107 protein-coding genes, 7 tRNA genes and 3 pseudogenes (2 of these 117 running past the window's edge) are annotated in these 114,246 nt (G+C 55.4%); 45 read left to right on the plus strand and 72 right to left on the minus strand.

Going from position 1 to position 114,246, the window contains the following annotated elements; genetic code table 11:
- The 3 genes in view from betA to betI are tightly spaced (at most 13 nt apart) and all read right to left on the minus strand, a layout consistent with a single transcriptional unit that may run on beyond the window.
- Positions 1-1,214, minus strand: partial view of a choline dehydrogenase gene (betA, locus tag AAER43_RS05725; RefSeq protein WP_050862766.1) — the 5' portion only. Its footprint begins 451 nt before the window's first position; only the first 1,214 of its 1,665 coding nucleotides appear in the window; its start codon is at positions 1,212-1,214; its stop codon lies beyond the left edge, outside the window.
- 13 nt (positions 1,215-1,227) lie between these two features.
- Entirely contained in the window at positions 1,228-2,700 is a 1,473-nt protein-coding gene (gene betB / locus AAER43_RS05730; RefSeq protein WP_050862767.1) for a betaine-aldehyde dehydrogenase, read from the minus strand.
- Positions 2,701-2,713: 13 nt separating this feature from the next.
- Complete coding sequence (betI, locus tag AAER43_RS05735; protein WP_014882933.1) at positions 2,714-3,301, minus strand: transcriptional regulator BetI; 588 nt, start codon at positions 3,299-3,301, stop codon at positions 2,714-2,716.
- A gap of 128 nt (positions 3,302-3,429) precedes the next feature.
- On the opposite strand from betI, the gene betT reads away from it, so the two are divergent.
- The 3 genes from betT (at position 3,430) to nadS (ending at position 6,273) form a co-directional block, all read left to right on the plus strand.
- Positions 3,430-5,463 (plus strand): choline BCCT transporter BetT, encoded by a 2,034-nt coding sequence (betT, locus tag AAER43_RS05740; RefSeq protein ID WP_057058054.1) that lies wholly within the window; start codon positions 3,430-3,432, stop codon positions 5,461-5,463.
- A gap of 136 nt (positions 5,464-5,599) precedes the next feature.
- Positions 5,600-5,992: a type II toxin-antitoxin system RelE/ParE family toxin gene (locus AAER43_RS05745; RefSeq protein ID WP_014882935.1), complete on the plus strand. Its 393-nt coding sequence runs from the start codon at positions 5,600-5,602 to the stop codon at positions 5,990-5,992.
- Entirely contained in the window at positions 5,989-6,273 is a 285-nt protein-coding gene (nadS, locus tag AAER43_RS05750; RefSeq protein WP_050863273.1) for a NadS family protein, read from the plus strand. The genes AAER43_RS05745 and nadS overlap by 4 nt, the downstream gene beginning before the upstream one ends.
- A 339-nt stretch (positions 6,274-6,612) precedes the next feature.
- On the opposite strand, the gene AAER43_RS05755 is transcribed toward nadS, so the two are convergent.
- Positions 6,613-7,155, minus strand: a complete 543-nt coding sequence (locus AAER43_RS05755; RefSeq protein ID WP_050863274.1) for a hypothetical protein — start codon at positions 7,153-7,155, stop codon at positions 6,613-6,615.
- Positions 7,156-7,239: 84 nt separating this feature from the next.
- The gene (locus AAER43_RS05760; protein WP_127353133.1) at positions 7,240-7,596 is read right to left on the minus strand and encodes a hypothetical protein; all 357 of its coding nucleotides are present in this window, start codon (positions 7,594-7,596) and stop codon (positions 7,240-7,242) included.
- A 393-nt stretch (positions 7,597-7,989) separates the two neighbouring features.
- Between AAER43_RS05760 and AAER43_RS05765 the strand changes: the two are divergent.
- Positions 7,990-8,444: pseudogene (locus tag AAER43_RS05765) on the plus strand (SymE family type I addiction module toxin).
- 87 nt (positions 8,445-8,531) lie between these two features.
- Here the strand turns inward: AAER43_RS05765 and AAER43_RS05770 are convergent.
- From AAER43_RS05770 to AAER43_RS05780, 3 genes are read right to left on the minus strand one after another with little or no spacing between them, the layout of a single operon-like run.
- Complete coding sequence (locus AAER43_RS05770) at positions 8,532-9,032, minus strand: type VI secretion system tube protein Hcp (protein WP_050863275.1); 501 nt, start codon at positions 9,030-9,032, stop codon at positions 8,532-8,534.
- Positions 9,032-9,388 carry a putative T6SS immunity periplasmic lipoprotein gene (locus AAER43_RS05775; RefSeq protein ID WP_050863276.1) on the minus strand — a complete coding sequence of 119 codons (357 nt, stop codon included), beginning with the start codon at positions 9,386-9,388 and terminating at the stop codon, positions 9,032-9,034. The genes AAER43_RS05770 and AAER43_RS05775 overlap by 1 nt, the downstream gene beginning before the upstream one ends.
- Positions 9,385-9,945, minus strand: a complete 561-nt coding sequence (locus tag AAER43_RS05780; protein WP_050863277.1) for a hypothetical protein — start codon at positions 9,943-9,945, stop codon at positions 9,385-9,387. Before AAER43_RS05780 ends, AAER43_RS05775 begins: the two co-directional genes overlap by 4 nt.
- Before the next feature lie 212 nt (positions 9,946-10,157).
- On the opposite strand from AAER43_RS05780, the pseudogene AAER43_RS05785 reads away from it, so the two are divergent.
- From AAER43_RS05785 to AAER43_RS05800, 4 genes and pseudogenes are all read left to right on the plus strand, one after another.
- Positions 10,158-11,069, plus strand: a pseudogene (locus tag AAER43_RS05785) (metal ABC transporter substrate-binding protein).
- Positions 11,070-11,071: 2 nt separating this feature from the next.
- Positions 11,072-11,878, plus strand: a complete 807-nt coding sequence (sitB, locus tag AAER43_RS05790) for an iron/manganese ABC transporter ATP-binding protein SitB (RefSeq protein ID WP_050863278.1) — start codon at positions 11,072-11,074, stop codon at positions 11,876-11,878.
- On the plus strand, positions 11,875-12,732 hold the full coding sequence (gene sitC / locus AAER43_RS05795; protein WP_047626526.1) for an iron/manganese ABC transporter permease subunit SitC: 858 nt from the start codon (positions 11,875-11,877) through the stop codon (positions 12,730-12,732). The genes sitB and sitC overlap by 4 nt, the downstream gene beginning before the upstream one ends.
- Entirely contained in the window at positions 12,729-13,568 is an 840-nt protein-coding gene (locus AAER43_RS05800) for a metal ABC transporter permease (RefSeq protein WP_023338157.1), read from the plus strand. The genes sitC and AAER43_RS05800 overlap by 4 nt, the downstream gene beginning before the upstream one ends.
- Here AAER43_RS05800 and entD read toward each other — a convergent pair.
- Both entD and AAER43_RS05810 read right to left on the minus strand, forming a co-directional pair.
- Positions 13,522-14,196 (minus strand): enterobactin synthase subunit EntD, encoded by a 675-nt coding sequence (gene entD / locus AAER43_RS05805; protein ID WP_050863279.1) that lies wholly within the window; start codon positions 14,194-14,196, stop codon positions 13,522-13,524. The two genes, AAER43_RS05800 and entD, sit on opposite strands and share 47 nt — an antisense overlap.
- Before the next feature lie 59 nt (positions 14,197-14,255).
- A complete protein-coding gene (locus tag AAER43_RS05810) occupies positions 14,256-16,496 on the minus strand; it encodes a TonB-dependent siderophore receptor (RefSeq protein ID WP_023332349.1) in 2,241 nt (746 codons plus the stop codon).
- Between the two features lie 145 nt (positions 16,497-16,641).
- Between AAER43_RS05810 and fes the strand changes: the two genes are divergently transcribed.
- Genes fes through entF form a run of 3 tightly spaced genes read left to right on the plus strand, consistent with a single transcriptional unit; the run spans position 16,642 to position 21,915 of the window.
- Positions 16,642-17,838, plus strand: coding sequence for an enterochelin esterase (gene fes / locus AAER43_RS05815; RefSeq protein ID WP_050863280.1), 1,197 nt, complete (start codon positions 16,642-16,644; stop codon positions 17,836-17,838).
- 10 nt (positions 17,839-17,848) lie between these two features.
- Positions 17,849-18,061 carry an MbtH family NRPS accessory protein gene (locus tag AAER43_RS05820; RefSeq protein ID WP_047344421.1) on the plus strand — a complete coding sequence of 71 codons (213 nt, stop codon included), beginning with the start codon at positions 17,849-17,851 and terminating at the stop codon, positions 18,059-18,061.
- Positions 18,058-21,915, plus strand: coding sequence for an enterobactin non-ribosomal peptide synthetase EntF (entF, locus tag AAER43_RS05825; RefSeq protein ID WP_050863281.1), 3,858 nt, complete (start codon positions 18,058-18,060; stop codon positions 21,913-21,915). Before AAER43_RS05820 ends, entF begins: the two co-directional genes overlap by 4 nt.
- Positions 21,916-21,997: 82 nt before the next feature.
- Here entF and fepC read toward each other — a convergent pair whose 3' ends face one another.
- Genes fepC through fepD form a run of 3 tightly spaced genes read right to left on the minus strand, consistent with a single transcriptional unit; the run spans position 21,998 to position 24,782 of the window.
- Positions 21,998-22,792, minus strand: a complete 795-nt coding sequence (fepC, locus tag AAER43_RS05830; RefSeq protein WP_050863282.1) for an iron-enterobactin ABC transporter ATP-binding protein — start codon at positions 22,790-22,792, stop codon at positions 21,998-22,000.
- Positions 22,789-23,781 carry an iron-enterobactin ABC transporter permease gene (gene fepG / locus AAER43_RS05835; RefSeq protein ID WP_057057550.1) on the minus strand — a complete coding sequence of 331 codons (993 nt, stop codon included), beginning with the start codon at positions 23,779-23,781 and terminating at the stop codon, positions 22,789-22,791. Before fepG ends, fepC begins: the two co-directional genes overlap by 4 nt.
- Positions 23,778-24,782: a Fe(3+)-siderophore ABC transporter permease gene (gene fepD / locus AAER43_RS05840; protein WP_050863284.1), complete on the minus strand. Its 1,005-nt coding sequence runs from the start codon at positions 24,780-24,782 to the stop codon at positions 23,778-23,780. Before fepD ends, fepG begins: the two co-directional genes overlap by 4 nt.
- A gap of 108 nt (positions 24,783-24,890) precedes the next feature.
- Here fepD and entS point away from each other — a divergent pair, with 108 nt between their 5' ends.
- Entirely contained in the window at positions 24,891-26,126 is a 1,236-nt protein-coding gene (gene entS, locus AAER43_RS05845) for an enterobactin transporter EntS (RefSeq protein ID WP_014882948.1), read from the plus strand.
- 83 nt (positions 26,127-26,209) lie between these two features.
- Here the strand turns inward: entS and fepB are convergent, their stop codons facing one another.
- Positions 26,210-27,169: a Fe2+-enterobactin ABC transporter substrate-binding protein gene (fepB, locus tag AAER43_RS05850; RefSeq protein WP_014882949.1), complete on the minus strand. Its 960-nt coding sequence runs from the start codon at positions 27,167-27,169 to the stop codon at positions 26,210-26,212.
- Between the two features lie 187 nt (positions 27,170-27,356).
- Here fepB and entC point away from each other — a divergent pair, with 187 nt between their 5' ends.
- The 7 genes from entC to AAER43_RS05885 all read left to right on the plus strand — a co-directional run bounded on the left by entC (position 27,357) and on the right by AAER43_RS05885 (position 34,698).
- Positions 27,357-28,532, plus strand: coding sequence for an isochorismate synthase EntC (gene entC / locus AAER43_RS05855; protein WP_057057551.1), 1,176 nt, complete (start codon positions 27,357-27,359; stop codon positions 28,530-28,532).
- Positions 28,533-28,541: 9 nt separating this feature from the next.
- A complete protein-coding gene (entE, locus tag AAER43_RS05860; RefSeq protein ID WP_050863286.1) occupies positions 28,542-30,152 on the plus strand; it encodes a (2,3-dihydroxybenzoyl)adenylate synthase EntE in 1,611 nt (536 codons plus the stop codon).
- 10 nt (positions 30,153-30,162) lie between these two features.
- Complete coding sequence (locus AAER43_RS05865) at positions 30,163-31,017, plus strand: isochorismatase (protein ID WP_050863287.1); 855 nt, start codon at positions 30,163-30,165, stop codon at positions 31,015-31,017.
- Positions 31,017-31,772, plus strand: a complete 756-nt coding sequence (gene entA / locus AAER43_RS05870) for a 2,3-dihydro-2,3-dihydroxybenzoate dehydrogenase EntA (RefSeq protein ID WP_050863288.1) — start codon at positions 31,017-31,019, stop codon at positions 31,770-31,772. Before AAER43_RS05865 ends, entA begins: the two co-directional genes overlap by 1 nt.
- Positions 31,773-32,186 (plus strand): proofreading thioesterase EntH, encoded by a 414-nt coding sequence (entH, locus tag AAER43_RS05875; protein WP_045268266.1) that lies wholly within the window; start codon positions 31,773-31,775, stop codon positions 32,184-32,186.
- A gap of 149 nt (positions 32,187-32,335) precedes the next feature.
- Positions 32,336-34,441, plus strand: coding sequence for a pyruvate/proton symporter CstA (gene cstA, locus AAER43_RS05880; RefSeq protein ID WP_050863289.1), 2,106 nt, complete (start codon positions 32,336-32,338; stop codon positions 34,439-34,441).
- Between the two features lie 59 nt (positions 34,442-34,500).
- Complete coding sequence (locus tag AAER43_RS05885; RefSeq protein WP_014169079.1) at positions 34,501-34,698, plus strand: YbdD/YjiX family protein; 198 nt, start codon at positions 34,501-34,503, stop codon at positions 34,696-34,698.
- On the opposite strand, the gene AAER43_RS05890 is transcribed toward AAER43_RS05885, so the two are convergent.
- From AAER43_RS05890 to AAER43_RS05905, 4 genes are all read right to left on the minus strand, one after another.
- Positions 34,695-35,099, minus strand: a complete 405-nt coding sequence (locus AAER43_RS05890) for a helix-turn-helix transcriptional regulator (RefSeq protein ID WP_023336899.1) — start codon at positions 35,097-35,099, stop codon at positions 34,695-34,697. The genes AAER43_RS05885 and AAER43_RS05890 overlap by 4 nt on opposite strands.
- Positions 35,080-35,376, minus strand: a complete 297-nt coding sequence (locus AAER43_RS05895) for a type II toxin-antitoxin system RelE/ParE family toxin (RefSeq protein ID WP_023336900.1) — start codon at positions 35,374-35,376, stop codon at positions 35,080-35,082. Before AAER43_RS05895 ends, AAER43_RS05890 begins: the two co-directional genes overlap by 20 nt.
- Positions 35,377-35,559: 183 nt before the next feature.
- A complete protein-coding gene (locus tag AAER43_RS05900) occupies positions 35,560-36,303 on the minus strand; it encodes a 3-oxoacyl-ACP reductase family protein (protein ID WP_014882958.1) in 744 nt (247 codons plus the stop codon).
- 59 nt (positions 36,304-36,362) lie between these two features.
- Positions 36,363-37,451 (minus strand): oxidoreductase, encoded by a 1,089-nt coding sequence (locus AAER43_RS05905; protein ID WP_023336901.1) that lies wholly within the window; start codon positions 37,449-37,451, stop codon positions 36,363-36,365.
- 159 nt (positions 37,452-37,610) lie between these two features.
- Between AAER43_RS05905 and AAER43_RS05910 the strand changes: the two genes are divergently transcribed.
- From AAER43_RS05910 to AAER43_RS05925, 4 genes are read left to right on the plus strand one after another with little or no spacing between them, the layout of a single operon-like run.
- Positions 37,611-39,113, plus strand: coding sequence for a sugar ABC transporter ATP-binding protein (locus AAER43_RS05910; RefSeq protein WP_050863290.1), 1,503 nt, complete (start codon positions 37,611-37,613; stop codon positions 39,111-39,113).
- The gene (locus tag AAER43_RS05915) at positions 39,110-40,105 is read left to right on the plus strand and encodes an ABC transporter permease (RefSeq protein ID WP_050863291.1); all 996 of its coding nucleotides are present in this window, start codon (positions 39,110-39,112) and stop codon (positions 40,103-40,105) included. The genes AAER43_RS05910 and AAER43_RS05915 overlap by 4 nt, the downstream gene beginning before the upstream one ends.
- A 19-nt stretch (positions 40,106-40,124) precedes the next feature.
- Complete coding sequence (locus AAER43_RS05920; protein ID WP_023336903.1) at positions 40,125-41,189, plus strand: sugar ABC transporter substrate-binding protein; 1,065 nt, start codon at positions 40,125-40,127, stop codon at positions 41,187-41,189.
- Positions 41,186-42,427, plus strand: a complete 1,242-nt coding sequence (locus AAER43_RS05925) for an LVIVD repeat-containing protein (protein WP_050863292.1) — start codon at positions 41,186-41,188, stop codon at positions 42,425-42,427. The genes AAER43_RS05920 and AAER43_RS05925 overlap by 4 nt, the downstream gene beginning before the upstream one ends.
- A 62-nt stretch (positions 42,428-42,489) precedes the next feature.
- Here AAER43_RS05925 and mtnK read toward each other — a convergent pair whose 3' ends face one another.
- Complete coding sequence (gene mtnK / locus AAER43_RS05930; protein ID WP_050863293.1) at positions 42,490-43,689, minus strand: S-methyl-5-thioribose kinase; 1,200 nt, start codon at positions 43,687-43,689, stop codon at positions 42,490-42,492.
- Positions 43,690-43,793: 104 nt separating this feature from the next.
- Between mtnK and mtnA the strand changes: the two genes are divergently transcribed.
- Both mtnA and AAER43_RS05940 read left to right on the plus strand, forming a co-directional pair.
- On the plus strand, positions 43,794-44,810 hold the full coding sequence (gene mtnA / locus AAER43_RS05935) for an S-methyl-5-thioribose-1-phosphate isomerase (protein WP_050863294.1): 1,017 nt from the start codon (positions 43,794-43,796) through the stop codon (positions 44,808-44,810).
- Between the two features lie 42 nt (positions 44,811-44,852).
- Positions 44,853-45,338: an SRPBCC family protein gene (locus tag AAER43_RS05940; RefSeq protein WP_050863295.1), complete on the plus strand. Its 486-nt coding sequence runs from the start codon at positions 44,853-44,855 to the stop codon at positions 45,336-45,338.
- Between the two features lie 442 nt (positions 45,339-45,780).
- Here the strand turns inward: AAER43_RS05940 and AAER43_RS05945 are convergent, their stop codons facing one another.
- From AAER43_RS05945 to AAER43_RS05955, 3 genes are read right to left on the minus strand one after another with little or no spacing between them, the layout of a single operon-like run.
- Entirely contained in the window at positions 45,781-46,323 is a 543-nt protein-coding gene (locus AAER43_RS05945; RefSeq protein WP_050863296.1) for an acireductone dioxygenase, read from the minus strand.
- On the minus strand, positions 46,320-47,009 hold the full coding sequence (gene mtnC / locus AAER43_RS05950) for an acireductone synthase (protein WP_050863297.1): 690 nt from the start codon (positions 47,007-47,009) through the stop codon (positions 46,320-46,322). The genes AAER43_RS05945 and mtnC overlap by 4 nt, the downstream gene beginning before the upstream one ends.
- Entirely contained in the window at positions 47,006-47,620 is a 615-nt protein-coding gene (locus AAER43_RS05955; protein ID WP_014882969.1) for a methylthioribulose 1-phosphate dehydratase, read from the minus strand. Before AAER43_RS05955 ends, mtnC begins: the two co-directional genes overlap by 4 nt.
- A 121-nt stretch (positions 47,621-47,741) precedes the next feature.
- Between AAER43_RS05955 and AAER43_RS05960 the strand changes: the two genes are divergently transcribed.
- A complete protein-coding gene (locus AAER43_RS05960) occupies positions 47,742-48,902 on the plus strand; it encodes a pyridoxal phosphate-dependent aminotransferase (protein ID WP_023336908.1) in 1,161 nt (386 codons plus the stop codon).
- Here AAER43_RS05960 and AAER43_RS05965 read toward each other — a convergent pair whose 3' ends face one another.
- The 3 genes and pseudogenes from AAER43_RS05965 to AAER43_RS05975 all read right to left on the minus strand — a co-directional run bounded on the left by AAER43_RS05965 (position 48,903) and on the right by AAER43_RS05975 (position 51,806).
- Positions 48,903-49,529, minus strand: a complete 627-nt coding sequence (locus tag AAER43_RS05965) for a ParB/RepB/Spo0J family partition protein (protein WP_014882971.1) — start codon at positions 49,527-49,529, stop codon at positions 48,903-48,905. It abuts the gene before it with no gap.
- The gene (locus tag AAER43_RS05970) at positions 49,514-50,737 is read right to left on the minus strand and encodes a phosphoadenosine phosphosulfate reductase (RefSeq protein ID WP_023332379.1); all 1,224 of its coding nucleotides are present in this window, start codon (positions 50,735-50,737) and stop codon (positions 49,514-49,516) included. Before AAER43_RS05970 ends, AAER43_RS05965 begins: the two co-directional genes overlap by 16 nt.
- A 166-nt stretch (positions 50,738-50,903) precedes the next feature.
- Positions 50,904-51,806, minus strand: a pseudogene (locus tag AAER43_RS05975) (LysR family transcriptional regulator).
- 616 nt (positions 51,807-52,422) lie between these two features.
- Here AAER43_RS05975 and ahpC point away from each other — a divergent pair.
- From ahpC to AAER43_RS06005, 6 genes are all read left to right on the plus strand, one after another.
- Positions 52,423-52,986 carry an alkyl hydroperoxide reductase subunit C gene (gene ahpC, locus AAER43_RS05980; RefSeq protein ID WP_014882974.1) on the plus strand — a complete coding sequence of 188 codons (564 nt, stop codon included), beginning with the start codon at positions 52,423-52,425 and terminating at the stop codon, positions 52,984-52,986.
- Positions 52,987-53,171: 185 nt separating this feature from the next.
- The gene (gene ahpF, locus AAER43_RS05985; protein ID WP_023336909.1) at positions 53,172-54,737 is read left to right on the plus strand and encodes an alkyl hydroperoxide reductase subunit F; all 1,566 of its coding nucleotides are present in this window, start codon (positions 53,172-53,174) and stop codon (positions 54,735-54,737) included.
- 187 nt (positions 54,738-54,924) lie between these two features.
- Positions 54,925-55,500 (plus strand): molecular chaperone TorD family protein, encoded by a 576-nt coding sequence (locus AAER43_RS05990; RefSeq protein ID WP_342701838.1) that lies wholly within the window; start codon positions 54,925-54,927, stop codon positions 55,498-55,500.
- Positions 55,497-57,773 (plus strand): molybdopterin-dependent oxidoreductase, encoded by a 2,277-nt coding sequence (locus AAER43_RS05995; protein ID WP_045134268.1) that lies wholly within the window; start codon positions 55,497-55,499, stop codon positions 57,771-57,773. Before AAER43_RS05990 ends, AAER43_RS05995 begins: the two co-directional genes overlap by 4 nt.
- On the plus strand, positions 57,770-58,327 hold the full coding sequence (locus AAER43_RS06000; protein WP_014882978.1) for a 4Fe-4S dicluster domain-containing protein: 558 nt from the start codon (positions 57,770-57,772) through the stop codon (positions 58,325-58,327). The genes AAER43_RS05995 and AAER43_RS06000 overlap by 4 nt, the downstream gene beginning before the upstream one ends.
- Complete coding sequence (locus AAER43_RS06005) at positions 58,327-59,094, plus strand: DmsC/YnfH family molybdoenzyme membrane anchor subunit (RefSeq protein ID WP_014882979.1); 768 nt, start codon at positions 58,327-58,329, stop codon at positions 59,092-59,094. Before AAER43_RS06000 ends, AAER43_RS06005 begins: the two co-directional genes overlap by 1 nt.
- Before the next feature lie 39 nt (positions 59,095-59,133).
- Here the strand turns inward: AAER43_RS06005 and uspG are convergent, their stop codons facing one another.
- Positions 59,134-59,562 carry a universal stress protein UspG gene (gene uspG / locus AAER43_RS06010; protein WP_342701839.1) on the minus strand — a complete coding sequence of 143 codons (429 nt, stop codon included), beginning with the start codon at positions 59,560-59,562 and terminating at the stop codon, positions 59,134-59,136.
- Between the two features lie 378 nt (positions 59,563-59,940).
- Positions 59,941-60,351: a nucleoside diphosphate kinase regulator gene (gene rnk / locus AAER43_RS06015; protein WP_014882981.1), complete on the minus strand. Its 411-nt coding sequence runs from the start codon at positions 60,349-60,351 to the stop codon at positions 59,941-59,943.
- Between the two features lie 269 nt (positions 60,352-60,620).
- Here rnk and AAER43_RS06020 point away from each other — a divergent pair, with 269 nt between their 5' ends.
- Positions 60,621-61,238, plus strand: a complete 618-nt coding sequence (locus AAER43_RS06020; RefSeq protein ID WP_023336911.1) for a flavin reductase family protein — start codon at positions 60,621-60,623, stop codon at positions 61,236-61,238.
- Here AAER43_RS06020 and rna read toward each other — a convergent pair.
- Positions 61,232-62,041, minus strand: coding sequence for a ribonuclease I (gene rna, locus AAER43_RS06025; protein WP_032637201.1), 810 nt, complete (start codon positions 62,039-62,041; stop codon positions 61,232-61,234). The two genes, AAER43_RS06020 and rna, sit on opposite strands and share 7 nt — an antisense overlap.
- A 94-nt stretch (positions 62,042-62,135) precedes the next feature.
- Positions 62,136-63,503: an anaerobic C4-dicarboxylate transporter DcuC gene (gene dcuC, locus AAER43_RS06030; RefSeq protein WP_014882984.1), complete on the minus strand. Its 1,368-nt coding sequence runs from the start codon at positions 63,501-63,503 to the stop codon at positions 62,136-62,138.
- A gap of 390 nt (positions 63,504-63,893) precedes the next feature.
- On the opposite strand from dcuC, the gene pagP reads away from it, so the two are divergent.
- Complete coding sequence (gene pagP / locus AAER43_RS06035; RefSeq protein ID WP_023336913.1) at positions 63,894-64,511, plus strand: lipid IV(A) palmitoyltransferase PagP; 618 nt, start codon at positions 63,894-63,896, stop codon at positions 64,509-64,511.
- A gap of 190 nt (positions 64,512-64,701) precedes the next feature.
- Positions 64,702-64,911 carry a transcription antiterminator/RNA stability regulator CspE gene (gene cspE, locus AAER43_RS06040; RefSeq protein WP_002439184.1) on the plus strand — a complete coding sequence of 70 codons (210 nt, stop codon included), beginning with the start codon at positions 64,702-64,704 and terminating at the stop codon, positions 64,909-64,911.
- 219 nt (positions 64,912-65,130) lie between these two features.
- Here cspE and crcB read toward each other — a convergent pair whose 3' ends face one another.
- Complete coding sequence (gene crcB, locus AAER43_RS06045) at positions 65,131-65,514, minus strand: fluoride efflux transporter CrcB (RefSeq protein ID WP_014882986.1); 384 nt, start codon at positions 65,512-65,514, stop codon at positions 65,131-65,133.
- A gap of 67 nt (positions 65,515-65,581) precedes the next feature.
- Between crcB and AAER43_RS06050 the strand changes: the two genes are divergently transcribed.
- Both AAER43_RS06050 and tatE read left to right on the plus strand, forming a co-directional pair.
- Positions 65,582-66,370, plus strand: coding sequence for a deaminated glutathione amidase (locus tag AAER43_RS06050; RefSeq protein ID WP_050862828.1), 789 nt, complete (start codon positions 65,582-65,584; stop codon positions 66,368-66,370).
- A 125-nt stretch (positions 66,371-66,495) separates the two neighbouring features.
- Positions 66,496-66,696, plus strand: coding sequence for a twin-arginine translocase subunit TatE (tatE, locus tag AAER43_RS06055; protein ID WP_014882988.1), 201 nt, complete (start codon positions 66,496-66,498; stop codon positions 66,694-66,696).
- 81 nt (positions 66,697-66,777) lie between these two features.
- Here tatE and lipA read toward each other — a convergent pair whose 3' ends face one another.
- The 14 genes from lipA to leuS all read right to left on the minus strand — a co-directional run bounded on the left by lipA (position 66,778) and on the right by leuS (position 81,733).
- Entirely contained in the window at positions 66,778-67,743 is a 966-nt protein-coding gene (gene lipA, locus AAER43_RS06060; protein ID WP_050862827.1) for a lipoyl synthase, read from the minus strand.
- 207 nt (positions 67,744-67,950) lie between these two features.
- Complete coding sequence (locus AAER43_RS06065) at positions 67,951-68,904, minus strand: YbeF family transcriptional regulator (protein ID WP_014882989.1); 954 nt, start codon at positions 68,902-68,904, stop codon at positions 67,951-67,953.
- Positions 68,905-69,195: 291 nt separating this feature from the next.
- A complete protein-coding gene (gene lipB / locus AAER43_RS06070; protein WP_014882990.1) occupies positions 69,196-69,837 on the minus strand; it encodes a lipoyl(octanoyl) transferase LipB in 642 nt (213 codons plus the stop codon).
- 95 nt (positions 69,838-69,932) lie between these two features.
- Entirely contained in the window at positions 69,933-70,196 is a 264-nt protein-coding gene (ybeD, locus tag AAER43_RS06075) for a DUF493 family protein YbeD (RefSeq protein WP_003858718.1), read from the minus strand.
- 105 nt (positions 70,197-70,301) lie between these two features.
- On the minus strand, positions 70,302-71,513 hold the full coding sequence (gene dacA / locus AAER43_RS06080) for a D-alanyl-D-alanine carboxypeptidase DacA (RefSeq protein ID WP_014882991.1): 1,212 nt from the start codon (positions 71,511-71,513) through the stop codon (positions 70,302-70,304).
- A 139-nt stretch (positions 71,514-71,652) separates the two neighbouring features.
- Complete coding sequence (rlpA, locus tag AAER43_RS06085) at positions 71,653-72,759, minus strand: endolytic peptidoglycan transglycosylase RlpA (RefSeq protein ID WP_023338164.1); 1,107 nt, start codon at positions 72,757-72,759, stop codon at positions 71,653-71,655.
- Between the two features lie 16 nt (positions 72,760-72,775).
- The gene (mrdB, locus tag AAER43_RS06090) at positions 72,776-73,888 is read right to left on the minus strand and encodes a peptidoglycan glycosyltransferase MrdB (protein ID WP_014882993.1); all 1,113 of its coding nucleotides are present in this window, start codon (positions 73,886-73,888) and stop codon (positions 72,776-72,778) included.
- Positions 73,889-73,890: 2 nt separating this feature from the next.
- The gene (gene mrdA / locus AAER43_RS06095; RefSeq protein ID WP_014882994.1) at positions 73,891-75,792 is read right to left on the minus strand and encodes a peptidoglycan DD-transpeptidase MrdA; all 1,902 of its coding nucleotides are present in this window, start codon (positions 75,790-75,792) and stop codon (positions 73,891-73,893) included.
- A 28-nt stretch (positions 75,793-75,820) separates the two neighbouring features.
- Positions 75,821-76,288, minus strand: coding sequence for a 23S rRNA (pseudouridine(1915)-N(3))-methyltransferase RlmH (gene rlmH, locus AAER43_RS06100; RefSeq protein WP_003858701.1), 468 nt, complete (start codon positions 76,286-76,288; stop codon positions 75,821-75,823).
- A 3-nt stretch (positions 76,289-76,291) separates the two neighbouring features.
- Positions 76,292-76,609: a ribosome silencing factor gene (gene rsfS, locus AAER43_RS06105; protein ID WP_050862825.1), complete on the minus strand. Its 318-nt coding sequence runs from the start codon at positions 76,607-76,609 to the stop codon at positions 76,292-76,294.
- 268 nt (positions 76,610-76,877) lie between these two features.
- Positions 76,878-77,543, minus strand: coding sequence for a nicotinate-nucleotide adenylyltransferase (gene nadD, locus AAER43_RS06110; RefSeq protein ID WP_032645220.1), 666 nt, complete (start codon positions 77,541-77,543; stop codon positions 76,878-76,880).
- On the minus strand, positions 77,536-78,567 hold the full coding sequence (holA, locus tag AAER43_RS06115; protein WP_050862824.1) for a DNA polymerase III subunit delta: 1,032 nt from the start codon (positions 78,565-78,567) through the stop codon (positions 77,536-77,538). Before holA ends, nadD begins: the two co-directional genes overlap by 8 nt.
- Positions 78,567-79,136: an LPS assembly lipoprotein LptE gene (gene lptE / locus AAER43_RS06120; protein WP_014882997.1), complete on the minus strand. Its 570-nt coding sequence runs from the start codon at positions 79,134-79,136 to the stop codon at positions 78,567-78,569. The genes holA and lptE overlap by 1 nt, the downstream gene beginning before the upstream one ends.
- Before the next feature lie 14 nt (positions 79,137-79,150).
- Positions 79,151-81,733 carry a leucine--tRNA ligase gene (gene leuS / locus AAER43_RS06125; protein WP_047027572.1) on the minus strand — a complete coding sequence of 861 codons (2,583 nt, stop codon included), beginning with the start codon at positions 81,731-81,733 and terminating at the stop codon, positions 79,151-79,153.
- A gap of 214 nt (positions 81,734-81,947) precedes the next feature.
- Here leuS and AAER43_RS06130 point away from each other — a divergent pair, with 214 nt between their 5' ends.
- A complete protein-coding gene (locus tag AAER43_RS06130) occupies positions 81,948-82,430 on the plus strand; it encodes a zinc ribbon-containing protein (protein WP_014882999.1) in 483 nt (160 codons plus the stop codon).
- Between the two features lie 79 nt (positions 82,431-82,509).
- On the opposite strand, the gene rihA is transcribed toward AAER43_RS06130, so the two are convergent.
- The 10 genes from rihA to miaB all read right to left on the minus strand — a co-directional run bounded on the left by rihA (position 82,510) and on the right by miaB (position 92,784).
- Positions 82,510-83,451, minus strand: a complete 942-nt coding sequence (rihA, locus tag AAER43_RS06135; RefSeq protein ID WP_050862823.1) for a pyrimidine-specific ribonucleoside hydrolase RihA — start codon at positions 83,449-83,451, stop codon at positions 82,510-82,512.
- Between the two features lie 120 nt (positions 83,452-83,571).
- Complete coding sequence (locus AAER43_RS06140) at positions 83,572-84,297, minus strand: amino acid ABC transporter ATP-binding protein (protein WP_014883001.1); 726 nt, start codon at positions 84,295-84,297, stop codon at positions 83,572-83,574.
- Complete coding sequence (gene gltK, locus AAER43_RS06145; RefSeq protein WP_032637193.1) at positions 84,297-84,971, minus strand: glutamate/aspartate ABC transporter permease GltK; 675 nt, start codon at positions 84,969-84,971, stop codon at positions 84,297-84,299. The genes AAER43_RS06140 and gltK overlap by 1 nt, the downstream gene beginning before the upstream one ends.
- Positions 84,971-85,711 carry an amino acid ABC transporter permease gene (locus AAER43_RS06150; protein WP_050862822.1) on the minus strand — a complete coding sequence of 247 codons (741 nt, stop codon included), beginning with the start codon at positions 85,709-85,711 and terminating at the stop codon, positions 84,971-84,973. The genes gltK and AAER43_RS06150 overlap by 1 nt, the downstream gene beginning before the upstream one ends.
- Positions 85,712-85,866: 155 nt before the next feature.
- Positions 85,867-86,772, minus strand: a complete 906-nt coding sequence (locus tag AAER43_RS06155) for an amino acid ABC transporter substrate-binding protein (RefSeq protein ID WP_014883004.1) — start codon at positions 86,770-86,772, stop codon at positions 85,867-85,869.
- A gap of 401 nt (positions 86,773-87,173) precedes the next feature.
- Positions 87,174-88,712 carry an apolipoprotein N-acyltransferase gene (lnt, locus tag AAER43_RS06160; protein ID WP_050862821.1) on the minus strand — a complete coding sequence of 513 codons (1,539 nt, stop codon included), beginning with the start codon at positions 88,710-88,712 and terminating at the stop codon, positions 87,174-87,176.
- A gap of 5 nt (positions 88,713-88,717) precedes the next feature.
- Positions 88,718-89,596, minus strand: coding sequence for a CNNM family magnesium/cobalt transport protein CorC (corC, locus tag AAER43_RS06165; protein WP_014883006.1), 879 nt, complete (start codon positions 89,594-89,596; stop codon positions 88,718-88,720).
- Positions 89,597-89,685: 89 nt separating this feature from the next.
- Positions 89,686-90,153 carry an rRNA maturation RNase YbeY gene (gene ybeY, locus AAER43_RS06170; protein ID WP_008501052.1) on the minus strand — a complete coding sequence of 156 codons (468 nt, stop codon included), beginning with the start codon at positions 90,151-90,153 and terminating at the stop codon, positions 89,686-89,688.
- Positions 90,150-91,196 (minus strand): PhoH family protein, encoded by a 1,047-nt coding sequence (locus tag AAER43_RS06175; RefSeq protein WP_050862820.1) that lies wholly within the window; start codon positions 91,194-91,196, stop codon positions 90,150-90,152. The genes ybeY and AAER43_RS06175 overlap by 4 nt, the downstream gene beginning before the upstream one ends.
- 163 nt (positions 91,197-91,359) lie before the next feature.
- Positions 91,360-92,784, minus strand: coding sequence for a tRNA (N6-isopentenyl adenosine(37)-C2)-methylthiotransferase MiaB (miaB, locus tag AAER43_RS06180; protein WP_014883008.1), 1,425 nt, complete (start codon positions 92,782-92,784; stop codon positions 91,360-91,362).
- 135 nt (positions 92,785-92,919) lie between these two features.
- Between miaB and ubiF the strand changes: the two genes are divergently transcribed.
- On the plus strand, positions 92,920-94,095 hold the full coding sequence (ubiF, locus tag AAER43_RS06185) for a 3-demethoxyubiquinol 3-hydroxylase (protein WP_050862819.1): 1,176 nt from the start codon (positions 92,920-92,922) through the stop codon (positions 94,093-94,095).
- Between the two features lie 117 nt (positions 94,096-94,212).
- On the opposite strand, the gene AAER43_RS06190 is transcribed toward ubiF, so the two are convergent.
- From AAER43_RS06190 to nagB, 12 genes are all read right to left on the minus strand, one after another.
- Positions 94,213-94,287 (minus strand) — tRNA-Gln (locus AAER43_RS06190).
- Positions 94,288-94,323: 36 nt separating this feature from the next.
- Positions 94,324-94,398, minus strand: a tRNA-Gln gene (locus AAER43_RS06195).
- A gap of 40 nt (positions 94,399-94,438) precedes the next feature.
- Positions 94,439-94,515: transfer RNA gene (locus tag AAER43_RS06200), tRNA-Met, on the minus strand.
- A gap of 17 nt (positions 94,516-94,532) precedes the next feature.
- A tRNA-Gln gene (locus tag AAER43_RS06205) sits at positions 94,533-94,607 on the minus strand.
- Between the two features lie 32 nt (positions 94,608-94,639).
- Positions 94,640-94,714 (minus strand) — tRNA-Gln (locus AAER43_RS06210).
- A gap of 23 nt (positions 94,715-94,737) precedes the next feature.
- A tRNA-Leu gene (locus AAER43_RS06215) sits at positions 94,738-94,822 on the minus strand.
- An 8-nt stretch (positions 94,823-94,830) separates the two neighbouring features.
- Positions 94,831-94,907: transfer RNA gene (locus tag AAER43_RS06220), tRNA-Met, on the minus strand.
- Positions 94,908-95,131: 224 nt separating this feature from the next.
- Entirely contained in the window at positions 95,132-96,796 is a 1,665-nt protein-coding gene (asnB, locus tag AAER43_RS06225; RefSeq protein WP_014883010.1) for an asparagine synthase B, read from the minus strand.
- A 248-nt stretch (positions 96,797-97,044) separates the two neighbouring features.
- Positions 97,045-97,797 carry a ribonucleotide monophosphatase NagD gene (gene nagD, locus AAER43_RS06230; RefSeq protein ID WP_008501057.1) on the minus strand — a complete coding sequence of 251 codons (753 nt, stop codon included), beginning with the start codon at positions 97,795-97,797 and terminating at the stop codon, positions 97,045-97,047.
- A gap of 45 nt (positions 97,798-97,842) precedes the next feature.
- Positions 97,843-99,063 carry an N-acetylglucosamine repressor gene (locus tag AAER43_RS06235; RefSeq protein WP_014883011.1) on the minus strand — a complete coding sequence of 407 codons (1,221 nt, stop codon included), beginning with the start codon at positions 99,061-99,063 and terminating at the stop codon, positions 97,843-97,845.
- Between the two features lie 8 nt (positions 99,064-99,071).
- On the minus strand, positions 99,072-100,220 hold the full coding sequence (gene nagA, locus AAER43_RS06240) for an N-acetylglucosamine-6-phosphate deacetylase (RefSeq protein WP_032637190.1): 1,149 nt from the start codon (positions 100,218-100,220) through the stop codon (positions 99,072-99,074).
- 55 nt (positions 100,221-100,275) lie between these two features.
- Positions 100,276-101,076 carry a glucosamine-6-phosphate deaminase gene (gene nagB, locus AAER43_RS06245; protein WP_008501061.1) on the minus strand — a complete coding sequence of 267 codons (801 nt, stop codon included), beginning with the start codon at positions 101,074-101,076 and terminating at the stop codon, positions 100,276-100,278.
- A gap of 327 nt (positions 101,077-101,403) precedes the next feature.
- Here nagB and nagE point away from each other — a divergent pair, with 327 nt between their 5' ends.
- The 4 genes from nagE to chiQ all read left to right on the plus strand — a co-directional run bounded on the left by nagE (position 101,404) and on the right by chiQ (position 107,422).
- Positions 101,404-103,356 (plus strand): PTS N-acetyl glucosamine transporter subunit IIABC, encoded by a 1,953-nt coding sequence (gene nagE, locus AAER43_RS06250; protein ID WP_023332402.1) that lies wholly within the window; start codon positions 101,404-101,406, stop codon positions 103,354-103,356.
- Between the two features lie 179 nt (positions 103,357-103,535).
- On the plus strand, positions 103,536-105,203 hold the full coding sequence (gene glnS / locus AAER43_RS06255; RefSeq protein WP_342701840.1) for a glutamine--tRNA ligase: 1,668 nt from the start codon (positions 103,536-103,538) through the stop codon (positions 105,201-105,203).
- A gap of 447 nt (positions 105,204-105,650) precedes the next feature.
- Complete coding sequence (gene chiP / locus AAER43_RS06260) at positions 105,651-107,048, plus strand: chitoporin (protein WP_014883015.1); 1,398 nt, start codon at positions 105,651-105,653, stop codon at positions 107,046-107,048.
- Between the two features lie 47 nt (positions 107,049-107,095).
- Positions 107,096-107,422: a ChiQ/YbfN family lipoprotein gene (gene chiQ, locus AAER43_RS06265; RefSeq protein WP_014883016.1), complete on the plus strand. Its 327-nt coding sequence runs from the start codon at positions 107,096-107,098 to the stop codon at positions 107,420-107,422.
- A gap of 89 nt (positions 107,423-107,511) precedes the next feature.
- On the opposite strand, the gene fur is transcribed toward chiQ, so the two are convergent.
- The 4 genes from fur to ybfF form a co-directional block, all read right to left on the minus strand.
- On the minus strand, positions 107,512-107,958 hold the full coding sequence (gene fur, locus AAER43_RS06270) for a ferric iron uptake transcriptional regulator (protein WP_003858655.1): 447 nt from the start codon (positions 107,956-107,958) through the stop codon (positions 107,512-107,514).
- Positions 107,959-108,245: 287 nt separating this feature from the next.
- Positions 108,246-108,776, minus strand: a complete 531-nt coding sequence (gene fldA / locus AAER43_RS06275) for a flavodoxin FldA (protein ID WP_008501067.1) — start codon at positions 108,774-108,776, stop codon at positions 108,246-108,248.
- 155 nt (positions 108,777-108,931) lie between these two features.
- Entirely contained in the window at positions 108,932-109,219 is a 288-nt protein-coding gene (ybfE, locus tag AAER43_RS06280) for a LexA regulated protein (RefSeq protein ID WP_014883017.1), read from the minus strand.
- A gap of 128 nt (positions 109,220-109,347) precedes the next feature.
- On the minus strand, positions 109,348-110,121 hold the full coding sequence (ybfF, locus tag AAER43_RS06285; protein WP_032637188.1) for an esterase: 774 nt from the start codon (positions 110,119-110,121) through the stop codon (positions 109,348-109,350).
- A gap of 183 nt (positions 110,122-110,304) precedes the next feature.
- Here ybfF and seqA point away from each other — a divergent pair, with 183 nt between their 5' ends.
- Together seqA and pgm are read left to right on the plus strand one after the other, a co-directional pair.
- Positions 110,305-110,853 carry a replication initiation negative regulator SeqA gene (gene seqA / locus AAER43_RS06290; RefSeq protein WP_014883019.1) on the plus strand — a complete coding sequence of 183 codons (549 nt, stop codon included), beginning with the start codon at positions 110,305-110,307 and terminating at the stop codon, positions 110,851-110,853.
- A 24-nt stretch (positions 110,854-110,877) separates the two neighbouring features.
- Positions 110,878-112,518, plus strand: coding sequence for a phosphoglucomutase (alpha-D-glucose-1,6-bisphosphate-dependent) (gene pgm, locus AAER43_RS06295; protein WP_050862818.1), 1,641 nt, complete (start codon positions 110,878-110,880; stop codon positions 112,516-112,518).
- A gap of 104 nt (positions 112,519-112,622) precedes the next feature.
- Here the strand turns inward: pgm and potE are convergent, their stop codons facing one another.
- Together potE and speF are read right to left on the minus strand one after the other, a co-directional pair.
- The gene (potE, locus tag AAER43_RS06300; protein ID WP_022647448.1) at positions 112,623-113,936 is read right to left on the minus strand and encodes a putrescine-ornithine antiporter; all 1,314 of its coding nucleotides are present in this window, start codon (positions 113,934-113,936) and stop codon (positions 112,623-112,625) included.
- Positions 113,933-114,246, minus strand: the final stretch of a protein-coding gene (gene speF, locus AAER43_RS06305; RefSeq protein WP_050862817.1) for an ornithine decarboxylase SpeF. Its footprint extends 1,885 nt past the window's final position; only the last 314 of its 2,199 coding nucleotides appear in the window; its start codon lies beyond the right edge, outside the window; its stop codon occupies positions 113,933-113,935. Before speF ends, potE begins: the two co-directional genes overlap by 4 nt.

The following is a 114,246-nucleotide window of genomic DNA, read 5'->3' on the forward strand; positions in this document are numbered from 1 at the left end:
TGCGGATCGCGCGACTTGATGCGCACGTGGCCGCGGCTCGGCGAGCGCATGGAGCCGACGTGGCACTGGAAGCCGTGCTCTTTTACCGCATTCGAACCGTTGTAGTTAATCGCCACCGGCAGGAAGTGGTACTGAATGTTCGGCCACGCGAACTCCTCGCGGCTGCGGATAAACCCGCCCGCTTCGAAGTGGTTGCTCGCCCCCACGCCGGTGCCGCCAAACAGCCATTCAGCGCCAATCTTCGGCTGGTTCCACCACTGCAGGGCAGGGTAGAGGGAGACCGGCTCTTTGCATTCGTACTGGAGGTACATCTCCAGGTGATCCTGCAGGTTTTCGCCCACGCCGGGCAGGTCGTGCACCAGCGGGATATCGAACTGCTTCAGCAGCTCCGCGCTGCCCACGCCGGAACGCTGGAGGATCTGCGGGGAGGCAATGGCGCCTGCGCTCAGCAGCACCTCTTTGTTCGCCGTCGCTTTCGACGGAATCGTGCTTTCGCCTTCCAGCCACTCGACGCCCACCGCGCGCTTGCCTTCAAAGAGGATGCGGTCGGTCATGGCGTGGGTACGGATGGTCAGGTTCGGGCGTTGCTTTGCCTGGTCCAGATAGCCGCGCGCGGTGCTGGCGCGTCGGCCCTTCGGCGTGACCGTGCGGTCCATCGGGCCGAAGCCTTCCTGCTGGTAGCCGTTGAGATCGTCCGTGCGCGGGTAGCCCGCCTGCACGCCCGCTTCCACCATCGCCTCAAACAGCGGGTTCACGCCCGGTTTGGAGGTGGTAACGCTCACCGGACCGTCGCCGCCGTGGTAGTCGTTCGGGCCCACGTCGCGCGTCTCTGCCTTGCGGTAGTACGGCAGGCAGTTGAGATAGCTCCAGTGCTCCAGACCCGGCTCTTTCGCCCAGTGGTCGAGATCCATCGCGTTACCGCGGATGTAGCACATGCCGTTGATCAGCGACGAACCGCCCAGCCCTTTACCGCGCCCGCACTCCATGCGGCGGTTGTTCATAAACGGCTCTGGCTCGGTTTCATACGCCCAGTTGTAGCGCTTGCCCTGCAGCGGGAACGCCAGCGCGGCAGGCATCTGAGTGCGGAAGTCAAAGCGGTAATCCGGTCCGCCCGCCTCAAGCAGCAGCACGGTGGTATTCGGATCTTCAGTCAGTCGTGTTGCCAGTACGTTGCCGGCAGAGCCGGCGCCGATAATGATGTAGTCAAATTGCAAATAAACCTCCCGGTTAAAATATGGACTGGAATTTACCCATCTCAACCTGGATGGACTTCACCTGGGTGTAACTCTGCAGCGTCATAACGCCGTTCTCGCGGCCAATGCCGGAGTGTTTATAACCGCCCACCGGCATCTCTGCGGCGGATTCACCCCAAGTGTTGATCCAGCAGATGCCCGCTTCGAGCTGATGAATGGTGCCGTGGGCGCGGTTCAGATCGGCAGTGACGATACCCGCCGCCAGTCCGTAGTCGGTATCGTTGGCGCGGCGAATCGCTTCTTCATCGGTTTCATAGGTGAGGATGGACATCACCGGGCCGAAGATCTCTTCGCGCACGATAGTCATCTCGTCGGTGCAGTCGGTGAACACGGTTGGGGCCACCCACGCGCCGTTATCAAACCCTTCGCCCTTCAGCACGTCGCCGCCGCACAGCACGCGCGCGCCTTCTTCTTTACCTTTGGCGATGTAGCGCAGCACGCTGTCGCGGTGCGGGAAGCTGACCATCGGGCCAAAGTTGGTTTTCACATCGAACAGATCGCCCGCGCGGATGCGGCCCACGCGCTCAACGATTTTCTGCTCAAACGCGGCCTTAAATTTCGCGGGCACGAACACGCGGGTGCCGTTGGTGCAGACCTGACCGGAGCTGAAGAAGTTGGCCATCATGGCGATGTCTGCCGCCAGATCCAGATCCGCATCGTCGAAAACAATCAGCGGCGATTTGCCGCCCAGCTCCATCGTCACCTCTTTTAGGGACGAGGCCGCCGAGTTGGCCATCACCTTTTTGCCGCTGGCAACGCCGCCGGTAAAGGAGACCTTCGCGATGCCCGGATGCTCGGTCAGGTACTGGCCGGTCTCCGCGCCTACGCCTGGCAGGACGTTAAACACGCCGTCCGGCAGACCCGCTTCGGTATAGATTTCGGCAAGCTTGAGGGCGGTGAGCGGCGTCACTTCGCTCGGCTTGAAGATCATCGCGTTGCCCGCCGCCAGCGCCGGGGCCGATTTCCACAGGGCGATCTGGATCGGGTAGTTCCACGCGCCGATGCCCGCCACCACGCCCAGTGGCTCGCGGCGGGTGTAGACGAATGAGGTGTCGCGCAGCGGGATCTGGCTGCCTTCCAGCGCCGGGATCAGCCCTGCGTAATACTCCAGCACGTCCGCGCCGGTGACGATGTCCACTGTCGAGGTTTCGGAATACGCTTTACCGGTATCGAGGGTTTCCAGCTTCGCCAGCGCGTCGTTACGCTCGCGCAGGATATCCACGGCGCGACGCAGGATGCGTGAGCGCTCCATGGCGGTCATCGCCGCCCAGATTTTTTGCCCGCGTGTTGCGCTTTCCACGGCGCGGTCGACGTCTTCACGCCCGGCGGCCTGAACGCTCGCCAGGACTTCACCGTTGGCCGGGTTGATGGTCTCGAAGGTGCGACCGCTGGTGGCGGGTGTATAACCACCATTGATATAAAGCTGCTGTTCTGCCATTCGGGACATACTTTCTCCTCGGTTATTCGGTCGGTAAATGCTGGCTGATAAAGTGGCTGGTGAGCGACTGGGCCAGCGTTTTATCCAGCGGTTTGCCGCTCAGTGCGGCACGCAGCCAAAGCCCGTCGATCAGTGCCGCCAGCCCGTAGCCCGCTTCCTGCGCCTGCTCGCGCGGCAGTTCGCGGCGGAACTCGTACACCAGGTTCGACAGCAGGCGGCGGCTGCTGACCTGCTGCAGACGGTAGAGCATCGGCTGGTGCATGCTGCTCGCCCAGAAGGCCAGCCAGGCTTTCATTGCCGCGCTGCTGATCTGGGTTTCATCAAAATTGCCGCCGACAATCGCCTGTAATCGCTGCTCCGCGCTGCCGTCCGGCAGGGCGTGCAAGCGGCTTAATACCGCATCGCGCAACTGCCCGGTGATGTCGCGCATGGTCGCTTCCAGCAGACCGTTTTTGTCTTTGAAATAGTGACTGATGATCCCCGTGGAAACGCCCGCCCGGCGGGCGATCTGCGCGATGGTTGCGTCGTGCATTCCCACTTCATTTATTGCTTCCAGCGTGGCGTTAATAAGCTGCCTGCGCCGGATCGGCTGCATCCCCACTTTGGGCATTGTTGCCACTCCATTCATCAGCGTTGGTAATACATTAAAGCGTTTTTTGATTGGACGTTCAATATAAAATGTGTCTTAATTGTTGCGGATTTGGATTTTGATAGTTACAAAAACAGTGGGGATACTGGATGACAGACCTTTCACAAGACAGAGAAAAAGACAAAATCAACCCGGTCGTTTTTTATACTTCCGCCGGGCTGATTTTGTTGTTTTCCCTGACGACGATCTTCTTTCGTGATTTTTCCGCCGAGTGGATTGGGCACACGCTGAACTGGGTGTCGAAGACCTTTGGCTGGTACTATCTTCTGGCGGCGACGCTCTATATTGTCTTCGTGGTTTGCATCGCCTGCTCGCGCTTCGGTTCGGTGAAGCTTGGGCCAGAGCAGTCCAAGCCCGAGTTCAGCCTGCTGAGCTGGGCCGCAATGCTGTTTGCTGCGGGTATCGGCATCGACCTGATGTTCTTCTCCGTGGCTGAACCGGTCACGCAGTATATGCAGCCGCCGGAAGGGGCAGGGCAGACGATGGAGGCCGCGCGCCAGGCGATGGTCTGGACGCTGTTCCACTACGGCCTGACAGGCTGGTCGATGTATGCCCTGATGGGGATGGCGCTCGGATACTTTAGCTATCGTTATAATTTGCCCCTCACTATCCGCTCTGCGCTGTACCCGATTTTTGGCAAAAAAATTAACGGGCCGATTGGTCACACCGTTGATATCGCAGCGGTGATTGGCACCATCTTCGGCATCGCGACCACGCTCGGTATCGGCGTGGTGCAGCTCAACTACGGGCTAAGCGTGCTGTTTGATATTCCGGATTCAATGGCGGCGAAAGCGGCGCTGATTGCGCTCTCCGTGATTATCGCCACCATCTCGGTGACCTCCGGCGTGGACAAGGGCATCCGCGTGCTCTCCGAACTGAACGTCGCGCTGGCGCTGGGCCTGATCCTGTTCGTGTTGTTTATGGGCGACACCTCGTTCCTGCTCAACGCGCTGGTGCTCAACGTGGGCGACTACGTGAACCGCTTTATGGGGATGACGCTCAATAGCTTCGCCTTCGACCGTCCGGTGGAGTGGATGAATAACTGGACGCTGTTCTTCTGGGCGTGGTGGGTTGCGTGGTCGCCGTTTGTCGGCCTGTTCCTGGCGCGAATTTCGCGCGGGCGCACCATCCGCCAGTTCGTGATGGGCACGCTGATTATCCCGTTCACCTTTACCCTGCTGTGGCTGTCGATTTTCGGCAACAGCGCGCTGCACGAGATCATCCACGGCAATGCGGGTTTTGCTCAGGAAGCGATGGCGCACCCGGAGCGCGGCTTCTACAGCCTGCTGGCGCAGTACCCGGCGTTCACCTTTAGCGCCTCCGTGGCGACCATCACCGGCCTGCTGTTCTACGTGACCTCAGCGGACTCCGGCGCGCTGGTGCTGGGCAACTTCACCTCGAAGCTGAAGGACATCAACAGCGACGCGCCGAACTGGCTGCGCATCTTTTGGTCGGTCGCCATCGGTCTTCTGACGCTCGGCATGCTGATGACCAACGGTATTTCGGCGCTGCAGAACACGACGGTGATCATGGGCCTGCCGTTTAGCTTCGTCATCTTCTTCGTGATGGCCGGGCTGTATAAATCGCTCAAGGTGGAAGACTACCGCCGCGTCAGCGCCAGCCGTGATACCGCGCCGCGCCCGATGGGCGCGCAGGACAGGCTGAGCTGGAAGAAACGTCTGTCGCGCCTGATGAACTACCCGGGCACGCGTTACACCAAACAGATGATGGAGACGGTCTGCTTCCCGGCGATGGAGGAAGTCGCACAGGAGTTGCGCTTGCGGGGTGCCTACGTGGAGCTGAAAAATCTGCCGCCGGATGAAGGCGAAAACATGGGGCACCTGGATCTGCTGGTGCACATGGGCGACGAGCAAAACTTCGTCTACCAGATCTGGCCGCAGCAGTATTCGGTGCCCGGGTTTACCTACCGGGCGCGCAGCGGGAAATCGACCTATTACCGGCTGGAGACCTTCCTGCTTGAGGGAAGCCAGGGGAACGACCTGATGGACTACAGCAAGGAGCAGGTGATTACGGACATTCTGGACCAGTACGAACGCCACCTGAACTTTATCCATCTGCACAGGGAAGCGCCGGGGAATAGCGTGATGTTCCCGGATGTCTAAACAGATTCTTAAAACTTCATCATGCTGTATATAAATACAGTCAACTGACGCAATATTACTCATGGAAGAGTAATATTGCAGCGACAGCCTGCGCTGATGAGCCAGGCTGTTGTTGTTTTTCGGGAAGGAACCATGGATGAGTCACGCGATAGAATTTATCGAAACTTCACTTTTTACCCGCCAGATCAAAAGCATTGCTACGGATGATGAATTAAAGGATCTCCAAAAGGAACTCATTGCCCGGCCTGATAAAGGTGACCTGATTCAGCATACGGGGGGATTACGTAAAATAAGGCTGGCCGCAGGCTCAAAAGGAAAGAGAGGGGGAGCCAGAGTGATTTACTTTCTGGCAACGGAAGAGGTGATCTATTTCATCATGGCCTACCTAAAAAGCACCAGGGACAGCCTGACTGAGGCAGAGAAAGCTGAACTTAAAAAACTGACTTCTGTTCTGAAAAATACTACTTCCTATGCCATAAATGGTAGGTGTACTATGTACTCCATTCAGGCAGAAGGAGGCAGACAATGAGTATATTCGATGAATTAAAATCTTCGCTTGAAGAAGCCGTTGAGATCCATAGCGGAAGGAAGGCAGCTTCCAGAGTAACCCGCTATGAAGTTGCAGATGTTCGCGCAATCAGAGAACAGCTCAATATCACCCAAAGCGAAATGGCGAAGGCGCTTGGCACGAGCGTTGACACGATAAAAAGCTGGGAGTCTAAACGTCGCAACCCAACCGGACTGGCGGCGAAGGTTCTCTATGTGATTCAGAAGGATCCGGCATTTTATCGGGCGCTGGCTGAGCAGTGATTTTATTTCTTTATATTAAATATAAACCTTCCCAGCCTATGTATGTTTGAGAAGGTTTGAATTTTTATTGAATCATTATGACGATGAAGTATTCGCATAATAAGTGTACTGAGAAAGTTCTAAATTAGTTGTGTGATTTAATTAAATTCAGGTCTACGGAAAGTGTGTAATATCACATTTAAAACTATATGCTCTGATTCCTCATTCTTAGGGGCTGTCCTCTTTCGAGTAAAAACATCAAGTAGTGAACCATGTTTATCTTGTATTGTTCGTATGACACAACGCCTATCTCTAGGATTGTCTACTAAAGCTATATGATCAGCTTCTAAAATTTCCCTGTTAATTCGTTGGCAAAAAATACCGTTGTAAATATCTCTCTATATGACTGCAATCAAAAAAGTTGTTACCACATATGTTACATTCGCCGAGGGTTTCTTTTGCACCCGGACTGACATATAACAGATTATTAGGGAATATAGTATGTTCAATGTTTTTTATTTTTTCTTTAAAGGGTATAAAACCGTCATTTTGTAATCTATATTTTTCTAAAAACAATTCAGCTACATCAAGGTAGTCATAAGCATCCATTAATGCCATCCATGCATCTTCACTTTTTTCTTTTTTTATACAATCAAACAATAAAAAAACAGATTTAACTGTAGACAGCATGCAATGACTATAAAGGAAGGTTCCAGATTGATAATCATTATTATTTTGCATGAAGTAATGTTTCATTCTTCTGTTTTCAATAATTTTCGTATTTAGATCATATATCCACTTCTCGATAACTTCCCGTGATGCTGTTAAAAATAAATCAGATTTTGCTTTGTCTATGAAAGAAATATTTTTTTGTTGAATGTCAAAATAAGTAATTATTTTCACTTTTAATCCTTTAATAATGAATTGATAGTGTCCTTTATTTCTTTTAACCCTTCAATATTACCATTGTAGTCAATTTCTAAGCTTTTAGTTGCTGGTGTTTTTTTTGCATATGACTTTAATTTGTATATTGGTTTTATCACGTGAGGGAGTTCTCTCTTTAATATATTGTGAAATCATATCGAAAAGTATATTTAATAAGTCAGGGTTGTCTGATAGTAATTTACCTGTAAGGAAAAGAGTTGGTCCTAACCAATCAATGCTGCGTTGCTCCCAAAAAATATTTGGGTTATGATAGAATTCAATATCAATTTTACTTCGTAAAAACTTTATGCAATTAACAGCGTCAGTAGTATAAAATCTGTCACTATTTTCTCCAAATGATGGAAGTGCAGTTATTTTATCGGAGTATTTTAGCTCAAGCTCGGATTCGCGTATTTTCATGTGTTATCTAGAACTCGTTATTTTAAAGTTGTAGTTGATAATACTCTTGGTTTCCATATGGGTAAATTTTTTTTTAAAGGCTGCGTTCTGAAATTATTCTAAATTTTATGATGCTTGCGTTGAGTAACTAGCATTAGAATGGGTTGAAAAAAAACTGATAAATTTCAATGAATTCATTAAGTTATGCATTTCATTTTATAATATCTTAACATTTTCTTCGAGTCGCTTCGCATTTCCGAAACTCTCCTCCCCTGTATATCTATCCATGGCAGTATAATAGCCCCAGTTAATCAAGCACTAAAAAATGTAAAAAGGCAACAAAAAGGAACCGCGGTACGAAGGTGTGCGACCACCTCCATACCGCTAACCACAAACAACTAAACGGAGTTGATTATGGCTGCGAAGAATTCTATGCCAGAGCGGGCTATTGCCCAAACAGAAATTGCAGATTTAGAGATTCAGCAAGAAAATCGCGAGAAGCTACGCAAAAAACGCATCCGGGCGTTGCATGACGAGCCGGTTCACTCTGCGTATCTTCATGAAAGAGGAGAGGCAGGCTCCGCCTGTGTGGAACTTTATACTCGAATGGAGCGCAACTATCTGCCGTTAACCGGCGCGTGGTTAACCCGCGCAGGGTTTAAAGCAGGAATAGCTGTGAAAATCCGCGTGATGCCGGATTGTATTGTATTGTGATTACGCCGCAAAATTCCCGTGAGCTGTGGGGCTGTCTGGAAGGCGTCAGCGCGACATATACCAATAAGCTGAAGGTGATGAAGTGGCTGGAGACGTTTCCGGGAGCGTTAATTGATACGGGGGATTTGCCCGTGAACGAAAGTGGAAAAGGGTAGCGTTTAAGATTAACCAGGCGATCCAGGGAATGCCTGGATCGCCGTTTCTGAGCGGCAGCATGCATTGATCTTTATGAGCCAGGTAAATTATGCGTTACTTTTTTCTTTCTTAACGGGTTTCATCCATGCATCGCCATAAAGAATATTGCCTTTCACATAATTCCACTGAATGCCTCGGAATCGAAGTCCCACAACTTCATGCATATTCGGGGCTGAGCTGCCCGGGTAATAAACATGCGTGAAATCCAGAGATGAGATCACCACGCTATCAAGCGTAATGGTGTAGATCTCTCTTTCTACTCCCGCTTCAACAATTTCATGATATTTGATAATGGCTTTTTGCAGACGTCTGCCCTCGCAGGCGGCAACGGCAAGATAAGGGCTCACTTTATCTAATTGCTTATGCACAGTAACGGGACCATGCTGTCGTGTTCCGGTCATATTCCCGGTATGGCTGTCCACTGCCTGTTTTATACTGTAACTGCTGTTCATGATTTCGATAGCACCTACCCGGCCAGGCATCATACAGTCACCTGGAACCTGCATTCCGTTTTCATCGAAGAGAAATAAGTAAGCGGGTAATGACATTATAATTCTCCTAAGTTGATTTGTTTTCCGTTATTATCGACATCAAATTGGTGTACATATTTTTTATTGTTTAATCCGTAATGAATAACGTAAGTGCGTCCATTTTTCCATTTTATATTTAAACATGTGTCCGGGTAGGAAATGTTTAAATTTTTATATTCCGAACCTGTTACGATAGTAATTTTATGATCTTTGCTTGAATAAATAGTGTAAAAGTTCAGGACATCATTTTTATCGATGCTAAAACATAAGTGGTTGCCATTAATAAACGTAAATCTGTTTTTGGGGGCGCGATTATCTCCTGGACATCCAGTTATTAAAATGCAGAGGATAAAGATGATAAATGTGTTTTTCATCCTGGAAATCCCTTTAAGACATTTTTGTATTTCTGAAGAAGGAAATACAAGCTTTCTCTAAGTTTTAAGTCTCTGTATTGTAATAATTCTTCATTCCTCTCCAAACCAAAGTATTTCAATAACCAGTAATCGCTTACAATTGATGCCTGCTGTTCTAACCCATAATGCAATAAATCTACTTTATCTAAGCTATAGGTATAGTCAGCAATACCGGAAAATAATCCTCTAGTTCTGACAAACATTCCTTTTTGAGTTTGCCAGACATGCATCATCTCATGCATGAATCGATGTTTCTTAACAATGTCATCTTCTAGCGAAAAATCCGGCGAATACGTTTCCTCTCTGTACCACATTTCCCCATTGGGACTCATCGCCACATCAACGGGTTGCAGATTAAAAGGAAGATAACTTTCCCTGTGTACCCAAACCCGATGATAGCGAATGCTGTAACCGTAAAGCGTCTTTGCCAGGGTGATTTCACCCATTGTGAGCTGTCGGACCCCTCCCGGATTAATCGGGGTTCCCGATGTGGGGATAATTCTTTCATTAACCGGCATGTCAATTCCCTTATATTATTGTGGGTATTGGCCGTAAATAATACTCCTGACTGTGAGAGAAAAAAGAAAGCACATTTCCTAAAAATTCCCCCTGACAGTCCAGGTTGACACAACTTTAATGATAACTATTTTCATTTAAACATAGCCTGTGCTATACCTTATAGCACGGGCTAATTTTGCTTTGAATTTAATCACCTCGGGAGAGTTCTGCGATGCACCTACTGCAAGGATTGAAGCGTCTGTTGTTCAGCTCGCTGCTACTGACCGCGGCCACCACGGGCGCGCAGGCGGCTGAAAAATTCCAGGTCATCACGACCTTTACCGTTATCGCTGATATGGCGAAAAACGTGGCGGGGGACGCCGCATAAGTCACTTCCATCACCAAACCGGGCGCTGAAATCCATGAGTATCAGCCGACGCCCGGCGACATCAAGCGCGCCCAGAAGGCGCAGCTGATCCTGGCCAACGGCATGAACCTTGAGCTGTGGTTCCAGCGGTTTTATCAGCATCTGAACGGCGTGCCGGAAGTGATTGTCACCAAAGGCATTACGCCGATGGGGATCGGGGAAGGGCCGTATAACGGCAAACCCAACCCGCACGCGTGGATGTCTCCGGATAACGCCCTGATTTACGTCGATAACATTCGTGACGCGCTGGTAAAGTACGACCCGGCGAATGCGCAGACCTATCAGCGCAACGCGGAAGCCTATAAGCAGAAGATCACCGCCACCCTCGAACCGCTGCGTAAGCAGGTTGCGGAGATCCCGGAAGATAAGCGCTGGATGGTCACCAGTGAAGGGGCGTTCTCCTATCTGGCGCGGGATCTGGGCCTGAAAGAGCTTTACCTGTGGCCGATCAACGCCGATCAGCAGGGCACGCCTCAGCAGGTGCGCAAGGTTATCGATCTGGTGAAAAAATATCGCATCCCGGCGGTGTTCAGCGAAAGTACGGTCTCCGATAAACCCGCGCGCCAGGTGGCACGGGAAACCGATACCCATTACGGCGGCGTGCTGTATGTCGACTCCCTGAGCGCGGAAAACGGCCCGGTGCCGACCTATATCGATCTGTTGAACGTCACGACCCGCACGCTGGTGCAGGGCATCCGTGACGGCATGAAGGAGTAACCATGCAGAAGGGGATTGTCGTAACCGATTTGACCGTGACCTACCGTAACGGTCATACCGCATTGCGTGATGCCTCGTTCAGCGTGCCGGGCGGTTCGATTGCCGCACTGGTCGGCGTGAACGGTTCCGGCAAATCTACGCTGTTTAAGGCGGTGATGGGCTTTGTACGGGCGGCAAGCGGCACGATCACTATTCTGGGATTACCGCCTCACCGGGCGCTCCGTCAGAACCTGGTCGCCTACGTGCCGCAGTCGGAAGAGGTTGACTGGTCGTTCCCGGTGCTGGTGGAAGACGTGGTGATGATGGGCCGCTACGGACATATGGGTTTTTTGCGTCGGCCAAAAGCGCAGGATCAGCAGATCGTCACCGACGCTCTGAAACGGGTGGATATGCTTGAGCTGCGCCATCGGCAGATTGGCGAGCTCTCCGGCGGGCAAAAGAAACGCGTGTTTCTGGCGCGGGCGATTGCCCAGCAGGGCGAGGTGATCCTGCTCGACGAGCCGTTTACCGGCGTGGACGTTAAAACTGAAGCCAGAATTATCAGCCTGCTGCGGGAACTGCGCGATGAGGGCAAAACCATGCTGGTATCGACCCACAATTTAGGCTCCGTCTCCGGGTTTTGCGATTACACGGTCATGGTCAAAGGTACCGTGCTGGCAAGCGGCCCGACGGAAACTACCTTTACCGCCGAAAATCTGGAGCGCGCCTTCAGCGGCGTGCTGCGCCACGTGGTGCTCAGCGGCTCTGAAGATCGCATTATTACCGACGATGAACGCCCCTTCGTGACGCACCGTCAGGAGGTAAAATGAGCGTATTTCTGGAACCCTTCGGCTACGAGTACATGCTGAACGCGATGTGGGTTTCGGCGATGGTGGGCGGGCTGTGCGCGTTTCTCTCGTGCTATTTGATGCTCAAAGGCTGGTCGCTGATTGGCGATGCGCTCTCGCACTCCATCGTACCGGGCGTGGCGGGAGCCTACATGCTCGGGCTGCCGTTTTCGCTGGGGGCGTTCCTGTCGGGCGGGCTGGCGGCGGGCAGCATGCTGTTTCTCAACCAGCGCAGCCGCCTGAAAGAGGACGCCATCATCGGGCTGATCTTCTCCTCCTTTTTCGGTCTGGGGCTGTTTATGGTCTCACTCAACCCGACCTCGGTGAATATTCAGACTATCGTCCTCGGGAATATCCTCGCCATTGCCCCGGAAGACATCGTCCAGCTGGCGATTATCGGCGTGGTGTCGATGCTTGTTCTGCTGTTCAAATGGAAAGATTTGATGGTGACCTTTTTTGATGAGAACCACGCCCGCGCCATCGGTCTGCGTCCTGAACGTCTGAAGATCCTTTTCTTTACCCTGCTGGCGGTTTCCACCGTGGCTGCGCTGCAAACCGTCGGCGCATTTCTGGTGATCTGTCTGGTGGTCACGCCCGGCGCGACCGCGTGGCTGCTGACCGATCGCTTCCCGCGACTGCTGATGATTGCCGTCGCCATGGGTAGCATTACCAGCTTCCTTGGCGCATGGGCGAGCTATTATCTCGACGGCGCGACCGGCGGTATTATCGTGGTCGCCCAGACGCTGCTGTTCCTGCTGGCGTTCGTCTTTGCGCCGAAGCACGGGCTGCTCGCCAGCCGCCGCCGGGCGCGTCAGGCGCAGGAGGTCCACCCATGATCGCGCTGCTCCTTGAACCCTTCCAGTTTGCGTTTATGAACAACGCGCTGCTGATTTCACTCCTGGTCGCCGTGCCCTGCGCGCTGCTGTCGGTTTTTCTGGTGCTCAAGGGCTGGGCGCTGATGGGCGACGCCATGAGCCATGCGGTGTTTCCCGGCGTCGTGCTGGCCTGGATGATGGGGCTGCCGCTGGCGCTGGGCGCATTCATTGCCGGTCTGTTCTGCGCGGTCGCCACCGGATACCTGAAAGACAATAGCCGCATCAAGCAGGATACGGTTATGGGGATCGTCTTTTCCGGCATGTTCGGTGCCGGGTTGATCCTCTACATCGCCGTCAAACCCGAGGTGCATCTCGACCATATTCTGTTCGGCGATATGCTGGGTATTAACGGGATGGACATTCTGCAAAGCGGGATTGTGGCGGGGCTGATTGCGCTGGTGATTGGCCTGAAGTGGCGGGACTTTTTGCTGTTCTGCTTTGATTATCAGCAGGCGCAGGCGAGCGGGTTGCGCACTCGCTGGCTGCACTATGGATTACTGTGCATGGTTTCGCTGACTATCGTGGCGACGCTGAAAGCGGTGGGGATTATTCTGTCGATTTCGTTGCTCATTGCGCCCGGCGCGGTGGCGGTGCTGATCACCCGGCGCTTCCACATGGCGCTGCTGGTGGCGGTAGCCGTTTCCGCGCTCGTGTCCGTAAGCGGCGTCTATGCGTCGTTTTATCTCGACAGCGCGCCTGCTCCGACCATCGTCGTGCTGTTCGCGGTCGTGTTTATCGTGACGTTTGTAGTCACCAGCGTGAAGGCCCGTCGACAGGAGAGTGTGACAGCAGGGTAATCGCCTGTTCGCCGTGCTGTTGCCAGTGAACGGTAAAGGCGGTGCCTTCGGGATAGCCCGCGCGCTGGCAGGTCAATGCCAGCGTAAGCGTCTTATCGACGAGCTGCGTGACGCGGGCGCTGTCAAATCCCATCCAGGCCTGCACCTGCGGAAAGAGGGCTTTGAACAGGCTCTCTTTGGCGCTAAACACCAGCGTCAGGGCGAGGGCGAACGGGTAACCCGAGCGGGAAAGGACGCTCTCTTCCTGCGCATCAATAATGCCGTCTTTGATTTCCCGGGCTTCGTTTTCGGGGAGGATCGTTTCGCAATCAATGCCGATAAGCGCAGGGTGTTCGCGCATAACGACAGCCATGGCCTGCGTGCTGATGTGGGTAATGCTGCCAGACACTCCCTGTGGCCAGAGTGGTTCCCCGCTGGGGCCGATGCCGGGTACGGTGTGGTCCGGTAAGGCATGCGCCGCGGCGATGCGCCCGGCAAGATGCTCGGCTTTGCGTTTGCGTCCGGCGTTTGAAAGCTCTGCGTGATGGGGAAGCCAGAGGAGATCGGCGTCGGTAAAAGTGGTGGGGGCGAAGGTGACGCGGTGAACGGTGCGGTCGGCGAGAATGAACGTGCTGTGGGTTGTGTGCATGGTTTTCCCTCACCCTGACCCTCTCCCCGGAGGGGAGAGGGAAGGTTTACTTCAGTGCCTTAAAAATGCGTATTCACACTCATATACCACGTGCGACCCGGCTCATTATACGTATACGCTCCCGCACCGTACATATACGCGCCGGTGGTGGCATTCCCCGTGGTTTGGGCATTACCCGCACGCCACTGGCGCTTGTCGAAGACGTTATCCACGCCGCCGGTCAGGCTGACGTTTTTGGTCACGTCCCAGGTCGCGCTCAGGCCAACGATGCTGTACGGGCTAACTTCGTCTTTCTCAGACCCGCTCACCGGTTCACCCTTGTAGTTGTATTTCTTCGGCTGCTGCTTGCCGTACCAGGTGAAGGTCGACTGCAGCGACACATCCTGATGCACCTGCCAGCTCAGGGTCGAGTTTAGCGTGTACTCCGGAATGATCGACAGACGGTCGCCGGTCTCCTTGTTCTTACTCTGCAGCATGTAAGTGATGTTATTGGTCCAGTTGATCGTGTCGCTGACCGGCACGTTCAGGGAGCCTTCCAGCCCTTCAACCACCGCTTTCGGGACGTTTTCCCACTGGTAAATATCCGTCTGCACCTTACCGGAAGAGGTGTGGCCAATTGGCGCATAGCCCGCTTCAATCTTGTCGCGGTAGTCGTTGCGGAACCAGGTCACGCCCGCCAGCCAGCCGTCGCGTTTCCACTCCAGACCGATCTCTTTGTTGATGCTGGTTTCGGCTTTCAGATCGTCGTTGCCCATCATGTAGCAGCCGACGCCGTCGCCGCTTGCGTAGCAACCCTGGCCTTTACTGTAGAGCAGATAGTTCGGGTTGGTCTGATACAGGCTTGGCGCTTTGTAAGCCCGCGCAATACCCATCTTCAGCGTGAAGTCATCCCCCAGACCTTGCGACAGGTTAAGTGACGGGCTCCAGTTATTGCCGACGATGGTGTGGTGATCGAAGCGCAGGGCAGGGGTCAGCATGGTGCTGTCGGTCAGCTCCATGTTGTTCTCCGCAAACAGGGAGAAAATCTCCGCCGAGGTGTACGGACTACGGTCGTTGCTCATGCCCGGAATGGTGCCGCCCTGCTGGGTTTGCGTGAAGGAGGTCGAATCCTTCATGCGCTGCTGGTTCCACTCGGTGCCCAGGGTCAGATTCTGGTTAACGAGGAAATCAATCGGCAGATTGATTTCGCTGTGCAGCATCACGTCGGCCAGATCGGTGTCGGTGAATTTATCGCTGTTAAACAGACCTTCCGTCCCGCCAGCCAGCCCTTCGCCCAGGCGGGAGTTGCGGGTGTGTTCGTACTGCGCCCAGTTGCTGGTGGTAATGCCGTTATCCCAGCCGCCGTTCCAGGTCACCGCGAAATTCTGGCGATAAATACGGTTGGTCTCTTTGCCGTAGTTTTTCTTCACCAGCGCGTTGTCGTTATTGGTGTTCTGCGTGTCGCCCGCATAAAGGTTGTTCTGGCGGCTATAGCCTGCTTCAAACTCCAGGGACTGCATGGGGGCGAAGTCCCAGCGCACGACGCCGTTGATGTCTTTGTTCTCTACACCTTCACGACCTGCGGGCAGGGTGTTGGCGTAGGCGCCGGTACGGTCAGACTGATGGCCCTGGTTGATGTCCCACGCGTCGGCCTGGGTTTTGTCCAGGTTACCGAACATGCGGAAGCTGAAATCGCCGCCCAGCGGGCCGCTCAGGCTGAAGTTGGTGCGCTTAGTGGAACCTTCATCTTTATGTTCCGGCGCATTCAGGTAGGTGTTCCAGGAGCCGTGCCACTGGTCGTCGAATTTTTTGGTGATGATGTTGACCACGCCACCTGCCGCGCCGTTGCCGTAGCGGGCGGCCGCCGGACCACGGATCACTTCGATGCGCTCGATCATCTCCGGCGGTACCCAGCCGGTATCGCCCCGGGTATCACGCTCGCCGCGCCAGCCCAGACGGATGGAGTTACGGCTGGTAACCGGTTTACCGTCGATCAGGATCAGGGTGTTTTCCGGGCCCATGCCGCGGATATCAATCTGACGGTTATTCCCGCGCTGGCCGCTGGTGGAGTTACCAGTGAGGTTCACGCCCGGCATGGTGCGGATGATTTCCGACACGTCGCGCGCGGGCGGGTTTTTACGGATCTCATCGGCGGTGATGGTCGACACGCCCGGTGCCTGCAAATTTTGCTCGGCGGCGGTGATCACCATCGTGTCTTCGTGCTGCGCGGAGGCGGCGTTGTCGTCTGCCATGGCGGGCAGCGCGACGCCATAAATCCCTAAATTGACCAGCAAGGCCAGAGAGTGAATCTTCTTATTCATTGTACGTCCCGCTTTTATGGTTATTCATGAACGCGCTTCCCACAGCGCGGGCATTACGCTATTGCAAATGCAAATAGTTATCAATAATATTATCAATAAAATTTGTCCTGAAACAAAAAAGACTGTTAAACATGAGGTTATAAGGGTGACGGCGTTAACAACGGGCAGTGAAGCGTGGTGGCAGTCGAAAAGTGGGCCTGACTTGAAACCTGAAAACGGTAAATTTCGCGTCACGTTCTGGTGGCGCGATCCGAACGGAACGCAGACGTCGTCACCGATTAAAAACGTCTGGCTCAATATCACCGGCGTGACAGATCACCATCAAAATGCCCGTCCGCAGTCCCTCAAACGCATCCCGGATACCGACGTCTGGCAGTGGGAGGGAGAGTTCAGCCCCGCGTGGCGGGGGAGCTACTGTTTTATCCCTTCCGTGAATGAAAACGATTTTGCCGACGCGGTGTTTGAAGGCGAGAGTCCGGACCGTATGGCGCTGCGCGAAGGCTGGGGTAAACTGCTGCCGCATGCGGTTTCCGACCCGCTTAACCCGCAGAGCTGGCGCGGTGGTCGTGGTCATGCCGTTTCGGCGCTGGAAATGCCGGGCGCACCCGTTCAGCCAGGCTGGGATCGTCCTGATACGCCCCACCACGCGCCGGTCTGCATCGATTGGGAAAGCGCACGCCTGAAAAACCGCCGCCGAGTCTGGATTTTTACCACCGGGGAGGAAAACCCCGAGCGCCCGCTGGCGGTGCTGCTTGATGGCCAGTTCTGGGCCGAAAGCATGCCCGTCTGGCCCGCGCTGGCCGCGCTTACCCGTGAAGGCAAACTGCCCCCGGCGGTCTATGTCTTAATTGATGTGATTGATACCGCACACCGCAGCCGCGAGCTGCCCTGCAACCCCGATTTCTGGCTGGCGGTGCAGGAAGAACTCCTCCCACACATACAATGCATTGCCCCCTTCAGCGACCGCGCCGACCGTACCGTGGCGGCGGGTCAGAGCTTCGGCGGCCTTTCCTCCCTTTATGCGGGCCTCAACTGGCCGCAGCGCTTTGGCTGCGTGCTCAGTCAGTCCGGTTCCTACTGGTGGCCGCACCGCGGCGCACAGCAGGAGGGGCTACTCATCGGGCAGCTTAAAGCGGGTGAAAAAACCGCACGCGGACTGCGCATCGTCCTTGAGGCCGGGCGCAACGAACCGCTTATCTTCCGCGTGAATCAGGCGATTTACGCCGAATTGCACGCGCAGCAGGTTTACTGGCGTCAGGTTGACGGCGGACACGACGCGCTTTGCTGGCGCGGTGGGCTGACGCAGGGGCTGATGACCCTCTGGCAGCCGCTTATTCAATAACGGAGTCTGTATGGAATTCAGCAATCCTTTCGATAATCCGCAGGGACAGTTTGTCATTTTGCAAAACGACCAGGGGCAGTACAGCCTGTGGCCGCAGCAGTGCGAATTGCCCGCGGGCTGGCGCGTGGTATGCGAAGCGCAGTCTCAGGACGTGTGCCAGCAGTGGCTGGCGGAACACTGGCAGACGCTTGAGCCGTCGTATTTTGCGGGGGAAAACGCATGAGCCGTCTTACGCTTGTCGCCGCCCAGCCGGGTATCTGGATGGCGGAGCAGCTGTCCGCGCTGCCAAATGCCTGGAGCGTGGCGCACTACACTGAGCTCAAGGGCGATATCGACGCGCCGTTGCTGGCAAAAGCCATTGCTGAAGGCATGATGCAGGCCGATACCCTGCGGATGCGTTTTGCCGAAGATAACGGTGAGGTATGGCAGTGGGTGGATGAAACCGTCATGCTGCCGGAAACGTCCATCATTCGCGTGGACTCTCATGATGCCGCCGTGGCGCTGATGGAAGCCGATCTCAACCAGAACCTGCGCGTCGACAGCGGTCAACCGCTGGCGTTTCATCTGCTGATTCAGGTGGGGGAAGAACGCTGGTACTGGTATCAGCGTTATCATCACTTAGTGGTGGATGGCTTCAGTTTCCCGGCGATTACCCGCCAGATTGCCGCCATTTATGCCGCATGGAAAAAGGGCGACCCCACGCCGCCTTCTCCTTTTTCACCCTTCGCCGAGGTGGTGGAAGAGTATCAGCGCTATCGTGAAAGCGAGGCGTATGCACGCGACGGTGGCTTCTGGGCAGTGCAGCGCAGACAGCTTCCTCCTCCGGTCTCTCTTTCTTCCGCGCCGCTGCCGGGGCGCGCCGCGACAACTGACATCCTGCGCCTGAAAATCGTCGCCGACAGCAGCGCGTTTAGCCAGATTGCGCAGGCTGCAGGGCAGGCTCAGCGTACCGATCTGGCGCTTGCGCTGGTCGCGCTGTGGCTGGGCCGCCTGACCGGGCGTCTGGACTACGCCGCCGGGTTTATCTTTATGCGCCGCATGGGCTCCGTCGCGCTGACCGCAACCGGACCGGTGCTCAACGTCCTGCCGCTGGCGGTGAATATCGATCCACAGGAGAGCCTGCCTGGGCTGGCGCTGCGTCTGGCGAGCCAGCTGAAAAAAATGCGCCGCCATCAGCGCTACGACGCGGAGCAAATTCTCCGCGACAGCGGTAAGGCGGCGGGTGATGAAGCCCTGTTTGGCCCGGTGCTGAACGTTAAGGTGTTCGATTATCAACTGGAACTCGACGGCGTAGAGGCCATCACCCACACGCTGGCGACCGGACCGGTGAACGATCTCGAGCTGGCCTTGTTCCCGGACGAGCAGGGCGGATTAAGCATTGAAATTCTCGCCAGCAAACAGCGTTACGATGAAACAACGCTGAAGGGTCACGTCGCGCGCCTGAACGCGATGCTGGTGCAGTTTGCCGCTAACCCGGACCTGCGATGTGGGGAAGTGGAAACCGTGTCAGAGCAAGAGTACGCGCAGCTTGCGCGCATCAATGACACCGGGCTGGCGCTACCCTCCACCACGCTCGCGGAGCTGGTGGCGGAACAGGCGAGCAGGACGCCGGACGCCCCCGCGCTGGCGGATGCGCACATCGAGCTGAACTACCGCCAGATGCGCGAGCAGGTGGTCGCGCTGGCAAACCTGCTGCGTGCGCGCGGCGTGAAGCCGGGCGACAGCGTGGCGGTGGCCCTCCCGCGTTCGGTATTCCTGACGCTGGCCCTGCACGGCATTGTGGAAGCCGGCGCCGCGTGGTTACCGCTGGACACCGGTTACCCGGACGACCGCCTGCGGATGATGCTGGAGGACGCAAAGCCGTCCCTGCTGATTACCACCGATGAGCAGCTTCCGCGCTTTAGCGAACTGCCCATCGCTTCGTTTAGTTACAACATGCTTTTGCCTGCTGCGGGTACTGAGCCTCTGCGCGTGGCGAAACCGGAGCAGACGGCGTACATCATTTTTACCTCGGGTTCAACCGGGCGTCCGAAAGGGGTGATGGTTGGGCATACCGCCATCGTTAACCGCCTGAAGTGGATGCAGAACCACTACCCGCTGACAGCGAATGACGTGGTGGCGCAGAAAACGCCGTGCAGCTTTGACGTCTCGGTCTGGGAGTTCTGGTGGCCGTTTATCGCCGGGGCGAAGCTGGTGATGGCCGAGCCGGACGCGCACCGGGACCCGCAGGCGATGCAGAGCTTCTTCGCCCGGTATGGCGTCACGACGACCCACTTTGTGCCGTCGATGCTGGCGGCGTTTGTCGCCTCGCTGACGCCGGAAAACGTCGACTGCTGCAGGACGCTTAAGCAGGTGTTCTGCAGCGGCGAAGCGCTGCCGACCGGGCTGTGCCGCGAGTGGGAACAGCTCACCCGTGCGCCGCTGCACAACCTCTACGGCCCGACCGAAGCGGCGGTGGACGTGAGCTGGTATCCGGCGTTTGGCCCTGAGCTGGCGGCCGTTGAAGGCAATAGCGTGCCGATTGGTTTCCCGGTGTGGAACACGGGGCTGCGCATTCTGGATGCACTGATGCGCCCGGTGCCGTTCGGCGTGGCGGGGGATCTGTATCTCACCGGCATTCAGCTGGCGCAGGGATATCTGGGGCGTCCGGATCTCACCGCCAGCCGCTTTATCGCCGACCCGTTCGCGCCGGGCGAGCGGATGTATCGCACCGGTGACGTCGCCCGCTGGCTGGATAACGGGGCGGTAGAATATCTGGGCCGCAGCGATGATCAGCTAAAAATTCGCGGCCAGCGTATTGAGCTGGGCGAAATCGACCGGGCGATGCTGTCGCTGCCGGACGTGGCGCAGGCCGTGGCGCATGCCTGCGTGTTCAACCAGGCGGCGGCAACGGGGGGCGATGCCCGCCAGCTGGTGGGATACGTTGTCTCCGAATCCGGTTTACCGCTGGATCGCGATGCGCTGCTGGAATCGCTGAAGGCGCAGCTTCCGCCGCATATGGTGCCGGTGGTGCTGCTGCAACTCAGCGCGCTGCCGCTCAGCGCGAACGGCAAACTCGACCGCAAGGCGCTGCCGCTGCCGGAGTTGACCAGCAAAACCACCGGACGCGCGCCGAAAACGGACACCGAAATCGCCGTGGCGCAGGCGTTTGCCGCGCTGCTGGGTTGCGAGGTGAACGATATCGAAGCCGACTTCTTTGCCCTCGGCGGCCACTCGCTGCTGGCGATGCGGCTGGCGGCGCAGCTCAGCCGCACGTTCGCCCGCAAGGTCACGCCGGGGCAGATTATGGTCGCCTCGACGGTGAGCAAGCTCAGTGCGCTGCTGGACTTAAAAATGAACGACGAGCAGGCGCAGCGTCTGGGGCATGAAGCCGTTCTGCCGCTGCGTGAAAGCGATGGCCCGACGCTATTCTGCTTCCATCCGGCGTCCGGTTTTGCCTGGCAGTTCAGCGTCCTGGCGCGCTACCTCAGCCCGCACTGGTCTATCACCGGCATTCAGTCTCCCCGACCGGAAGGGCCGATGCAGCAGTGTGCGGATCTGGATGGGGTGATTGATCATCACCTCAATACGCTGCGTAAGCAGCAGCCGCAGGGGCCGTATTATTTGTTCGGCTATTCCCTCGGCGGCACGCTGGCGCAGGCTATTGCCGCTCGTTTGCGCGCGCAGGGTGAAGAGGTGGCGTTCCTTGGCCTGCTGGATACCTGGCCACCGGAAACCCAGAACTGGGCGGAGAAAGAGGCCAACGGCCTGGACCCGGCAGTGCTGGCGGAAATTGAGCGCGAGCGGCAGGCGTTTATCGCCGCGCAGCTGGGGCAGGGCAGCAGTGAGCTGTTTGGCGCCATCGAGGGCAACTACGCCGATGCGGTGCGCCTGCTCACCACGGCGCACAGCGCGCGGTTTGACGGCAAAGCGACGCTGTTTGTCGCCGAGCGCACGCGCACGATGGATCCGCAGATCGCCTGGGCGCCGTGGGTGGCGGAGCTTGAGGTGCATAGCCAGGATTGCGCCCACGTGGATATCATTTCGCCGCAGGCGTTTGAGAAGATTGGGCCGGTGTTGAGGGAAATGTTGGGATAGTGCAAATGCCCGGTGGCGCTGTGCTTACCGGGCCTACGGGAGCTGAATGTAGGCCGGGTAAGGCGTAGCCGCCACCCGGCAGTTACCGCCGACCCAATGGCACCACCAGCGGCGTTCCCGCCACCGGATCGTCAATAATCATGCAGCGCATACCGTAGATCTGCGCGATCAGATCCGGCGTGACAATCTCCTTCGGCGCGCCCTGCGCCACAATCTCACCGTTGCGCAAGGCAATCAGATGCGTCGCGTAGCGGCACGCCTGGTTCAAATCATGGAGCACCGCCGCCAGCGTATACCCTTGGGTGCGGTTCAGCTCGCTCAGCAGCTCCAGCAGGTCAATTTGATGGCTGATATCCAGCCACGTTGTTGGCTCGTCCAGCAGCATGATGGAGGTTTCCTGCGCTAACACCATCGCAATCCACGCGCGCTGGCGCTGGCCCCCGGAAAGGGTGTCGACGCTTTGTTGGGCGAGAGCGGTAATCCCCGTCGCCTGCATCGCGCGGTTTACCGCTTCATCGTCCTCTTTACGCCAGCGGGTAAACAGCGGCTGGTGCGGATAGCGCCCGCGCGAGACCAGTTCCTGCACCGTGATGTCCCCCGGCGTGGTGGCGTTTTGCGCCAGCAGTCCGATGCGCCTGGCCACCTCTTTGCTGGCGAAGCGCTGGATCTGCTCTCCGTCCAGAAACACGCTGCCCTCAACCGGGGTCATCAGGCGGCTTAGCGTGCGCAGCAAGGTTGATTTGCCGCAGCCGTTCGGGCCGATAATCGCCGTGAAGTGGCCGTCCGGAATAGCGACGGTTAAATCACGGGCAATGATTTTTTTGCCGTAGCCAAGGGTAAGGTTTTCGCCGCGCAAGCGGGTTGTTGTGTCTGTCATTTCTTGCGTGACTCCTGAACGAGCAAGACGATGAGGTAAATCCCGCCGAGGCTGACGGTTACCACGCCCACCGGCAGTTGATAAGGCATAAACAGTCTCTGGGTGCAGAGATCGGCGGCCAGTAGTAACAGCGATCCACACAGCGCCGCCTGGGTTAATCCCCAGCGCGCGGTGCCGCTAAGACGCCGGGCGATGTGCGGGGCGACAAGCGCAATAAAGGATATCGGCCCGGCGATGGCGGTGGAGGCGGCGGTCAGTAATACGGCCACCAGCATCAGCATCAGGCGCGAGCGCTCAACGCTCACGCCCAGCGCGCAGGCGCTGTCGTCGCCCATCTCCAGCAGCCGCATGCGGCGCACCAGCAGCAGCGCGCCGATAAACATCAGCAAAATCAACGGCGCGGCGGGCCAGGTTTTGCCCCACGTCAGGCCGTTGAGTGAACCGGCATACCACAGCCCGGCGGAGATCGCGGTGTCCAGCGAGGCCTGCAGTAACAGCCAGGTGTTAAAGGCCATCAGCATGGCGCGCACGCCAATACCGATGATGATCAGGCGGAAGGTATCGATGCCGTTGCGCCAGGCAAGCAGCCAGATAACCAGCGACGTCAGAATACCGCCCGCCATCGCCGTAAAGGTGATGGCTGTCAGGTGCTGGCCGAACAGCACCATCGCCACCAGTACGCCACTCCAGGCTCCGGTATTCAGGCCCATTACGTCCGGGCTGCCGAGCGGGTTGCGCATCAGCGACTGGAAAATCGCGCCGCTGACCCCGAGCGCTGCGCCCACCAGAATCGCCATCGCCACCCGCGGCAGTCGCCATTCGGTGACCACCAGGGTGATATTGCGCGGGGCGCTGCCCGTGAGGGCGTGGAAGACCTGCACGAAATCGAGCGTGACCGCACCGCTTTGCAGGCTCCAGACCGCCAGCAGAACCGTGGCGATAACCAGCAGAGATACGCTGGTTATTAAACGACGGGACAGAACACTCATGCGCCACCTCCGCGTCTGCGTCGTACCAGGACGATCAGCACCGGCGCGCCGATAAAGGCGCTGACCACCGAAACGCGCAGTTCGCCTGGCACCAGTAGACGGCCGAGCACATCGGCAAACAGCAGCAGGGCCGGGGTGGCAAGCAAGGTGACCGGCAATGACCAGCGGTGATCGGCCCCCACCAGCCAGCGTGCCATGTGCGGCATCATCAGGCCGATAAAGGCAATCGGGCCGACTATGGCGGTCGCGCAGCCGCACAGGACGGTGATGGCTAGCAGGCCAACCAGCTGCGTGCGCGCCACGCGGTTGCCGAGTGCGGTCGCGGTGTCGCTGCCAAGACTGAGGCTGTTGAGCGCCCGGCTTAACAACAGCGCCACGGCGGCGGCGATAATGACCGGGAGCGCCACCACTTTCAGCGTGTCGAGAGTACGGATATCCAGCGAGCCGGCCTGCCAGAAGCGCAGCTGGTCGTAGACGTCCGGGTTGAGCAGGGCGATGCCGTTGGATAAGCCTTCCAGCACCGCTGCGAGCGCTACGCCAGCCAGCGTCAGGCGTACCGGGCTTAGCTGTCCACCGCCCTGGCTGCCGGTAAACGCGACCACCAGCGAGGCGGCCAGCGCGCCGCAAAAGGCCATCACCAGTTGCTCAGAAGGTGACGTCAATCCGAACAGCGCCGCGCCGAGCACGATGGCAAAGCTGGCGCCAGAGTTCACGCCGAGAATACCGGGGTCCGCCAGCGGGTTACGGGTGAGGGTTTGCATCAGGGCCCCGGCAAGACCGAGGGCACCACCGGCCAGCAGTCCGGCGAGGGTTCGGGGCAGACGAGCGTCGAGCACGATAACGCAGTCGGCGCTCTGGCAGCTTCCGGAGAGCGCATCGACAATAACGGATGCGGGCAGGGATTTCGCGCCAACCAGCAGACTGAGTGCAATCGCAAGGATCAACAGCAGCAATAATACGGGCACGGCAATGGCGCGCACCGCAGAAGAGGAAAACGACATAGCAACATCCATGATTTGATAATGATAGTGATTATCGTTATCTATCTTATTTGGCTATGTTAGCATGTGCGCCCATGGAATGGGTAGAAATAGACTCAAGGCTTTGTCATGAATCAAAAATCCTGGCTGCTCAACCTCAGCCTGCTCAAAACGCACCCGGCGTATCGCGCCGTTTTTATCGCGCGCTTTATCTCCATTTTGTCCCTCGGGCTGCTCGGCGTGGCGGTGCCGGTCCAGATCCAGGCCATGACGCACTCCAGCTGGCTGGTGGGGTTATCGGTTACGTTAACCGGCAGCGCAATGTTTATCGGCCTGATGGTCGGCGGCGTGCTGGCGGACCGCTACGAGCGTAAAAAACTGATCCTGCTGGCGCGCGGCACCTGTGGCGTGGGCTTTATCGGGCTGTGTATTAACGCTTTGCTGCCGGAGCCGTCGCTGATGGCAATTTACGCCCTGGGGCTGTGGGACGGTTTTTTTGCCTCACTAGGCGTGACGGCGCTGCTGGCGGCGACGCCTGCGCTGGTGGGGCGTGAGAATCTGATGCAGGCGGGGGCGATCACCATGCTTACCGTGCGCCTCGGCTCGGTGATTTCGCCGATGGTGGGTGGCCTGCTGCTGGCCACCGGCAACGTGGCGTGGAACTACGGGCTGGCGGCGGCGGGAACCTTCATTACCACGTTGACGCTGCTGCGCCTGCCGTTGCTGCCACCTCCGCCGCAGCCGCGTGAGCATCCGCTGAAGTCCCTGATGGCGGCCATTCGTTTTCTGTTCAGCAACCCGCTGATTGGCGGCATTGCGCTGCTCGGTGGTCTGCTGACCATGGCGAGCGCGGTGCGCGTGTTGTACCCGGCGCTGGCGGGCGAGTGGCAGATGAGCGCCTCGGAAATCGGTATTCTCTACGCCGCCATTCCGCTCGGCGCGGCGTGCGGCGCGTTGACCAGCGGTCATCTGGCGCAGAGCGCGCGTCCGGGGCTGATTATGCTGCTTGCCACGCTGGCCTCGTTTGTTGCCATTGGCTTCTTCAGCCTGATGCCGGTGTGGGCGCTCGGGGTGATGTGTCTGACGATTTTTGGCTGGCTGAGCGCCATCAGCTCGCTTTTACAGTACACCCTGATCCAGACCCAGACGCCGGAGGGGATGCTCGGGCGCATTAACGGTTTGTGGACCGCGCAGAACGTGACGGGGGATGCGATCGGTGCGGCGATCCTTGGCGGACTGGGAGCCGTCATGAGCCCGGTGGCCTCGGCGAGCAGCAGCGGGTTAGTGTTAGCCGTTGTTGGCGTGATTTTATTGGCGGTTTTGGTGGAGTTGCGTCGGTTCAGGCAGGAGAGTGCTCCGGTGTGATTTGCCGGGTGGCGGCTGCGCCTTACCCGGCCTACATTTTGCACCCGTAGGCCCGGTAAGCGAAGCGCCACCGGGCGCAGTTATTACCTGAAAATTGCCTCTAAACGCTGTAACACCAACATCGCGCTGTAATAATCCAGGCGGAACGTCTCCGTTCCCAGCGCCCAGACGCGCTTGTTCTGCACAGCTGGCAGATGCGCCAGCAGCGGGTTGGCGTAGATCGCATCCACGTCTTTCTGGTCGCCGGCAAAGACAAACAGCCCTTCGCCGTTTAGCCCCGTCGCCAGGTTTTCCCCGCCCAACTGAATAATGTCGTGGCGTTTCCCCTGGCTTTTCGAGGTATGCAACCCGGCAGGCAGGTCCGCCAGCGTAAAGCCCAGCTGGTGCAGAAGCTTGCCCTGGGCCGATTCCGTGGTCCACAGGTTCGCCGTGTGTGCGGCGGCGGTATAGACGATGGCGTTCACTGGCTGCGGCGGCAGCGTCATCTGCTGCTTCACCTGGGCGAGCTGTTCATCAAATGCGGCAATGCGCTCGGCGGCCTGCTTTTCGTGTCCGGTCATCGTGCCCAGCTGCGTCAGCAGTTCCTGCCAGCTTTTGTCGTCGTAGTTGATGATAAGCGTGGGCGCGATGGCCGAGAGCTGATCGTACAGCGCCAGCGCCGAATCCCCGCCGGTGGCGCTGATCAAAATCAGATCCGGCATTTGGGCGGCCACCGCCTCTGCGCTGGGTTCACCAATATACAGCCGCGCAACCTTACGCTGTTTCGCAATGTCTCCCCACTGGCGCAGGAAACCCTGCGCATCCGCGACGCGGTTATTCGGCGTGGTCGCACCGCTGGCGATAACCGGCGCATCAATTGCCAGCAGGGAGCCGGTCAGGGTCACGCTGGTGGAGACAATGCGCGTCGGTTTGTGCTCAAGGGTATGAACGCCACGGCTGTCGGTGACCTGACGCGGCCAGTCGGCGGCAATCGATGAGGTAACGCCTAAAACAAATACGCCTGTTAAAAAAAGGGCATTACGGAAAAGGGCGGGAAGATTCACAGCTCGGCATCCTGTTTTTGTTGAAGATAATGCTTCTCATTTTCATGGTTGCCGGGAAGGGATGCAAGCGTTTGTCGCATAAGTTATTTGTCCGACGGTTGACAGCGGGGCGCTGTGGGATTAGGTTAGCCGACGAAAATATAAATGATAATCATTATTGCTTCTTTTATCGTTTGTGGAGGATGATATGGACACGTCCCTGGCTGAGGAAGTTCAGCACACCGCGACCACGCTGCCATCAGACAGCTTTTTCTTTATGTCGCCTTACCGCAGTTTTACCACCTCCGGCTGTTTTGCCCGCTTCAGTGAACCCGCCGTCGGCGGCGACGATCCGGCAGGTCACTTCCAGCAAAAATTAGCCCAGGCTTTCCGGAATGCGAAAGCCAGCGGCATTGCCCATCCGGTGATGGTGGGTGCCATTCCCTTTGATACCCGCAAGCCGTCGTCGCTGTTTATTCCGCAACGCTGGCAGACCTTTTCCCGTCCTGCGCGTCAGCAATCCGCACGTTATTTCTCCGGTTCACAGGCGCTGAAGGTGCAACAACGCACCGAGATCCCTGCGCAGCCCGTGTTTGAAGAGATGGTCGCGCGTGCAGCGTCGCTCACCGCCACCCCGCGGGTGAACAAGGTGGTGTTGTCGCGCCTGATTGATATCGCGGCTGACAAAAAGCTGGACAGCGGTGCCCTGATGGAGCGCCTTATCGCCCAGAATCCGGCCAGTTTTAACTTCCACGTACCGCTGGAGGACGGGGGCGTGCTGCTCGGCGCCAGCCCGGAACTGCTGCTGCGCAAAGAGGGCGCGCACTTTAGCTCGCTGCCGCTGGCAGGCTCCGCGCGTCGTCAGCCGGACGATGTACTGGATCGCGAGGCGGGTAATAAGCTGCTGGCGTCCGAAAAAGATCGCCACGAGCACGACCTGGTCACCCAGGTGATGAAAGCGATTCTGGAACCGCGCAGCCATCACCTGAGCATGCCGTCTTCTCCGCAGCTCATTACCACGCCAACGCTGTGGCACCTGGCAACGCCGGTGGAGGGCGAGGCGCGTGAAAACGAGAACGCCCTGACGCTGGCCTGCCTGCTGCACCCGACCCCGGCCCTGAGCGGCTTCCCGCATCAGGCGGCGAAAGCGCTGATTGCCGAGCTGGAACCGTTTGATCGCGAGCTGTTCGGCGGCATCGTCGGCTGGTGCGACAGCGAAGGGAACGGCGAGTGGGTGGTGACCATCCGCTGCGCGCGGCTGCATAAAAATACCGTTCGCCTGTTTGCTGGCGCGGGCATTGTGCCTGCCTCCTCTCCGGTGGGCGAATGGCGTGAAACCGGTGTGAAGCTTTCCACCATGCTCAACGTGTTTGGTTTGCACTAAGGAAGACTGATGACCATTCCCTTTACCCGCTGGCCGGAGGATTTTGCCCGTCGCTACCGAGAAAAAGGCTACTGGCAGGATCTGCCGCTGACCCACATCCTGACGGACCATGCGGACAGCGATGCCGTGGCGATTATCGACGGCGATCGGCGTATCACCTATCGTAACTTTAATCAGGCGGTGAACAACCTCGCGTCCGCACTTCAGGCGCAGGGGCTGCACCGTGGCGAGACCGCACTGGTACAGCTCGGCAACGTGGCCGAGTTCTACATGACCTTCTTTGCGCTGCTGCAAATCGGCGTCGCGCCGGTCAACGCGCTATTTAGCCATCAGCGCAGCGAACTGAACGCCTACGCTATGCAGATCAAACCCGCCGTGCTGATTGCCGATCGCGATCACGCGCTGTTTGCGGACGATGATTTCCTCAACACCTTCGTGGATACGCATCGGTCGGTACGCGTCGTGCTCCTGCGCGGCGATAAGGGCGAACACGCCCTGGACGCGGCGATTGCCCGCCCGGCGGACAACGTCATCCCGAACCCGACGCCCGCCGATGAAGTGGCCTTCTTTCAGCTTTCCGGGGGGAGCACCGGCACGCCGAAACTGATCCCGCGCACGCACAACGATTACGACTACAGCATCCGCCGCAGCAACGAGATTTGCGGCATTACCGCGAAGACCCGTTATCTGAACGCGCTACCCGCAGCACATAACTACGCCATGAGTTCGCCGGGATCGTTAGGCGTTTTCACGGCGGGTGGCTGTGTGGTGTTAGCGAGCGACCCGAGCGCCACGCTCTGCTTCCCGTTAATTGAGCAACATCAGATCAACGTCACCTCGCTGGTGCCACCGGCGGTCAGCCTGTGGTTGCAGGCGATTGCCGACGGCGCGGGGAACGCACAGCTTAAATCTCTCAAGCTCCTGCAGGTGGGCGGTGCGCGCCTTTCCGCCACGCTTGCCGCGCGCATTCCGGCGGAAATCGGCTGTCAGCTTCAGCAGGTATTTGGCATGGCGGAAGGGCTGGTGAACTACACCGCGCTCGACGACGCGCCGGAACGCATCATCAATACCCAGGGCCGCCCGATGTGTCCGGACGACGAAGTGTGGGTGGCAGATGAACACGGCAATCCGCTGCCGCGCGGGGAAGTCGGGCGTCTGATGACGCGCGGGCCGTACACCTTCCGCGGCTATTTTAACAGCCCGGAACACAACGCCAGCGCTTTCGACGCTGAGGGTTTTTACTGCTCCGGCGATCTGATCGCCATCGACGAGCAGGGTTACATCACCGTGCAGGGGCGCGAGAAAGATCAGATCAACCGCGGCGGAGAGAAGATCGCCGCGGAAGAGATCGAAAACCTGCTGCTGCGCCATGAGTCGGTGATCCACGCCGCGCTGGTGAGCATGGAGGACAGCCTGCTGGGCGAAAAGAGCTGCGCGTATCTGGTGGTGAAAAAGCCCCTGCGCGCGGTCGAGGTGCGCCGCTTCCTTCGCGAGGAGGGCGTTGCCGAGTTTAAACTGCCGGACCGCGTGGAGAGCGTGGATGCGCTCCCGCTGACGCCGGTCGGCAAAGTCGATAAGAAACAGTTGCGCCTGTGGCTGGCTGAACGGGCACAGGGCTGAGGAACAGAGTATGGCCATTCCAAAATTAACCGCTTACGCGCTGCCGACCGCTGCAGAACTGCCAGCCAATAAAGTGAACTGGGCGTTCGAGCCAGAACGTGCCGCGCTGCTGATCCACGACATGCAGGAGTATTTCCTGAATTTCTGGGGCGAAAACAGCGCCATGATGCAGCAGGTGGTCGCGAATATCGCCAGACTTCGCGGGTACTGCAAAGCGCACAATATTCCGGTGTACTACACCGCGCAGCCAAAAGAGCAGAGCGATGAGGACCGCGCCCTGCTGAACGACATGTGGGGGCCGGGCCTGACCCGCTCGCCGGAGCAGCAGCGTATTGTGGCCGAACTGACGCCGGACGAAGCGGACACCGTGCTGGTGAAGTGGCGCTATAGCGCGTTCCATCGTTCGCCGCTGGAGCAGATGCTGAAAGAGACCGGCCGCAACCAGCTGCTGATTACCGGCGTGTACGCCCACATCGGCTGTATGACCACCGCGACCGATGCCTTTATGCGCGACATCAAGCCGTTCTTTATCGCCGACGCGCTGGCGGATTTCACCCGCGACGAGCATCTGATGTCCCTCAACTACGTTGCCGGGCGTTCAGGCCGCGTGGTGATGACCGACGAGCTGCTGCCGTCCATTCCGGCAACGAAAACCGCGCTGCGCGCGCTGATCCTGCCGCTGCTGGACGAGTCCGATGAGCCGATGGATGACGAAAACCTGATCGACTATGGTCTGGACTCTGTGCGCATGATGGCGCTGGCCGCCCGCTGGCGCAAAGTGCATGGCGATATCGACTTCGTGATGCTGGCCAAAAATCCTACCCTCGACGCCTGGTGGGCGCTGCTCTCCCGCGAGGTGAAGTGATGGCGGGATTTGATTTCAGCGGCAAAACCGTCTGGGTGACGGGCGCGGGGAAGGGGATAGGCTACGCGACGGCGCTGGCGTTTGTTGACGCGGGCGCGCAGGTGACCGGGTTCGATCTGGCCTTCCCGCAGGACGAATATCCCTTCGCGACTGAAACGCTGGACGTAGCAAATGCCGCGCAGGTGAGTGACGTGTGTGGCCGCGTGCTGGCTTCGCTTGAATGCCTGGACGTGCTGGTCAACGCGGCGGGTGTTCTGCGTATGGGGGCGACGGACCAGCTCTCGCAGGAGGACTGGCAGCAGACCTTCGCGGTCAACGTTGGCGGTGCGTTCAACCTTTTCCAGCAGACGATGGGCCAGTTTCGCCGTCAGCAGGGCGGGGCGATCGTCACCGTCGCCTCTGACGCGGCACATACGCCGCGTATCGGGATGAGCGCCTACGGCGCCTCGAAAGCGGCACTGAAAAGCCTCGCCCTGACCGTCGGCCTGGAGCTGGCGGGCAGCGGCGTACGCTGTAACCTGGTGTCGCCGGGGTCAACGGACACCGATATGCAGCGCACCCTGTGGACAAACGACGATGCGGAGCAGCAGCGCATTCGCGGTTTTGGCGAGCAGTTCAAGCTTGGTATTCCGCTTGGCAAAATCGCCCGTCCGCAGGAGATTGCCAGTACCGTGCTGTTCCTTGCCTCCGATGCCGCCAGCCATATTACTCTGCAGGATATCGTGGTGGACGGCGGCTCCACGCTGGGGGCGTAAATGATCTGGAAACGTCATTTATCGCTCGACGAGCTGAACGCGACCAGCATGAACACCCTGGTGGCGCATCTGGGCATCGTCTATACCCGCCTCGGCGACGACACGCTCGAGGCCGAGATGCCGGTGGATGCGCGTACCCATCAGCCGTTTGGCCTGCTGCACGGCGGCGCCTCAGCCGCGCTGGCGGAAACGCTGGGGTCGATGGCCGGATTTCTGATGACCCGTGACGGGCAAAGCGTCGTGGGCACCGAACTGAACGCCACACACCACCGTGCCGTGGCGCAGGGGAAGGTGCGTGGGGTGTGCCAGCCGCTGCATCTGGGGAGAACAAACCAGAGCTGGGAAATTGTGGTTTTCGACGAGCAGGGACGACGATGCTGTACCTGCAGGTTGAGTACGATGGTGTTGGGGTAAGTCATTTAGCTGAAAGTGATCGGCTTAACACTGTGGTGTAAATCTCTGGTTTGACCACACATTATTGCGTTTCAGAGTTGTTAAATTTTTGCCGTTGTTCTAGAAACAAAATGTAACATCTCACTGTTTCACAACAACGGATAACCACAATGAACAACTCAGGGAAATACCTTACATGGGCAGGGCTCTCCGTTGTGGGAGCTTTTGCCCTGGGCTATATCGCCCTCAACCGGGGGGAACAGATCAATGCGCTCTGGATCGTTGTCGCCTCCGTCTGCATTTATCTGATCGCGTATCGTTTTTATGGCCGCTTTATCGCGAAAACCGTCCTGGGCGTTGATGCGACGCGCATGACGCCTGCCGTGCGTCACAATGACGGTCTGGACTACGTCCCGACCGACAAAAAAGTGCTGTTCGGTCACCATTTTGCGGCGATTGCCGGGGCGGGCCCACTGGTGGGGCCGGTGCTGGCGGCCCAGATGGGCTACCTGCCCGGGATGATCTGGATCCTCGCGGGCGTGGTGCTGGCGGGCGCGGTGCAGGACTTCATGGTGCTGTTCGTTTCCACTCGCCGCGACGGCCGTTCACTGGGTGAACTGGTGAAAGAGGAGATGGGGGCAACCGCCGGGGTGATTGCCCTGGTGGCGACCTTTATGATCATGGTGATCATCCTCGCGGTGCTGGCGATGATTGTGGTGAAAGCGCTGACCCACAGTCCGTGGGGGACGTACACCGTCGCGTTCACCATACCGCTGGCGCTGTTTATGGGGATCTACATTCGCTACCTGCGCCCGGGCCGCATTGGTGAAGTGTCGGTGATTGGCTTGGTGTTCCTGGTGTTCGCCATTATTTCCGGCGGCTGGGTGGCGGAAAGCCCGACCTGGGCACCGTTCTTCGACTTTACCGGTATACAGCTGACCTGGATGCTGGTGGGGTATGGCTTTGTGGCTGCGGTACTGCCGGTATGGCTGCTGTTGGCCCCGCGTGACTACCTCTCTACGTTCCTGAAAATCGGTACCATCGTCGGGCTGGCGATCGGCATTCTGATTATGCGTCCGACCCTGACCATGCCTGCGCTGACTAAGTTCATCGACGGTACCGGCCCGGTCTGGACCGGCAACCTGTTCCCGTTCCTGTTTATCACCATCGCCTGCGGTGCGGTGTCTGGTTTCCACGCGCTGATTGCCTCCGGGACCACGCCGAAGATGCTGGCGAATGAAAATCAGGCCTGCCTGATTGGCTACGGCGGCATGCTGATGGAATCCTTCGTCGCCATTATGGCGCTGGTTTCCGCCTGTATTATCGACCCGGGCGTCTACTTCGCGATGAACAGCCCGATGGCGGTACTGGCCCCGGCCGGGACCGTTGACGTCGTGGCGTCTGCTGCGCAGGTGGTCAGCGGCTGGGGCTTTGCGATTACCCCTGAAACGTTGACGCATATCGCTAATGAGGTGGGCGAGCAGTCAATTATCTCCCGTGCGGGTGGTGCGCCAACGCTGGCGGTGGGTATGGCCTACATTCTGCACGGTGCGCTGGGTGGGCTGATGGACGTGTCGTTCTGGTATCACTTCGCCATTCTGTTCGAGGCGCTGTTTATCCTGACGGCGGTGGATGCCGGTACGCGTGCGGCGCGCTTTATGCTGCAGGATCTGCTGGGGGTGATCTCCCCGAACCTGAAGCGTACCGATTCGCTCCCGGCAAACCTGCTGGCGACGGCGCTGTGCGTGCTGGCGTGGGGCTACTTCCTGCATCAGGGCGTGGTGGATCCGCTCGGTGGCATTAACACGCTCTGGCCGCTGTTCGGTATCGCTAACCAGATGCTGGCAGGCATGGCGCTGATGCTCTGCGCGGTGGTGCTGTTTAAAATGAAGCGCCAGCGCTATGCGTGGGTGGCGCTGGTGCCGACCGCGTGGCTGCTGATCTGTACCCTGACGGCAGGCTGGCAGAAAGCCTTCAGCCCGGATAACAAAGTGGGCTTCCTGGCGATTGCCAATAAGTTCCAGGCGATGATCGACAGCGGCAAGATCCCGGCGCAGTACACCGAGTCTCAGCTGTCGCAGCTGGTATTTAATAACCGTCTGGATGCCGGGCTGACCATCTTCTTTATGGTGGTGGTCGTGGTGCTGGCGTTGTATTCTCTTAAAACCGCGCTTGCAGCATTGAAAGTGGATAAGCCAACGGCGAAAGAGATACCGTATGAGCCAATGCCTGAAAACCTGGAAGAGATTGTCACCCAGGCGAAAGGGGCGCATTAACCAGTGTGCCGGGTGGCGCTAGCGCTTACCCGGCCTACATTTTCTGTGAGACCAGAACGATGTTCGACACCCTCTCCAAAGCAGGTAAGTACCTGGGCCAGGCCGCCAAAATGATGATTGGTGTGCCGGACTACGACAACTACGTTGAACATATGCGCGTCAACCACCCGGACCAGACGCCCATGACCTACGAAGCCTTTTTCCGCGACCGCCAGGACGCCCGCTACGGCGGCAAGGGCGGGGCGAAGTGCTGTTAACCCTCTTTCGGTAAATAGAGGCTGATCTGTTCCTGCTTGCAGCCGTAAATTGCCGCGAGCTTTTCGCGGGTGCGCTTTTGCGGACGGGAGTCCAGCGCTTCCAGCTGTGAGACGGCGGACTGGGTGATGCCGAGTTTCTGCGCCACCTCCTGCTGGGATAACCCGCAATGGATGCGCCACGCGGCCTGCAGGCTGACGTTCTCGCTATGCATGATGTCGCACACTTCCCCCGGTAAACCTACGTCATCATAACAATCGTGTTCGACTTCAATATCCTCCAGATCATCGTCGGTTTCGTCGTCGATTTCTGCCATCTGTAAGCACATACGAAAGTATTCATCATAGGGAATAACCACGTACTGCGTTTTTCCGTCATCGTCCTTAATTAGCTGAACAGCCATAGGGGGCTTTCTCCTCGTGAAGGTAGGTCGTTGATGTTCTGTGCTTGACGGCCAAAACATAACAATGTTTATCGGGATCGTCCCGAAGTGTAATCAGAATGCGGTAATCGCCAACGCGTAGCCGGAAATGATTTTCTGTCGCCGATATTTTTTTGATATCGGGCCGGGGAGCTGAGCGATCGTCTAGCTCAGAAAGTTTAACTTTGATTCTTCGCTGATATCGGCCATCGATTTTGGAAAACTCTTTCTTTGCATTCTTTGACCAGACAATCTTCATCCGTACCTCCACTGTACGCCCACACAAAATATAAGGAAATAATAAGACTATTAGATAAAATCCGAATTTCTAATGGGGTACTGTAGAGTGGCGAAAAACCGCGAGAAAGCGGCAAAACGCAAACCGTCGAGGCGGCCCGGAAGAGCCTCTGCCGGGTGACAGAGGCTTGCAGAAAATATGCGTTCAGGCGTTCAAACCGCCGTCCACGTCCAGACCGGTACCGGAGATCTGCCCGGCGGCCGGGCTGGCAAGGAAAGTGACTGCCGCCGCGATGTCTTCCGGCTGACCGTAATGGCCGACCGCAATCATCTGGCGCTGGGCTTCCGCCTGTTCCCCGTCCTCCGGGTTCATATCGCTGTTGGTCGGACCGGGATGCACCAGGTTGACGGTGATGCCGCGCGGGCCGAGATCGCGCGCCAGGCCGCGGGTAAGAGAGTTGAGGGCCGACTTGGTCATGGAGTAAACGGCAATACCGGGCATGGCCACGCGGTTTGCCAGGCAACTGCCGATGTTAATGATGCGCCCGCCGTCAGACATGTGCACCAGCGCTTCCTGAATGGCGATCACCACGCCGCGGATGTTGACGTTGATCAGGGCGTCGATGTCAGCCAGCGTCATGGACTCCAGCGGGCCACCGCGCGCGATCCCGGCGTTGTTGACCAGAATGTCCAGCCCGCCGAGCGCGCGCGCCGCATGGGTGACGGCATCCTGAATCGCCTGCGCGCTGGCGCTGTCAGCCTGTACGGCTTCACCGTATCGGCCAAGCGCTTTTATCTCATCGGCGACCGCCTGGGCTTTATCGGCTGATTTTTCATACGTTATAACCACATCGGCACCGGCGCGGGCCAGCGACAGGGCTATCGCACGGCCCAACCCACGGCTGGCGCCGGTAACCAGCGCTTTCTTACCTGTTAAATCGATCTGCATCATGACCTCGTTGCGAGAGAGTGGTGAGAATCATCATTAGGTATAGACGGTCGGCGCATTTAACGGGGGAATGTTTCCACCTTCTCAAACGCGGCGCGCAGAACGTCAGGGGTTAACTCAACGGGCAGATAATGAATCGACTCCACCGGACGCAGGGTGTGGGTAATAACCTTATCCAGCGCGTCGCGGTTATTAATATCAACGTCCAGTTCGCGTAGCCGGGTCGGCAGGTTAAAGCGTTGATAGGCCGCCACCAGCTGCGCCAGCACGTCGTCCTGGCCGAGCAGGGCGCTTTGCACCAGAATGCCGTAGGCCACCTTGGTGCCGTGCAGGTATTTTTCCGTCTGCGGCAGCACGGTTAAGCCGTTATGTACGGCATGCGCCGCCGCCACGCGGGTGTAGCGCTCGCCCAGACCGCCGACCATTCCACCGCCGGCAACGATCGCATCCACTACGTCCCGGAACGCCTGCGATAACTCGCCACGCTGTTGGTCTGCCAGCGCTTCTTCGCTGCGTTCCAGCAGCACGTCGCGGATCGCCAGCGCGCTGTTGATGCCCAGCCGCACGGTCAGGGGCAGGTTTTCCGGCTCAGGTGCCAACACAACCGCTTCGTACCACTTCGCCAGCGTGTCGCCGATGCCCGCCAGCAGGTATTCCGCCGGGGCATTGAGAACGATCTGCGGCTCCACCAGCACCAGGAAGTTCGCGTCGTCGAAAATCTCAAACTGCAACGCCTGGCCTTCATCGTTGTACCAGACGGAGAGCGGGGTCCACGCCGCGCAGGTCGCGGCGATGGTGGGGATGCCCACGAACGGTACACCTGAACGGCGCGCCACGGCTTTGACGGTATCCATCACCGCGCCGCCGCCGATGCCTATCACCACGCTGACGTCGCTGCCGGCTTCATTCACCAGGTGGCTGACGTCGCGCTCGCTGCAGTGGCCCTTAAACAGCAGGTGTTTTGCCCCCGGCGCGTCAAAGCTCGCTGGCAGGAAAGGGCGCGCGGCTTCGATGGCGCGCTCGCCGTAAATCCACACCGCGCGGGAAAGCTGCTCTGGCGTGAAGAAATCATTGAGATGCGCAAGGCTGCCTGGGTGGGAGAAGTAGTTCGCCGGGCCGGGCACGACGCGGATATCGGTATTGCTCATGGTGTTGTCCTTTTTTAGCACGCGCTAACCCGATGTTATGTTTGGACATCCGGATGGCTAATAATATTTCGCTTTATCTTATGCCTTTTCCGTCGTTGTCAGTCAACCGGCGCTGTGAAAAATTCGATAAATCAGAAGAGTAATGAAGGATTTACGCGGATGGTTTCCAGTCGCCTTGAGATGCGTGGTATCAGCCTGGCCTTTTCCGGCTTTCAGGCGCTGTCACGGGTGGACTTTACCCTGAGCGGAGGGTCGGTGCATGCGCTGACCGGCGCCAACGGCGCGGGGAAATCGACGCTGATGGCGGTGCTGTGCGGAACGCACGATCGCTATGAAGGCGAGATTTGCATTAACAACCAGTCGGTGACGATCCGCGAGCCGCTGGACGCCAAGCGGCTGGGCATTCACCTTGTGCAGCAGGAAGTGGACGTGGCGCTGATCCCGGGGCTGAGCATTGCCGAGAACATCATGCTCGACCAGCTTGCGCAGCCCGGGCACCGCTTCAGCTGGCGTGCGGTTCGTCACCAGGCGAGACAGGCGCTGGCGCAACTGGACGTGTCCATGGATGTTCGGCGATCGGTCGACAGCTGCACGCTTGCTGAAAAACAGCAGATTTTGCTGGCGCGGGCGCTGTCCCATCATTGCCGTTTTTTAATTCTGGATGAACCCACCGCACCGCTGGATGCACACGAAAGCGAGCGCCTGTTTGCGGTGGTGAGACGCCTGCAGCAGCAGGGCATCGGCGTAGTGTTTATCTCGCACCGTATTCACGAGCTGAAAGCCATCTGCGACACCCTGACGGTGCTGCGTGACGGCAAGCTGATTGAGTCCGGCCCGATGGCCGATCTCAGCGGCGAAGCGATCGTTGAGAAGATGCTTGGCCACGTGCTGAGCGATATTTACCCGCCTGCTCGCCCCCCGCACAGCGACGAAACGTTGCTGCGCGTAGAGGGCCTGCACGATGACGCGCTGCTGAAAGATATCTCCCTTCACCTGCGCAAAGGCGAAATTCTGGGCATTGCCGGTCTGGCGGGCGCGGGCAAAACCGAACTTTGCAAGGCGCTGTTTGGCGCCACGAAAAGCCGGGTGACACAAGGCGAGTTGAATCATCAGTCCTGGAAACCGCGCGACCCGGCCGACTCGGTGCTGCGCGGGCTGGCGCTGGTGCCGGAGGAGCGGCGCAAGGAGGGCATTTTTATCGACGAGCCCGTGAGCATGAACCTTGCCGTGTGCGCCGATAACAGCTTCTCGCGCTGGAGCCTGTTTGGTCATCGTCAGGCGTGGCGCTGGGCAGAAGAGGTGATTGCCCGCGTCGGCGTGCGTGCGCGGGGGCCGGGGCAGGTGCTGCGCCGTTTGTCCGGCGGCAACCAGCAGAAGGTCGCCATCGGTAAATGGCTGCGTAATGATGCCAGCGTGCTGATTTTCGATGAGCCGACTAAGGGCGTGGACGTGAAAGCCAAAACCGATCTGTTCCAGCTGATTGACGGCCTGGCGCGCGAGGGCAAAGGGGTGATTTATGCCTCGGGTGAATTTGCCGAGCTGGTCGGGCTGTGCGACCGCATCTGCGTGCTGTGGGACGGACGTATCGTGGCGGAAATCGCCGGGGCCGAGGCCCGTGAAGAGACACTACTTTATTATTCAACCGGAGGATCGGCGTCGTGAGTAAGGCCCTTTCAGTGACTGCGGCGGCGTCAGGCCGTCAGCATATTTTCGATTTTCTCTACAAGTGGGGCATGCTGCTGACCGTCGTCGCGCTGGTGGCGGTGTTTGGCCTGGCCTCGGACAACTTCCTCGATCCGAACAACATCATCAACATATTGCGCGCGATCGCCATCGTGACGGTGATTGCCATTGGCGTATCGATTTCGCTGACCGTCGGCGGGTTCGATCTCTCCGTGGGATCCACCGCGTCGCTAGCAAACGCGCTGGTGATATCGCTTTTCGTCTGGCACGGCTTCGGCACTACCGAGTCGATTCTGATTACCCTTGCGCTCTGCACGCTGGTGGGGCTGTTCAACGCGTTTCTGATCGTCATCCTGCGTATTCCGGACATGCTCGCGACCCTCGCCAGCCTGTTTGTGATCCAGGGCGTGGCGATGACTTACAGCTATGGCGGGTCGATTACCGAAAACATGGTGCTGCTGAGCGGTGATATGGCGGAAGGGACCATTCCGGCGGCGTTCAGCCTGCTGGGGCAGGTGCCGACCATCGTCATCATCATGCTGGTGGTGACGGTTCTCGCGCAGCTGGGATTGTCCCTCACCACGCATGGCCGACGCATGTACGCCATCGGCGGCAACCCGGAAGCCGCGCGCCTCTCCGGTATTCGCACCACGCGCTACAAGGTGGCAGCTTACGTGATCGCCTCGCTGCTGGCGGGGCTGGGCGGGATTTTGCTGGCCTCGCGCATTGGCTCGTCGCAGGTGAATGCCGGGGGCGGTTATCTGATGGATGCGGTGGCCGCGGCGTGGATCGGCTTCTCGCTGGCGGGTTCCGGCAAGCCGAACGCGCTGGGGACGCTGGTTGGGGCAGTTATTCTCGGCGTGCTGTCGAACGGGCTGGTGATGCTCTCCGTGCCGTATTACGCCATGGACATTATAAAAGGGCTGGTGCTCGCGGTGGCGCTGGCGATGACCTACATACAAAAACGCTGATAACACAACAGGATAAAAAATGAAAAAAATTGCACGCTCATTGGTAGCACTTGGATTATTGACTGCGCTGCCAGGCTTCGCGGCCACGCCCGCACCGGTGCCGGCTGCCATTGCGAACCACGAGGGTCCGATCCGCATCGCGGTGATCCGCAACCTCGGCTCCGACGACAACACCACGCAGTTTGTGGCGGGGGCGATTCAGGAAGGGAAGAAACTCGGCTTTAAGGTCAGCACTTTTTTAAGCAACGGGGACGATGCCAAATTCCAGGACTTCGTGAACCAGGCAATCAGCCAGAAGTACGACGGGATTATCCTGTCTCAGGGGCGCGATCCGTACTCCACCGCGCTGGTGAAGAAGGCGGTGGATGCCGGGATTAAAGTCGCCGTGTTTGATACGGCGGTGAACGGCGAGATCCCGGGCGTGACCGTTACTCAGCAGGATGATGCTTCGCTGACGAACCTCTCCTTCGGCCAGCTGGCGAAAGATTTCAACGGCAAGGCCAATATTGTCAAGCTGTGGGTGGCGGGCTTCCCGCCGATGGAGCGTCGTCAGGCGGCGTACAAGGAACTGCAAAAACAGTATCCGGAGATCAAAGAGCTGGAATCCATTGGCGCGGTCTCCTCTGACGTGCAGGGGGATACTGCCAACAAGGTGGGCGCTATCCTGGCGAAATACCCGAAAGGAAAAATCGACGCTATCTGGGGCACCTGGGATGCCTTCAGCCAGGGCGCGTATAAGGCGCTGAAAGAGAACGGACGCACCGAGATCAAACTCTACAGCATCGATATATCTAACCAGGATCTGCAGCTGATGCGTGAGCCGGGCAGCCCGTGGAAGGTAAGCGTGGCGGTGGATCCGAAGCTGATTGGCGCAACCAACGTGCGTTTGATCGCCAATAAGATTGCCGGAGAAGCGACCCCGGCAACCTATGACTTTAAAGCCGCTGCCATTCCGCAGGCGCTGCTGACCGCCCAGCCGGGTGGGGTGAACGTGGCGTCGCTTGGGAAAATCATTCCGGGCTGGGGCCAGACGGACGATTTTATCGCGCCGTGGTTTGCGACGCTGGAAGCTAAAAATAAATGAGTGTGCTCCCTACGCCCGAATACAGCCGCAATATGCGGCTGATTGGCCATAGCGACCAGGGCGGTCGCCCGGACGGCGTGCAGCTGATGGTGCATCACGGTTTCGCGTATATCGGTCATATGGTGTCGCAGGGTTTTTCCATCGTCGATGTGCGCGACCCGAAAAACCCGAAAGCGGCAGGTTATGTTCCCGCGCCGCCCGGCACCTGGAACGTGCATTTGCAGGCACATGACGATCTGTTGCTGGTGATCAACGCCCGGGATCTGTTTGCCGATGCCCGCTTTGCCGATGAGAAGGTTTACTACACCCGTCAGGTGGGGGAGACCGTCAGCGACGTGCGGGACAAAGGCTGGAGCGCCGGGCTGCGGGTGTTTGATATCTCTACCCCGGACAAGCCGCGTGAAATCGGCTTTCTTTCGCTGAACGGCATCGGGATCCACCGCATCTGGTACGTCGGCGGGCGCTGGGCGTACGTGTCGGCGCTGATTGACGGCTTTACCGATTATATCTTTCTGACCATCGATCTGGCCGACCCGCGCAAGCCTGAAGTGGCGGGGCGCTGGTGGCTGCCGGGGATGAACCAGGCCGAAGGGGAAAAGCCCAGTTGGCCCGAAGGGAAGCGCTACGCGCTGCACCACGCGATTATCGCCGGCGATACCGCCTATGGGAGCTGGCGCGACGGTGGCCTGACGCTGCTGGACGTGAAAGACCGCACTCAACCAAAGCTGATTAGCCATCGCAACTGGAGCCCGCCGTTTGGTGGCGGGACGCATACCGCGCTGCCGCTGCCGGACCGTTCCCTGCTGGTGGTGCTCGACGAAGCGGTGCTGGATAACCAGGAGGATGGGGAGAAGCTGATCTGGCTGTTTGATATCCGCGAGCCGTCGAACCCGGTGAGTATCTCGACTTTCCCGCAGCCGGATGAAACCGACTACGTGGCGAAAGGGGCGCACTTTGGGCCGCACAACCTGCACGAGAACCGGCCGGGGAGTTTTGTCAGCTCGACGCTGATTTTTGCCACTTACCAGAACGCGGGCGTACGCGCGTATGATATTTCCAACCCGTATCGCCCGGTGGAGACCGGTGCGCTGGTGCCAGCTGCGCCGGAAAGAATGATGGATACGCGGCCGAATCGCCCGCAGGTGATCCAGTCCTGCGACGTGTTTGTGGATGCTCAGGGGATTATCTACAGCACGGATTATAACGGTGGGTTGTCGGTGATTGAGTATTTAGGGTGAGTGCGGTTTGGTGCCCTCACCCCGACCCTCTCCCACGGGGAGAGGGAGAAAACCAGAAGCACTCAGCTGTACTGCCGCACGCGTGCCACCAGCTCTTCCGCGCTGTCGATGCGCTCGGCAATGACAATCAACGCCTTGCCGAGGGTAATCGCATGGCGCAGGCATTCGTGGCGCATGGCGTCATCCTGAATGGTGTCGATATCCGCGACGTGGGAAAGCCCGACGCTGCGGCGAATCAGTTCGGTGCCGCAGAAACCAATGGCGTCATGCCAGACCTTTTTCAGAAACGCGGAAGCATAGCCCGGCGCACTGAGCGCGGCGTCTCGCGTTTTTTCGTTTGCTAATGCCTGGAAGCGCTCCGCGAAGGTGTTCCACAGCGCCTGAATGTCGATCAGGCGCTGCTCGCGGGCGGCGGCGGCATCGCGAATACCCAGATGCCCCGGCAGGCCGCAGAAGTTGAGCAGCAGGTTGCCAATGGCCGTGCCGACGTCAAAGCCAATCGGGCCAACGTAGCCGAACTCGGCGTCAATGGCCTTCAGGCTGCCGTCCGCCACAAAAATGGAGCCGCTGTGAATATCCCCGTGCAGCAGCGCTTCAGCGTGTGAGAAAAAGCGATGCTTCAGGGAGGCCACGGCAATTTTCAACTGGGCATCGTCGCGCAGGGCGGCGACGTCATTTTCCAGCTCGACCGGGTAGTTGTTGCGTTCGTGGATCTGGTACGGATCGTTGAAGAACAGATCTTCGGTGATCTCACACATCTCCGGGTTGATGAATTTCGCTACCTGCGCTTTTTTCGCGTGCGGATGCAGGTAGAAATCGCTGGTGTGGAACAGCGTGTATGCGAGGTATTCACCCAGCTGACGCGCGGCATGAGGATAGTGATTGTTTTTAATCAGCTCGCCGCGCCAGATGCGATGGCTGGAGAGATCCTCCATCACCATCACCGCCAGTTCCGGGTCAAAGTGGTGGATTTTCACGGTGTGCTGCGGGCTGTGCTGGTAATGCTCGACCAGGGTTTGCGCCTCCAGACGGGCGCGGTCCAGCGTCAGCGGCCAGGACTCGCCGACGCAGCGCACGTAGGGCAGCGCCTGTTTGACGATGACGCGGCTTGTGCCCTGGGCATCGAAAATTTTGAAGACCAGATTGAGGTTGCCGTCGCCCACTTCCTGCGCCTCCACCAGCGAGGAAGGATCGTCGAGTCCACCAAACTGCCTGGCATACTCCACGGCGTCCTGAGCGGTAAAGGTACGGTATTGCGACATGGCCTGCTCCTCACGAGTTTGCTAATAAAGACATGTAGACGTCTATACATCTGGATTTCATCCTGACACAATGTGCTACAACAACGCAACAGGGAATTAACGACATGCAGACATTACAGACGACCAGCCTGCGGGTGGCGGATAATCAGCTCTTTATTCTCGACCAGCAGGCGCTTCCGCAGGAGAAACGCTGGCTTGAGGCCTCCACGGTAGAGACGCTGGTCGGGCATATCCATGCTCTGCGCGTGCGCGGTGCGCCGCTGATTGGTCTCTCTGCAAGCCTGCTGCTGGCATTGCTGGCGGAAAGCGGCAAAAGCCGTGATGAACTCGCCGTGGCGCTGGAAACCCTGCGCGCGTCCCGCCCGACGGCGGTGAACCTGATGAACAACCTTGACCGTATGAAGCTGGCGCTCTGGCAGGAAGATTTCGTTTCGGCGCTGGTGTCTGAAGCGCTACGCCTGATTTCTGAAGACAGGCAGTTGTGCGACGCTATCGCCCGCGCGGGCAGCGCGCTGGTGACGCCCGGTAGCCGCCTGCTGACCCACTGCAACACCGGCGGGCTGGCAACGGCGGGCGTGGGCACGGCGCTGGGCGTGATTGCCCGCGCCTATCAGGAGGGAAATGTCAGCAACGTCTGGGTGGATGAAACCCGTCCGCTGCTGCAGGGCGGCAGATTGACCGCGTGGGAGCTTGGCGAGCTGGGCGTGCCGTATCGGCTGATTACCGATTCCATGGCCGCCAGCCTGATGGCAAAAGGGGAAGTGGACGCCGTGTGGGTAGGGGCCGATCGCATTGCCGCTAACGGCGACGTGGCGAACAAAATCGGTACCTATTCCCTTGCGGTGCTGGCGAAATTCCACGGCATTCCGTTCTACGTGGCTGCCCCGCAAACAACCCTCGACCCGGAGTGCCCGAATGGGGATGCGATCCCGATTGAGCAGCGCGCCGCCAGTGAGGTGACGGGCGTTGCGGGAAGCTTTGGGGCGGTGCAGTGGGCGCCGGAAAACGCCCTGGTCTATAACCCGGCGTTTGACGTTACGCCAGCCTCGCTGATTAGCGGCTGGGTGCTGGATACGGGCGTAGTGACGCCGGAAGAGGTGGCAAACGGGAAATTCGCCTGAGTCCGGCTATCCTTTAAGGGGTTCCCTTTAGAGGACGATATCGTGACGCTTGATCCTGATACTGACTTAAAACTGGAGCGCGTGGTGGATGCACCGCGCGACCTGCTGTGGCTCTGCTGGACCACGCCCGAGCACATCAAAAACTTCTTTATTCCTGCTCCCCATAAAGTGACCGAATGCGACCTCGACCTGCGCGTGGGCGGTCGGTTCAATACCGTATTTGAGGTGGACGGACAGCGGATGGATAACCGGGGTGTGTTTCTTGAAATCGACCCGGGAAAAAAACTGGTCTTTACCGACGGTTATACGGAAGGCTGGAAACCGGCCGAGAAGCCGTTTATGACGGCGATTTTGCTGCTGGAGGAGGTGGGCGAGGGCAAAACCTGCTATACGGCAATTGCGCGCCACCCGACGAAGGAGATCCGCGAGCAGCATGAACAGATGGGCTTCCACGAAGGGTGGGGGATTGTGCTGGATCAGCTGGTGGGGTATGTGAAAAGGCTTAGAACCTCTCTCCCAAAGGGTTGAGATTTCCCCACAAAATTATGTCAGCACGGAACAATCCCCTCTCCCTTTGGGAGAGGGTTAGGGTGAGGGGAACATACGGCTTTAGTGGTCATTCCGTTCACGTAATGTTCTTTGCTACTCTGTAACGACATGACCGGTGAACGTGCCAGGGTGGCTCAATCGCCACCACCCTGGCAACCCGGGCTCCCGGCGGTAAATCGCCGCGTCGCGGTGCCCTCAGCTTATTCCTTCAGGCTATCGGGTCGGGCATGAGCCTGCATCCCTGCAGGCCACGCCCTCTCGGCGCATCCATGCGCCTCGCCCCGGCCTTACGGAAACGCTTCGGCGATTTACAGCCGGACCAGGGCATCGCTGAAAGCCTTCAGTCATTCTGAAAGCAGCTTATTGCTTCTGCTAACAAATTACCGGGGATTCCTCAGCCCACATGGAGAGGGAGAAAAGATTATGCCAGATGTGGATACGCATCCGCGATCGCATCACCGGTAAACTGCGCCACCCAGCCTTCCGGGTTATCAAAAATACGGATCGCGGTAAAGTTCGGCTCTGAACCCATATCAAACCAGTGCGGCGTACCCGCGGGTACGGAGATCAGATCGTTTTTCTCGCACAGCACCTGATAAACCTCATCGCCAATGTGCAGGCAGAACAATCCCGCGCCTTCCACGAAGAAGCGCACTTCATCTTCGCCGTGAGTATGTTCGCTCAGGAACTTTGCGCGCAGCGCGTCTTTTTGTGGGTTATCGGCCCGCAGGCTGATGACGTCCCAGCTCTGATAACCTTTCTCTGCCACCAGTTTGTCGATCGCATGCTGGTAAGCCTCAATCACCGCCTCCGGGGCGGGATCCTGACCTAAATCGCGGTCCGCGTCCCAGCGTTCAAAACGTACGCCTTTGGCGTTGAGCTGCCGGGCGATCTCGGCGGCGTCGGTGCTGTGCCACTTTGGTTGACTGGCGTCTTTATCAGAATAGACAGTTAATGCGCTCATGAAGGGATCTGCTCCGGGTTTATCTCGTCAAACTGGTGGACCTGATGGTGATGGCTTGCCCCGTCATCATCGCCGCGAATCAGCTGCAGGGTACGAAAGCCTGCCTGTTCAGCCGCGTCCAGCTCCTGATGAATATCTGACAGGAACAGGATCTGCGACGGCGCGATGCCCGTTTGGGCCGCAATGTTCTGGTAAGACGCCACCTCGCGCTTGGCGCCGATGTGGGTATCAAAATAGCCGCTGAACAGATGAGTAATATCACCTTCGTCGCTGTAGCCAAATAACAGTTTCTGTGCGGCGACCGATCCCGAGGAATAAACATAGAGATCAATCCCTTGCGCTTTCCATTTTTCCAGCGCAGGCAGGACGTCCGGGTAGAGGTGGCCGGTAAAGTCGCCATTCACGTAGCCATCGTGCCAGATGATCCCCTGCAGCGCTTTGAGCGCCGTGGATTTACGGTCTTCATCCATAAAGGCAAAGAGGGCGTCAATAAGCTCGCTGACGCTGGCGAGCGGGTTACCGATTTCATCGCGCAGATTGTCCAGAATGGATTTGACCGGCTCGGCGTACTGCTGCGCGGTGACGAACGCCGCCAGCCGCTCACGCGCGTAGGGGAACAAAACATCGTGGACAAAACGGATATCGCTGGTGGTCCCTTCAATATCCGTCACAATTGCGCGAATCATACTCTCTCCAGTTGTCGTAAACGCATTTCGCATTCAAAAAGAAATTCCAGTCCTTCCAGATGACGGCGGGCCTCGGCCACATCGCGTCCCCAGCAGGTTAAGCCATGACCGCGCAGAAGAAAACCATAATTAAGCGGGCGTTCCTGCGCGTAATGGGCGATTCGCGAGGCGAGGGCGTCGATATCCTGGTCATTATCAAACACCGGGATGGAGACGGTATCCAGATGGGTGGCCTGTCCGGTAAGCGATTTTTGCATTTCAAAGCCGCTGATGTTCAGCTCGGTTTCCCTGACCAGACGTGACAGCACCGTCGCGTTGACGGTGTGAACGTGCAGGACAGCGTTGGCCTCGGGGAACAGGCGATAAATGAGGGTGTGTAGCCCGGTCTCTGCCGACGGCTTGCGGCCTGACGGCGCACGGTTTGTGGCGATCTCGACCTGCAGAAAATCCGCCGTGGTCAGGCTGCCTTTGTCTTTACCGGATTCGCTCAACCAGCAGAGGTGTTCATCCTGTCGCACAGACATGTTGCCACCGGTGGCGGGTGCCCAGCCTTTGGCGCCAATCCAGCGGCAGGCGTCGACAAGTTGTGTGAGTTGCAGGTTGTCTGCCATTGCCTTTTACCTCTCGACCAGGAATATTGATATGGTATAGACGTCTAAGCGTCTTGATTGCCAAATGGTAACATCGTGTTATAGTGGCAGCAACATAAGTATTACATGCAGGCACCGCATAATGAGTAATAACGCATTGATTCCTCAGAGTAAACTTCCTAATCTCGGCACCACCATCTTTACGCAGATGAGCGCACTGGCGCAGCAGCACAACGCCATTAATCTCTCTCAGGGATTCCCGGATTTTGACGGACCGGCCTGGTTGCAGGAACGACTGGCGTACCACGTTGCGCAGGGAGCAAATCAGTATGCGCCGATGACGGGCGTGCAGGCGCTGCGGGAAGCCATTGCGGATAAAACGGCGGAATTGTATGGCCATAAACCGGATGCGAATAGCGACATTACGGTGACGGCAGGGGCGACCGAAGCGCTGTATGCGGCCATCACCGCGCTGGTGCGCGCGGGCGATGAGGTCATCTGTTTTGACCCCAGTTACGACAGCTACGCGCCTGCGGTTGAACTCTCTGGCGGCGTGGTGAAACGCGTGGCGCTGCAGCCGCCGCATTTCCGCCCGGACTGGCGGGCGTTCGCTGCGCTGCTGAGCGATAAAACGCGGCTGGTGATCCTGAATACGCCCCATAACCCGTCTGCGAGCGTGTGGCAGAAAGACGATTTTGCCGCGCTGTGGCAGGCCATTGCCGAGCGTGAAATTTATGTCCTGAGCGACGAGGTGTATGAGCACATCTGTTTTACTAAAGAAGGGCACGCCAGCGTGCTGGCCCATCCGCAGCTTCGTGAACGTGCCGTGGCCGTGTCGTCATTTGGCAAAACGTACCATATGACCGGCTGGAAGGTGGGGTATTGCGTGGCACCTGCCGCCATCAGCGCTGAGTTACGTAAGGTACACCAGTACCTGACGTTTGCGGTGAATACCCCGGCTCAGCTGGCGCTGGCGGACATGCTACGCGATGAACCACAGCATTATCGCGACCTGCCGGATTTTTACCGTGCACGCCGGGATCTGTTTGTGACCGCACTGGCTCAAAGCCGCCTGGAAATTTTGCCTTCCGAAGGGACGTACTTCCTGCTGGCTGACTACAGCGCCATTTCCGATCTGGATGATGTCAGTTTCTGCCAGTGGCTGACAAAAGAAGTCGGCGTGGCCGCTATTCCATTGTCGGTGTTCTGCGCCGATCCTTTTCCGCATAAACTGATTCGTCTCTGCTTTGCGAAGCAGGAATCGACGCTACTGGCCGCGGCAGAGCGTTTGAACACGCTCTGATTATTTCACCGTCCAGGCTTCTGAGTAACGACGGTCTGCAAACAGTTCCAGCAGGCCGTTGATTTGTTTGAGACGCAGCACCTCGTCACCATCCATACCGAGCTCTTCGCTAATTCTTTCATTGCTCCAGCCAAGCTGCGCAAGTTCTCGAACGATTTCAGACATCGCGTTAATTTGATGCCGCCCGCGTGCGCGGTTGTGTCGGATGGTCGAGGCCATGCGGTCATATTTACCGAGTCGTTCCTGACGCAGGCACGTGACAGGCAGGTAACCCTTCAGCTTGCGCTTTAACGCAGCCCGACTTTTGCCAATCTCATGACGATGAAAACCATCCACAATTTCATAATGTTGTGGTTCGTTTTCTGTTACAACAATAGGCTGGGTGAATCCATCAAGTTCCAGCGACTTAATGAGCAACCGTTTTTCCGGTGGGGCAACATTATTGGGGTTGTAATCGTTAGCCGTGATAGCGTCCTGTTTGATCCACAATACGCAGTCGATGGGTTGATCGTTAAACGGGCTATATTTATGCAGTGCCTGGCGAAAGGCATTAATGGCGTTAATTTGGTCCTCTTCAGGAAGTGACTGAAGGTACGTTTCGATTTCGTTGATTATTCTTTGTCGCATAAAATGCCCCACTCCTTGCGTTTTGCCTTCACTCTGTCGCTGTAGCGCTGATAATGTTTGGGTTTGTTTGGGCTGAAAGACAGCGCTCTGCACCAGTAGTCGTTATTAAGTAAAACCTTACAAACGCGGCGCCATGAAGGGATGTCTTTGGCACCGATATCGCCCTCCTGGGTATCGGGAATATCCTCCATGCCCCTCTTCTGGTACCAGTGCAGATATATGGCGATTTTATTGCGGTAATGCTCGGCCGTATTCTGCGGCATGCTGTCGAGAAGCAGCAGGGCATATTCCCGCCAGCAAAGATGGTCCGGCTTGAGTATTTTGCGGTGGCCGTAAAAATGGTTGTCGTGCCCGGCGTAAATTCCGCCGCTGCGCGCGCCGCTGACACGTGCGCACATGGTCGCCCAGCGTTCGGGCTCTACAACATGATAGAGCCATAAGCCCTGACGCTGTTCCGGGCCAAAAGGTTCGCAGATGCGCATATAGCGCGGTGGTACGCCGGCCTGATACATAAGGTCATAAAGTGTGTTATAGCTATTGCCGGTTTTTGCAAACCAGGTCCAGATATCCGCGGTTTTCCAGTCGTAGAGAGGATAGATATACCAGGCATGCCCACCCGGGGCGACGGTCGTCCAGGGTTTATCATCGGCAAAGCGTTGTTTACGCGCTGATGCGATAGCCAGAAAACGGTTGTATGACTCATCGGCGCGTATCCCGACCATGACGGCGGCCGGTCGGTTGAGAGAGAACCAGTCCGAGAAACTGCGCACAAAGGTCTCAAAAGACATTCCCCCCTGGTAAAAGGGGAAAAAGGCGGGATCTGTTATGGCATCGTCAGGCGGTTGCCGTACCCACTCGGTATTGGGTTCCCAGCATTGCCACTCTGGCTGGAATTGCGACAGGGAATTTTGCGTGGTGAGGGGAAGCGCGACCCACCAGAAACGATCGATGACATCGCTGTATAAGGCGCGCATATGTTCGACATGATTAATGGTGTAAGTAAATTGCGCTTCCCAGTCTATAAAGAGAACGTCTATTTTGCGTTTCATTTTACGAGCGCATAATGCCGTCAGATGTAACATGACGGTGGAATCTTTTCCCCCTGAAAAAGAGACGCACACCCTGGATAAATTCTCCAGGGTCCATTTTATTCGCTCTTGCGTGGCATCGACTACGTTTTGATTCAATGGAAATTTGTAAAGTGACATATCAATCCATTACTGAGTGATACTGATCAGATGGCGCATGAATAATGGGGATGATACTCTTAGAAAGAAGATAATTATAGGTAAAAATTAATCATATAATTACGCTAAATACATTTCCCTTGTGAATATATAAAAAGGACTGACTGCTGAAAACAGTCAGTTATAATTATTGGGGTAAGTTTAAGTCATCAATAAAATTGGAGAAGGAAGCATTATTCAGTGCTGAGCGATTGTACATCATATAAACCGGGACTGTCGGGAAGGTAATGTCAGTCTCAATCTTACGGAGATTTAATGCCGGACCATACTGCTCATAGGCTGGCGTAGGGGCTAATCCAATCAGATCGGAATTGCCTATCATCGACAGCAGTGAGATAAACGAGTCGCTGCGGAACAGGATATTTCGTTCGGGAAGCAGTTGCTCAGTATGCTCCTGAAAATTCTTTACGCTCAACTCATCACTCAGGTAGGCCGTAAATTTTTCCTGAAGAATTTCGTCACGCGTCGCCTGTAAACCCAGGCGGGGGTGATCCTGACGGCAAACCAGCGTAAAAGACATCTGCTGGAACAAGCAGCAGGCCGTTGAACGGCTATTCAGCGGGGCGAAAGAGAAGACAAGGTCCGCTTTTCAGTATGCCAGCAGGTCTTCTGCTGAGTCCGGGGCAAGGAAGACATCATGCAGCTCAACCTGATAGTTATATTTCTCGATCAGGATTTTCATCGGATCCAGCATGATTTTAGGCGTCATAAACTGCGGACCGTAAATGACAAAGCTCTTCTTCAACCCGTTGCTGTGCATCATATTGATGGTTTGCTCAAGCTGATTGAGGTTTTGTTCAAGATGATGATGAAGGTTGACGCCAACCGTAGTGGGGGTGATGCCCTTACCTGAACGGATAAACAAGGGATCGTTGAGTTGTCCGCGCAGACGTTGCAGTGACTGACTCACTGCTGAGGGGGTAATATAGAGCGTCTCAGCCGCTTTACTGATACTCAAATGTTGATAGATACATTCAAAAATGACTAGCAGGTTGAGATCAAATTTTTTAAGATCATAGAGATTTGCCATGTGTCGTCCTGAGGATGCCGTGTTTGCATGGGTTATCATATCACTGATAACTATAGTTTGAAGTTAACCATTTACAATCCTTTCGGTTAACTCTCTTAATTTTAAATTAAACGCGCCTTAATATATCACGACGTCAGATTATTAAAATAGTACTTCAAAGATGATTAAGATAATTTTATCTCACTAAGAGGCACTTTAATTGACAATTGTCATTTATATATTGAGTTATTTTTATAATAAAAATTAATTTATAACGCCCCGTCATTATGTTCGAAACTGCCTATCACAGCCATAGGCAGGAATGCCTCTCCCGTGGATTGCTCAAGCCTGGCACGGATGGTGTAATTAAACGGCTGTTACCACCTTGATGTTAAGGGCGTAGAGCGCAACGCAACGCCAGCTTAAGCTGGCACTGAATGTACCTGCGGGGAATTCAGGTAAAAGGGCCGCCCGTAGAGGCGGCCTTTTTACTTTTGGCGTTTCCTTTAAAAGGTTCACCTTACTGTCTTGTTGATGTTGTTAGGTATGGCTGATTGATTTGATAAAGCAAACGCATTAGCCCCGATGAGCAAAGTTAGTTACCTTACATCTCAACGAAAACACGGAGGAAGTACAGATGTCTTTGATTAATACCAAAATTAAACCTTTCAAAAACCAGGCGTTCAAAAACGGTGAGTTCATTGAAGTCACTGAGAAAGATACTGAAGGTCGCTGGAGCGTGTTCTTCTTCTATCCGGCTGACTTTACCTTCGTTTGCCCGACCGAACTGGGTGACGTGGCTGACCACTATGAAGAACTGCAGAAGCTGGGCGTAGACGTTTACTCTGTCTCTACCGATACCCACTTCACCCACAAAGCGTGGCACAGCAGCTCTGAAACCATCGCGAAAATTAAATACGCGATGATCGGCGACCCGACTGGCGCCCTGACCCGTAACTTCGACAATATGCGTGAAGATGAAGGTCTGGCCGACCGCGCGACCTTCGTTGTTGACCCGCAGGGCATTATCCAGGCTATCGAAGTTACCGCTGAAGGTATCGGCCGTGATGCGTCTGACCTGCTGCGTAAAGTGAAAGCCGCTCAGTACGTGGCTTCCCACCCAGGCGAAGTGTGCCCGGCGAAATGGAAAGAAGGCGAAGCGACGCTGGCTCCATCTTTAGACCTGGTCGGCAAGATCTAAGTCTGCAAAGCCTGGCGGCGCCGCGTTTGCACAGGCCTACAGTATCGTAGGGCGGGTAAACGAAGTGCCACCCGGCAATCCATGGGCGCGCCCGCGCCCATTTCATTAGCACCATGATGCAAGTTGCATTCAGGCCGCCCCTATAAGGCAGCTTGCATGATGACGTCTTAAGAGAGGGAAGAACAATGCTCGACACGAATATGAAAACCCAGCTCAAGGCCTACCTTGAGAAACTGACCAAACCTGTTGAGCTGATTGCCACGCTGGATGACAGCGCGAAATCGGCAGAGATTAAGGAACTGCTGGCAGAGATCGCTGAACTGTCACCGAAAGTGACCTTCAAAGAAGACAATACGCTTGCTGTCCGTAAGCCTTCTTTCCTGATCGCCAACCCGGGCTCTGATCAGGGGCCGCGCTTTGCCGGCTCTCCGCTGGGGCATGAATTTACCTCACTGGTGCTGGCGCTGCTGTGGACCGGTGGGCATCCGTCTAAAGAAGCGCAGGCTCTGCTGGAGCAGATCCGCGACATCGACGGTGATTTCGAGTTTGAAACCTATTACTCACTCTCCTGTCACAACTGCCCGGACGTGGTGCAGGCGCTGAATCTGATGTCGGTGCTGAACCCGCGCATTAAACACACGGCGATTGACGGCGGTACGTTCCAGAATGAGATCACCGAGCGTAACGTAATGGGCGTGCCGGCGGTCTATCTGAATGGTCAGGAGTTTGGTCAGGGCCGCATGACGCTGACGGAAATTGTTGCCAAAGTGGATACTGGCGCAGAAAAACGCGCAGCAGAAGCGCTGAACAAACGTGATGCCTACGATGTGCTGATCGTCGGTTCCGGCCCGGCGGGCGCGGCAGCGGCGGTTTACTCCGCGCGTAAAGGGATCCGTACCGGTCTGATGGGCGAACGCTTTGGTGGTCAGGTACTGGATACCGTGGACATCGAAAACTACATTTCCGTGCCGAAAACCGAAGGCCAGAAACTGGCTGGCGCACTTAAAGCGCACGTCAGCGACTATGACGTGGATGTCATCGACAGCCAGAGCGCCAGCAAGCTGGTTCCTGCTGCGGTCGAAGGCGGTTTACACCAGATTGAAACGGCATCCGGCGCGGTGCTGAAAGCGCGTAGCATTATCATTGCCACCGGCGCGAAATGGCGCAACATGAACGTTCCGGGTGAAGATCAGTACCGCACCAAAGGTGTGACCTACTGCCCGCACTGTGACGGTCCGCTGTTTAAAGGTAAACGCGTAGCGGTGATCGGCGGCGGTAACTCCGGCGTGGAAGCGGCTATCGACCTGGCGGGGATTGTGGAACATGTGACCCTGCTGGAGTTCGCGCCAGAGATGAAGGCCGACCAGGTTCTGCAGGATAAAGTTCGCAGCCTGAAAAACGTCGACATCATCCTGAACGCGCAGACCACGGAAGTGAAGGGCGACGGCAGCAAAGTGACCGGCCTGGAATACCGTGACCGCATCAGCGGCGATGTGCATAGCGTTCAGCTTTCGGGGATTTTCGTGCAGATTGGTCTGCTGCCAAACACCACCTGGCTGGAAGGCGCGATTGAGCGCAACCGTATGGGCGAGATCATCATTGATGCGAAATGTGAAACCAGCGTAAAAGGCGTCTTCGCCGCAGGTGACTGTACGACCGTGCCGTACAAACAGATCATCATTGCCACGGGCGAAGGTGCGAAAGCGTCCCTGAGTTCGTTTGACTATCTGATTCGCACCAAAACAGCATAAAAAAAAAGTAAGACGATACCTGCAGTAGCCACCTCATCATGGGGTGGCTTTTTTATTGGTTTTTTTTATTCTCAATTATTGTCGTGATTGAACGCTTCATGCGTTAACTACCTGCTTCGATCAAAGAAATTAATAAGCCTGCTGATAATATCTCGTCGTTTTCTGTTGATAAATATTTATATTTCAAATGAATGATAAAGATATATTCACACCTTCAATATATGAGGCGTTAACACCCTTTGAAATAAAGGGGTTGATGTTTCGTGATTTCTTCAACGCGGCGGATATGACCTCGCGATGCGCCTCGTTACGCTATTTTTTCCCTGAGAGTGAGTCCTGGCCGCAGGATGAGGCGTTAAACGTCGAGTATGACTTCAATGCGCTGTTTGTCGGCCCGGCGACGCTGCTGGCGCCACCTTATGCCTCGGTTTATCTGGACGACGAGCCTCTGCTAATGGGGGCGACAACGCTGAGCGTGAGCGAATTCCTGCAGAGCATTGGGCTGTCCGTTACCGCGGAAAATAGCGTCCCCGACGACCATATCAGCTATGAAATTGAACTGGCCGTAATGCTATTAGTGCATGCCAGACATTCACCGCAATATCATGAAGCACTTACCCGTTTTGTCCGCGCGCATCTCGAATTATGGCTCCCGGCATTTATCGCAAAAATAAAGGATTGTGCGAAAACAGCCGTAATTAAATGCCTCGCCGTGCTACTGACTAATTGGTTTGATGAATTAAAAACGAGAGTAATATTATGACTATTGATAAAGGGCAGCTTAACCGGCGCTCCTTTTTAAAAGGACTGATTGCGCTAGGTACCGTCGCCGCATTACCCGGCGGATTATTATCCTCCCGATGTGCCATGGCACAACCGCCCATTCCGTTTAACCCGAAAACCTACAAAATCTTCCGTAACGCCTGTCCGCGTAACTGCTATGACACCTGCAGCTTAAAAACGTGGGTGAAAGATGACGTGATTACCTTCGTCGAGGGGGCAAGCGAATCCACCTTTACCCACGGTGCGCCGTGCGTGAAAGGGCTGACCTACCCGCGCCGGGTCTACTCGCCGGACCGTATAAAATACCCGATGATTCAGGACGGACGCGGCAGCGGCAAATGGCGACGCATCTCCTGGGATGAGGCCATGCAGCGGATCGCCAGCAAGATGCTGGAGATCAAAAAGAAAGATGGCTCCCTGCTTGGCCTGGCGCTGACCAAATATTCCGGCAACCTGGGGGTGATGAGCTATGCCGTGGAGGGGATGATGTCCTCGCTCGGCTACACCACGCGTTTTGCCGGTACGCCGTGCTGGCCTGCGGGCATTGACGCACAGCACTACGACATGGGCGACATGTGGTGTAACGACCCGGAAGATCTGGTTAAAGCCAAATACATTATCCTCTGGGGGGCGAACCCGGCCTGGTGCTCCATGCACACCATGAAGTACATCTATCAGGCCCGCGAGAAAGGGGCGAAAGTGGTGGTTATCGATCCGCTGTTCTCGCAAACTGCCGCGAAAGCCGACCTCTATCTGCGCGTGCGTTCAGGTTCAGACGGTGCGCTGGCGCTGGGTATGGCGCGCCATCTGGTGGACACCGGCCGCGTGGACCAGGAGTTCGTCAATCATTTCGCGCACGGGTATCCGGAGTTTGAGCAGTACTTGCTCAACAACATCACGGTAGAGTGGGCATCGGAAATTTGTGGTCTGGCGCCGGATGTGATTCGCCAGCTTGCCGAGGAGTTCACGGCGGTTAAGCCTTCCACCGTCTGGATTGGTTACGGTATGCAGCGCCACGTGAACGGCGGCGCGAACGTGCGTGCGATTGATGCCTTTGTCGCCATGACCGGCAATATCGGCGTAGAAGGCGGTGGCGCTCGCTACGGCCATCTGCAGACCTGGGGCTATAACTACCACGCAATGACGCAGACACCCCCGGTGGGTTCTGTAGGGATGGAAGGGGCATCAGGCCCGGTGGGCGAGTTTGTCAGCGATAGCGGCGAAAAGCGCAAGTACTCTGACCGCGCGCTCAACCTGAACCAGACTGCGCAAAGCATTCTGGACGCCAACGATCCCCCTATCCGCATGCTGTGGGTGGCCTGTAAGAACCCGTTTGCCCAGGACTTCGACCGCAACAAGATGAAAAAAGCGTTCGACAAGCTGGAAATGGTGGTGTGCGTGGATCAGTTCTTTAACGAGACGGTTCAGCACGCGGATATCGTTCTGCCTGTCACCACCACCTTCGAGCACTGGAGCGCCTCTTCGTCTTACTGGCACTACTGGCTGACGGTAAACGAACCTGCCATCAAGCCGATGTACGAATGCAAGAGCGACCTGGATATTGCCGTGTTGCTCTCCCGTACCATCAACAAAATGGAACCGGGCTCTTGCACCTTCCCACAGGATGTTGACCAGAAAAAATGGCTGGATCTGGAATTCAACGACGGGCTGGCGAAGCAGTTTGGCATCAGCTCCTGGGACGATCTGCTGAAGGGGCCGGTGAAGGCCAAAATGCCGAGCAGCGCAGCCTGGCACGATCGGAAGTTCAAAACGCCGTCAGGCAAGTATGAGTTTTTATCCGCGCGCTGCGAAGAGAACGGCCATAAAGCACTGCCGGAATATCTGCCAGCCGCAGAAGGTAAACTGCCGTTCCAGCTCTTTACGCCGCACCTGCAGTACGGCCTGCATTCGCAGTTCGTTAACCTTGACTGGATGCAGGTCTTCTGGCCGGAGCCCTTTGTCTATATCCACCCAGTTGCTGCGAAGAAAAAGGGGATCCGAGACCTGGCGACAGTGCGGGTATTCAACGAGATCGGCGAGGTTCAACTGCGTGCCAAAGTCACCACCAATGTACCGGAAGATTTCCTGGTCATGTACGAATCCTGGTTCAACAAGCTCAGCTATAACGTGCAGAACGTGGTGAAAGATACCCCGGCCGATATGGGTAAAATGGCCACCGGTGCACCGGGCGCGGCTATTCACGATCAGTTTGTCGATATTGTCCTCATTGCCAATGAAGGAGCGGACGCATGAGACGCGCATTTTTAGTGAACAGTGATAAATGTATTGGTTGCCGCGGATGCGCCATGGCCTGTAAGAGCTTCAACCAGCTCGAACCCGAACGTTTCTGGCGCTATGTCTACCCGCTGGATAAAGAAATTTACCCGCATGAGGAGCGTGCGTTCTTTTCGCTGGCCTGTAACCACTGTGAAAACCCCGCTTGTCTGGCGGCGTGCCCGGTGGAAGCCTACACCAAACGTGATGATGGCGTGGTGGTGCATAACCCTGAGCGCTGCATCGGCTGTAAAAACTGTATCCGCAATTGTCCGTATGGCGCTCCGCGCTTCAATGAGGAAACGCAGAAGGCCGAGAAGTGCAGCATGTGCTATGAGCGTCTGGATATCGGCTTGAATCCTGCCTGCGTTAACGCCTGTCCGGTTGGGGCGCTGACCCTGATCGATCTGGATGCCGATCCGCTGCCAAATAATGCCGTGCAGTATCCGCCGGGCTTCCCAAAAATGCCGCAGCTTAATCCGGGTACGCGCTTCATTCTGGCACGCCAGCCGAAACAGCCGGGGGACAAATAATGGAAAAGTACGAACTGCCGTTGGTGATTTTTACCGTGCTGAGCCAGATGTCCGTTGGGATGACGCTCCTGTTGAGCTGGCGCACGCTGCGTGGCGAAGTGCAGGGCAACCGTCTTCACTGGCTGATCACGGGGCTGATCCTGGGGGTTGCCTCCATCGCCGCGGTATTGCATCTGGCGCACCCGGAACACGCTTATAATGCGTTAATCAACCTGAAACATGCCTGGCTGAGCCGTGAGATTCTCGGCGCGACGCTGTATGGCGGCACAATTGGCCTGGCTTTCCTTACGAAAGGCAACAAAGGCGCAGCGCTGCTGGCGTCCCTGTTCGGGATACTGCTGGTGGTGGTGCAGGGGATGACCTACGCCGCGCCGGCGATGCAGGCCATTGCCAACGGCATCACCATGATGCTGTTCTTTGCCACCGTCTGGGTGCTGGGCTGTGCAGCTACACCGCTGCTCGGGATGAAAGCGTCAGCTGTCGCACTGCGTCAGGGCATTATCGCCCTGATGGCGCTGCTGATTGCCGCACCGGTACTCTGGCTCAGCGGCGGCACCATCATGAAAATGACCGCTCACGCCTGGTTAAGCTCGCCGCTCTATCTGGGCTGCCTGCTGTGCTGCGTCGTGGGGTTCACGTTGTCGCTAAGGCGCCATCCGATGCAGAAAGCCGTATTTGTTATCCTGCTGGTGGGCGTGGTGCTCAGCCGCCTGACCTTCTTCGGTGATACCGTCAGTACCATCGTCAATATTGGTCATCTGTACTGATAAACAAAACCCCGCGCAAGCGGGGTTTTTTATGGGCAGTTAACAAACCACCATCACCGGAATGTGGGTATGGCGGATCACGCTGGAGGCGTTTGACCCTAGCAGGTGAGTGGTGATGGAAGGATTGCGTGAACCGATCACCACTACGTCTGCATTCAGCTCCGCGGCCAGTTCATTGACGGCATCGCGTACGCTACCGAACCGGACGTGGGTTTTGATGCGCGACGGGTCGATGCTGAAATGCCCGACCATGGTTTGCAGGCGCGTCTCGGCTTCGTGCTGTAAGTGCTCTTCGAAGCGACGCACATCGGCGGCAAAGCGGTGCAGACTCAGGCTGGCGGAGCCCGGCAAGACATGTAAAAGGTGAATAATACCGTCCTGCTGTGCGAGAAATTCCGCGTGACGCACTGCTTTGTCACTCAGTTCCATTTCAAAAACATCAACCGGCATAATGATTCTCTGATACATACCCGTTTCTCCTTGTTTATAAACGCTGAAATCATTCAACCACAAAATAGTTATGGATTCTGTAATCACTCCGTCAATTTTGATGACGATCGTGATGCCGCGAAAAAAATCATTGCGCAGCGTGCGGGGCAGAGCGGTGACGTGAGCGTTCACCAGTGGCGTTCAAGGTAAAGCACAGCCGAGACGATGATGGCCACAAAAAGTAAAAAAATGAATGTGATAACCACTATCTCACCCATGACCGTCCCCACGGCACCAAAACAGATTAAGCGTGTATTAAGGGGAATAAGGGTGATATAGGAAAATCAGGTGAATTTGCGGAAAGAGGATGCGGGTGCATCCTCTGTGCAAAGCGGGTGGGCGCTTGTTCAGAAGGGATTAACGCAGGTAATCGCCCGCAGCTTCTGGCTGGTAGAGCAGTTCCAGCACTTCCAGATGAGTGGAGGCCCCGCCCGGTAAATCCCAGTGGATGGTATCTCCTGTGCGCAGTCCCAGCAGTGCGGCGCCGACAGGGGCAAGAACCGAAAGCTGCGCGCTGCTGTCAGTCATCTGAGCCGGGTAAACCAGCGTGCGGGTCAGCTCTTCACCGGTGGTCAGGTTGCGGAATTTTACCCGGCTGTTCATGGTGACCACGTCATGCGGCATTGACTCAGGTGTGCACATCTGCGCGCGGTCGAGTTCCTCATTCAGGGCATCCGCCACCGGAAGTGAGGCGAATTCGGCTTTTTCCAGCAATCGGTCGATACGTTCTGCGTCGAGTTCATTGATGATAATGGTGGGTCTGGACATTTTTTACTCCATGTCGTTAATGCTGCGTCTAACGCAGAAACCAATCCAAAAGAAAACCCTCGCCGTCTGGCAGCGAGGGTTTAACTTACCCGATGATACTGGCTGAACGCTTAAGTTTGAAGTGATGAAGGTCACATTCATGTCCCATATGAATTTTCGCTGAAATTTATTCAGTCTTAATTCCAGGCGGATTGCGTTACGCTGAGTATCCTGAACCCGGGTGTTGCGCGAAGCATTATTCGTGTCTGCCCCATCAACGAGAGAGCACTATGTACTTCTATCAACCGTCTCAGGGGCACGGCCTGCCGCATGACCCGCTGAATGCCATTATTGGTCCCCGTCCGATTGGCTGGATCTCCTCTTGCGATCGGGCCGGTCAGTTGAATCTCGCGCCGTATAGCTTCTTTAACTGTTTTAACTATCGCCCGCCGATCATCGGCTTTTCCAGCAACGGCTGGAAAGACAGCGTGCGAAATATTCACGAGACAAAGGAGTTTGTCTGGAATCTGGCGACGCGCGATCTCGCACATGCCATGAATCAAACCTCGGCTACGCTTCCTCACGATCGCGATGAGTTTACCTTTGCAGGATTGACTCCCGCTGCAAGCCAGCTGGTGAGTGCTCCTCGCGTGGCGGAAAGCCCGGTCAATTTTGAGTGCCGCCTTTCTCAGTGCATTCAGCTTACCGGAGCCGATGGCACTCCGGTTGATACCTGGCTGGTGCTGGGGGAAGTGGTGGGGATCCATATCGCGGAAACGCTACTGGAAGAGGGGATATACCAGACGGCGAAAGCGCAGCCCATCCTGCGAGCGGGTGGGCCGACGGCGTACTATGGGATCAGTGATGAACACCGGTTCGATATGGTGCGCCCGGTGGTGGGTCAGTAACCGGCCTTATCAATGACAAATTGTTTTCCGCAGTTACCAGGATGTGGCTGCGGGGCAAAGGACGTTGCGGAAAGCGGTTGGTTAATGGTGTCTGCTTTCAGCGAAATCTGCATCTCGGTGAGATAAGCCGGGTTGCCATTGCAGGTCAGCTTAAAGGCTTTGATGTTTTCTTTGCCCCAGCTTTTGGCAATGGCGTTGTCAAAATCACGACGACTGACGGCTTTACCGTAGTTAGCCGCGAGGAATTGACCGACGGCACTGTTTTTCATTTCCTGATTCATTCTCACCATGGTGCCGAAATAGGCATCGGGATCAAAACCAAAACAGACGCCATGCTTGGCGTATTCGTAACGTTCCAGACAGGAATTTCCGCCCGCGCCCGGCATCACCTCGTTAAGTTTTGCCGCACCGGAAAGCGACAGCCCGGTTTCGGCAGCAGCACATTTGCGGCTGGCCTTTGCTTCCGGCATATTCGGGATGGGACGCGTGGCACAACCAAATCGCATCCATCGACGTTCATCCACGCCTCGTGCCGCTATCGATTTCGGCAGACCAGGCCATAACCCGTGGACGGTCAGAAAATCGGCTTTATTTTCGCTCTCTTTTTGCAGACGACATTCATCCGGTTCATTGCGGTTACGCTCAACCATGCTTTGACAAAACCCGGTTTGCCAGGACAGCGCCAGTACATAGCGATCGAAATCGCCATATTGCGTAGCGTTGAGCGGTTCTGCCTGTGCGGAGAAGACACTGAGTGCAAGCGCAACTGCGCCAGACGAGATAACGATATCCTTCCTGAACATGTGATTTCCTGATTGGTTGTGCTCGATTAATTTTTGGGAGTTATTAAAGCACAAAAAGCGCCAGCAGGCGCTTTTTGGAAATCAGGAATTTTACTTAGGCAGCGCCGGGAACCAGCACTTCGGTAGCAATAATGACGATGATCAGGCCAACCAGCACCGGGACTGACGTGCGTTTGACGACCTCAAACGGAGAGATTTTTGCCATACCGGCAACCGCAACGACCACGCCTGAAACAGGAGAGATGGTGCGACCCAGGTTTGAGGCCTGAAGCATCGGAATAGACAGGTAAGCCGGGTTGATGCCAGAGGAGTGAGCCAGCTTAGGGATCATCTCAACGAAAGCGTAAAACGGCGCGTTACCAGAACCGGTGGTCATCGCCGCCAGCATGGTCAGAACGACCAGCACCAGCATCAGGATAATACTGGCTGAGCCAAACGACGTGGCGATGGAGATCAGGCTCTGGATAAAGCCAATCGTGCTCAGACCCTGGGCAAACACGCCTGCCGCAACCAACAGCATCACCACGCCCGCGAAGGCATCCGCCATTCCACGATACGCTACTTCCAGGCCGGAGAAGACTTTTTGCGTGTTGAAACCGCGCACGAATTCCAGCACGGCAGCCAGCAGCATACAGATGACCAGAATAGTAATAATGTGCAGCTGTGGACCCCATTTGCCGTCAAAAATCAGCACGCCGATAATCGGTGTGAACGGCAAAATGGCGTAGAACGCTGGAGCGGTGGTGGTGATTTCGCTGACATCCATCATCTCATGGCTGATGTTCTCTTTTTTATCGAGATAGCGCTGCCAGAAGAAATGCGCGACCCCCATTCCCACAATGGCGACAATCGAGATCGGCAGCGTGGTCTTAAAGGCGAAGTCGATCAGCGACATCTCGGCTGCTTTGGCGGCCAGCACAACGTCGCCAGAGGTTGGGGAAAGAATAATGGCGGCCGGTGATGCGCAAATGGCTGCCGCTGCACCGCGGCTGATGCCCACGTTCACCATCACCGGGAACAGCGTGGCCATTAACAGTACGCCAAGACCGGTGGCCGATGAAACGGCCAGCGACATCAGACAGGCGAGGAAATAGGCGGCAACCATTAACAGATACGGGGAGTTAATATACTGCAGGGGTTTCGAGGCAAGCTTAACCACCATGTCATTAGCGCCGATATGGGTCATGTAGGCGGCAAAACCGCACAGCATCATGATCATCATACCGAGATCGCCGCCACGGCTCATGAGCAGTATTTTAATATATTCAACAATATCCGTGGCAGTATAACCCGTGCTGGCTGCGCTGGCAGGTAATACCTGATGCCCCATTAATGCGCTGACAATCAGGAGAGTTAAGCCGCCAACAAATAAAACGCCCGTGGCTGAGTACCCTTTAATGATGTAGCGGGCTACACCGACAATGACGACGACCCCAATAAGGAGTTCGATAAACGTAAGCATGATTTCCCCTGTATCCTATGCCCTGAGGTAGAAAAAAATTAATAAAATAAGAAGGATGAAAATGTGCCGAATTAATGGCCTGCCCTTGCTGATTAAAATCAATAAATAGACGACTAAAGAACAGTATCACAGCGTTTTTGCCATGGCCCAGGCATTTATGTCATCAGGAAGTTGACCGCCAGAAACAGCGTAACATGTCTCTTTAATGATAACAAAATGTTAAAATTATGTGTTTTCCGGCCTGTTAATCGGGATGGATGAAAATGTTATAGTCATACATATTGTGGGTTTATTTGGGCCAGCCTGAACGCTGCCTTAAGAATATTCCCGAAAAGAGGCCTGATATTTAGGAGTAGTGCTGATGCCGTTAAGACGTGGTTCAACTATTGTGTGGTAAACTTTGCTTCGAATATTAAGAATGGTAATTGCATTGTGAGCTTACGTAATACTTTTTTCTCTCTTTTATTGTTTATTTTTGGTCAGTTAACGTTTTCATCTGTTGCACAGGCAGAAGACAACGCGACGAATAAAGGCTGGTTCTCTACTTTTACGGATAATGTTTCGCAGACCTGGTCAGCACCTGAACATTATGATCTCTATGTACCGGCAATAACGTGGCATGCGCGCTTTGCTTATGACAAAGAGAAAACAGATAAATACAACGAGCGCCCGTGGGGGGCTGGTTTTGGTCAGTCACGCTGGGATGAGAAAGGAAACTGGCACGGCATCTATCTGATGGCCTTTAAAGACTCGTTTAATAAATGGGAACCGATTGGGGGTTACGGCTGGGAGAAAACGTGGCGCCCGCTGGCGGACGAGAATTTCCACGTCGGGTTAGGCTATACCGCAGGGGTGACGGCGCGTGATAACTGGAACTACATTCCGATCCCCGTGCTGCTGCCTTTGGCCTCGATTGGCTATGGCCCGGCAACGTTCCAGATGACCTACATCCCCGGGACGTACAACAACGGTAACGTTTACTTCGCCTGGATGCGTTTTCAGTTTTGACTGAAAAAAGGTTACCAGCTGGTGAAAAAACGCGCAGGCATTGATTCCTAAGCGATAAAAATCTGCCAGTGAAAATTAACGCGACTTTAGTCACTTTTTGTCAAAGATCCGCTGGACAAAAGGTCCCACAATTGTTGTACTGGTAACCGACACAGCATTTGTGTCGTTTTTTAATGTAAAGGTAATTTTGATGTCTAAGATTAAAGGTAACGTTAAGTGGTTTAATGAGTCCAAAGGATTCGGTTTCATTACTCCTGAAGATGGCAGCAAAGATGTGTTCGTACACTTCTCTGCAATCCAGTCTAATGGTTTCAAAACTCTGGCTGAAGGTCAGCGCGTAGAGTTCGAAATCACTAACGGTGCCAAAGGCCCTTCTGCTGCTAACGTAATCGCTCTGTAATTCAGACGCGTCAGCAAGAATTTCAAAACCCGCTCATTGAGCGGGTTTTTTTCGTTATGAATCAGCCAAGCAGGTACATTTTCAGGAAGCTGGCAACGATCAGTACGCTCAACAACACCATTCCTGCGCTCATCAGATTCTGTTTCATTCTGTCACCCTCGTTCAGTATGGCCTCCAGAGTGACAGAGAAAAATTAAGCCAACATTAACGCCCCGACGGTTAATGCGTGCTTACTGAGGAAAATAGCCAAAATGCGATCCCTGTCATCGCGAAGGATCCAAGCATGTTGATCGCGATATTCACCAGCGCCCAGCCGATACGGCCTTCCTGAAAGAGAAAAACCGTTTCCGCAGAAAAGGTTGAGAAAGTCGTTAAACCGCCACAGAACCCGGTGGTAATCAGGACCTTCCACATGGGATCGATGTGCGTCATCCGGTTAAACCAGGCCAGCCCCATACCAATGATAAAAGCACCAATCAGGTTGGCAGCCAGTGTCCCCATGGGAATCGCCTGGTGCAGGGGGTTAAACCGCATACTCAGGAACCATCTCGCAACGCTCCCTGTGCCTCCACCAATAAAAACAGCCAAAAGGAGTTGTAACACGCTAAATACCTGCTATTTGATGTGTAAGAGTAGCGAGTTTAACGCTGTTTATGATGAGGGGACAAATATGTATGTGGCGGTAGGGCAGTTTGCAGTCACGCCTGACTGGCAGGTTAATGCACTACAATGCGTGAACCTGATGACACAGGCCCGGCAGAAGGGCGCGTCGCTGTTGGTTCTCCCGGAAGCGCTGCTGGCAAGGGATGATAATGACCCGGATCTGTCCGTGAAGTCCGCGCAGCCGCTTGATGGCGACTTTTTACAGCCGTTGCTCACCGAGAGCGTGGGTAACGCGATGACGACCATCTTAACAGTGCACGTTCCTTCAGTGCCGGGGCGCGCCGTAAATACGCTGGTGGCTATCCGTGATGGCGTGATTATCGCGCGCTATGCCAAGCTTCATCTTTATGATGCGTTCAGCATTCAGGAGTCACGGCGTGTTGACCCTGGTGACCGCGTTGCGCCGTTAATTGATATTGACGGGTTTAAGGTTGGGTTAATGACCTGCTACGACCTGCGTTTTCCTGAGCTGGCATTGCATCTGGCTCTGCAAGGGGCAGACGTGCTGGTATTGCCTGCTGCATGGGTTAAGGGACCGCTGAAAGAGCAGCATTGGGCAACGCTGCTTGCGGCGCGCGCGCTGGACACGACCTGCTATGTCGTTGCTTCCGGGGAGTGTGGCAATAAAAATATCGGGCAGAGCAGGGTGGTTGATCCACTGGGAGTCACGGTTGCCGCAGCAGCGGAAGCGCCGGTGCTGCTGATGACGGAGATATTTTTAGAAAGAATTGCGCTTGCGCGTCAGCAATTACCTGTTCTTCGTAACCGACGCTTTGCGCCACCGCAATTAATGTGATGTTTTTTTCAACAATGCTTGATTCACCTTGTTACAGATTGCTATTGTGTGCACGCGCCAAATGACCGTTAATACAGTCAGGTTTTGGCGCTGAATGCAGCCTGTTTTATGTAAAGAAGGTATCTATGGGTGAGATTAGTATTACCAAACTGCTGGTGGTTGCCGCACTGGTCGTCCTGCTGTTTGGTACCAAGAAGTTACGCACGCTGGGTGGTGACCTGGGGGCTGCCATCAAAGGCTTTAAGAAAGCGATGAACGACGATGATGCAGCCGCGAAGAAAAGCGCTGAGGACATCCCGGCAGAGAAGCTTTCTCACAAAGAGTAATAGCAATGCCTGAGGGCTTGCGAAAAAAAACCGGCTCATCAGGCCGGTTTTTTTGCATTACTGTAAATGGATATTACAGCACTATTTGACTTCTTCGCCTTTTGCCTGCATGTCAGCATGGTAAGAAGAGCGAACAAACGGACCGCATGCTGCGTGGGTAAAGCCCATCGCCAGCGCTTCGGCTTTCATCTCATCAAACTCATCCGGGCTGACGTAGCGCTGTACCGGCAGATGGTGACGGCTTGGCTGCAGATACTGGCCCAGCGTCAGCATGGTCACACCGTGGCGGCGCAGATCGCGCATGACTTCGATGATTTCGTCATTAGTTTCACCCAGACCGACCATCAGACCTGACTTGGTAGGGATATGCGGATGGGCTTCTTTAAAGCGCTCCAGCAGCTTCAGAGACCAGTTGTAATCCGCACCCGGTCGTACCTGACGATAAAGACGCGGCACGTTCTCCAGGTTGTGGTTAAACACATCTGGCGGCATCGCGGTCAGGATGTCCAGCGCACGGTCCATACGGCCGCGGAAGTCAGGAACCAGCGTCTCGATTTTAATGTTCGGGCTTTTCTCGCGAATAGCAGTAATGCAGTCAGCGAAGTGCTGAGCTCCACCATCGCGCAGATCGTCGCGGTCAACGGATGTGATGACCACATAACGCAGCGCCATGTCAGCGATGGTTTGCGCCAGTTTTTGCGGCTCGTTAGCATCGGGCGCGACCGGGCGGCCATGAGCAACGTCACAGAATGGGCAGCGGCGGGTACAGATGGCACCCAGAATCATAAACGTCGCGGTGCCGTGATTGAAACATTCAGCAAGGTTAGGGCAAGACGCTTCTTCACAGACGGAGTGAAGGCCATTCTTGCGCATCGCCGCTTTGATCCCCTGGATACGCGAAGAGTCAGCCGGAAGTTTGATTTTCATCCATTCCGGTTTTCTTAACAGCGCCTCGCGCTCGGTAGCCACGTTTTTAACCGGGATAAGGGCCATTTTATCGGCATCGCGGTATTTAACACCGCGTTCCATCACAATGGGTTTACTCATAGCGTGCGTGTTCCAGTTGCGAATATCGAAGGAAAGCGTTTCAATTCAAGGGAATGTTGTATTTATCAACTATTTTTGAACGAACGACAGGCAGTATATCATTGAAACGGCCATGAAAGCAGCCTGCCACGTCGCCAATTTGTAAAATAGTTGTTGTTTTGTGCCTTTCGCCCTGCTTGTGACAGGGGCTTGTGCTGACACTCGCTGTCAGAAGGCCTGACGGATAATGCGGATGACGTTTTCCAGTACCGGATCGCGCAAACTGAGTTTGTTGTAATGCAGTGAAATCTCGATAGATTCCGCATTGAGCTGGCTGAGTGGAATACTCTCCAGCGACCAGCATTTCCGCAGCAGGTGATACAGGCGTGAAGGCATGATGCACAGCATATCGCTGCTGCCAATCAGGGAGGCGGTGGTAAACATATTGTAACTGCTGAAACTGATCTGACGTTCCGGGAAAATTTCATCAATGCGCTGGCGCAGACCATGGTTGGACTGCCCTTCGGTCATGAAAGACGAGTGGTCGTAATTGCGCAGGTTCTCAATGGTTAACGGCTCGCTGAGCGCGGGATGCTGCTGGCGGCAAACCAAAACCAGATTATCGGCATAAAGCACGTTTTGCCCCAGCGCTCTGGCGCTGAAGCTGCCGCTCTCAATAACCAGATCCGTCTGGAACTGGGCAAGCTGAACGTCAGGTTCGTTGAGTGGCACATTGCGCAACAGAAGCTGGGGAGCATGCTCTTTCACGGCCTGGTAGATGGCGGGCATGACCAGCACGCCCACTGAAGGAGAGCAGCCGATGGTGATCGTTCTTTGTTTGTCATAGCTCCCGGTTAAATCCAGCGCACCCAGAATCGACTCCAGCCCCTGGCTGATGTATTCGTGGAGGTGGGTCGCATAGGCCGTCGGCGTGACGCCCTGGCCTTTACGGATAAATAACGGGTCAGGAAATATAGCGCGTAGCTTTTGAATCGACTGACTTATTGCCGATGGCGTGAGATTAAGAATTTTCGCAGCGTTAACGATACCCTTATGGACATATACTGCCTCAAAAATAGTCAGTAAATTGAGATCAATATTACGTAAAGTCCGAAAAATTTGTGGCTTGTCTTCGCCACCGGGTTCATTCAGTCGTTTGGCTGGTAAATTAGTAGACTCCACGCTTTCACTCCGTATACATTCACAACATGAATGATAGTTGAATTTATTTATTATGCTTGTAGAGATTCGTAAAGTGTTGGTTTTGTTTCACTTGTTTATCAAAAACAAACAGTTGTGTGATTATCACTCACGTTACTTAGCCTGTGTATGCCGTGCTGTCCGGAGGCTAAATAATATGTAACGGCAATATTCGGGCGCTTCGAAAATATAGAATCTGCGGATTATTGTAAAGCGTAAAAGCGGTAAATAAATAGTTGCCCGTCAAATTAACGGGCTCCCCTGTATGATATATTAAGCAGGGATATATTCATGCGGTGGATTGTTAAGTAGCGCTAACACATTCTTCAGAAGAACAGGGCGTATATTATCTGGCGTGGCGGTATCTACCCACTGGCGCATCTGCGTCATTTCCATACCGGCGTAGCCGCAGGGATTTATGCGCTGGAAAGGCGTCAGATCCATATTAATATTCAACGCCAGACCATGGAAGGAACAGCCTTTTCGAATACGTAGCCCCAGCGAGCAGATCTTCATTTCGCCAACGTAGACGCCTGGTGCATCAGCCCGCGGATGCGCGTCAATACCATATTCCGCCAGCGTGTTGACGACGGTTTGTTCCAGCAACGTCACCAGCTCACGCACGCCAAGCTTTCTGCGCTTCAGATTAAGCAGGACGTACATCACCTGCTGGCCCGGGCCGTGATAAGTCACTTGTCCACCCCGATCGCTCTGGATCACCGGGATATCGCCCGTCATTAATAAATGTTCCGCTTTACCGGCCTGACCCTGGGTAAATACCGGCAGGTGTTCAACCAGCCAAATTTCATCAGGGGTCGTGTCATCGCGTGAATCGGTGAAGTCATGCATAGCCTGGGAGACAGGCTCATAAGGTTGCAGCCCGAGATGACGGACCAGAATTTTATCCTGATACAAAACAGCGTCTCCGAAGACGAGGAACCAATGATGAGGGGGAGTATATCACAGCGGGGGAGAGGGGTTACCCGGTAAGCCGGGTAACCGCAAAGGGACTACAGCACCATACGCACAATTTCGATATTGCCGAGTTCTTCGTAGAGCGTCTCAACCTGTTCGATATGGGTCGCGGTGATAGTAATAGAAACCGAGTGGTAGTTGCCCTTGCTGCTTGGTTTTACTGACGGAGAGTAATCACCGGGCGCATGGCGCTGTACCACTTCAACCACCTGATCAACCAGCTCAGGTTTCGCCAGACCCATTACTTTGTAGGTAAATGGGGTAGGGAATTCAAGCAGTTCGTTAAGTTTGGTTTTCATGTCAGCTCCGGCGTAACGTCAAAAAGAATAACTCCCACGTCAGGTGGGAGTTATCAGGATACTTAGTATATGGGGATCAAAATCACACTTTCAAGTGTTCGATTTTTAGCCAAACCAGTGATGGAACATCAATTTAATGTAATCAATGATTTTGCCGAAGAAATTGCCTTCAGGAATTTCCTGCAGAACAACCAGCGGACGCTGATCGATAGTCTTGCCATCCAGCTGGAAGTTGATGGTACCCACGACCTGATTTTTCTGCAGCGGGGCATGCAGTTCGGTGCTGTTCAGGACGTAGCTGGCCTTCAGATCCTTCATACGACCGCGTGGAATGGTCAGGTACAGATCTTTATCCACGCCGAGGGAAGCACGGTCGTTGTCGCCGAACCACACTGGCTCAGACGCGAACTCTTTGCCTGCTTTCAGCGGATTCACGGTTTCGAAGAAACGGAAGCCCCAGGTCAGCAGTTTCTTGCTTTCGGTTTCACGACCTTTAAAGGTACGACCGCCCATCACGGCAGAGATCAGACGCATCTGGCCTTCAGTGGCAGAGGCCACCAGGTTGTAACCGGCTTTATCGGTATGACCTGTTTTGATACCGTCAACGTTCAGGCTGTTATCCCACAGCAGGCCGTTACGGTTGGTCTGACGAATACCGTTGAAGGTAAACTCTTTCTCTTTATAGATGGAGTATTCGTTCGGTACGTCGCGGATCAGGGCTTGACCAATCAGTGCCATATCACGTGCGGAGCTGTACTGACCGTCTGCATCCAGGCCGTGTACGGTCTGGAAATGGCTGTTTTTCAGACCCAGCGCGGTGACGTAGCTGTTCATCAGACCGACGAAGGCATCCTGGCTACCGGCGGCGAAATCAGCCATTGCTACGCAGGCATCGTTACCTGACTGCAGGTTAATACCCCGGATTAACTGGGAAACTGGAACCTGCATACCGGGCTTCAGGAACATCAGAGAAGAACCTTTGAACACAGGGTTCCCGGTTGCCCACGCATCGTTACCAATGGTGACCAGATCCGTTTCTTTGAATTTACCGGCTTTCATGGCCTGGCCGATAACATAGCTGGTCATCATTTTGGTCAGGCTGGCCGGGTCACGGCGGGCATCGGCGTTCTGTTCTGCCAGAACTTTGCCAGAGTTGTAATCGATCAGGATGTAGGATTCCGCGTCGATTTGCGGAACGCCAGGGATCATGGTCTTGATATTCAGGTCATCGGCATGAGCAGCAGAGAGTGCTGCTGCGCAAAGGGCCGTGGTCAGCGCCATGCGCTGCACAAAACGAGCAGAAAAAGTGGTCTTCATGGTCAGAACTACGACATCCGTGATGGAATTAAAAAAAGTGCCTTACTATAGCAAATGCTATTCAGGCAGGCATCCGACTTTAAGCATGAGTTTGTGAATGCGTTTTACACAAACTGACATTTCGGATACCGCCGATTAATTATTTTGCAACAGTGACGAAGGACTGCAGTTGTGCTTCGCTCTGCAAACGCTGTTGCAGAGACGCTGCCTGCGATTTACTGGCAAAAGGCCCCATCTGAATACGCCAGACCGCGCCGTTCTGCTCAACGCGTCCAGGTACGCCAAACTGCTGGCTTAGACGCTGTTGATACTGCTGGGCTCGGGCCTGATCGCTCACTGCCCCCACCTGAACGACAAAGCCGCCGCTGGCTGCTGCTGGCGCAGCGGCTGCCGCGCTTTGCGTGGTCGCTGGCGCTGTTACCGGCGCTGGCTGCGTCACCGGAGCCGCAACCGGGGCTGGCGTCGGCTCACTGCCTTCCAGCACGCCCGTCGCTAAGGTCGTCGGTGCGCCTAAAAAGCCGCTACTTTTTACCGGGGCGCCAGTGGAATCATCGCTTTGCAGCGTATCATTGCTGATTGGACGTATTTCTCCCGCCGGCTGAGAAGGCTCAGCCGGAGAAGAGACGCTACCCATTCCGCCGTCAAGATTTGGGCGGTCTGGCAGAGCATAGGTCTGCTTCGCCACCGTCGTACAGGCGGTACCCGGCCCGGACATCGAGCCATCCTGCGCCACGATAATCGGGTCAATGCGAACTTTGGTGTTGTTCGACGTGTTCAGGCGATCGGCAGACGCGCGGGACAGAGAAATCACCCGGTCATTACCATATGGACCACGGTCATTAATACGCACGACGATCATGCGACCATTAGCCAGGTTGGTGATACGCGCGTAGCTTGGAATCGGCAGCGTTGGGTGCGCGGCAGTGAGCTGCATGGGGTCAAATGTTTCACCGGATGCCGTGAGGTTACTGCCCGGTTCTGCATCATAAATGGCAGCAAAGCCCGCCTGGCTGAAGCGGGAAGGGTCCTGCACGATTTTGTAGCTTTTGCCGTCGCGCTCGTAATCCTGATTCGCGCTGGCATTCAGCGGTTCATAAACGGGATCGGCCCCACTGATTTCAACGATCGGACCATTACACACCGCAGGCTGCGGCGGCGCGACGGTTGCCTGTTGCTGACCATCATCACTTGTGCAGGCCGCAAGTAAACTTGCCGCGATGCAGATCCCCAGCCACTGCTTACGCATTCCGATCCCCTTATTTTTAAACGCTTTTTGACAACATTTTTCTGTGGGTATGGATCGACATCACGATCCCAAACCCGGCCATCAACACGATCAGTGCCGAGCCTCCGTAACTGACCAGCGGCAGCGGTACGCCTACTACCGGCAGAATACCACTCACCATACCAATATTTACGAAGACATAAACGAATAAAATCAGCATCAATCCGCCTGCCATGACGCGGCCGAAGGTGGTTTGCGCCCGGGCGGCAATCCACAATCCTCGCATGATCAGCAGCACGTAGAGCGCGAGCAAAATCAGGATACCAACCAGCCCCAGCTCTTCAGCCAGTACCGCAAAGATAAAGTCGGTGTGACGTTCCGGTAAAAATTCCAGCTGCGACTGGGTACCGTGCAGCCAGCCTTTACCGCGCAGGCCGCCGGAGCCAATCGCAATCTTGGACTGAATAATATGATAGCCCGCACCGAGCGGGTCAGTTTCCGGGTCGAGAAGCATCATAACGCGCTGGCGCTGGTAATCATGCATCAGGAAGAACCAGAGGATAGGGATAAACGCCGCAATCAGCACCACAGCGATACCAATCAGACGCCAGCTTAAGCCCGACAGGAAAAGGACAAACAGACCGGAGAGCGCGATAAGGATCGAGGTGCCGAGGTCAGGCTGCGCAGCAACCAGCAGCGTCGGCAGGAAGATCAGCACCAGCGCGATCGCGGTGTTTTTCAGCGAGGGCGGACAGACATCACGGTTGATAAAGCGCGCCACCATCAGGGGGACGGCAATTTTGGCAATCTCCGAGGGCTGGAAACGAACAACGCCCAGATCCAGCCAGCGCTGAGCCCCTTTTGAGATGGCGCCGAACGCGTCTACTGCCACCAGCAAAATAATACAGAAGATATAGAGATAGGGCGCCCAGCCTTCATAGACGCGCGGTGGGATCTGCGCCATCACCACCATGATGACCAGACCCATCGCGATCTGGCCGATTTTGCGTTCCATCATACCGATGTCCTGACCACTGGCGCTCCAGATAACCAGGGCGCTGTAAACCAGCAGAGCCAGCAGGATCAGCAGCATGGCTGGGTCGATGTGGATTTTATCCCACAACGATTTTTTGTTTGGATTATCCGTCATGATTATTGGTCCTCCGCCGCAGCGGCGGCCGGGTTTTCAGCCGGCAGTTCGGTGTTGTTATCACCCAGCATAATGTGGTCGAGGATTTGGCGCATGATGGTCCCTACCGCAGGGCCAGCGCCGCCGTTTTCCAGAATCATCGCCACCGCCACCTGCGGGTTATCGTAAGGGGCAAATGCCGTCATGAGCTTATGGTCACGCAGACGTTCAGCAATGCGGTGTGCGTTGTAGGTTTCGTTGGCTTTCAGGCCAAAGACCTGCGCCGTACCGGATTTTGCAGCCACTTTATACGGCGTTCCGGCGAAATATTTGTGCGCGGTACCGTTCGGACGGTTTGCTACGCCGTACATACCGTCTTTCGCGATTTCCCAGAAGCCGGAATGAATGTCACCCACGGGCGCTTCATGGGGCTGTACCCACGGCACCTTTTTGCCGTCTTCAACGGTGCTTTGCAGCAGATGCGGGACTTTGACCACGCCATCGTTAATGAGGATCATCATCGCTTTGTTCATCTGAATCGGCGTTGCGGTCCAGTAGCCCTGGCCGATACCCACCGGAATGGTATCACCCTGATACCACGGCTTCTTAAAGCGCTTCAGCTTCCACTCGCGCGTCGGCATGTTGCCGGATCGCTCCTCTGAAAGGTCGACGCCGGTGTAGTGCCCGTAGCCGAACTTGCTCATCCATTCTGACAGGCGGTCAATCCCCATGTCATAGGCGACCTGATAGAAGAAGGTATCCGCTGACTCTTCCAGAGATTTGGTCACGTTCAGATGGCCGTGGCCCCATTTTTTCCAGTCGCGATAGCGTTTTTCAGACCCGGGTAGCTGCCACCAGCCCGGGTCAAACAGGCTGGTATTACGGTTGATGACACCCGCACTCAGCGCCGAGACCGCCACATACGGTTTCACCGTAGATGCCGGCGGGTAAACGCCTTGCGTGGCGCGGTTTACCAGCGGCGTATTGGGATCATTCAGCAGGCCGGAATAGTCTTTACTGGAGATGCCGTCAACAAAGAGATTCGGGTCATAGCTAGGCATGGACACCATAGCCAGAATTCCCCCGGTACGCGGATCGGTGACCACGACGGCGGCGCGACTGCCCGCCAGCAGGGTTTCAATATACTGCTGCAGTTTGAGGTCGAGCGTCAGATAGACGTCATGCCCCGCCTGAGGCGGAACTTCTTTCAGCTGTCGAATGACGCGGCCACGGTTGTTAACCTCAACCTCTTCATAGCCGGTCTGTCCATGCAGGACATCTTCGTAGTAGCGTTCGATCCCGAGCTTGCCGATATCGTGCGTCGCGGCATAGTTCGCCAGCTTGCCGTCTTTATCAAGGCGGTCAACGTCTTTGTCGTTAATCTTGGAAACGTAGCCAATGACGTGCGTCAGCGCGGAGCCGTAAGGATAGTAGCGACGTTTGTAACCCTTCACTTCCACGCCGGGGAAGCGGTACTGGTTCACCGCAAAACGGGCCACCTGAACTTCCGTCAGATTGGTTTTCACCGGAATGGAGGTAAAGCGGTGGGAACGGGCGCGCTCTTTTTTGAAGGCTGCGATATCGTCATCGTTGAGATCGACAACGCTTCTTAGCGCCTCCAGCGTGTCCTGAACATTATCGACCTTTTCCGGCATCATCTCGATTTGATAGATGGTGCGGTTTAGCGCCAGAGGGGTGCCGTTACGGTCGTAGATAATGCCGCGGCTAGGCGCGATAGGCACCAGCTTGATGCGGTTTTCGTTTGAACGCGTCTGGTAATCGGTAAAGCGGACGATTTGCAGATTATAAAGGTTGGCGATCAGCACGCCGGTAAGCAGCAAAATCCCCGTAAAGGCGACCAGTGCCCTGCGCACAAACAGCGCGGACTCAGCCGTATAGTCGCGAAAAGAATTCTGTAGTTTCATCCGCTGCTTAATCTACCCTGGTCAGTCATTACTCGCGGTGATAGGGGTGGTTGGTAGTAATGCTCCACGCGCGATACAGACTTTCTGCCACCAGGACCCGAACGAGCGGGTGGGGCAGCGTCAGCGCGGAGAGAGACCAACTTTGTTCTGCTGCCGCTTTGCAGGCAGGGGACAACCCTTCAGGTCCGCCAATCAGCAGACTAACGTCACGGCCATCCTGCTTCCAGCGCTCCAGTTCGTGCGCCAGCTGCGGCGTATCCCAGGGTTTACCCGGAATATCGAGGGTGACGATGCGGTTCTTGCCAGCGGCAGCCAGCATCAGTTCGCCCTCTTTATCGAGAATACGTTTAATATCCGCGTTCTTACCGCGCTTCCCGGCAGGGATCTCCACCAGTTCGAACGGCATGTCTTTTGGAAAACGACGCAGATATTCAGTAAAACCGGTTTGTACCCAGTCCGGCATTTTGGTGCCGACGGCGACCAGCTGCAACTTCACGCATTAACCCCAGAGTTTTTCCAGCTCATACAGGCGACGGCTCTCTTCCTGCATGACATGGACAATCACATCGCCGAGGTCAACCACCACCCAGTCAGCGGTCGCTTCACCTTCAACGCCAAGCGGTAACAGTCCTGCTGCACGCGATGCCTGAACCACATGGTCGGCAATCGAAACAACATGACGCGTAGACGTCCCGGTGCAGATAATCATGCAGTCGGTGATACTGGATTTACCCTTAACGTCGATAGCGATGATGTCCTGACCTTTCAGGTCATCAATTTTGTCGATAACAAAATCCTGGAGTGCTTTACCCTGCAAGTTTTCCCCCTGGGTGAATAAGATGGTGCAACTATGAATTTGTAGCCAGACAGTATACCTGAACTGGCGCCCTTGTCGGGACAAATGTCACCGGCCGGGATTTTGAAGGCGGGTATCATCCCACCCTCCGCCAGAGATTGCATCGCCATTTTTGTAAAACAATTTCTGTAAAGCAATGACTGGCGGGAAAGTCTGGCAGCGGAGGATAACAGTATGGCTTAACCTGTCAAGGCAGGAGAATCAATAAGCCGCTTTTTATGACGCCTGACTAAACATCTGCGCTTTTCTGATACAACCCGTGCGTATGAATATACGCCAGCACCGGGGCAGGCAGCAGATCGTCACACGTTAAACCGTGTTGTAAACGCTCACGAATAAGGGTGGCGGAGATATCGAACCACGGGGTTTCCGCCAGATAAATCTTCCCGGCGGGCTGGTTGTGAAGATCCTCTACGTTATCGGTAAGATGGTCTTCAAGCCACTGCTGATACTGCTCTTCACGCATGGTCAGCGGATAGCCTGGGCGGCGGCAAACGAGCAGGTGGCTGTTCTCCAGAATGGTTTCATACTTGTGCCACCCAGGAAAGTTGAGCAGAGAATCCTGACCAATGATAAACGCCAGCGGCTGGTCAGGCCCTTGCTCAGCTCGCCACTCCTGCAGCGTTTGCGACGTCCACGAGGGGGTGTCGCGACGCAATTCCCGTTCATCAAGCCTGAAAAGCGGTTTATCCGCAATGGCAAGCGTTAGCATCTCTTTTCGCTGCTCGCTGGTTGCCTCAGGCTGAGGGCGGTGCGGCGGAACGTTATTGGGCATAATGGTGACGCGCTGCAGGCCGATCAAATTCGCCAGAATTTCCACCGGCTTAAGATGCCCGTAGTGTACCGGGTCAAAGGTGCCGCCATACAGGGCCTGTAAAGAGTGCATACTATCCATCAATAAATACGTCAGCCAGCGCCTTGTGGCAGAGCAGCAGGGAAAGGCTTTCCAGCTCCGCCCAGACCGACTGGCCGTAATCTTGTTTTAAGGTGAGCTCAGCGCGCATCAGAAGCTGCACAGCCTGACGAAGCTGTTCATGGCTCAGGCGGTTGATGGCCTCGGTGGTCATTGCACGGCGATTTTGCCATACCCGGTGTTTATCAAACAGCGCGCGCAGCGGCGTATGGGCAGACTGTCGCTTGAGCGTAATCAGCAGCAACAGTTCACGCTGCAGCGTACGCAGCAGAATAACGGGCTCGCTGCCTTCCAGGCGCAGCTGCTGAAGGATATGCAGGGCGCGTTTACTTTTCGCGGCCAGCAATGCATCCACCCAGTGGAACGGTGTGAAGTGCGCGGCGTCATTAACGGCCTGCTCGACGCGGGGGAGTGTCAGTTTGCCATCCGGCCAGAGCAGGGAGAGTCTGTCCAGCGCCTGTGCCAGCGCCAGGAGGTTACCCTCATAGCAGTAGCAGAGCAGTTGATTTGCCGCATCATCCAGCTGAAGATTGTTCTGCTTTGCTCTTGCGGCCACCCATTTTGGCAGATGCGCCTGCTCAGGTGTCTGACAGGTAACCAGCACCGAGTGGGTCGCCAGTTGAGTGAACCACGCGGCATTTTCCTGCGCTTTGGTGAGCTTATTGCCGCGGACAATTAACAGCAGATCGCTGTGTAGCAGGCTCACCAAAGTGGCAAGCTGCTCATTGATGGCCGCGTTAGGGCCGTTTTCTGGCAGCAGGATCTGAATTGTCTGACGCGACGCGAAAAGGCTCATCGCCTGACAGAGTGAGAAGAGGGCGTCCCAGTCGGTATTGTTATCCACCTGGACGGTATGGTGTTCATCAAAGCCCTGAGCACCTGCAGTATATCGCACGGCATCCAGGCTTTCCTGCAGCAGTAAGGGATCGTTTCCAAGCAGCAGATACGCCGCGCGCAGCCCTTCATTGAGCTGCGCGCGGAGTTGTTCAGGATACAGCCTGATCATCAGTTACCCATAGAGGTAGAAACCGGGGGCGTACTGGCATCCGGTTTTTCAATAATGTCAGAGCCTTCTTTTGTCGACGCGGCAATACCTGGCAGTTTACGGATCAGCTGTTCCGCTGCCTTGTCGTACATTTCGTTGATGATAATCTGCTGTTCGGCATCTTTCGCCAGCGCCGTTTGCGGGTTATCAAAGAACGAACGGTACACTTTTGTGCTGATCGGATAGATGTCTTTACCCGGGATCAGCACGGCTGCGTTAACAGTCATTACCATCTGATACTCTGCGGTACGGCCATCCTGGAAGATAGACGCTGTATCTTTGCTCAGGGTCGTCCCCAGAACGCGGAGAGACGGTACATCCTGGCGCAGCGTGTCTTTCTCAATGAGTTCGACACCGTTCAGGCGCAGCTGGTTACGAACTGCCCGGCTGAATGGGCCATTCGGATCTGATGAGTCGAAAATCATCGTTTTCATCTCAGCAGGCACTGCCGTGGTATTGCGCAGGTGCCAGCCACAGCCAGCGGTGACAAGCACCGCCAGTGATAAGAGTATTGTTGCCAGTTGTCGCACGTTTCCTCCCGCGCTTAGCCAACGACCAGATTGAGCAGTTTACCGGGTACGTAGATCACTTTACGTACGGTAACGCCCTCAAGATATTTCGCGACCAGAGGTTCCTGGCCTGCACGCTCGCGAACCTGTTCTTCGGTTGCGTCGACCGCCACGGTAATTTTACCGCGCACTTTGCCGTTGACCTGGACTACCACCAGCGTGGTGTTTTCCACCATTGCTGCTTCGTCCGCAACCGGCCACGGCGCGTTGTCGATATCGCCTTCGCCTTTCAGTTCCTGCCACAGAGTAAAGCTGACGTGTGGTGTGAACGGGTTCAGCATGCGAACGACGGCCAGCAGCGCTTCACGCATTAAGGCACGATCCTGCTCGCCATCCTGCGGGGCTTTCGCCAGCTTGTTCATCAGTTCCATAATAGCCGCAATTGCGGTGTTGAAGGTCTGACGACGACCAATATCATCGGTGACTTTTGCAATTGTTTTATGAACATCACGACGCAGCGCCTGCTGATCTTCCGTCAGGGCAGCAGCGTTCAGCGCCGGAGCATCACCCTGTGCGGTATGTTCGTAAACCAGTTTCCAGACGCGTTTCAGGAAGCGGTTCGCGCCTTCAACACCGGATTCCTGCCACTCCAGCGTCATGTCAGCCGGAGAGGCAAACATCATGAACAGACGCACGGTATCTGCACCGTAACGCTCAACCATCACCTGCGGGTCGATACCGTTGTTTTTCGACTTGGACATCTTGCTCATGCCGGTATAAACCAGCTCATGACCTTCAGCGTCTGTCGCCTTCACGATACGGCCTTTCTCGTCGCGCTCTACGATCGCGTCCACCGGAGACACCCAGTTACGCTCGCCGTTCGCGCCAACGTAGTAGAAGGCATCAGCCAGCACCATGCCCTGACACAGCAGCTGTTTGGCTGGTTCGTCAGAATTCACCATGCCAGCATCGCGCATCAGCTTATGGAAGAAGCGGAAGTAGAGCAGGTGCATGATGGCGTGTTCGATGCCACCGATGTAGATGTCTACCGGCAGCCAGTAGTTGGCCGCGTCAGAATCCAGCATGCCTTCCTGATACTGAGGACAGGTGTAGCGTGCGTAATACCAGGAAGACTCCATAAAGGTGTCAAAGGTGTCGGTTTCACGCAGCGCAGGCTGGCCGTTAACGGTGGTTTTCGCCCACTCAGGATCGGCTTTGATCGGGCTGGTGATGCCGTCCATGACCACATCTTCCGGCAGGATCACCGGCAGTTGATCTTCTGGCGTCGGCATCACGGTGCCGTCTTCAAGGGTCACCATTGGAATTGGCGCGCCCCAGTAACGCTGACGGGAAACGCCCCAGTCGCGCAGACGGAAGTTGACTTTACGCTCACCTACGCCCAGCGAGGCCAGCTTGTCAGCGATGGCATTGAAGCCCTCTTCGAAGCTCAGTCCGCTAAATTCGCCGGAGTTGAACAGGGTGCCTTTTTCGGTCAATGCCTGCTCAGACAGGTCGGGTTCAGAACCGTCTGCGGCCAGGATCACCGGCTTAATGGTCAGGCCATATTTGGTGGCAAACTCGTAGTCGCGCTGATCGTGTCCCGGAACGGCCATCACCGCACCGGTGCCGTATTCCATCAGCACAAAGTTCGCCGCCCAGACAGGAATAGCTTCACCCGTCAGCGGGTGAATCGCTTTAAAGCCGGTATCAACGCCTTTTTTCTCCATCGTCGCCATGTCGGCTTCAGCCACTTTGGTGTTGCGGCATTCGTCGATGAAAGTTGCCAGTTCCGGATTGTTCTCTGCCGCTTTCTGCGCCAGCGGGTGACCTGCGGCCACGGCCAGATAGGTCGCTCCCATGAAGGTGTCCGGACGGGTGGTGTAGACGGTCAGCGTTTGGTCGTAGTTATCAACGTTGAAGGTAATTTCCACACCTTCAGAACGGCCGATCCAGTTGCGCTGCATGGTCTTAACGGTGTCAGGCCAGTGATCCAGTTTATCCAGATCGTTCAGCAGCTCGTCAGCGTAAGCGGTGATTTTGATAAACCACTGCGGGATCTCTTTACGCTCAACTTTGGTGTCACAGCGCCAGCAGCAACCGTCGATAACCTGCTCGTTTGCCAGAACGGTCTGGTCATTCGGGCACCAGTTAACCGCAGACGTCTTCTTGTATACCAGGCCTTTTTTGTACAGCTCAGTGAAGAATTTCTGCTCCCAGCGGTAATATTCCGGGGTGCAAGTCGCCAGCTCGCGGCTCCAGTCATAGCCGAAGCCCAGCATTTTGAGCTGGTTTTTCATGTACGCGATGTTGTCGTACGTCCATGGTGCCGGTGCCGTATTGTTTTTTACTGCTGCACCTTCTGCCGGCAGGCCGAACGCATCCCAGCCGATAGGCTGCAGCACGTTTTTGCCCAGCATACGCTGGTAACGGGCGATCACATCACCAATAGTGTAGTTACGCACGTGGCCCATGTGTAGTCGACCAGAAGGATAGGGAAGCATCGACAGGCAGTAATACTTCTCTTTGCTCTCGTCTTCGGTTACTTCAAAGGTGCGCTTCTCGTCCCAGTGTTGCTGGACTTTTGATTCTATCTCTTCCGGGCGGTATTGCTCTTGCATGGCAGCCAGTGGTCCTGTTTTTAATACAGCTACAAATGTAGCCAATGGATGTGGTAATTCAGATCCGCATAGCATAGCCCAAACGTCCGCGTCAAAACAGCCTTTCGCACAAAAGCACTTTGCAGGAATTTACCGGGTCTGTGCTTCACCTGACAAAGCGGCAGTGAAATAAGGTCTATTATTAGAGTTAGTTACTTACCCGGGAGGCAAAATGATGAACAAGGTTGCTCAATTTTACCGCGAGCTGGTGGCGACACTGACGGAGCGGCTGCGTAACGGCGAGCGTGATATTGATGCGCTGGTCGAACAGGCGCGTGCCCGCGTGACGCAAACGGGTGAGTTAACGCGAACCGAAGTGGAAGAGGTGACGCGTGCGGTACGTCGTGACCTGGAAGAGTTTGCGCGCAGCTATCAGGAGAGCCAGGAAGAGGTCTCGGACAGCGTGTTTATGCGGGTGATCAAAGAGAGCCTGTGGCAGGAGCTGGCGGATATCACCGATAAAACGCAGCTTGAGTGGCGCGAGGTGTTTCAGGATTTGAACCATCACGGTGTGTACCACAGCGGCGAAGTGGTAGGGTTGGGAAATCTGGTGTGTGAGAAATGTCATCACCACATCGCGGTGTATACGCCGGAGGTGCTGCCCTTGTGCCCGAAATGCGGTCACGACCAGTTCCAGCGCCGGCCGTTTGAGCCCTAGGTAAAAGCAAAACGGCAACCCTGTTGCCGTTTTTAGTGTTTGCTCCCTCTCCCCGTGGGAGAGGGTTGGGGTGAGGACATCAGGCCGCAGAATAGTAAGCCAGTCTCTCCGCCAGCAAATCTACAAACGCTTCCCGGTCGATATCCACCATCACCGCAGTATTCGGCTCGTTCCCCATCAGCGAGTAGTAATCCACCACCGTCATTCCCTGGGTATATTTCCCCTGTGTTTCCACACCAACCCAGCGGTCAACCGTGGTAAACATCTCAGGTTTCAACAGCCAGGCAATCGTGCACGGGTCATGCAGCGGTGCGCCATGGAAGCCCCATTTCTCGGCTTTGTGGTACTCCATAAAGAAGTCGAGCAGTTCTGCCACAGTCGTTGCCACCGGATTACCCACAGAGCGGAAGCGTTCAATATCGTCTGCCATAATTTGGGCCCGATGCGTCACATCCAGCCCCGCCATCACAATCGGCAGACCGGACTGGAAAACGATCTCTGCGGCTTCAGGGTCAACATAGATATTGAACTCCGCGGCTGGCGTCCAGTTTCCGAGCCCCATTGCGCCGCCCATGATGACGATCCGGGCGATTTTACCGTGCAGTTCTGGATGGCTGTTAAGCAGCAAGGCCACGTTCGTCTGCGGACCTGTAGCCACCAGCGTCACGGGCTCTGCACTTTCGCGCAGCACCTTCGCCATCAACTCAACGGCGGTGCAGCCTTGTGGCGCGAAGCCCGGTTCCGGCAGTTCAGGGCCGTCCAGTCCACTTTCGCCATGAACGTTATCCGCAATGATCAGCTCGCGCATCAGCGGTTTCACGGCCCCGCCAGCGACAGGAATATCGGTGCGTTTGAGCAGGGTCAGCATGCGCAGCACGTTGCGCAAGGTTTTATCCGGTGTCTGATTTCCGGCGGATGAGGTAACCGCTTTTACGTCCAGTTCAGGGGAGGCAAGAGCGAGGACGAGAGCAATGGCGTCATCATGACCCGGATCGCAATCGAGAATAATAGGCTGTGCCATAGCGTTCTCCATACGTAGCGTTATTTTGTGACAAGGTTAACGCTGCAATGTGACGCCGACGAGAACAAGAGCGCGAAAGCGTGAGGCAGTGCGCAATCCGCAGATTGCGCACTGAGAAGATTAATGCAGGATTTTGGCGAGGAAATCTTTTGCACGTTCGGATTTCGGGTTCGCGAAGAACTCTTCTTTCGGCGAGTCTTCCACGATCTTCCCTTCGTCCATAAAGATGACGCGGTTGGCCACTTTACGGGCGAAGCCCATTTCGTGCGTCACCACCATCATGGTCATCCCTTCGTGCGCCAGCTCGACCATAACGTCTAGCACTTCGTTGATCATCTCTGGATCGAGCGCCGACGTCGGTTCATCAAACAGCATTGCCACCGGATCCATACACAGCGCGCGGGCGATCGCGACACGCTGCTGTTGGCCGCCCGAAAGCTGCGCCGGGAACTTATCGGCATGTGCAGAAAGCCCAACGCGCTCCAGAAGCTTAAGGCCTTTCTCACGCGATGCTTTTTTATCGCGCTTAAGCACTTTTACCTGCGCCAGCGTCAGGTTCTCGATGATGGAGAGGTGAGGGAACAGCTCAAAGTGCTGGAACACCATACCAACGTGAGAGCGAAGCTGGGCAAGGTTGGTTTTTTTGTCGTTCACTTTGGTGCCGTTAACAACAATTTCGCCCTGCTGCACAGGTTCCAGACCATTAACGGTTTTGATCAGCGTGGACTTACCGGAACCGGACGGGCCGCACACCACCACCACGTCGCCTTTTTTCACTTCCGTGGAGCAGTCGGTCAGCACCTGAAAGTGCCCATACCATTTAGAAACATTTTTCAGGGAAATCATTATACCGTCCTTTTCTTCAGCCAGCTGACCAACAGCGACGCGCTTAAACTAATCACAAAATAGACCGCGCCCGCGAAGAGCACCATCTCGACCTGCGTACCATCACGTTCACCGATGGTTGACGCGGTACGGAAGAAGTCTGCCAGACTCAGGACATACACCAGCGAGGTATCCTGGAACAGCACAATGCCCTGGGTCAGCAGGAGCGGAACCATGGCGCGAAACGCCTGCGGCAGAATAATCAGCTGCATGGACTGCCAGTGCGTCATCCCCAGCGCCAGCGCGGCGCTGGATTGTCCACGGGAGATACTCTGGATGCCCGCGCGGATAATCTCTGAGTAGTAAGCGGCCTCAAACATCGAGAACGCCACCATCGCCGAGATCAGGCGGATATCGGTTTTTGGTGACAGCCCCAGGACGTTTTGCAGAAAGCCGGGAACAATCAGGTAAAACCACAGCAGCACCATCACCAGCGGGATGGAGCGGAAAACGTTAACGTAGGCGGTCGCAAACCAGGCGAGCGGCTTAAAGCTCGACAGGCGCATCACCGCCAGCAGGGTGCCCCAGACGATACCAATGATGATGGCAATAACGGTGATTTTTAAGGTAATCACCAGGCCATCCAGCAGGTAAGGTAAGGAAGGAACGATAGAACTCCAGTCAAATTCGTACATTATTTGCCCCCCAGATTGCCCGGCAGGCGTACTTTGCGTTCAACCAGGTTCATCATCAGCATGATGAAAGCGTTAATCAGAACATACGCGAGCGTGATCGCGGTGAAGGATTCCCACGCGTGAGCGGAGTAATCCAGCAGCTTACCCGCCTGGGCCGCCATATCGACCAGGCCGATCGTGGAGGCGATGGCCGAGTTTTTCACCAGGTTCATCATCTCCGAGGTCATCGGTGGCACGATGACGCGGTAGGCATTAGGCAGCAGCACGTAGCGGTAGGTTTGCGGCAGGGTCAGGCCCATCGCCAGACCCGCATTTTTTTGTCCGCGGGGTAATGACTGAATGGCGGCACGCACCTGCTCACAAACGCGCGCAGCGGTAAACAGCCCCAGACACATCATGGAGGAGACAAAGAACTGCACATTTGGATCCAGCTCCGACTTGAACCACATGCCAATATTTTCCGGCAGCAGTTCCGGGATAACCAGATACCAGGTAAAGAATTGCACGATGAGCGGAACGTTACGGAACAGTTCCACATAGAGCGTGCCCAGTGTTGAAAGAAAACGGTTAGGGACGGTGCGCAGAATACCGAACAGCGAACCGACAAGAAACGCGATAATCCACGCTGTTATCGATAGTGCCACGGTGACCTGGAAGCCGCTCCACAGCCAGCCAAGATAGGTGGTGTTGCCGAACGGGGCTTGTTGCAGGAATATGCCCCAGTTCCAGTCTATTGACATAATAAACTCCAGAAAAAAAAGGGTAGCAGCGCTACCCTCGAAGATTGGTGAGAAGCTCATTTTTCGCGCTGAGTGGGGAACGACCACTCAACGTATAGTCTGTCCATGCTTCCCGACAATCGAGAGGGCAGGAGATCCCGCCCCTGTTGTTCTAATTAGTTAAGAGCCTTGTCATTTGGAGATTTGAACAGCGCTTTCATGTCATCAGACAGTTCAAAGTTCATGTTGAGATTTTTTGGTGGAATCGGGTTCTTGAACCATTTGTCGAACCATTTTTCCGCTTCGCCGGAAGTCTGTACCTGGGCGATAGTGTCATCGATCAGCTTCTTGAACTGCGGATCGTCTTTACGCAGCATGCAGCCGTAAGCTTCTTTTGACTGCGCGGTGCCGACGATGTCCCAGTTGTCTGGTTTCTTCGCTTTCGCACGCTCACCCGCCAGCAGGGCGTCATCCATCATAAACGCGACGGCACGGCCACTTTCCAGGGTACGGAAGGAGTCGCCATGGTCTTTCGCGCTGATGATGCGCATATCCATTTTCTTCTCGTCGTTCAGCTTGTGCAGCAGCACTTCTGAGGTGGTACCGGACGTTACGACGACCGCTTTGCCTTTCAGGTCAGCAAAATCTTTGATATCACCGCCTTTCTTCGTCAGCAGACGGGTGCCCACGACAAAGATGGTGTCAGAGAAAGCGGCCTGTTTCTGGCGCTCGAGGTTGTTGGTGGTAGAGCCACACTCAAAATCAAAGGTGCCGTTTTGCAGCAGCGGAATACGGTTCTGTGAAGTGATTGGGATCAGCTTCACCTGCAGGTCAGGTTTGTTCAGCTTTTTCTTCACAGCTTCAACGATGGCGTTGGAGTAATCCTGTGAATAGCCCACGACTTTTTGCGTGTTGTCGTAGTAAGAGAACGGGACGGAAGATTCACGGTGGCCGACCACGATGACGCCGTTTTTGGCAATCTTGTCGAGAGTACTGCCTGCTGCCGGAGCATCTTCAGCGTGAACCACGCCGGCAGACATTCCCATAACCAGCATTGCTGTGGCCAGTTTACGTAATTGCATACCCAACTCCTTTCTTATCAGCGCCAGTGACGCATTGATACCCATTGTGATGTTGTTATATCTCGCGCGATGCGAGTGCAGTGTTATGCAAGCTTGTTAACATTTAGTCTGGCTTAATGTAAAGATTTTGCTGCGTTATTGTTTATTTTTGCGAAGCGCGCCGCACCATTCAGAGGCAAATATCTCCCGTTGCACCGTTTCGGTGCTACCGATGATCTACGCTGGTGCGACAAGGTTGCACGTTAAGCCAAACTGCGTTTGCGTGAATATACAAAGCAACAGGCGTGCCAGATTTGGCACTGGAAGGAATTTGTCGGGTGGCGGCTACGCCTTACCCGAGCTACGGGAGTCAAAATGTAGGCCAGGTAAGCGTTAGCGCCACCCGGCAACAGAAGGTAAGATTAGCGACGACGCTGACGCAGGCTCATCAGCACGGCACCGAAACCGAACAGCGCGGTCAGGATCCACAGCGGCCAGTTACCGGTGCGGGCATACGGCGTCAGGCCGGTGGTTGGTGTGACTTTTGTGGTCAACACCTCACGGGTGAACTGCGGGATCATGGCCTGGATTTCACCCTGTGGACCAATCACGGCGGTGATGCCGTTGTTGGTGCTGCGCAGCAATGGGCGCGCCAGCTCCAGAGAACGCATACGCGCCATCTGGAAATGCTGCCACGGGCCGATAGATTTACCGAACCACGCATCGTTGGAGATGGTCAGCAGGTAGTCGGTATCCGGGCGGAAGTTATCGCGAACCTGCTCGCCGAGAATGATTTCGTAGCAGATGGCCGCCGTCAGGGCAAGGCCGTGCGCATGCAGCTGGGGCTGTACGTACGGGCCACGGCTGAAGGAGGACATCGGCAGATCAAAGAACGGAGCCAGCGGGCGCAGAATCGACTCCAGCGGAACAAATTCACCAAACGGCACCAGGTGGTTCTTGTTGTACCGATCCGTGGAGTTGTAGCTGTATTCGCTGTCTTTGCCGAGCGTAATGATGGTGTTGTAGGTGTCATAACGGTTCTGCTGATTCAGACGCGCATCGACAATCCCGGTAATCAGCGTGCTGCCGCGAGCCAGCAGCAAGTCGTTCATCATGTTCAGGAACGGCTGCTGATTGATCTCCAGATCGGGAATGGCGGATTCCGGCCAGATGATCAGCTGCGATTTACCCATCACCTCTTCGGTGGCGTTGGCGTAGATCTTCAGCGTGTTCAGCAGCTCTTTTTCATCCCACTTCATAGATTGCGGGATATTTCCCTGCACCATAGAAACCTGCATGGTGCGCTCAGGCTCAGGCGTGAACCACTGGATATACCGCAGCGGGAAGGGCAGGGCAAACAGCACCAGCGCCACGGCCAGCGGTTTCCAGCAACGCGTGACCAGCGCCAGGATCAGCAGGCCGCTCACCACCATCAGCAGGAAGTTGATTGCCTCAACGCCCATGACCGGGGCCAGGCCTTTCAGCGGGCCATCAATCTGGCTGTAGCCGAACTGCAGCCACGGGAAGCCGGTCAGCACCCAACCGCGCAGGAATTCGGTGATCTGCCAGACCACCGGCGCGGCAATGGCGACGCGCAGCCAGGTGGTTTTAGGCCACAGGCGGGAAAGGATCCCTGCGAACAGACCGGTATACAGTGAGAGATATGCCGCGAGCAGGACGACCAGGAAGACGTTAACCGGGCCCGGCATACCGCCAAACTGGGCGATGCTAACGTAGACCCAGTTAATGCCGGAGCCAAAGAGCCCCAGTCCCCAGAAGTAACCGATGGCGGCAGCCTGTACCGAGCGCCGGTTCAGGGTCAGACCCTGAAGCCCCATCAGGGAGAGAATAGCCGCAGGCCAGATATCGTAAGGAGAAAAAGCCAGCGTACCGCTGGCTCCGAGTAACAGCGCCAGCAGCAAACGGACGCGCTGGCGTTCAAGTAATGGGGCAAATGCCATTTACATTAATCTTCCAGTTTTGGCACCGGTGAGTCGTCCGGCGTTCTGACATGAACCTGTATAATACGGCGGCTGTCGGCCATTGCCACTTTGAACTGGTAACCGTCGATGTCAACGGTTTCACCGCGCGCCGGAAGGTGGCCAAAGGCCTGCATCACCAGCCCGCCAATGGTATCGACCTCTTCATCACTGAAGTGAGTGCCGAAAGCGTCGTTGAAGTCCTCAATCGAGGCCAGCGCGCGCACGGTCCAGGTGTGGCGGCTGAGCTGACGGAAGTCGATATCTTCCTCTTCGTCATACTCATCTTCGATTTCACCCACGATCAGCTCAAGAATATCCTCGATCGTGACCAGTCCGGAAACGCCGCCAAATTCATCAATAACAATCGCCATGTGGTAACGCTGAGAGCGAAACTCTTTCAGCATCCGGTCCACACGTTTACTTTCCGGCACAACCACGGCCTGGCGTAACACTTTTTCCATGCTGAAGGCTTCGGCATCGCTGCGCATAAACGGCAGCAGATCTTTCGCCATCAAAATCCCTTCGATGTGATCTTTATCTTCGCTGATGACTGGGAAACGCGAGTGGGCGGATTCGATGATCACATCGAGGCACTCGTCCAGGGTCTGGTTACGTTTCAGGGTGATCATCTGCGAGCGGGGGATCATGATATCGCGAACACGCTGGTCAGCAATGTCCATCACCCCTTCGAGCATTTCGCGCGTATCTTCGTCGATAAGGTCGTTTTGCCCGGAATCACGAATCAGCTCCAGCAGTTCATCACGGTTCTTGGGTTCGCCGTGGAAAAGCTGGTTCAGAATGAGGGAGAAAAATCCCTTTTTAGTGTTTGTCGTGTCGCTACTGTGTGAATTGTCGTCGCTCATGGCGTTTGTTAAGGGTTCTCTTGTTAGTTCAAAATTTACCGCCACGCGAATTCCCTGCGCGGCGGCATAGTCGTCAGTAAGTTAACTGACTATTCTTTCTCGGCAATGTACGGATCCTCATAGCCCAGAGCAAGCATTATCTCTGTCTCGAGGGACTCCATCTCTTCCGCTTCGTCATCTTCAATATGATCGTAGCCAAGCAGATGCAGGCTGCCATGCACCACCATATGCGCCCAGTGGGCTTCCAGCGGCTTTTGCTGCTCTTTGGCTTCCTGTTCAACCACCTGACGGCAGATGATCAGATCCCCCAGCAGCGGCATCTCGATACCCGGCGGGGCTTCGAACGGGAAAGAGAGCACGTTGGTTGGCTTATCTTTCCCACGGTAAGTCAGGTTAAGCTCATGGCTTTCTGCCTCATCCACCAGGCGAATCGTCACTTCTGATTCTTCCTGAAACTGGGGGATAACGGCATCCAGCCATTTCTGAAACTGTGCCTCATCTGGCATACCGGAATTGTCTTCACAGGCCAGCTGTAAATCGAGGATCACCTGACTCATTTCTGTTCTTGCTCCTGCGCGTCGCGCTTACGTTCTGCGGCCAGTTCGGCCCTGCGTTTTTGATCCGCCTCTTCCCAGGCTTCATAGGCGTTAACGATGCGCGCAACCACCGGATGGCGTACCACGTCTTCACTGTGGAAGAAGTTAAAGCTGATTTCATCGACTTCGGCCAGCACTTCAATGGCGTGGCGCAGGCCGGATTTGGTGCTGCGCGGCAGGTCGATCTGGGTAACGTCACCGGTAATGACCGCTTTCGAGTTAAAGCCAATACGCGTCAGGAACATCTTCATCTGTTCGATGGTGGTGTTCTGGCTTTCATCAAGAATGATGAACGCGTCGTTTAACGTGCGACCACGCATGTAGGCGAGTGGGGCCACTTCAATCACGTTACGCTCAATCAGCTTTTCGACCTTCTCAAAGCCGAGCATCTCAAACAGCGCATCGTATAAAGGACGCAGATACGGGTCGACCTTCTGACTCAGGTCGCCCGGCAGGAAGCCCAGTTTTTCACCCGCTTCCACCGCCGGACGGGTCAGCAGGATACGGCGGATTTCCTGACGTTCCAGCGCATCCACCGCCGCGGCAACGGCCAGATAGGTTTTACCCGTACCCGCCGGCCCCACGCCGAAGGTGATGTCGTGGTCGAGAATATTGGCGATGTACTGCGCCTGGTTTGGCGTACGCGGCTTAATGACGCCACGCTTGGTCTTGATGTTGATGGCCTTACCGTAGTCCGGCACACTTTCCGCGCTCTGCTCAAGCACGCGCGCCTCTTTTATGGCGAGGTGAATTTTTTCCGGTTCGATATCCTGAATTTCGCCGCGCATCGGGGCGGTATCGACATACAGGCTGCGCAGGATATCTGCAGCCGCATTGACGCAGATAGGGCGTCCGGTAAGTTTGAAGTGATTATCGCGACGATTGATTTCGATACCCAGACGTCGCTCCAGTTGTTTGATGTTGTCATCAAACGGTCCGCACAGGCTCAGCAGGCGAGCGTTGTCTGCGGGCGTTAGGCTGATTTCACGCGTATCTATGTTCAAACTGTTCCTCTTTGATTGGTTAGCTGACCCGCTGCCACCCGGCGTAATAAAACGGTCATTACCGAAATTATTCACGCCATAGAATAAAGGCGCAAGCATTGCAGATGATATTGGGGACGATGAGAGGAAATACAAGGCCTGCCGAAGCGGCAGGCCCGAAGGATTAAGGCTGGTAAATCCCCACGCCAGAATCGTTTTCTTTGCGGGTACGCGAAATGACGGATTCCGGTGACTCGGCAATACGCAGGCCCATTTCGTCTTCAGTGCGGACCACTTTCGCACGCAGTGAGTTGGTGAGCACTTCGACAATCTCAACGTCCACAAATTTACCGATCATATCCGGGGTGCCTTCAAAGTTCACCACGCGGTTGTTTTCTGTACGACCGGAGAGTTCCATAATGCTCTTGCGCGAGGTGCCTTCTACCAGTATGCGCTGGACGGTGCCGAGCATACGGCGGCTCCAGGCGTTGGCCTGCTGGTTGATGCGCTCCTGCAGAATATACAGACGCTGCTTTTTCTCTTCTTCCGGCACATCGTCAACCATATCGGCCGCAGGGGTTCCAGGACGCGCGGAGAAGATGAAGCTGTAGCTGACGTCAAAATTCACTTCACCTATGAGCTTCATGGTGCGCTCGAAGTCATCCGCGGTTTCACCAGGGAAGCCGACAATAAAGTCGGAGCTTATCTGGATATCCGGACGCGCTTCACGCAGCTTACGGATGGTGGATTTGTACTCCAGAACCGTATGCGGACGGCCCATCAGGTTCAGAACGCGGTCAGAGCCGCACTGAATCGGCAGATGCAGGAAGCTCACCAGCTCTGGCGTATCGCGATAGACATCAATGATGTCATCGGTGAATTCCATCGGATGGCTGGTGGTAAAGCGAATACGGTCGATACCGTCAATCGCGGCCACCAGGCGCAGCAGTTCAGCAAAGGTGCCGGTGGTGCCGTCGTAGTTCTCCCCACGCCAGGCGTTAACGTTCTGGCCCAGCAGGTTCACTTCGCGAACGCCCTGCGCGGCAAGCTGCGCGATTTCAAACAGAATATCGTCTGCCGGGCGGCTGACTTCTTCGCCACGGGTGTAAGGCACCACACAGTAAGTGCAGTATTTGTTGCAGCCTTCCATGATGGAAACGAAAGCGGTCGGACCATCTGCGCGCGGTTCTGGCAGACGGTCAAATTTCTCGATCTCCGGGAAGCTGACGTCAACGACCGGGCTTCGATTACCGCGAACCTGGTTGATCATCTCCGGCAGGCGGTGCAGGGTCTGCGGGCCAAAGACGATATCCACATAGGGGGCTCTCTGGCGGATCAGCTTACCTTCCTGTGATGCGACGCAACCGCCCACGCCGATGATCAGGTCCGGATTTTTTCGTTTGAGAAGTTTCCAGCGGCCTAACACGTGGAAGACTTTTTCCTGCGCTTTTTCACGAATTGAACAGGTGTTCAGCAGCAACACGTCGGCTTCTTTCGGATTTTCAGTCAGCTGGTATCCGTGGGTGGTGTCCAGCAGATCGGCCATCTTGGATGAATCGTATTCGTTCATCTGACAGCCCCAGGTTTTTATATGGAGTTTTTTAGTCATCGACTTGCTCAGCTCAGGATTGCAAGCCGAGTATTGTAATGCTTTGGTGGGGGTGTGACCAGTATGAAGGTTATGTGTCTCAGGACCGCAAAAATCCGGTAAACTTAAGGGATTCTCCAATAAGGAAAAATGACCATGACACTCCAACACACCGAAGTTGCCGTTGTCGGCGGCGGTATGGTCGGCGGCGCACTGGCGCTGGGGCTGGCGCAGCAGGGATTTGAGGTAACGGTAATTGAACAGGCTGCACCGCCGGCATTCGATCCCGCCAGCAAGCCGGATGTGCGCATTTCTGCTATCAGCGCGGCGTCGGTCGATCTGCTGCGCGGTCTGGGCGTCTGGGAAACGGTGCAGGCGATGCGTGCGCATCCCTACAGCCGTCTTGAAACCTGGGAGTGGGAAAATGCCCACGTTGCGTTTGATGCTGCGGAGCTGAAGCTGCCGCGCCTGGGCTACATGGTGGAAAACAATGTGCTCCAGCAGGCGCTCTGGCAGGCCCTGGAGGCGCACCCGAAGGTGACGCTGCGTGTTCCTGCGTCACTTAAGGCACTTCATACTCACGAAAGCGGCTATTTGCTGATGCTCGACAGCGGTGATGAGCTGGCTGTGAAGCTGGTCGTCGGGGCGGATGGTGCCAATTCTCAGGTCAGACAGATGGCAGGTATTGGGGTACATGCCTGGCAGTATGAGCAGTCTTGTATGCTGATTACCGTCCAGTGTGAGAATTCGCCGGGTGAGAGCACCTGGCAGCACTTTACGCCGAATGGCCCGCATGCCTTTTTACCGCTATTTGATCATTGGGCGTCACTGGTGTGGTACGACAAACCGGCGCGCATTCGCCAGCTACAAGGGCTTTCAATGGAACAACTGCAGCGCGAGATCCTGCTGCACTTCCCGAGTCGTCTGGGGCATATCACGCCAGTCGCCGCTGGCGCATTCCCGCTCACGCGACGTCACGCTTTGCAGTATGCCCGTGACGGGCTGGCGCTGGTGGGGGATGCGGCACACACCATACACCCGCTGGCCGGGCAGGGGGTAAATCTTGGGTATCGTGACGTTGACGCGTTACTGGACGTTTTAAGTCATGCGCGCGGGCATGCGGAAGCGTGGTCCAGCCATCAGGTACTGAAGCGTTACCAGACGCGACGTATGGCGGATAATTTTATTATGCAGTCGGGAATGGATCTGTTCTATGCCGGGTTCAGCAATGACTTAGCGCCAGTACGTATTCTGCGTAACATTGGCCTCATGGCGGCGGAACGTGCCGGTGGGTTGAAACGTCAGGCCCTGAAATACGCTCTCGGACTTTAATCGCTGCTTCAACTATTCCCTCGCCCCTTTGGGGAGAGGGGTAGGGTAAGGGGGCATCAGGCCGCACAAACAACAAAAACAAAAAAGCCCGCAAAGCGGGCTTATTTGTTTTTTAAGTGGCTGGGGTGCAGGGATTCGAACCCCGGAATGCTGGTATCAGAAACCAGAGCCTTACCGCTTGGCGACACCCCAATTGCGTTAAACAAACTGCTTAACGACTTTTTAAATTGGCTGGGGTACGAGGATTCGAACCTCGGAATGCCGGAATCAGAATCCGGTGCCTTACCGCTTGGCGATACCCCAACAATTTGTCTTGATTACCGAAAAATCGACAATCTTAATTTGGTGGCTACGACGGGATTCGAACCTGTGACCCCATCATTATGAGTGATGTGCTCTAACCAACTGAGCTACGTAGCCAGTACTGCAATCTTCGATGGCTGGGGTACCTGGATTCGAACCAGGGAATGCCGGTATCAAAAACCGGTGCCTTACCGCTTGGCGATACCCCAATACCGCGGAGAACCGCAAAATCGAAGAAATATGGCTGGGGTACCTGGATTCGAACCAGGGAATGCCGGTATCAAAAACCGGTGCCTTACCGCTTGGCGATACCCCATCCGTGCAACGCTTACCTGGGAATGGTGCGGGAGGCGAGACTTGAACTCGCACACCTTGCGGCGCCAGAACCTAAATCTGGTGCGTCTACCAATTTCGCCACTCCCGCAAAAAAGATGGTGGCTACGACGGGATTCGAACCTGTGACCCCATCATTATGAGTGATGTGCTCTAACCAACTGAGCTACGTAGCCATCTTTTTTCGCGTTACCTTATCGGCGTTGCGGGGCGCATTATGCGTATAGACCCTTGCAGCGTCAACACCTTTTTCAACGAAAATAGCCGGAATGTGACTGTTTGGTTAGGTTGCGAACAGCGTGACCGAATATTCGGCAATTATTGGTTATTAATCGTTTTTCGAGAGTGAAATGCAAGGCAAAAAAAAGGCCCCAGAGGGGCCTGATTAGAATCGTCGCGATTATTTGTAGGCAGACTGGTGAACGCCTACCGCGCGGCCTGATGGATCGTTCATCGCTTTGAAAGATTCATCCCATTCAATCGCTTTGGCAGACGAGCAGGCGACGGATGGGCCACCCGGAACACACTCTGCCGCACTCGGCACCGGGAACAGCTCTTCAAAGATTTCGCGGTACAGGTACGCTTCTTTCGAGCCCGGCGTGTTGTACGGGAAGCGGAAGCTTGCCGTTTCCAGTTGCTGGTCGGAAATCTGTTTTGCTGCCACCTCTTTCAGGGTGTCGATCCAGCTGTAACCTACACCATCAGAGAACTGCTCTTTCTGACGCCACGCCACGCTCGCGGGCAGGTATGATTCAAAACATTCGCGCAGGATATGTTTTTCCATTTTACCGTTGCCGCACATTTTGTCCTGCGGGTTGATACGCATCGCCACGTCGAGGAATTTCTTATCCAGGAACGGGACACGCGCTTCCACTCCCCATGCAGACATTGCTTTGTTGGCACGCGCACAGTCAAACATATGCAGTGCCTGCAATTTACGCACGGTCTCTTCATGCAGCTCTTTGGCGTTTGGCGCTTTATGGAAGTACAGGTAGCCGCCAAACACTTCGTCAGAACCTTCACCGGACAGCACCATCTTGATGCCCATCGCTTTAATCTTACGCGACATCAGGTACATCGGCGTTGAGGCACGAATGGTAGTAACATCATAAGTTTCAATGTGATAGATCACATCGCGGATTGCATCCAGGCCTTCCTGCACGGTGAAGTGAATTTCATGGTGCACGGTGCCCAGATGGTTTGCCACTTCCTGCGCAGCTTTCAGGTCAGGTGCCCCTTCAAGACCCACGGCAAAGGAGTGCAGCTGCGGCCACCAGGCTTCGGAGCGCTCCTGATCTTCCACGCGGCGAGCGGCGAATTTCTTGGTGATCGCGGAGATCACGGAGGAGTCCAGACCGCCGGAGAGCAGCACGCCGTAAGGTACATCTGACATCAGGTGGCTTTTCACGGAATCTTCCAGCGCCTGACGCAGCTCGGCTTTATCCGTCACGTTGTCTTTAACCGCGTCATAATCGAACCAGTCGCGCTGGTAGTACGGACGGATCTCACCGTCTTTACTCCACAGATAGCTGCCTGCCGGGAACTCTTTAATGGTGCGGCAGACCGGTACCAGAGCTTTCATTTCAGAGGCAACATAGAAGTTGCCGTGTTCATCGTGGCCCATGTACAGCGGGATAATACCGATATGGTCGCGGCCAATCAGATACGCGTCTTTTTCGCTATCGTACAGGGCGAAGGCAAACATACCCTGCAGGTCGTCCAGGAATTCCGGACCTTTCTCCTGATAGAGCGCCAGAATCACTTCACAGTCAGACCCGGTCTGGAAGGCGTAGCGATCGCCGTACTCGGCGCGCAGCGCCTGATGGTTATAGATTTCACCGTTAACAGCCAGCGCGTGCGTTTTTTTCTCGTTATACAGCGGCTGTGCACCGGCGTTGACGTCTACGATAGACAGACGTTCGTGAGCCAGAATCGCTTTATCACTGGCGTAAACGCCTGACCAGTCCGGGCCGCGATGGCGCATCAGGCGGGACAGTTCGAGTGCTTTTTTACGCAGTTCGCCTGCGTCAGTTTTAATATCCAGTACGCCAAAAATTGAACACATAACCTTCTCCGTTAACCCTGTTGCTTTGTAATGTTGCTTGCTTATGAAAATGCCGCAAAGGGAGAAGGGGCGCAAGAGATTTACGGGCGAAAACGGAAATAGTGCAATGGTGATTGCGGAATAGTGAAAAAAGAGTACGCCATGAACACTTTTATTGATGATTATGCAATAAAGTGCGCTTTTTGTTAGATATGGTTTTATTTGTAAGGGCTAAAAATGAAAAACCACGCCCTGAGCGTGGTTTGGTATCAGATAATGTCAATTTCATCGACGGAGGGGTAAATCCAGCTTGGTCGGAACGGCATCGAATCAATGTCATCAAGCTGCGAGACGCCGGACAGCACCAGAATGGTTTCCAGACCCGCCTGGAAGCCGGCCAGAATATCCGTACGCAGGTTATCGCCGACAATAACCGTTTCTTCTGAGTGGGCCTGCATTTTATTGAGCGCGGCGCGGATGATCCACGGGCTTGGTTTGCCGACATAGAATGGCTTGCGCCCGGAGATTTTTTCAATACCGGCACACAGCGCGCCACAGGCCGGATAAAAACCTCGACCGTGGGTATCCGGGTTGGTGGCAATGAAGCGCGCGCCGTTGGCAACGAAGAACGAGGCTTTATGCATCATCTCCCAGTTATAGGAGCGCGTTTCACCCACAATCACGAAGTCCGGATTGACATCGGTAATCGTAAAGCCCGCTTTATACAGCTCGTGGATCAGCGCGCCTTCGCCGACCACGTACGCTTTTTTGCCTTCCTGACGTTTCAGAAAATCCGCCGTTGCCATCGCCGAGGTATAAAACACACTGTCCGGGACGTCGACGCCCGCCGTCGCAAAGCGGTTTGCCAGATCCTGACCGGTCTGAGAAGGGTAGTTCGTGAGAAGAACCAGAGGCATTCCTTTGTCGATGATGCGGTGAAGAAACTCCGCAGCACCTGGTACGGCAACGTTGTCGTGCATCAGCACGCCGTCGATATCACAAATTACATTCTTAATGGTCATGGACGTTCCGACATCAAAAAAAGAAGGCGTTACTATAAGGTCCGATCAACTTTCCAGCAAATGCTGCAGCAGAATACCGTTGAGCATGGCGCGTTTCACCAGCGCAAAAGCGCCAATTGCCGAGCGATGGTCAAGTTTTGAACGAACCACAGGGAGATTCTGGCGGAATGCTTTCAGCGCCTGGGTGTTAATACAGCCTTCAATCGCGGGGAGCAGCACCTTTTCTGCTTCAACAATTTCTCCGGCTATCACCACTTTTTGTGGGTTAAACAGGTTAATGGCGATGGCGATAGTTTTCCCCAGATGGCGCCCAACCTGCTCGATCACCTCACAGGCCAGCGCGTCGCCTTTATTGGCGGCTTTGCAGATGGTGCCTATCTTGCAATCAGCCAGCGTGACGCGACTCTGGTAACCTTGTTCAAGCAGATGGCGAACGCGCTGCTCAATGGCCGTGTTGGCGGCAATGGTTTCAAGGCAGCCGAAGTTACCGCAGTGGCAGCGTTCGCCCAGCGGCTCGACCTGAATGTGGCCGATCTCGCCGACGTTACCGTTGCGACCAATAAAAATCCGACCGTTAGAAATAATACCTGCGCCTGTCCCGCGGTGGACACGCACCAGAATAGAGTCTTCGCAGTCCTGACTCGCACCAAAGTAGTGCTCTGCCAGTGCCAGAGAACGAATATCGTGGCCGACAAAACAGGTCACTTTAAAGCGTTTTTCCAGCGCATCGACCAGCGCCCAGTTTTCCACCTGAATGTGCGGCATGTAGCGAATCACGCCGCTTTCCGGGTCGACCAGACCGGGTAAAATCACTGAAATTGCAATGAGCTCGCGGATCTTACGCTGACAGCTCTCAATAAAGTGCGCGATGGTATTCAGCAGCGCGTGCTCCAGCGTCTCCTGGGTGCGCTCGGGAAGGGGATAGTGCTCTTCCGCAATCGCTTTGCTGCTCAGATCGTAGAGCGTGAGCGTGGTGTCATGACGGCCGAGCCGAACGCCAATCGCCTGAAAATTGCGGGTTTCGGTAATAATGGAGATAGCGCGGCGGCCCCCGGTAGAGGCCTGCTGATCGACTTCTTTGATCAAACCGCGCTCAATAAGCTGGCGGGTAATTTTTGTCACGCTGGCGGGAGCAAGCTGGCTTTGTTCGGCTATCTGAATTCGAGAGATTGGCCCGTGTTGGTCAATCAGGCGATATACCGCCGCACTGTTAAGTTGTTTAACGAGATCGACATTACCGATTTGAGCTTGTCCGCCTGGTGTCATACTTTTACTTACTCAGTGACGACCTCGTTACCATTAACGATGGTCTTAATAATTTTATAATCGTGTGTGAATGCCGTCAGGTTTGCAACCATACCCGGTGCAATTCCGCCAAGCTGTTTATCCACGCCGATTGCGCGAGCCGGATAAAGGGTAGCCATACGCAGGACTTCATCAAGCGCAATCCCACAGTGCTCAACCAGGTTACGCACCCCTTCAATCATGGTTAAAGAGGAACCGCTCAGCGTACCGTTTTCATCCACACACAGTCCATTGCGGTAGTATATTGTTTTACCGGCAAAAATGAACTGCTCAATATTTGCACCTGCTGGTGCAGTGGCATCGGTAACCAGGCAAAGCTTGTCACCTTTCAGGCGCTTGGCATTACGAATGTTGGTGTAATCCACATGCATACCATCAGCAATAATGCCGCAGTAGACGTCTGGCTCGTCCAGAATCGCCCCGACCAGACCCGGTTCGCGACCGGTGATATAAGGCATGGCGTTGTAAAGGTGCGTGGCGAAGGTAATGCCCGCGCGGAAGCCCGCTTTGGCTTCTTTCAGCGTGGCGTTTGAGTGCCCTGCTGAAACCACAATCCCGGCGGCAGCCAGTTTGCTGATCACGTCAGTGCCGGTCATCTCTGGTGCCAGCGTCACTTTAGCGATCACATCGGCGTTCGCACACATGTAGTCGACCAGTTCAGCGTCAGGCTTGCGCACGTAATCCGGGTTATGAGTGCCTTTCTTCACGATATTCAGCCATGGCCCTTCCAGGTGCAGACCGAGCGCCTGATTAGGGTGTTTGGCGAGGTATTCGCGCATCACGCGGATACCCTGTTTCATCAGGTCATCACTGCTGGTGATGAGGGTTGGCAGATAGCTGGTGCAGCCCGATTTCTCGTTGGCTTTCTGCATGATTTCCAGCGTTTCAACCGTCACCGCCTCGGCAGTGTCATTGAATTGCACACCGCCGCAGCCGTTCAGCTGTACGTCGATGAAACCGGGGGAGATTACTGCTCCATTGAGTGAGCGCTGTTCAATCCCTGGCGGCAGCTCTGCCAGCGGACAAACACGTTCAATCAGGCCATTAGCGATAACAATCGCATGGTCATCCAGAATTTCGTGGCCGGTATAAATCCGACCGTGGGTTAAAGCGTACATAACGACCCCCGGTTAAAAAAAGCGGCCGCCTCTTTGAGAAGAGGCGGTTAATCAATTACAGACCTTTGATGTTCTCGGCTTCTAACTCGTTGAAGTATTTCAGCGTTTTCACTTTCAGCTCCATCGTGGACGGTTCGTCGCAGACGATGACTGATTTTGGATGCAGCTGCAGGCAGCTGATGGTCCACATGTGGTTAACGTTGCCTTCAACGGCAGCCTGGAGCGCCTGCGCTTTCACGCCACCCAGCACCAGAATCATCACTTCTTCGGCATCCAGCAGGGTGCCTACGCCAACGGTCAGGGCGTATTTTGGAACCTGGTTCACATCACCGTCAAAGAAGCGGGAGTTTGCCACGCGGGTGTCATGGGTCAGCGTTTTAATACGCGTGCGGGAAGCCAGGGACGATGCCGGCTCGTTAAACGCGATATGACCATCGTTGCCCACGCCGCCCATAAACAGGTGGATTTTACCGTAAGAACGGATTTTTTCTTCGTACTGACGGCATTCTGCGTCAATATCAGGCGCATTTCCATTCAGCAGGTTAATATTTTCCGCTGGGATATCAACGTGATCAAAGAAATTCCGGTGCATAAAGCTATGGTAGCTTTCCGGGTGGTCTTTTGGCAGGCCGACATATTCATCCATATTGAAGGTCACAACATGTTTGAAGCTAACCTGGCCCGCTTTGTGCATTTCAACCAGGGCTTTATACGCCGTCAGCGGAGTACCGCCGGTTGGCAGGCCAAGAACGAAAGGACGATCGGCGGTAGGCTTGAAGGCATTAATGCGGTTAACGATATGGCGAGCGGCCCATTTACCGACTTGTTCAGCAGTTGCCAGGGGAATCAGTCTCATTGTTCACCTCAAGAGTTAAAGTAGAAGAGTGGGCGGATGGCTACCGGAACCTGATACTTAAGCGTAACCTGGAACCTTTCAGGCTGGATCAATCCGTCTTGATTTTTTGAATGATAAAATAAGTTTTCGCTGTTAGCCAGTGAAAGGGAGGGCTTAATACGATATTTGGTGACAAAAATCACAAAAAATGGGTGTTTAATTTGCGATACGAATTAATTTTTCACACACTCACACTGCCAGTGAATTATCGACGGTACTTATCGTTAGCAACACAATAAAAACATAGTTAATGCGCGAGCCTGGAAAGGGTCTCGTAGGGGGAATAGGATGAATATTTTAGGTTTTTTCCAGCGCCTCGGTAGGGCTTTGCAGCTCCCTATCGCCGTGCTACCGGTTGCAGCGCTGCTGCTGCGATTCGGGCAACCCGATCTTCTCAACGTGCCGTTTATCGCCCAGGCTGGCGGCGCAATCTTTGACAACCTGGCGCTGATTTTCGCCATCGGCGTTGCTTCCAGCTGGTCTAAAGACAGTGCGGGGGCCGCAGCGCTGGCAGGGGCGGTCGGTTACTTCATCCTGACGAAAGCGATGGTAACGATTAACCCGGAAATCAACATGGGCGTACTGGCGGGTATCATTACCGGTCTGGTCGGCGGTGCGGTATATAACCGCTGGGCAAACATCAAGCTGCCAGACTTCCTCAGCTTCTTTGGTGGCAAACGCTTCGTGCCAATCGCGACCGGCTTCTTCTGTCTGGTTCTCGCCGCGATCTTTGGCTACGTCTGGCCGCCAGTGCAGCATGCTATCCATGCGGGCGGCGAGTGGATCGTCTCTGCGGGTGCGATGGGTGCGGGCATCTTCGGCTTCATTAACCGTCTGTTGATCCCAACCGGTCTGCATCAGGTTCTGAACACCATCGCCTGGTTCCAGATTGGTGAGTTTACCAATGCGGCGGGTACCGTTTTCCACGGCGACATTAACCGCTTCTACGCGGGTGATGGCACCGCGGGCATGTTTATGTCCGGCTTCTTCCCAATCATGATGTTTGGTCTGCCGGGCGCTGCGCTGGCCATGTACCTGGCTGCGCCGAAAGCGCGTCGTCCAATGGTCGGCGGTATGCTGCTGTCAGTCGCCATTACCGCATTCCTGACCGGTGTGACCGAGCCTCTGGAATTCCTGTTCATGTTCCTGGCTCCGCTGCTGTACCTGATGCACGCGGTGTTAACCGGTATCAGCCTGTTCGTGGCGACTCTGCTGGGCATCCATGCGGGCTTCTCCTTCTCTGCAGGCGCGATCGACTACGTGCTGATGTACAACCTGCCAGCGGCAAGCAAGAACGTCTGGATGCTGGTGGTGATGGGTGCGGCCTTCTTCGTTATCTACTTCGTTCTGTTCAGCGCGGTTATCCGTATGTTTAACCTCAAAACGCCGGGCCGCGAAGATACCACTGATGACGTCGTGACCAGTGAAGCCAACAGCAATACCGAAGAAGGTTTAACTCAGCTGGCAACCAGCTACATTGCCGCAGTCGGCGGTACCGACAACCTGAAAGCCATTGATGCCTGTATTACCCGTCTGCGTCTGACCGTGGGTGACTCCGCTCGCGTAAGCGATGCAATGTGTAAACGCCTTGGCGCATCTGGCGTCGTTAAACTGAACAAACAAACTATCCAGGTTATCGTGGGCGCCAAAGCGGAATCCATCGGTGACGAAATGAAGAAAGTGGTTGCGCGTGGCCCGGTCGCAGCGGCATCAGCTGACAGCGCACCTGCGGCAACGGCGACTCCGGCCGCGAAGCCACAGGCCGTGCCTAACGCCGTGACGGTGGCGGCTCTGGTCTCTCCGGTAACGGGTGAGGTCGTTGACCTTGAACAAGTGCCTGACGAAGCGTTCGCCAGTAAAGCGGTAGGCGACGGCGTGGCGGTGAAACCAACGGACAAAACCGTCGTCTCTCCTGCTGCGGGTACTATCGTGAAGATTTTCAACACCAACCACGCGTTCTGCCTCGAAACCGAAAATGGCGCGGAGATTGTTGTCCACATGGGCATCGATACCGTTGCGCTGGAGGGTAAAGGCTTTACTCGTTTGGTGGAAGAGGGCGCTGAAGTGGTGGCCGGGCAGCCGGTTCTGGAGATGGATCTGGACTTCCTGAACGCCAATGCACGCTCCATGATCAGTCCGGTTGTTTGCAGCAACATCGACGACTTCAGTGGCCTGGTTATTCAGGCAAAAGGTCAGGTGGTTGCAGGTCAAACGCCGCTGTATGAGATTAAAGGCAAGTAATCGCTCCTGAGTAGAGTCATGCCTTAAGCGGCGGGGGATATCCTCCGCCGCTTTTTTTTGCAGCAAATGCCCCCATTATTTTCATCTGATACGTATTTTCCGTAACTAAGGGTTGTCACTACGTCCGGCTTATAAGATCATATGCCGTTATACGTTGTTTACGCTTTGAGGAATCCACGATGAGTGAGGCTGAAGCCCGCCCGAGTAACTTTATTCGTCAGATCATCGATGAAGATCTGGCCAGTGGTAAGCACACCACGGTGCATACCCGCTTCCCGCCGGAGCCGAACGGCTACCTGCATATTGGTCATGCGAAATCCATCTGCCTGAACTTTGGCATTGCGCAAGACTATCAGGGGCAGTGCAACCTGCGTTTCGATGACACCAACCCAGTAAAAGAAGACATCGAATACGTTGAGTCCATCAAGAACGACGTGCAATGGCTGGGCTTCAACTGGTCTGGCGATATCTGCTACTCCTCTGACTATTTTGATCAGCTGTACGCTTACGCGGTTGAGCTGATCAACAAAGGTCTGGCGTACGTCGATGAACTGTCCGCGGATGAAATCCGTGAATACCGCGGTACGCTGACGCAGCCTGGCAAAAACAGTCCGTTCCGCGATCGCAGTGTGGAAGAGAACCTGGCGCTGTTTGAAAAAATGCGTGCGGGTGGCTTTGAAGAAGGCAAAGCCTGTCTGCGTGCCAAAATCGACATGGCTTCTCCGTTCATCGTGATGCGCGATCCGGTGCTGTACCGCATTAAGTTTGCTGAACACCACCAGACCGGTAACAAGTGGTGCATCTACCCGATGTACGACTTCACCCACTGCATCAGCGATGCGCTGGAAGGCATTACCCACTCGCTGTGTACGCTTGAGTTCCAGGACAACCGTCGCCTGTACGACTGGGTGCTGGATAACATTACCATCCCTGTGCATCCGTGTCAGTACGAGTTCTCTCGTCTGAATCTGGAATACACCGTGATGTCCAAGCGTAAGCTGAACCTGCTGGTGACTGACAAGCACGTTGAGGGCTGGGACGACCCGCGTATGCCGACCATTTCTGGTCTGCGTCGTCGTGGCTACACCGCTGCTTCTATTCGTGAGTTCTGCAAGCGCATCGGCGTGACCAAGCAGGACAACACCATTGAAATGGCGTCGCTGGAGTCCTGCATTCGTGAAGACCTCAACGAAAATGCCCCGCGCGCGATGGCAGTTATCGACCCGGTAAAACTGGTTATCGAAAACTATCCTCAGGGTGCGAGTGAACTGGTTGCCATGCCTAACCATCCGAACAAACCGGAAATGGGAAGCCGTGACGTACCGTTCAGCGGTGAAATCTGGATCGACCGCGCTGACTTCCGTGAAGAAGCCAACAAGCAGTACAAGCGTCTGGTGCTGGGTAAAGAAGTCCGTCTGCGTAACGCCTACGTGATCAAAGCCGAGCGCGTAGAGAAAGATGCAGAAGGGAATATCACCACCATCTTCTGTTCATACGATGCCGAAACGCTGAGCAAAGATCCTGCCGATGGTCGCAAGGTGAAAGGCGTTATCCACTGGGTAAGCGCTTCTCACGCGCTGCCGGTAGAAATCCGTCTGTACGATCGTCTTTTCAGCGTGCCTAACCCGGGTGCGGCGGAAGACTTCCTGGCGACGATCAACCCGGAATCTCTGGTGATCAAACAGGGTTATGCTGAGCCATCGCTGAAAACAGCTGAAGCAGGTAAAGCGTTCCAGTTCGAGCGTGAAGGTTACTTCTGCCTGGACAGCCGTTACAGCACTGCGGAAAAACCGGTATTTAACCGCACCGTCGGTCTGCGTGACACCTGGACCAAGATCGGCGAATAATAACGCCGCTCTGGTCAATGAGAAACAAACGCCGCTTATTGCGGCGTTTTTTTTATTAATGATCATATCGTTAAAGTGGCGTTGTAAAAATGTCCGCCGTTATTTTTGGTCAATGTGGTGCTACTTATTTTTTTTAAAAAATTTTGTCTGTTTTTGAAAATGGCAAATTTCGCAAAATACGCGATTTCTAATGTTCTAATACCCTGAAATACGCTGCTATACCCCCGCCAAATCACGCTTCCGGCCAAATGTTACAAAGCACTACCAATTATGTGCACTTCGTCATAATCCTGACTTTTGCCTGATGAAAAGCATTGATAATTCGCGTCGCGAAAAATAACCTAAAGACGGTAGTTAATTCGAGGGTATTTATAACTACCCCTGACCGCCTGGTCTTTTTTATTTTCGCCGTTTTAGGCGCTTTAATTCGTCAAAGAGGAATAATCTATGCGTACGTTCAGTGGCAAACGTAGTGCGCTGGCGCTGGCTATTGCCGGTGTGACAGCAATGTCTGGCCTGGTTGTTACACCTGAGGCGAAAGCTGCGGGTTTCATCGACGATTCTACCCTCACGGGCGGCATCTATTACTGGCAGCGTGAACGTGACCGTAAAGACGTCGCCGAAGACAAATATAAAACCAACCTTTCTCACTCCACATGGAACGCCAACCTGGACTTCCAGTCAGGCTATGCCGCAGATATGTTCGGCCTGGATATCGCTGCATTCACCGCGATTGAAATGGCGGAAAACGGCGACAGCGGCCACCCTAACGAAATTGCCTTCTCCTCCAGCAACAAAGCTTACGATGAAGACTGGTCCGGTGATAAGAGTGGTATCAGCCTGTACAAGGCCGCAGCGAAATTTAAATACGGCCCGGTCTGGGCGCGTGGAGGGTATATTCAGCCAACCGGCCAGACGCTGTTAGCACCACACTGGAGCTTCATGCCAGGTACCTATCAGGGCGCAGAAGCCGGGGCGAACTTTGACTATGGTGATGCGGGTGCGTTGAGCTTCTCCTATATGTGGACCAACGAGTATAAGGCTCCATGGCACATTGAAATGGACAAGTTCTACCAGAACGATAAGAAAACCAAAGTCGATTATCTCCACTCGCTGGGCGCGAAATACGACTTTAAAAACGATCTGGTACTGGAAGCCGCATTTGGTCAGGCGGAAGGCTATATCGATCAGTATTTTGCTAAAGCCAGCTACAAATTTGATATCGCAGGAAGTCCGCTGAGCACCAGCTACCAGTTCTATGGTACGCGTGACAAGGTCAGCGATGGCGGCGTCAACGACATTTATGACGGCACCGCGTGGCTGCAGGCGCTGACTTTCGGCTATAAAGTGGGCCAGGTTGATTTACGCCTGGAAGGGACATGGGTGAAGGCGGAAGGGCAGCAGGGCTACTTCCTGCAACGTATGACGCCAACTTACGCGTCATCTAACGGTCGTCTGGATATCTGGTGGGATAACCGCTCAGACTTCAACGCCGATGGTGAAAAAGCGGTCTTCTTCGGCGCAATGTATGATCTGAAAAACTGGAACCTGCCGGGTTGGGCAGTGGGCGCTTCTTACGCTTACGCCTGGGACGCAAAACCTGGCGACATGGCCACGCCGGATGCGTACTACGATCCAAACTATCGCCTGAAAGAGTCCTCCTACAGCCTGGATGCTATCTATACCCTGCAGGATGGGCGCGCGAAGGGCACGATGTTCAAACTGCACTTCACTCAGTATGACAACCACTCCGATATCCCGAGCTATGCGGGCGGTTACGGCAACATCTTCCAGGATGAACGTGACGTGAAATTCATGGTTATTGCCCCATTCACCATCTTCTGATGAATCTTCCGGCGGGTTAAGGCCCGCCGGACCGGAGACTGCATATGATGAAAAAAATCGTAATTGTCGCGATGCTTGCATCGGGGCTGGTGGCCTGCGCTCAGCCTCAGGCACCGAAGGAAGATTCCAGGCTAAAGGAGGCTTACAGCGCCTGTATTAATACCGCACAAGGCTCGCCGGAGAAAATTGAAGCCTGTCAGAGCGTACTGAATGTGCTGAAGAAAGAGAAGGCGCATGAGCAATTCGCGACGCAGGAGAATATTCGTGTGATGGATTATCAGGCCTGTATCCAGGCGCGTAAAACGGGTAACGATCAGGAAGTCGCGAAGCGTTGCGATAAGATCTGGAACGAGATACGCAATAACAATAATTAAGTTGCTTTACGCCCGGTGGCGCTGCGCCACCGGGTTTTTTAAGGCAAAAAAAAGCCAGCCTTACGGCTGGCTCAGAGTATGAACGTGACTTATTTTGCGTCGTGCGCGTGTTCATTTTCGCGGCAATCACCTTCAGCGCAGTGACCATACAGGTACAGGCTGTGGTTGGTCAGGCGGATGCCATGACGAGCGGCGATTTCACGCTGACGCGATTCGATGGAATCATCGCTGAATTCAATGACCTTGCCGCAATCGAGGCAGATCAGGTGATCGTGGTGATGTTGCTGGGTCAGTTCGAATACAGATTTACCGCCTTCGAAATTATGACGGGTAACAATGCCCGCGTCATCAAACTGGTTCAGCACGCGATAAACGGTGGCCAGACCAATCTCTTCACCCATGTCGATAAGACGTTTATAGAGGTCTTCCGCACTGACATGGTGGTTGTCTGGACCCTGAAGCACTTCGAGGATTTTTAACCGAGGAAGCGTTACTTTCAGGCCAGCCTTCTTTAATGCGGTATTGTTGTCAGTCATGCGGAATCTGTCCTGTTGCTAAACGATTCACTTCTGAAAGAAGTGACAGAAAATGCACCTTGGATATTGCGTCTCATTATAGAACTGCCACGGCTAAATGAAAACTGCAAGTCTCAGGCAAAGTATGCTTATAAAAATGGGGTATCACCGACAAACTTGTGAAATGAAAACCACATTTTACCAGGGAAACATTGTACAGGTCTGAGCGAAAAAGTTAAAAGTTTGTAGCAATTAATTTAATCGGTTTTACCTGGAAAACGGGCGCAACCGCCGTTGCGCCGCGAAAATCAGGCGTTGAGAATATCGTCCAGGTGCAGTTCTTCACGGATCTGCTTAACCCACTTCTCTACGCGCTCAGCGGTGAGCTCAGGCTGACGGTCTTCGTCGATGGCCAGACCCACGAAGTGATCGTCATCGGCAAGACCTTTGGAGGCTTCAAAGTGGTAACCGGCAGTGGGCCAGTGACCGACAATAACGGCGCCGTTCGGCTCAATGATGTCGCGGATGGTGCCCAGCGCGTCGCAGAAGTACTCGGCATAGTCTTCCTGATCGCCACAGCCAAACAGGGCAACCAGCTTGCCGTTGAAGTCCACCTCTTCCAGCGTTGGGAAGAAATCATCCCAGTCGCACTGTGCTTCACCGTAGTACCAGGTTGGAATACCCAGCAGCAGAATGTCGTAGCCCTCGAGATCTTCTTTGCTGCTCTTGGCGATGTCATGCACATCAGCAACGTCTTTACCGAGCTGTTTCTGAATGTTTTTTGCGATATTTTCGGTATTGCCGGTATCACTGCCGAAGAAAATGCCGATGATTGCCATGAGTAAAATAACCTCTTGAAACTTAATGGTATGGTGGCGCAATTCGGCCACGGATAAGGGCAATAATAGCAGAACAGGCAACCCTGCGGAAACCGCTATCGCGCAGGACTGCACTCTGTGCTACATGAAAAGGGTAAAAAAGGGGTTTTTCAGACTTATGCCTGGCTGCGCAATGTCTCAAGCTGGGCGATCAGCATCTCTTCAATGAGCTCGCTGCGGCTGATATTACGCGCTTCCGCCAGCTCGTTAAGCGCATCGACAGCGTCAGCGTTGAGCTTCAATTCGACACGCTTAAGCCCACGATTTTTATCGCGTTTAAGCTGGTTGCGTTTATTAATACGCAGCTGTTCGTCGCGCGAAAGCGGATTCGTTTTCGGTCGTCCCGGTCGACGCTCATTCGCGAACAGATCTAGTGTCGTACGGTCCGTTTGTTCTTTGGCCATGATTCAGAGACTTCGGGGGAAACACGCCGCCCTGCTAATGCCCGGGCGATAAGCGCGCCATCATACATCAGCAAAAACGGCACGCCAACGACTGGAAGCCCGTCGTCTTCCAGTCGCTCTCTTTTTAATCAATTTGCCGTATCAGTGAGATAGCGACGAATGGCGCGCAGGACTGCATCAGGTTTTTCCGCATGTACCCAATGTCCGGCACCGGCAATTACATGGGCGCGCGCCTGCGGGAATTGTGCCAGCAGCGTGTCGCGGTAAGCATCAGTAACGTAAGGCGAGTTACCGCCGCGAATGAAGAGGGTAGGATGCGGCCAGGCGGGGACGGCCTCCCAGCCAACGATGTTATTATACTGGTCCCACAGCACCGGGACGTTAAAACGCCATTGCCCCTCAACAAACGACTTCAGCAGGAATTGCACCACGCCTTCTTCATCAAGATGCTCACGCATCACGGCTGCTGCCTGCTGACGGGTGGAAACGCCGGCCTCCGTCACCGCATTAATTGCCGCGAAGATCTCATCGTGACGGCGAACGTCGTAATCCACTGGGGCGACATCAATCACCACCAGCCCGGAAATTCGCTCAGGTGCCAGTGCCGTGAGCGCCATGACCGCTTTACCACCCATCGAATGCCCGATGAGGGTCACTTTCTGCAGGTTGTGGGCGTCGAGCGTATCCAGGAGATCCTGCGCCATTGCCGCGTAGGTCATCTCGTCTGCGCGCCCGGAAAGTCCGTGGTTGCGCATATCGACCTGTAAAATATCGTGATCGGTAACCAGATCGCGCGCCAGCACGCCCAGGTTATCCAGGCTGCCAAAAAGTCCATGAACCAGTACGATGGGAGAATTATTGTTCGGCGATTGTGCAGTTTGCGCTCGGGTATTCAATTTCATGGCAAAGTTCTTTTTTTACGTTTGTCAGGTTAGGGTATCATGTTGACCATTCTGCCGCCCGGCCGCAAGGTTCCAGTTTAATCTGACTTTTGCCGCCAACCTGGTTTGACGCTATCCGCTGTTGGGATTTGACCTTATAATCCCAATGACTTGTATTCAGATAAGATATCGCACTGGATTAAGATGAAAACAATCGAAGTTGATGACGAACTCTATCAGTATATTGCCAGCCAAACGCGGCATATCGGGGAGAGCGCGTCCGACATTTTACGGCGCATGCTTAAAATTTCCGCCGCTTCACAGCCTGCTACCCCAGTCACCAAAGATGTCGTGTCTCAGCCGAGCGTTGTTGCACAAGCAAAGCCTGCCGTGACGCCGGTAAAAGATAAAGTACGCGCGATGCGCGAGCTGTTGCTGTCCGACGAGTATGCGGAGCAGAAAAAGGCGGTTAACCGCTTTATGCTGGTGCTGTCTACACTTTACTCCCTGGATAACAAAGCGTTTGCTGAAGCGACCGAGTCGCTGCACGGTCGTACTCGCGTCTATTTCGCGGGTGACGAGCAAACGCTGCTGCAAAATGGCAACCAAACCAAACCTAAACATGTCCCTGGCACCCCATACTGGGTGATCACCAATACCAATACGGGCCGCAAGTGCAGCATGATTGAACACATCATGCAGTCCATGCAGTTCCCGGCGGAATTGATTGAAAAGGTTTGCGGTACAATTTAACCCTTGCATCAGAAGGACCCGGTAATGGCAAATCACAGCCGTGCAGGCCAACCTGCACAACAAAGCGATTTGATTAACGTCGCTCAGCTGACCGCGCAGTATTACGTGCTGAAACCGGTCGTGGGCAACGCAGAACACGCAGTGAAGTTTGGTACATCTGGTCACCGCGGTAGCGCGGCACGCCATAGCTTTAACGAACCGCACATTCTGGCCATTGCTCAGGCCATTGCGGAAGAGCGCGCTAAAAACGGCGTTACCGGTCCGTGCTACGTGGGGAAAGATACCCATGCGCTGTCTGAACCGGCGTTCATCTCTGTGCTGGAAGTGCTGGCGGCAAACGGCGTCGACGTGATTGTGCAGGAGAATAACGGCTTCACGCCAACGCCGGCGGTGTCTAACGCTATCCTGGTGCACAACAAAAAAGGTGGCGCGCTGGCTGACGGGATTGTTATCACTCCATCCCACAACCCGCCGGAAGACGGGGGCATTAAATACAACCCGCCTAACGGTGGCCCGGCAGATACTAACGTCACCAAAGTGGTAGAAGACCGCGCAAACGCGCTGTTGGCTGACGGTCTGAAAGGCGTGAAACGCATCTCTCTGGATGCAGCAATGGCGTCCGGTCACGTAAAAGAGCAGGATCTGGTTCAGCCGTTCGTGGAAGGGCTGGCGGATATCGTCGACATGGCGGCGATTCAGAAAGCAGGTTTGAAGCTGGGCGTGGACCCGCTGGGCGGTTCCGGTATCGAGTACTGGAAACGCATTGCCGAGCATTACAAGCTTGATCTGACCATCGTGAACGATCACGTCGATCAGACCTTCCGCTTTATGCACCTGGATAAAGACGGCGCGATCCGTATGGACTGCTCCTCCGAGTGTGCGATGGCGGGCCTGCTGGCGCTGCGCGACAAATTCGATCTGGCGTTTGCGAACGACCCGGATTATGACCGTCACGGTATCGTCACCCCTGCCGGGCTGATGAACCCGAACCACTATCTGGCTGTGGCGATCAACTACCTGTTCCAGCATCGTCCGCAGTGGGGCAAAGAGGTGGCTGTTGGTAAAACGCTGGTCTCTTCCGCGATGATCGACCACGTGGTCGACGCGCTGGGCCGCAAGCTGGTGGAAGTGCCGGTGGGCTTCAAATGGTTTGTTGACGGTCTGCACGACGGCAGCTTCGGCTTCGGTGGTGAAGAGAGCGCCGGGGCATCCTTCCTGCGTTTCGATGGCACGCCATGGTCAACCGATAAAGACGGTATCATCATGTGCCTGCTGGCGGCGGAGATCACCGCGGTCACCGGTAAGAACCCGCAGGAACATTACAACGACCTGGCGGCACGTTTTGGTGCGCCAAGCTACAACCGTATTCAGGCGAGCGCGACCTCAGCCCAGAAAGCGGCGCTGTCTAAACTCTCTCCGGAGATGGTCAGTGCTAGCACCCTGGCAGGAGATCCGATCACCGCGCGTCTGACGGCTGCACCGGGTAACGGCGCGTCTATCGGGGGGCTGAAAGTAATGACCGACAACGGCTGGTTCGCTGCACGTCCATCCGGTACGGAAGACGCGTATAAAATCTATTGCGAAAGCTTCCTCGGCGCTGAGCACCGTCAGCAGATTGAGAAAGAAGCCGTAGAGATTGTCAGCGAAGTGCTGAAGAACGCGTAAGTGCGTTATCGGTGCGGGCTGATGCCCTCACCCCGGCCCTCTCCCACGGGGAGAGGGAGAAAACAATAAAAACGGCAACCCTCGGGCTGCCGTTTTGTTTTTACCTAACTATGCTTATTCTTCAATTCAAACCGTGGTGACACCAGACCGTACAGCGTCCAGCCCATAAAGGTCACCATTGCCCCATAGAGCATCGCTTCCTGACCGGAAGAGTAGAGCGCATAGAAGCTGTAAATCGCCCCAATGAGCGCCACGATATTCGCTGCTCGTGCTTTACGCGGATCCACCTTCGCGACCTTCTGAATAATCACCAGCGCGGCCATCGACAGAATGTACGGAATGATGTTCGTCACCACCGCCAGGTTGACCAGCACGTTGAACTGGCTGTTCAGCGACGGGCTAATGGTCATCAGCGACAATCCACTCTGGAAAATCACGATGGCCAGCATGCCCTGCACCGGTGCGTCCGCTTTGGTGACGCGGGAGAAGATTTTGGGGAAATAACCTTCGTCAGCCGAGGATTTAAACACCTGCGCGATGGTGAACTGCCAGCCGAGAAGCGAACCGCAGCAGGACATTACCATCAGACCCATAATCACCTTCCCGACTTCCGGGGTGAACATCTGGGCGAAAGCCAGCCCGAACGGTGCCGTGGAGTTAGCCAGATCCATATTCGGCACAATCCCGGCAATCACGTTGGTTGAGACGATATAGATCACCGCCGCCCCCAGCGTTCCGCCAAGTACCGCAATTGGCACGTTCTTTTCCGGGTTCTCAACCACTTCCGCATTCGCGCAGGCCGATTCCAGTCCGAGGAAAGCCCACAGCGTCATGGCGATAGAAGAGCCCACGGCGGTAAAGAACGGCACATGATGCGGGTTCCAGGAGTTGGCGTAGAGCGTAGGACTAAACCAGAACCAGCCGATGATGCATAAACCGACGACCGGGATAATCACGCCCCAGACGGTGATGCTGCTCAGTTGTCCGGTGATACGCGCGCCGCCGAAGTTCGCCACGGTGCAGATCCACAGCACCCCGATGGTCGCCAGCCCAATTTGTACCGGGGTGAGCGTGGCGCCAAACAGTTCCGTCCCGTAACCCACGGCGGAAATGGCAATCGCCACGTTGGCGATCAGCAGCGATACACCATAGGTGTAGTTGGCCATAAAGTTGCCGGACTTACCAAAAGCGTATTCCGCATAGCCACCCATCCCGCCGGACTTGCGGCTGAACATCCCGCATTTGGCGAATGCCCACGCCAGCGCCATTGACCCCACCGCCGTCACCAGCCAGGAGATAATCGAAATGGTGCCCACTTCGGCAAGCTTGGTGGGCAGCATGATGATCCCAGACCCCATCATGTTGACCATGGTGAGGATGGTCAGCTGCACCACGCCCATCTTATTGGATTTACTCATAATGTCTCTCCTTTCATCAGCGCGGGCTGAGCAGCGGGTTGTTTGATGACGTTACAGCGAACCTGTTTGCGACCCTCACACTCTTCAACGTATACGCCCTGCAGCTCAGGCGCGAAGCCTGGTAGCAGGTTGATACCGTCTTCCAGCGCGGCAAAGTAGCGCAGCACGGAGCCGCCCCAGACTTCGCCCGGGACAACGCACAGCACCCCAGGCGGATAAGGCAGGGCGCCTTCAGCGGCAATGCGGCCTTCCGCGTCGCGCAGGGAGACCAGTTCGACTTCACCACGCAGATACGCATAGTTTGCCTCCT

Origin of the sequence: Enterobacter sp. FUJ80071, from assembly GCF_038739915.1 — a bacterium.
Classification (GTDB): Bacteria; Pseudomonadota; Gammaproteobacteria; order Enterobacterales; family Enterobacteriaceae; genus Enterobacter; species Enterobacter kobei.

What these genes read in the sequence shown, in the direction of transcription:
- betB (WP_050862767.1), bottom strand. Translation starts at nt 2,700, where the DNA reads ATGTCCCGAATGGCAGAACAGCAGCTTTATATCAATGGTGGTTATACA.
- betI (WP_014882933.1), bottom strand. Translation starts at nt 3,301, where the DNA reads ATGCCCAAAGTGGGGATGCAGCCGATCCGGCGCAGGCAGCTTATTAAC.
- betT (WP_057058054.1), top strand. Translation starts at nt 3,430, where the DNA reads ATGACAGACCTTTCACAAGACAGAGAAAAAGACAAAATCAACCCGGTC.
- AAER43_RS05745 (WP_014882935.1), top strand. Translation starts at nt 5,600, where the DNA reads ATGAGTCACGCGATAGAATTTATCGAAACTTCACTTTTTACCCGCCAG.
- nadS (WP_050863273.1), top strand. Translation starts at nt 5,989, where the DNA reads ATGAGTATATTCGATGAATTAAAATCTTCGCTTGAAGAAGCCGTTGAG.
- AAER43_RS05760 (WP_127353133.1), bottom strand. Translation starts at nt 7,596, where the DNA reads ATGAAAATACGCGAATCCGAGCTTGAGCTAAAATACTCCGATAAAATA.
- AAER43_RS05770 (WP_050863275.1), bottom strand. Translation starts at nt 9,032, where the DNA reads ATGTCATTACCCGCTTACTTATTTCTCTTCGATGAAAACGGAATGCAG.
- AAER43_RS05775 (WP_050863276.1), bottom strand. Translation starts at nt 9,388, where the DNA reads ATGAAAAACACATTTATCATCTTTATCCTCTGCATTTTAATAACTGGA.
- AAER43_RS05780 (WP_050863277.1), bottom strand. Translation starts at nt 9,945, where the DNA reads ATGCCGGTTAATGAAAGAATTATCCCCACATCGGGAACCCCGATTAAT.
- sitB (WP_050863278.1), top strand. Translation starts at nt 11,072, where the DNA reads ATGCAGAAGGGGATTGTCGTAACCGATTTGACCGTGACCTACCGTAAC.
- sitC (WP_047626526.1), top strand. Translation starts at nt 11,875, where the DNA reads ATGAGCGTATTTCTGGAACCCTTCGGCTACGAGTACATGCTGAACGCG.
- AAER43_RS05800 (WP_023338157.1), top strand. Translation starts at nt 12,729, where the DNA reads ATGATCGCGCTGCTCCTTGAACCCTTCCAGTTTGCGTTTATGAACAAC.
- entD (WP_050863279.1), bottom strand. Translation starts at nt 14,196, where the DNA reads ATGCACACAACCCACAGCACGTTCATTCTCGCCGACCGCACCGTTCAC.
- AAER43_RS05810 (WP_023332349.1), bottom strand. Translation starts at nt 16,496, where the DNA reads ATGAATAAGAAGATTCACTCTCTGGCCTTGCTGGTCAATTTAGGGATT.
- AAER43_RS05820 (WP_047344421.1), top strand. Translation starts at nt 17,849, where the DNA reads ATGGAATTCAGCAATCCTTTCGATAATCCGCAGGGACAGTTTGTCATT.
- entF (WP_050863281.1), top strand. Translation starts at nt 18,058, where the DNA reads ATGAGCCGTCTTACGCTTGTCGCCGCCCAGCCGGGTATCTGGATGGCG.
- fepC (WP_050863282.1), bottom strand. Translation starts at nt 22,792, where the DNA reads ATGACAGACACAACAACCCGCTTGCGCGGCGAAAACCTTACCCTTGGC.
- fepG (WP_057057550.1), bottom strand. Translation starts at nt 23,781, where the DNA reads ATGAGTGTTCTGTCCCGTCGTTTAATAACCAGCGTATCTCTGCTGGTT.
- fepD (WP_050863284.1), bottom strand. Translation starts at nt 24,782, where the DNA reads ATGTCGTTTTCCTCTTCTGCGGTGCGCGCCATTGCCGTGCCCGTATTA.
- entS (WP_014882948.1), top strand. Translation starts at nt 24,891, where the DNA reads ATGAATCAAAAATCCTGGCTGCTCAACCTCAGCCTGCTCAAAACGCAC.
- entC (WP_057057551.1), top strand. Translation starts at nt 27,357, where the DNA reads ATGGACACGTCCCTGGCTGAGGAAGTTCAGCACACCGCGACCACGCTG.
- entE (WP_050863286.1), top strand. Translation starts at nt 28,542, where the DNA reads ATGACCATTCCCTTTACCCGCTGGCCGGAGGATTTTGCCCGTCGCTAC.
- AAER43_RS05865 (WP_050863287.1), top strand. Translation starts at nt 30,163, where the DNA reads ATGGCCATTCCAAAATTAACCGCTTACGCGCTGCCGACCGCTGCAGAA.
- entA (WP_050863288.1), top strand. Translation starts at nt 31,017, where the DNA reads ATGGCGGGATTTGATTTCAGCGGCAAAACCGTCTGGGTGACGGGCGCG.
- entH (WP_045268266.1), top strand. Translation starts at nt 31,773, where the DNA reads ATGATCTGGAAACGTCATTTATCGCTCGACGAGCTGAACGCGACCAGC.
- cstA (WP_050863289.1), top strand. Translation starts at nt 32,336, where the DNA reads ATGAACAACTCAGGGAAATACCTTACATGGGCAGGGCTCTCCGTTGTG.
- AAER43_RS05885 (WP_014169079.1), top strand. Translation starts at nt 34,501, where the DNA reads ATGTTCGACACCCTCTCCAAAGCAGGTAAGTACCTGGGCCAGGCCGCC.
- AAER43_RS05890 (WP_023336899.1), bottom strand. Translation starts at nt 35,099, where the DNA reads ATGGCTGTTCAGCTAATTAAGGACGATGACGGAAAAACGCAGTACGTG.
- AAER43_RS05895 (WP_023336900.1), bottom strand. Translation starts at nt 35,376, where the DNA reads ATGAAGATTGTCTGGTCAAAGAATGCAAAGAAAGAGTTTTCCAAAATC.
- AAER43_RS05900 (WP_014882958.1), bottom strand. Translation starts at nt 36,303, where the DNA reads ATGCAGATCGATTTAACAGGTAAGAAAGCGCTGGTTACCGGCGCCAGC.
- AAER43_RS05905 (WP_023336901.1), bottom strand. Translation starts at nt 37,451, where the DNA reads ATGAGCAATACCGATATCCGCGTCGTGCCCGGCCCGGCGAACTACTTC.
- AAER43_RS05910 (WP_050863290.1), top strand. Translation starts at nt 37,611, where the DNA reads ATGGTTTCCAGTCGCCTTGAGATGCGTGGTATCAGCCTGGCCTTTTCC.
- AAER43_RS05920 (WP_023336903.1), top strand. Translation starts at nt 40,125, where the DNA reads ATGAAAAAAATTGCACGCTCATTGGTAGCACTTGGATTATTGACTGCG.
- AAER43_RS05925 (WP_050863292.1), top strand. Translation starts at nt 41,186, where the DNA reads ATGAGTGTGCTCCCTACGCCCGAATACAGCCGCAATATGCGGCTGATT.
- mtnK (WP_050863293.1), bottom strand. Translation starts at nt 43,689, where the DNA reads ATGTCGCAATACCGTACCTTTACCGCTCAGGACGCCGTGGAGTATGCC.
- mtnA (WP_050863294.1), top strand. Translation starts at nt 43,794, where the DNA reads ATGCAGACATTACAGACGACCAGCCTGCGGGTGGCGGATAATCAGCTC.
- AAER43_RS05945 (WP_050863296.1), bottom strand. Translation starts at nt 46,323, where the DNA reads ATGAGCGCATTAACTGTCTATTCTGATAAAGACGCCAGTCAACCAAAG.
- mtnC (WP_050863297.1), bottom strand. Translation starts at nt 47,009, where the DNA reads ATGATTCGCGCAATTGTGACGGATATTGAAGGGACCACCAGCGATATC.
- AAER43_RS05955 (WP_014882969.1), bottom strand. Translation starts at nt 47,620, where the DNA reads ATGGCAGACAACCTGCAACTCACACAACTTGTCGACGCCTGCCGCTGG.
- AAER43_RS05960 (WP_023336908.1), top strand. Translation starts at nt 47,742, where the DNA reads ATGAGTAATAACGCATTGATTCCTCAGAGTAAACTTCCTAATCTCGGC.
- AAER43_RS05965 (WP_014882971.1), bottom strand. Translation starts at nt 49,529, where the DNA reads ATGCGACAAAGAATAATCAACGAAATCGAAACGTACCTTCAGTCACTT.
- AAER43_RS05970 (WP_023332379.1), bottom strand. Translation starts at nt 50,737, where the DNA reads ATGTCACTTTACAAATTTCCATTGAATCAAAACGTAGTCGATGCCACG.
- ahpC (WP_014882974.1), top strand. Translation starts at nt 52,423, where the DNA reads ATGTCTTTGATTAATACCAAAATTAAACCTTTCAAAAACCAGGCGTTC.
- ahpF (WP_023336909.1), top strand. Translation starts at nt 53,172, where the DNA reads ATGCTCGACACGAATATGAAAACCCAGCTCAAGGCCTACCTTGAGAAA.
- AAER43_RS05990 (WP_342701838.1), top strand. Translation starts at nt 54,925, where the DNA reads ATGAATGATAAAGATATATTCACACCTTCAATATATGAGGCGTTAACA.
- AAER43_RS05995 (WP_045134268.1), top strand. Translation starts at nt 55,497, where the DNA reads ATGACTATTGATAAAGGGCAGCTTAACCGGCGCTCCTTTTTAAAAGGA.
- AAER43_RS06000 (WP_014882978.1), top strand. Translation starts at nt 57,770, where the DNA reads ATGAGACGCGCATTTTTAGTGAACAGTGATAAATGTATTGGTTGCCGC.
- AAER43_RS06005 (WP_014882979.1), top strand. Translation starts at nt 58,327, where the DNA reads ATGGAAAAGTACGAACTGCCGTTGGTGATTTTTACCGTGCTGAGCCAG.
- uspG (WP_342701839.1), bottom strand. Translation starts at nt 59,562, where the DNA reads ATGTATCAGAGAATCATTATGCCGGTTGATGTTTTTGAAATGGAACTG.
- rnk (WP_014882981.1), bottom strand. Translation starts at nt 60,351, where the DNA reads ATGTCCAGACCCACCATTATCATCAATGAACTCGACGCAGAACGTATC.
- AAER43_RS06020 (WP_023336911.1), top strand. Translation starts at nt 60,621, where the DNA reads ATGTACTTCTATCAACCGTCTCAGGGGCACGGCCTGCCGCATGACCCG.
- rna (WP_032637201.1), bottom strand. Translation starts at nt 62,041, where the DNA reads ATGTTCAGGAAGGATATCGTTATCTCGTCTGGCGCAGTTGCGCTTGCA.
- dcuC (WP_014882984.1), bottom strand. Translation starts at nt 63,503, where the DNA reads ATGCTTACGTTTATCGAACTCCTTATTGGGGTCGTCGTCATTGTCGGT.
- cspE (WP_002439184.1), top strand. Translation starts at nt 64,702, where the DNA reads ATGTCTAAGATTAAAGGTAACGTTAAGTGGTTTAATGAGTCCAAAGGA.
- AAER43_RS06050 (WP_050862828.1), top strand. Translation starts at nt 65,582, where the DNA reads ATGTATGTGGCGGTAGGGCAGTTTGCAGTCACGCCTGACTGGCAGGTT.
- tatE (WP_014882988.1), top strand. Translation starts at nt 66,496, where the DNA reads ATGGGTGAGATTAGTATTACCAAACTGCTGGTGGTTGCCGCACTGGTC.
- lipA (WP_050862827.1), bottom strand. Translation starts at nt 67,743, where the DNA reads ATGAGTAAACCCATTGTGATGGAACGCGGTGTTAAATACCGCGATGCC.
- ybeD (WP_003858718.1), bottom strand. Translation starts at nt 70,196, where the DNA reads ATGAAAACCAAACTTAACGAACTGCTTGAATTCCCTACCCCATTTACC.
- dacA (WP_014882991.1), bottom strand. Translation starts at nt 71,513, where the DNA reads ATGAAGACCACTTTTTCTGCTCGTTTTGTGCAGCGCATGGCGCTGACC.
- rlpA (WP_023338164.1), bottom strand. Translation starts at nt 72,759, where the DNA reads ATGCGTAAGCAGTGGCTGGGGATCTGCATCGCGGCAAGTTTACTTGCG.
- mrdB (WP_014882993.1), bottom strand. Translation starts at nt 73,888, where the DNA reads ATGACGGATAATCCAAACAAAAAATCGTTGTGGGATAAAATCCACATC.
- mrdA (WP_014882994.1), bottom strand. Translation starts at nt 75,792, where the DNA reads ATGAAACTACAGAATTCTTTTCGCGACTATACGGCTGAGTCCGCGCTG.
- nadD (WP_032645220.1), bottom strand. Translation starts at nt 77,543, where the DNA reads ATGGATAGTATGCACTCTTTACAGGCCCTGTATGGCGGCACCTTTGAC.
- holA (WP_050862824.1), bottom strand. Translation starts at nt 78,567, where the DNA reads ATGATCAGGCTGTATCCTGAACAACTCCGCGCGCAGCTCAATGAAGGG.
- leuS (WP_047027572.1), bottom strand. Translation starts at nt 81,733, where the DNA reads ATGCAAGAGCAATACCGCCCGGAAGAGATAGAATCAAAAGTCCAGCAA.
- AAER43_RS06130 (WP_014882999.1), top strand. Translation starts at nt 81,948, where the DNA reads ATGAACAAGGTTGCTCAATTTTACCGCGAGCTGGTGGCGACACTGACG.
- rihA (WP_050862823.1), bottom strand. Translation starts at nt 83,451, where the DNA reads ATGGCACAGCCTATTATTCTCGATTGCGATCCGGGTCATGATGACGCC.
- AAER43_RS06140 (WP_014883001.1), bottom strand. Translation starts at nt 84,297, where the DNA reads ATGATTTCCCTGAAAAATGTTTCTAAATGGTATGGGCACTTTCAGGTG.
- gltK (WP_032637193.1), bottom strand. Translation starts at nt 84,971, where the DNA reads ATGTACGAATTTGACTGGAGTTCTATCGTTCCTTCCTTACCTTACCTG.
- AAER43_RS06150 (WP_050862822.1), bottom strand. Translation starts at nt 85,711, where the DNA reads ATGTCAATAGACTGGAACTGGGGCATATTCCTGCAACAAGCCCCGTTC.
- AAER43_RS06155 (WP_014883004.1), bottom strand. Translation starts at nt 86,772, where the DNA reads ATGCAATTACGTAAACTGGCCACAGCAATGCTGGTTATGGGAATGTCT.
- lnt (WP_050862821.1), bottom strand. Translation starts at nt 88,712, where the DNA reads ATGGCATTTGCCCCATTACTTGAACGCCAGCGCGTCCGTTTGCTGCTG.
- corC (WP_014883006.1), bottom strand. Translation starts at nt 89,596, where the DNA reads ATGAGCGACGACAATTCACACAGTAGCGACACGACAAACACTAAAAAG.
- ybeY (WP_008501052.1), bottom strand. Translation starts at nt 90,153, where the DNA reads ATGAGTCAGGTGATCCTCGATTTACAGCTGGCCTGTGAAGACAATTCC.
- miaB (WP_014883008.1), bottom strand. Translation starts at nt 92,784, where the DNA reads ATGACTAAAAAACTCCATATAAAAACCTGGGGCTGTCAGATGAACGAA.
- ubiF (WP_050862819.1), top strand. Translation starts at nt 92,920, where the DNA reads ATGACACTCCAACACACCGAAGTTGCCGTTGTCGGCGGCGGTATGGTC.
- asnB (WP_014883010.1), bottom strand. Translation starts at nt 96,796, where the DNA reads ATGTGTTCAATTTTTGGCGTACTGGATATTAAAACTGACGCAGGCGAA.
- nagD (WP_008501057.1), bottom strand. Translation starts at nt 97,797, where the DNA reads ATGACCATTAAGAATGTAATTTGTGATATCGACGGCGTGCTGATGCAC.
- AAER43_RS06235 (WP_014883011.1), bottom strand. Translation starts at nt 99,063, where the DNA reads ATGACACCAGGCGGACAAGCTCAAATCGGTAATGTCGATCTCGTTAAA.
- nagA (WP_032637190.1), bottom strand. Translation starts at nt 100,220, where the DNA reads ATGTACGCTTTAACCCACGGTCGGATTTATACCGGCCACGAAATTCTG.
- nagB (WP_008501061.1), bottom strand. Translation starts at nt 101,076, where the DNA reads ATGAGACTGATTCCCCTGGCAACTGCTGAACAAGTCGGTAAATGGGCC.
- nagE (WP_023332402.1), top strand. Translation starts at nt 101,404, where the DNA reads ATGAATATTTTAGGTTTTTTCCAGCGCCTCGGTAGGGCTTTGCAGCTC.
- glnS (WP_342701840.1), top strand. Translation starts at nt 103,536, where the DNA reads ATGAGTGAGGCTGAAGCCCGCCCGAGTAACTTTATTCGTCAGATCATC.
- chiP (WP_014883015.1), top strand. Translation starts at nt 105,651, where the DNA reads ATGCGTACGTTCAGTGGCAAACGTAGTGCGCTGGCGCTGGCTATTGCC.
- chiQ (WP_014883016.1), top strand. Translation starts at nt 107,096, where the DNA reads ATGAAAAAAATCGTAATTGTCGCGATGCTTGCATCGGGGCTGGTGGCC.
- fur (WP_003858655.1), bottom strand. Translation starts at nt 107,958, where the DNA reads ATGACTGACAACAATACCGCATTAAAGAAGGCTGGCCTGAAAGTAACG.
- fldA (WP_008501067.1), bottom strand. Translation starts at nt 108,776, where the DNA reads ATGGCAATCATCGGCATTTTCTTCGGCAGTGATACCGGCAATACCGAA.
- ybfE (WP_014883017.1), bottom strand. Translation starts at nt 109,219, where the DNA reads ATGGCCAAAGAACAAACGGACCGTACGACACTAGATCTGTTCGCGAAT.
- ybfF (WP_032637188.1), bottom strand. Translation starts at nt 110,121, where the DNA reads ATGAAATTGAATACCCGAGCGCAAACTGCACAATCGCCGAACAATAAT.
- seqA (WP_014883019.1), top strand. Translation starts at nt 110,305, where the DNA reads ATGAAAACAATCGAAGTTGATGACGAACTCTATCAGTATATTGCCAGC.
- pgm (WP_050862818.1), top strand. Translation starts at nt 110,878, where the DNA reads ATGGCAAATCACAGCCGTGCAGGCCAACCTGCACAACAAAGCGATTTG.
- potE (WP_022647448.1), bottom strand. Translation starts at nt 113,936, where the DNA reads ATGAGTAAATCCAATAAGATGGGCGTGGTGCAGCTGACCATCCTCACC.